The sequence below is a fragment of the Sporocytophaga myxococcoides DSM 11118 genome (assembly GCF_000426725.1).
In the GTDB taxonomy this organism is placed as follows: Bacteria; Bacteroidota; Bacteroidia; order Cytophagales; family Cytophagaceae; genus Sporocytophaga; species Sporocytophaga myxococcoides.
In genome coordinates, this window is sequence record NZ_AUFX01000003.1 from 519,042 (window position 1) to 634,384 (window position 115,343).

A 115,343-nucleotide genomic window follows, 5' to 3' on the forward strand; every position below is an offset into this window, starting at 1 on the left:
ATCAGATTCTATTTTTATGAAGGCAATGATTTTTGCTGCAGGTTTAGGAACTCGCTTAAAACCCTTTACAGAAAACCATCCTAAAGCGCTGGCTGTTGTGAATAACAAGCCTTTGTTACAAAGGAATATCGAATATCTTAAAGGATATGGAATTAAGGAATTTGTCATAAATGTTCACCATTTTCCGGATCAAATCATCTCTTTCTTAAAAGAGCATAACAACTTCGACTGTAAAATCAGTATTTCCGATGAAACAGATGCTTTGCTTGAAACAGGAGGCGGTCTTAAAAAAGCATCTTCTTTTTTAAAAGGAGATACTCCCTTTCTGGTGATGAATGTGGATATGCTCACCAATCTTGCAGTAGACAAAATGATAGCATTTCACAATGCCGGAAAGGCTCTTGCAACACTTGCTGTGACAAGACGTGAAACTTCCAGATATTTTTTATTCAACGGCAGGAATGAATTATGCGGATGGCAAAATACAAAAACAGGTGAAGAAAAAATAAAAAGAACGGAAGCTGATTTAACTCCAAAAGCTTTTAGTGGAATCCATATTATTGAGCCGGAAATATTTAATCTGATAAAACAGGAAGGTAAATTTTCAATGGTCGATGTCTACCTTGACTTATGCAGTAAAAATACCATCATGGGATTTGACCACACTTCAGACATCTTATTGGATGTGGGAAAGCCTGAATCGATACAACAAGCTGAAGCCTTGTTTTCATAAATAAAAAATCCCTGTTCTGCAGGGATTTTTTATTTAAATTTTATCTGTATCAAATCTTGTAAAATCCAGCAATGATCCTTTCAAACATATAATCAGGGACGATCTTTTTAATAAGCACAGAGAGCTTTTCTGTTACCTTACCAACTCTGTAAATTCTCTTAACTTTATCAGCTTTCATGATTGATTCAATAAGCGGGCCAAATATCTCCGGCTCCAGACCTTTGCTTACGCTTTTATTGATAGCATCATAAGCCCTATTAAAACTATCTTTATAAGGACTACCTTCCGGAACTTGAGTAAATAGCCTATTGGCGCTGATATCCGTTTTAATGCCCCCCGGCTGAATACAACATGCCTTAATTCCAAATTTTTTTGTTTCTATTCTCAAAGCTTCGGTATAGCGATCTACTGCGGCTTTACTGGAACTATAGACACTTCTATATGGCAACCCCATTTCTGATGCAATAGAACTTATATTAATGATCAAACCGGATTTATTATTTCTCATAGAAGGTAAAACAGCCTGACAAACTCTGACAACTCCGATAAAATTTGTACTCATTACCTTTTCTGCATCAGATAAGGACAGGTACTCACATCCACCAGCTATTCCAATACCTGCATTGTTTATTACAACATCTATCTTGCCATTCTTTTTAATAATATGGTCTGTCGCAGCTTTTACACTCTCATTGTCGCATACATCCATTGGAAGAGCTTTAAACTTTAACCCTTCTTGTTTTATAGACCTGGAAGTACCATATACAATGTGCCCTTGAGAAGTCAGATAGTCCGCGATCACTTTTCCTATACCGGAAGAGGCGCCGGTTACAAGTACAATTTTTGACATTACTGATAAGAAATAATTTTCACGAATATATATATAGTTCTATGCAGGAGCAATATTGGAGGTCTGTTTGCCTTTAATTTTCATGAAACTGAGTTTGGTATTGTTTTTTTATTTTATTTTTAATAGAAAAAAAACTAAAGCAATGTCACAAGTAAAAATATATGGATTAAAAGAAAAACTGGATCTTGTGAAAAAGGATCTGTCTGATGTAATTCATGAATGTGTTGTAGCAGCATTGGAATTCCCTAAAGACAAGCGCGCTCACAGATTCATAGGTTTAGCGAAAGATGATTTTTATTATCCGGATGGACGTACAGAAGCCTATACCATTATTGAATTTATAATGATCGAAGGAAGAACAGTTGAAACTAAAAAGAAACTAGTCAGATTGTTATTTGAAAGGATAAAAGAAAAAATTGGTATATCGGAAATCGATATTGAGATCTGCATTATGGAAGCTCCTGCTCACAATTGGGGCTTCAGAGGTTTTCACGGTGACGAAGTAAAGCTTAACTATAAAGTGTCTATATAAAATAAAAAGCCCTTCAGAATATTAATCTGAAGGGCTTTTAAAATTCTATATTCTATTGCTCCAATGTTTATCGGGCACCTTTAGAAGTGTTGTTATTGTTACTCTGTTTATTATTGCCATTGGACTTTTTTCTACCGAACCATTTAGGCTTGCCCGAACCTGAAGGTTTACTATTCTGCTTTGCACCACCTGACGGGTTTTGCCTTGCACCAGTTGACTGACGAGAGTTGTTAGACTGGGGAACTTCAATACCAGGCCCATCAAAAGGATGCTCTTTAATTACAGGTATTTCCTTTGCTATCAATTTATTGATAGCTCTGAGATAAGCACGTTCTTCCGTATCACAGAAAGCAATCGCAATACCATTAGCTCCTGCCCTTCCTGTTCTGCCTATTCTGTGCACATAGGTTTCAGGCTCGTTTGGCAGCTCATAGTTAATTACATGAGAAAGCTTTTCAATATCTATACCTCTGGCAGCAATGTCTGTGGCAACGAGTACCCTTATTTTCTTAAGCTTAAAGTTCTCTAATGCTCTTTGTCTAGCATTCTGAGACTTATTACCATGGATGGCTTCTGCCGAAATACCAGCTTTGGTAAGATCCTTGCTGATTCTGTCTGCGCCATGTTTGGTTCTCGTAAATATCAAAGCCTCGGGAATAGCAGGATCTTTCAGCAAATGAATCAACAACCCTTTTTTGTTAGATTTCTCAACATAGTATACCAATTGATTCACTGTTTCGGCTGCAGATGAAACAGGAGCTACTTCTACTTTTTTGGGATTTACAAGAATTGATTCTGCCAGATTTTTTATTTCCGGAGCCATCGTAGCTGAAAAGAACAATGATTGTTTCTTAGCCGGAAGCTTGGTCAAAATCTTTTTGATATCGTGAATAAAGCCCATATCCAGCATTCTGTCAGCTTCATCCAGAACAAATATCTCAATATGATCCAATCTGATAATTCCCTGGTTCATAAGATCCAAAAGCCTTCCAGGAGTCGCTATTAGTATATCTACTCCTCTTTTTATAGCTTCAACCTGAGGATTCTGAGATACTCCTCCAAAAATAACAGCATGATTTACTCTTGTATTTCTTCCATAGGCTGAGAAACTATCTCCTATCTGAATCGCTAGTTCTCTCGTTGGAGTAAGTATTAAAGACTTTACAGTTCTTTTCCCCCTGTTATCTGTAATTTTATTTTCAAGCAATTGCAATATCGGTAAAGCGAAAGCCGCAGTTTTTCCTGTTCCCGTCTGAGCACAACCAAGCAAATCTTTCTTTTCAAGGATAAAAGGAATAGCCTGAGATTGAATAGACGTAGGCTGAGTATATCCCTCTTGTTCCAGAGCCTCAAGGATTGGGGATATAAGATTTAATTTTTTAAAAGACATGTATTAAATTGTTTTACGAGGGGCTCCACCTGAATCCTTCAATATGAGAAGAATTTACATCTACCTGTATTTGACATTACCAGGGAAGTATATGTCTTATTGTGAATTCCCTTTCTGTGAATATTTTTTTTGGGAAAATTTCTCTCTGAGTCCCTGGAAATTTTATTATTTTAAACCTGAATGTGTAACTTAAAAGAAACTAAATGAGGTAGTTATTAGTTCAATTTGCCTCATAATGAAGGGCCGAAGGAAAAACTCTGCAATCAATCCGCAAGTGCTACAACAGATCAAAGCTAGGCAAATAAATTTGTAAAACCTAAAGATGCTAAGGATCTCATCCTAATAACCTGACTTTAAAGTGTTTATTTTCTTTAATAAAACTTTTTTCTTTAAATTCAGTAAACAGCCAAATCAATTGTTTTAAGGGATATACATCAATTTTGAAGGAAACAAGCTGGATCTTGATGCGACAAATGACTTTATTCGCATAATTTTTCGTTTTTTTTCCCGTTTTTCCACCAATGAAAGACAATGGATGATTAATTCTCTAATTTTCAAATTAAAAGAAGACTAAAAAATACCCATTGAGCTGCATATAAATTTGCTAAACCATATAAAATCCTTTTAATTTACAACCTCGAAAAATTGAACAAAACAACTTATGGAACAAAAAAGCAACAAGACTGTAAAAATTCTCCTTGCTCTTTCACTGGTAGTGAATATTGCCTTAATCATTTTTGTGATTACACTGAATAGTCAAAATGATGAAAAAGCTCAAAAAATTGATGAGTTGACAGGTGTAGTAAGCACTAAAGACAGTGAAATCGTAGCTAAAACACAGGAACTGGAAACAATGAGCCAGGATCTTGAAAGAATCAGACAAGAAAGAGAAAACCTTGGTTTACAAAATGACTCTCTTGATAAGCAAATCGCTGATCTGAACACATTTATCACTCAGTTGAAAAAATCAAGCAAACTTGATTCTAAAAAACGTAAAGAACTTGAAGAGTTAGTTGCTAAACTTAGAGAAGAGATCACTGCTAAAGATTACGAAATCGCTCAGTTAAAAACTGCTAACGATTCTTTGAATACAAGTGTAAGTAACCTTACATCTGAGAAGAGAAAACTTGGTGATTCTCTTGATCTTACTTCTAAAGAACTTGCTTATGCATCTATCCTGAAAGCTGAAGGCGTTAAAGTAACTGCGTTGAAAGAAAACGGAAAAGAAATGGATCAGGAAGAATACAAACACAGCAAAATCGACAGAATAAAAATCACTTTTGTTCTAGCTGATAACAAAGCTGCTAAGAAAAACCTGAAAAAATTCTATGTAACACTTGTTCCTCCATCTGGAACTCCGTTCTCTGACCCAATCAATGGTGGAGGTGTTGTTAACCTTGCTGACGGAACTGAAGCTCAGTATACACTTAGCCAAGACCTAAGCTTTGACAACTCTAATCAAAAAGTTTCTTTCCTTCTTTCTAAAGGATTCAACTATATTCCAGGACAATATAAAATTCATGTATACTCTGAAGGACATAAAATCGGAGAAGGTGGATTCAATGTAAAATAAGCTTTTATCAAGCTGTAAATAAAAACCTCAGATTTACCATCTGAGGTTTTTTTATAATACTGCCTATCCTTTAATCTCCGTAAATCCCAGTTTCAAGTATTTAACTGGAACATGATCAGTAAGCCAAACTTTATTCTCTGATAGATAAAAGACAAAACCATCAGCAAACATCGCTTCTGATGCTACCTCAAAAATTACAGGTTTTCCATGCCTCTTACCAACAGATATAGCTATCTCCACATCAATACTTAAGTGAACATGTTGGCGACTTTGCTTATCAAGACCTGTCTTTAATATTGACTCCGAAAAACGTTCTGCTGTGCCATGATACAGTATTGCAGGAGGCTTTTTAGACTCATAACCTAACTCAATATTAACAGAATGTCCCTGACTCGCTCTTATGAGCGTTCTACTTTCATTATATGCAAATCTCTTTTTGTTATTAGTAGCTACAACATAATCAAGTATTTCAAATGACATATTAAATCCATGCTGATTCATCTTGAAAATTAACAGCTCAGGGTCAACCCAACCGTTCTCATCAAGCCTGATACCAATTGATTCGGGTTGATGCCTTAACACAAGACTTAAAAATTTGCTTATTCTTTGATTTTCTTTTTCACTTATCAAACTGATAAAAACTAATTAATCATTTTCTTTAGTCATGTTGTCCAATTGTTTAAGAAGATCCGGAATTCTGTATGGGCCATACATGGCTTTAACATTTGCAGAAGCCTCATCTATATTTATCCCCACAGCAGTAATGTACAGGGGCTTTTTACTTACGCCTCTGTATACTTCTCTCTTTAAATTATTTATTTGAGCGAAATTGGTTTTAGCAACACCAATAACAGGAATACGATTTTCCAATACATTGAAAAGATGAGCTCCCAATCCTGGCTTGTATTCATCATCAAGAAAGACAAAGCCATCCACTACAATCATAGTAACTTCATCAAGTTTTATTTTATTTAATAAACTTAAAATACAAGGTAGTTCGCGTTTATAAAAAGCCCCTGATTCATATTCACTCACTTCTTCTTTTATTTCAGAAAATATTTGAGCTGGAATTTTATCATTCCAGTCAGCAAACAGAAGGCAAACAGTCTTTGCCTTGTTTTCAAAATAATAAGTGTCAAAAGCTAAAATCATAAAGTGGCTTCACAAGGCTCCTGACCTCCAATTAGTCCAATGGTTATTAGGAGTAAGCTTTGGTTTCCAAAAAGTCGTGTCTCCCGTAACCAATATTTTTGCAATCATACGATAGGTTTCATAGCTATCAGGAGTCATGTTATTTTTATGGTGAAATGAGTCAATTGTTATTAATTTAGGAAGAGTGTCTGGTAGATTTTTTCTAAGATCCTCTTCATTTGCAGACATTACTTCTTTTTGGGTTTCACTTAAAAATCTGACAAGGTCTTTAAAACCCACCAATCTTTTCGGATTATCATACTCTCGGAATTTTATATCAAAAGCTTCATACTCTAATCCGTTATGATTAACAGGCAACAAGACATCTCTCACTTTTATTTCATTTATATCAGAATCGACTAGTTCAAATTGTTCCATTTCAAGACCTTTGAAGTTTTGAATCCTTTTAAATTCCTCCTGTGAAATCAATTCTACTGAAGAAAAATTGCTAACATAGGACCTTTCGGGGGAAATTTCTTTTGAATATGAAATACAATTACCAATATAGACCAAATTTATTTGGGCATTAAATTGCCTGTTATGGTAGCCATTGGTTTCAAAAACTATGGCCCATCTATTCTTATCTGCATACAAGTGAATCTTGCTGCTGGCAATAAACATATAGCCATTTTCCAGATCAGGAAAAAAATTATATACTATTTGATTTTCATTTGATTTCGGAAATCTATCTCCAGGAATTCCCTTAAAAGCCAAATTTAGTTCATTTAAAACAGATTGTTCGTCAAAGTTTAAATTCACAGGAGATATAAAATCAATTTTACTCATCATTACTTTTCCTGAATCGACAAATTTCATTTGATTATCAGTTTCTTTAATTTTTCCGAAACATCCTGATAATAAAACAATCATTAAAGTATAGCCAAAAGCTTTCATCTACTAATACTAAAAAATAAGACATAAAAACTAATTTTAAAATTAACCCAAATGGATAGTTTTTTAAATAATCTCACCAATGCTTTGCTTCTTATTTAAGTGAAACCCATCAGGAAAAGAAATCATCAAAATTCTTTTAAAAAAAATAATTGGACAAATTAAAGATTTTAATCCGGCATTTTTGTGCCTCAATCCTTTATACTTTCTGTTAATTATTGCTTAAAATATCAAAAAGTTAAAGAAAAAGTATCCGGCACTAAAGTGCCTTAAACAATATAAATATATCCTGATTTACAATAATTTACAGTTTGAAAAGATGAAACAATCTGCAATATTTACGTATAATCGATTGAACAAGAGTAAAAAGGCAGCTAAACACGCTACTATTTACGTTTAAACTATTTTTTGATATTTTTTTAATTATCTTTTTGATCTAAAAAAATTAGCCTCCGAAAGTTTTTTCGGGGGCTTTTTTTTAAATGCTTGTTAAATCTTATGCCTGTAAAATTAATTCTGAAGCTTTTTTAAGGTCATCTGCTTTAATATCAACTTCTACCGGATAAGGTTCTTCATGTCCAACCAGAACAGTTTTAATTCCAAGTTTTTTTGCAGGTACTAAATCTCTGTTTTTATCACCAATCATCCATGAAGATTCTATATCTATATCGAATTTAGCAATTGCCTTTTCAAACATAAGCGAATCTGGCTTTCTTGATATGGATTCAGAAATAGTCTGGTGATATGGGCTATAATAATATCTGTCTATAAGACAACCACACTTTTCCTGAAAAAAATCATGACAGATTTTAACGTCTTCGTGGCCGTAAATACCTTTTGCAATTCCTGACTGGTTTGTAATTACCACCAACAGATAACCTGCCTTTTTAAATGCTTCCAAAGCTTCTATTACTCCAGGTATAATTTTAAAATCTTCCAAAGTATATGTATAATCAACTTTGTCAACATTAATCACACCATCGCGATCAAGAAAGATACATTTAGCGCCCATTAAATTTCCTTAATTTTTTTTCCAAAAATAATCCTTTTATGTGCATTGGAATGTATTTTCGCAGGCAGGAACTTACACCAGATATTATGGTTGGAATAATCGGAGCAGGAATTTCAGGATTAACATTAGCTTATCAACTTCAGGAAAGAAACATACCTTACCTTTTATTGGAAGAAAAAGACATAACAGGAGGATATATAAAAACTGAAATTACTGATAATTATACGCTGGACATAGGTCCAAACAGTATTTTGGCTGATGAAGAAATCACAAAATTCTTTAATTCAATAGGCATTGAAAATGAACTTATTGAAGCAAATCCGAACAGTAAGGATCGCTACATTTTTAAAGCTGGCAAATATCAGGTGTTACCCGATTCCCCGCCCAAATTACTCAAAAGCAACTTCTTTTCTTTCAAAACCAAAATTTCAATATTACGCGAATTTTTCAGAAAAACAGAGAAGATTGAAGACGAAACTTTAGCCCATTTCATAACCAGAAGATTCAATAAAGAAGTTACAGATTACGTACTAAATCCATTTGTAACAGGTATTTACGCTGGAAATCCTGAAAAACTGCTAGTAAAACTTACTTTTCCTATTTTAAATGACCTGGAAAATAAATATGGTTCGGTATTAAAAGGAATGCTAAAATCCGGCGGAAGTGGTAGAAGGAAATCTTTTAACTTTAGGAATGGCATGGCTACTTTGCCAAAAGCTATTGCTAAAAAACTGAAAAATCTTCAGTTAAATACACAAGTAGAAAAAGTGGAATATCAAGATGGTCAATACAAGGTATCTGCTCTTTCAAACGGTCAAATACTTTCGTACAACTTCAGTCAATTGGTAATAGCAACACCGGCTTTTGCAGCATCTTCGATTATGGAAAATATATCAATCGAAGTTGCCAAAGCTTTAAGTCAGATTGAGTATCCTTCAATGGCATTGGTTCATACAGTTTATTCAAAGGATAATGTCAATGTTCAATTAAATGGTTTTGGCGGGTTGAATCCTAAGATTGAAAATAAATTTGCTGCAGGCTCCATATGGACTTCCTCAGTATTTTCAGGCAGAGTTCCCGATAATCAAATCCTTTTAACGTCATTTGTCGGTGGCAGTCAATATTCTGAACAATATAAAAACGCGGATCAACAGATCAAGGAAAACATCATCCAGGATTTTCAAAGGGATTTGAAAATTGAAGGAAGACCGTTAATGCAGAAGATTCACAGATGGGAAAAAGCAATACCTCAATATGATAAGAACCTTCAAGCAGCTTATTCGGAAATAGAAAAGCTTCAGGTAAAAGGCATATATTTTTGTGCGGGCTGGTATAAAGGAGTATCTCTTTCTGATTGCATTAAGAATGCAAGTCAATTGGCAAAAAATATTTCCACCTTAAAGGATACTCATTCTTAAATTTGTTTTTTATTTTTAACACGTGGAAAAGGCGATTGTCATTATACCTACTTATAACGAGAAGGAAAACATTGAAACTGTAATCAGGAAGGTATTTACATTAAGTATTCCCTTTGATGTTCTTATTATAGATGATGGCTCGCCTGACGGAACTGCGGATATTGTTAAAGAACTTCAACTAGAATATCCCGGCAGACTTTTTCTGGAGCAAAGAAAGGGCAAACTTGGACTTGGTACCGCTTATATACATGGCTTCAAATATGCTATTGCGAGAAACTATGAGTATATATGCGAAATGGATGCAGACATGTCTCACAATCCGGAAGATCTTGTTAAACTCTATAATTCTTGCGCGGAACAAGGTTATGATCTGGCTATAGGTTCTCGCTATGTAAATGGTATCACTGTGATCAACTGGCCCATGAGCAGGGTTTTAATGTCCTATTATGCCAGTACCTATGTTCGTTTTATTACAGGTATGCAAATACAGGATACCACAGCTGGTTTCAAGTGCTACAGAAAAAAAGTGCTAGAAACAATTAATCTGGATGACATAAAATTTACAGGATATGCATTTCAGATTAAGATGAAATTTTTAACCTGGAAATTTGGATTCAAGATAATAGAAGTGCCTATCATTTTCACAGATCGTACACTTGGACAATCAAAAATGTCTTCAGGAATTTTTAAAGAAGCCGTATTTGGTGTGCTTCAGATGAAAATCGAAAGTATGTTCAAACATTATATACCGGAACAATAATCAACAAATTCATTATTGTAATTTTTTCTCTAGCTAAACTTAATTGATTTAACCGGTTTAATTTTTGAAATCACAAACACCGGAATAAACATAACCAGAGCTATCAGTGTAAATGTCATCAAATTAATCAATCCCAATACTTCAAAATTCCATTCGATAGGAACTGAACTCATGTAATAGTTTTCAGGATCAAGAGGTATAATCTTAAAATAATACTGAACAAGACAAAAACCAATACCTGCAATATTTCCCCAAAGCATACCTTTCAGAATAATAAAAATACCGTTGTACCAGAAAACACCTCGAATTTGTCCATCAGTAGCTCCGAAAGCTTTTAATATCCCAATCATCCGAGTTCTTTCCATGATCATGATAAAAAGTGTTGAAACCATATTGAAGCTGGCTACAAAAAGAATCAGGACCAGAAATATGGCAACGTTTCGGTTTAACAAAGCTAACCAGTCAAAAATCTGAATATACCTATCGGTTATCTTTTCCAGTTGCATGTCATAATCCATTGCTTCAAATACCTTTTCTGAAGCGGTCGTCAGTGTTGAAAAATCTTTAAGAAAGATTTCATAACCACCGATCAGTTCCTCATTCCAATTGTTAATTTTCTGTAGAAGCCTGATATCTCCAAGTATGATGAGATCATCAAACTCTTCAAGACCAGTTTCATAAATTCCTTTAATCAGAAGCTTCCTATATCGTGGGGGATTTTGAACAAAAAAGATCATAACACTGTCGCCAATGCTTAGTCTCATTTTATTGGCAATTCTTTTACTGATCATTATTTCTCTGGAATATCCACTATCCGGCAATGTCAGAAATCTTCCTTCTACGATATTATTTTTAAACCTGGAAAAGCTGAAGTCCTTTCCTATTCCTTTAACGATTACTCCATTTACTTCCTCGTCTGTTTTAAGCAAACCTGCCTTTTTGCTATAAACCTGAATATGAGCTATCTCACCAATCTTTGAAGGATGATCGTATAAATCTGTGTGTTTGGGAAAAGGAGATTCTTCATAAGAACGACTGATATCATGCCTGCTGACTTGGATATGAGCTCCAAAACTAAAAATCTTTTCTTTGATTCTCTTTTTAAAGCCTTCCAGTATTCCAAAAGACACGATAATGAAAGCAAGCCCAATGGCAATACTTGCTATCGCTATATTCCTCACCAGATATGTAAAAGAATCTTTCCTGACGTGACGAATTCTGCTGGAAATAAATTGGTATATATTCATGAACCGATCGAGCGGAAAATAACTTTCAATTTATGGAACTGATTATTATAAAAACGATCTTAATAAAAGAAGGAAAATTATAAACCATCTAAAAAATCGTTTTAATTTTAACCCTTAAATATACTTACATATTTGTTTATCATTCAAAAAATTTAAAAATGAACAAAATGTTTTTGGCTTTTTTCCTGTCGTTCAGCCTGCTGGTTAATGTTTCGTCCTGCCATTCAACAGATAAGCAAACCGATTCAGCAAAAGATAATCCTTCTCAGATGACAGCTTCACCAATACTCCCAGGGGCTTATCAGACTGAAGAATATTTACCTTTTTTAAAAGGTAAAAATGTAGCCCTGGTAGTAAACCAAACCAGTCTGATTAATAATACCCACCTGGCTGACACTTTACTAAGCCGTGGTGTGAAAATCAAAAAAATATTTGCACCGGAGCATGGTTTTCGTGGAGAAGCAGATGCAGGTGAAACAGTGAAAAATGATGTTGATAAAAAAACAGGATTGCCGCTGATTTCGCTCTATGGGGCCAACAAAAAGCCTTCTGCTGACCAGCTTAAAGACTTGGATATTATAATCTTTGACATTCAGGATGTCGGTGCAAGATTTTATACTTACATAAGTACAATGCATTATTTAATGCAAGCCTGTTCAGAGAATGGCAAAACATTATTAATCCTAGACAGGCCTAATCCCAATGGATTTTATATTGATGGACCAGTCCTTGAACCTAAGTATAAATCTTTTGTAGGTATGCACCCTATTCCAATTGTTCATGGTTTGACAGTTGCCGAACTTGCTCAAATGATCAATGGTGAACATTGGCTGGACAGCAACAAAACATGTAATCTTAAGATTATAAAGGTAAAGAACTACGAACATAAAGACCATTATGCTCTGCCTGTAAAACCTTCACCTAACTTACCCAATGACTTGTCAATCATGCTTTATCCATCACTAGGGCTGTTTGAAGGTACTGTAATGTCCGTTGGAAGAGGAACAGATAAAGCATTTCAGGTTATTGGTGCACCTGATACCGCATATGGAAAAGACACATTTAAACCTGTTTCAACGCCGGGAGCCAAAAATCCCCCTTATGAAAATAAAGTATGTTATGGAGTTGATCTTACTAAGCTATATCCTGAGCCAGGCTTGAAGTTGAGATATGTAATTGACATGTATAAAAAAGCACCAGACAAAGAAAAATACTTTAATAACTTTTTCAATAAACTTGCAGGAAACAGTAGCTTGCAGGATCAAATAAAAAAAGGGATGAGCGAAACTGCTATCAGAGAAAGCTGGCAGGCTAACCTTGACAAATACAAGCTCATGAGAAAAAAATATCTTTTATACAAAGATTTTTAAACTCATTATTAGTCTCTTGATAACATAACTTTATGCCCAAAGACCTAAGAATCATTTATATGGGAACACCCGATTTCGCAGTTCCCAGTCTTAAAATATTAGTAAAGAACTCATATAATGTAGTAGCTGTAGTGACTGCTCCTGATAAGCCTGCAGGTCGTGGTTTAAAACTTAAAGCTTCACCAGTAAAGGAATATGCAGAATCTGTAAACATTCCTGTTTTGCAGCCTGTAAGTCTAAAAGATCCTGCATTTCTGGAAGAACTGAAGAGTTATAATGCCAACCTTCAGATAGTTGTAGCATTCCGTATGCTTCCCGAATCAGTCTGGAATATGCCAGAAATAGGTACATTCAATCTACATGCTTCTCTCCTGCCCCAATACCGCGGCGCAGCACCAATCAATTGGGCTATTATAAATGGGGAAAAAGAAACAGGTATTACAACATTTTTCCTTAAGCATGAAATAGACACTGGAGATATAATATTTCAGGAGAAAGAACCTATTTATTTAGAAGATAATTTTGAAATGCTATACGGAAGGCTGATGAACCTTGGAGCAGAGCTTGTGCTTAATACTGTTCATGCAATTAAAAATGATACAATCGTTCCAAAGCCTCAGGTTATGTCTAAAGAGCTGAAGCCTGCCCCTAAAATTTCAAAGGAAACCGGAAAGATCGATTGGTCAAAATCATCAGCAGACATAGAGAACCTGATAAGAGGCCTCTCTCCGGTCCCTTCAGCATGGACAATATTAAATGATAAGGTTCTGAAAATTTACAAGGCTTCAATTGTGAATGCCATCAATGTAGAAAACCCAGAACAGAAATCATTTTTATGTGATAATAAAACCTATCTGTATTTCAAAACCGGCAATGGATATCTCAGCCTTGAAGAAATTCAGCTTGAAGGAAAGAAAAGAATGATGATCGACGAATTTCTAAGAGGATATAAACCATGCTAAAATCAATAATAGTAGCTGTATCGGTCAATGATGTTATCGGATATGAAAATAAGCTTCCCTGGCATCTTCCTGCCGACTTAAAATATTTTAAGAACCTTACAATGGGCCATCATGTAATCATGGGGAGAAAAACCTATGAGTCGATAGGTAAGATATTACCAGGAAGGGTATTTGTAATAGTGACAAGAGATAAAACCTATTCAGTCCCCGGAGCTACTGTAGTTCATTCAATAGAAGATGCCTTTAAATATTGTAGCGATAATAACGAGTCAGAGGCCTTTATAATTGGAGGTGCAGACATCATTAATCAATCTGAAAGATTTGCTGATAAGCTTTATCTTACAAGAATTCATGAGAATTTTGTAGGTGATGTATATCTTCAGTTTGATATGGCTCTATGGAAAGAAGAATCAAAACAGGATTTTACTTCTGATGAAAAGAATAAATATCCCTATTCATTCCTGGTATACCATAAAAAATGAACCACTACAATTACTTATCTATCTTAAAATATAGAGTTTTCCATAATCCTTTTTAAACGCTTTATCACCAGCAGTAGACCTTCTTTTAAAATTGTCTCCTGCATTCTTTATAATGACACGATATAAATAAACACCATTCGCAAGCTTATCACCGAATTCATCAGCTCCATCCCAGGCATATTCTGATTTATTGTGTCCAATTCTAATACTACCAAGCTCTGCTTTGGTAATTTCCCTTACTACTTTTCCTGTCACAGTCATGATTTGAATCTTAAGATCCTCTGGTATTTCAGAACCGGTAAGAGTAAAAACAAATCTGGTACTGGTAGAGAATGGATTTGGATATGGATAAAAGTGACTAATAGTTGATTCATTAATCACTTCAAATGATATTTCATAAAAATTGCTACCAGCCCTATTATTAGAAGCATCTGTTCCTTGGACTATTAATTTGTACATTCCATCAGGAAGATTTTTCGGATTATAGTCAACACTGAATCTGTTTGTTCCTTTTTCACCATTTTGCCCCCATCTTAAAATATTCGGATTGTTGAAATAAATAGGCTCCGGTTGTCCATTGCCCCGCTGAAGAAAGATCAAAACACCGGTAGTATCTTTTTTCAAAAGGTATTTATTTTCATCATTAATAATTACATTAATAACTGGACTTGGTGAAACAATATCCCCATCCATAATATGGGCTCCGTCAAATAGGACATCTAACAAAGGATTTGTATTGTCTTTATCAACTGAATAGTTTAATTCAAGGATATTATTGGTGTAATATTGTTCCTTTTGAAGTTTAGGGTTTACATAAATCTGAAATTGATTTCTTCCTGAAAACCCGGCAGTATTTAAGTTTTGATTAAAAGAGATCGTTCCAAAAGGAGCAAGTTTTCCAATATTCACAAGAGTGGTATCTGCTTTCCCAGTCACTAAACTTTTTTGGATATATCTAACTTTTAGGGAATCCTTAAAGGGTAGATTTGTTATATTATCAAAGACAAACTTAAGATTTACATTTTCACCTTCATACTTATTCTTTATAGAATATTGATCAGCACCTGCTGCTTGTATATTCAAGGTTCCTTCTGGAATTGGGCTATAAATAACTTGCCATTTGCCAAAATCAGGAGGGACAAGGTTTACTGAATCTTCCAGATATACACTTAACTTGATGTATGGATAAATATCCGAATCAATTATTTTACTTAGGTCAAGACTATCTTTATCTTCAATAGAAATAGTGTCACTAAGACCATCAAATTTATATGCTATAATTTTTAAGTTATATTTTTTATCACCGTCTTTTGAAATATTCCTGAACAAAGTTCCCCATTGATCTGCAGGCCCGATAAGCGGTGAGGTCATAACTCCTTGATAAAAACTCCCCAGGATATTTGTAGTAAGCTCTACTTTCTTAGTTGAATATTCTTCAAATATAGGAGTAGATTCTCCTTTTTTTGCAAGCAATATATATCCGTATTTATTCTTTAAACTATCTAAATATTTTGCTCCGGTATATTGTTTTATCAAGGTCTTGAGTGACGGAGACCATTCTTCAAACTTAACAATACCAAAGTTAAATAGTAAAATATAATCGTCCTTCTTTATAGCATTGATATATTTTCTTATTGACACAGTATCAGGTAGTCTGGCAAACAGCCTGTTATTCCTGCCACAGTAAGTGATTTCCTGATTACTCATTGCATAATAAGGAAGACCTGTTATTTTATCAACCGAAAGGCAATACAACACATCCTGATAGCAATAAGCACCTGACCTTCCATTAAAAACCTGAGCTACACCATTTACATTGGCCCAAGCCTGACGAAACTGCTCTGGTGTAAATTCTGTATTAATGGTATCATAATCTGGCCCATCTGTTTTTATATTCAATGAAGTTGATACATTTTCAAACTTCAATTTACCTTTCATATCATCAATCAAGAGATGATCCAGGTCATTTTTGTTCAACTGACCTGTTTGTGATTGAGACCAGCCTTCAGGGCTTTCTTTTATATAGATAAATGAACTGTTGGCCCAAATTTCTGTTTCACCCGGATGAAGAACAGACTTCCTTACACGCCAATAATAGACTAGGCTATCATACTGAGGTAAATTATCCATCAGCTTTACATTCTCCCACTTAATGAGTGAGCCAGAATTTACAGTTATGGATTTTTTAAAAGGACTATTAAAGACCTTTGACGTATCAAGTTCTATTATGTAATTCTCTGATTCTTGCAGTAAATCTGTTGTCTGAGCTATGAATGTAACAGGTTGCTGATTGACGATACTGAACTCTCTAGGAAATAAACACTGAACCCCGCTCAATGGCATAAAATAGTCCAAAGACAATTTATTATTCACTACATCATCAACTTCTGGAATTTTATTTTCGCAATCAATCGTCACTTCAAAAGTATTAGGCCCGTAGGTTGAAACATCTTTAGAGCTTATAACATAGTATAGTGTGTCTTCATAATAAATCGGAGGATAGAAAACCGGAGGATAATTAATTACTTTTGTCCCAACTTCTCTTTTAATACAAATGCTAAAAGAATCCGAATTTGTTATGCCAAAATTACTGATAGGAATCCCAATTGAAAATGAGTCTGATAAAGCATTCACATTATTCCCATCAAAAGATTTTATAAATATCCCGGTACTATTTATAGAATAATCGGTCCTGTCCTTTCCATACTGAGAATACCCTGGAGCATAAACCCGCAAAGCAGGATCACCTACAAGAATCATTTGTTCCGAATTGGCAATAGCAACCTCATTATTTGATCCTTTAAGATATGCTTCAATTACATCACGTTGAATTTGTCCTATAGGCCTTTGCATTCCTGTAGTATCCTTGAACATCTTCTCGTAGAAAATTGAAGAGTAACGTCTCATCTCATGCGGATATCCAGCATCTGTATGCCCAACAAATATTACAGCTCCTTTATTGGGAGTTAAAAGCCAATCTTCAGCAAATGAATAACCAAAATAAATATTGGAAGAAGCACATCCATTCATCAATATCATGGGATATCTACCTTTATTGTTATACCCGTAAACATTAAGTGAAGCAAAACCAATATCAATTTCAGAATAAGTTGAGGATGAATGTCCCAAAAAAGTAATTAAACCTACCCCGCTGTTCACCTCTGCTGATACATTCATAAATTCAGTAGGGTTTGTAGAACTCTTTGCAAAACTCTTAACCCTTCCTCCCCAAAAAGGACCTTCAGCTATTGTTTTAAATCCTTTTAGATAGTCTCTGAATGTTATGATCTGAGATTCATTTGCACCTCCGCTCAGATGCAACAAATTCTTCCGCCATAGTGCATTGGGATTGAGAACAGCATTTTCATGCTCTTTAATTTTATTTAAATAATTATTCAGCCTGTCAGAATTTGTAGCAGGTATCCTCCCTATTGGAATAGCAGGTACATACTTATCTTTCCCTCCTAGCCCTATAACATAAGTCCAATCACTTCCAGGACTTCCACCTGCAGGAATCAAATCTTGTACTCTGTCCTGAGCAATGGGTGAATTAATAAATGATTGAGGATTATTTCTATAATAGTTTCCTGGAGAACCATGTGCAGGATCCAATCCTTTACCAAGAATTAGGGCATATTCTGGCTTACCTTTATCAACATAATAACTTAGAAACTTCCTGACAGCTGCAGGGGTCTTCTCCCCATATGTAAATAAATCATAGAGCTTCAATACATCAACAACAAGAGGTTTATGACCTCCTCCCTCAATAGATTGTCTATAAGCTGCGTATTCACTAGCTTTTGTTAATAACAGGCGATGCGTAATGATCAGATAGTCCAGATTTAATGGATACGGAGTAAGATCTGTTTCATTAATCTTTATAACCCTGTTATAGCTAGAGATTCCGGTTATCAGATATTTTGATCCTGACAGATTATTGACAGGTAATTGAAGTTTGCCTCCTGTTAATTGTCCTTTAATTAACTTCAGATTATTTCTGTCATATATATCATATACAACAGGTATTGACGGAATAGAAAATATACCGGACAAGGAAACTAACTTTGCTGAAGGTAAAAGATTTAACACCGCCTCTGTCCGTCCAGACATATCTGTTACCTGAGGATATGTAAGCTTAATATATGCCACTGACACTGCATCTGCGTTAGGGGCAACTCCCAATATTTTTATGGTAACTTTAAGCTGTCCGCCCGAGAAAGCCAATGGATTTACATCAACCTGAAACTTCTTATTGGTATGATTTGAAAAACCATTTACAATGTAAGAATAAGGACTGGAGGATGCATCATTTCCCAGGATAATCTGAATATTATGATTGAGATCATTTCTTCCAGAAAAAAGAATTTCAAGCTTAGGTAATTGTCCGGCACTATAGTAATTATTTATACTTAATGAATATTCACTACTTTCTCCATTATATTTTAATGGGCCAGTCCAGCCTTCTCCATAGTCCCAAGAAGACTTTGCTGTTTCAATAGAATAGTTTACACCCCTGTCATATTCATCAGTAAAGACATTTAAAATTTCTTCGAGATGATATTGCTCAGGTGATTCTGAAAAATCTCCAGTAAATTCCTGCATTCTCTTTCCATTAAAAGAACCAGATATTGTAAGAAAATATGCAGTCGTATCGGAATATAAATTATAATATTTATGAGGCTGGCTATAATAAGGATCGTAAAGAAGGCTGTCTAATTCACCATTGTTTCTTATTCCATAAAAAATCAAAGAATCAGTCTGATCAAAATGTGTATCATCCTCTCCTTTTAAGCGAATTGCCTGCTCTTTTCCACGATGAAAGAGTTGTATCTTCCTCGCATCAGAACTACTTAATGGGACGCCTGCACTTACAAGATCGTTGTAGGTTAACACATACATTCCACTCTTTGATACCGGGATTCTAAAATATCGTTGTCCTGAAACTATCCATTCATTTCCATATATCTGGGCAAAGGAACAATGAAAGAATAAAATGAAAGAAAAAAGGAAACCATATTTTAGAAAATGCTTCACCATAAACTACTACTTAAGAGCAAGCTTTAAAGAAAAAATATTGGAATATAGATTAGCATTGGCTCCAACACCTGTGAGTGCATAATCTATAGATACCCTGTTTATTTTTATTCCGACTCCGAAATTAGCCTGAACATCCGTTTTGGATTTACCATCAAAATCTTTTATCTGCTGAGTGTTTCCGGCACCGGCACGAAGAAAGACTATTTTTTTATAATCCAACTCCAGACCTACGTGAGGATCAATTGATGCAAAATTGGATTTCACTAATACGTTTCTTTTTCTATCAAAAGTAAAATCAAAATCCACACCTGCCAATAGGCCAAACTTATCCTGCTTAAATCTTTTAGACCTTCCCACACCAAATATCAATCTTGGCAATGTTACTTCTATTGAATTCTGAGGGATCTCATTGCCTGTTTGAGCAAAAGTTTTCTCAAATAATGCTGTGTTAAAAGACCAGGCATTGTAAGTACCGGTTACATCTCTAGCCATAAGCCCAAACTGCCAGTTTTTTCTTACATACTGAGCACCTGCGTCCAGACCAAATCCCCATGCATTACCAAATGGACCTACTGTTCTGTGAATCACTTTCAATGTTGCACCCAGATTTAATCCTGGTAATAGATTATTAGTACGGGCAAACGAAACAAGAAAAGCATAATCTGCAGAAGAAAAATAACTTATATTATTATAATTTGGCGTATTGTTTCCTTGATTGTCATATAAATTTAATGTATTAGGGATTTCATCCGTCCCAAATCGGATGGCGTTGATTGCCAAGACAGAGTTACTGTCAAGTCTCACTGCTGCTCCCAGATAGTCATACTTAGCCATACCAGCAAAATATTCTGCGTGCATACCGGCAAGCTCATATTTAGACTGAATCTTTAATAAACCTGCAGGATTCCAGTAACCCGCAGTTACATCCCCAACTGTGGCAGCCTGAACATTGAACATGCCTAAAGCCCGAGAGCCTACACCAATATTCAAAAATTCGTTACTGTATTTGGGAGCTGTTAATTGTCCGAAAGCAAAATGAACAGAGCAAAAAATAATAATAAAAAGAACAGTACCTTTTTTCATGCCAAATTTTTATTCCTTACAACGTTTATTATCTTAATTTTAATGTATCAAGGATGTGAAATTACATCTGTTTTAATGCTTTTCATAACTTAATCCATATTAAAATGAAAAGGTAAGCACTAAATTTTACATTTCTCATATTTGAAAAATCCTAAAATAAATGTCAAAGGAATTCGTTTTAAGGCTTTTTTATAAAAAACTTAAAAAAAGAAAGTACGTCAACAGATCATAAATTTCATTCATTCGTTTCTGAATTTATAAGAAAAATATAATTTTGACTTTATTGATATTTCTTAACTTAATTTATGAGAATCGCTTCTATTTTATTTTCAGTTGTTTTTGCTTTTTACCTGATTGGTTGTAAAAATGAAAAACCGGAGACTGCACAGAAAGGCCAGGGCCAGGTTGAAAAGGACAGTATACTAATCAGTGCTGATGTTATTTCAGATAGCCTTAAGGCAAATTGGAATAAAATGATTATTTCCGATGACCAGAAATTTGAAAATATAAAACGCCTGCTTCAGGAAATATCATATACTTCCGGATATAATCACCTTCTTCATGATTCTCTTGTTAAAGCCTGTGATCAGGTTAAAAATACCCGTTACACTCAGGAAACGATGGATGCTCAAGCTATCGATAAATATGACGCACTGACAGATAAATATATAGCCCGCGTAATGGCGCTTGCAGGCAGCACTCCGGAATTACCTCAGCATCCACTTGCGGAAGAGTTGATAAGTGAAATAAATGAAGCAAACACAAACACTCTGATCAAATTAAGGGTTAACTACGGAAGATGGGTCATGATAAACAACAGTTTTGTCAAAGCTTATCAGAAAGAACTGACAGCAGCTGGCCCTCCATATAGCGAAATGAAAGAGAAAAATGAATTCATGGGATCTTCCAATGTTCAATAATCTACACACAAAATTAATTATGGCTATTATTGGGATAGCCATCTTTTATTCATGTTCTAAGAAAACAGCATCTACTACTTCTACTCAGCCAGATTTCAAGTCTAATCTTAGGTTGGTTGTAGATAGTATGAGTACATACTGGTCATCCATGGATGCATCTGAAAAGGACAAACTACAATCCATCGACAGATTGCTGGATGAACTTTCTTATATCAATGGCTCAAACCCTGTTAAAATAGATAGTCTGAAATCATCTGTTAAAATTGTAAAAGCAGCGATGCTTCGCCCGGAGAGCATGACAAGCCAGGCTATTGATGATTATGATATCATGACAGACAATTTGATCCGACGTACCTTAGCATTGATTGCTTCCACACCATCCACAGAAGAACATCCATTGATTGCCAAACTTGAAAACTCCATTGCCTCCGCTGACGGTAATCTGATAGTTTTCAGATACAAGTATGATAGATGGGCAATTCAATTCAATGAAATTGTCACAAATAATAAAGGACGCCTCACTAAAATGGGCGCCCCTTATTCGGAATATAAAATCCGTCCGTTATTTCAAATTCAGCCCTGATTCAAATCTTTAGTTTTGACAATTCAGACTGAACAAATCCTATTAGGTTCTTTATATTTTCTTTAGAAAAATCAAACTTTATTCCTGCTGCCTCATAAATGGCACCAATTGGTTTGGTATATCCAAGCTTTAAAGCTGCTTTATAAGCATTATAACCCTTTTCAGGATTCTCTTTATAATTCTTCCATACAGCAATGGCGCCAAGTTGCGCCATTCCATATTCAATATAATAAAATGGCACTTCAAAAATATGTAATTGCTTCTGCCACAAATACTCTAGACTTTCTTCAAGACCTGTCCAATCAGTGATGCTATTACTAAATTCAGTAACGATATTTTTCCAGATGCTTTTTCTTTGTTCTGCAGTATGTTGAGGATGCAGGTACATCCAATGTTGAAACTTATCAATTGTAGCTACCCAAGGTAACGTAGATATAATACTTTCCAAATGCTCTCTTTTGGCTCTGATAAGATCTTCCGGATTCGGGAAAAAAATATTCCAATACTCCATACTAATTAGTTCCATTGACATTGAAGCTAGCTCCGCTACTTCAGACGGGACTTGCTTAAACGCATTCAATTGTAGATCTTTTGTAAGAAATGAATGTAATGCATGTCCGCCTTCATGAACCATTGTAACAAGATCTCTTAATGAGGAAGTTGCATTCATAAATATAAATGGAACTCCAGTTTCATCAAGGGGATAGTTATATCCACCTGGAGCTTTACCTTTTCTTGAAACCAAGTCCAGATGTCCCATCTGCTTCATTACTGAAATGCATTCGCCCAAATACGGATCTATTTGGGTGAAGCACTTAATAGTCTTTTCTTCAAGCTCCTCCCCTGTTTCAAAAGGCTTTAAAGGCACAGTACCAAGATAATTTATATTGCTATCCCACGGCTTTAACTGATCGACGCCCAATGCATTTTTTCTTTCTGTTGCAAGCTTATTCAAAAGAGGAACGACTTCTGACTTTATGGCTTCATGAAATGCATAGCAATCTTCCACTGTATAATCAAAGCGCCCCATAGAGCGAAACATATAATCTCTGAAGTTGGGAAAATCAGCATTTAGTGCAACATCATTCCTAAGCTTAACTAACTTATCTAACAGAGCATCCAGCTTATCTTTATCCTTTAGTCTCCTTGCAGCTATCCCCCTAAATGCATTTTCTCTTACTTTCCTGTCTGATGATTGCAAATAATCTGAAGCTTGCTGAAGAGTTTGTTCTTTACCTTCTATCATAACAGTCATAGCACCGGAAATGGAGCCAAACTGTTGAGCCTCCTGATCTAGCTCTGTAAAAAGTGGAATGTTCTTCTCTCTGAAAATTTCAAAGTCCTTTTTAAGAGTTCTTCTTAGAATATCAAACCCTTGCTCCTGAAGCCCTTCAATGAAAGGACTTTCAATAGCCTTCTTGTTTAAAGAATTTGTATAAGGCGCTACATGTGGTTGTATTTCTGAAATAAAGAAGTTGAAACTATCAACAAACTCTTTATTTGCAGTGTCTCCAGTCATCCTGATATATCGCCATGCAAGGTCTTCTGAAAGTACGGATTCTAATTCGCTTCTGTCCAAAAACCATTGCTTCAACTCTTGTGCATTTTTAATTTCCCTCGATTCTAATTTTTCGAAAAATGGTTTTACAGAATCCCAGTTTTCTATTTTAAAATCCTCTTTTAAAAATCTTCTTTTGCTTTCCACGACGTTAATCTATTTCAATTACTACATTAGCAGTTACAGGGTGTCCAACACAAGTCAGCACATATCCCTTCTCTAGCTCTTTATCAGAAAGCGCATCGCTATCATCTAGATGTACTTTTCCACTAATACATTTACCCATACAAGCAGTGCACATACCACTCTGACAAGAATATGGCAAATCGATGTTCTGCTTTAATGCAACCTCAAGTATTGATTTATTAGGAGGAACTGTAATTTTATATTCGCTTCCCTGATAGATAATAGTAACGTCCTGAGGCGAATCAGGGCTGTCTGCTACAACCTTGCCACTACTTAATGCACTGGCATCAGCAGGAAGAAAACTCTCTTTTTTAATCTGGCTCTTTGAAACTTTTAAAAGTTCAAGGGCACTTATAGCTTCCTGCATCATTCCGTCAGGACCACAAACATAATAGTCCGCTTGTTCAATCTGAAGTTTATTAAAAGTTTCCAAAAGCTTGATCACTTCTGATCGGTTTAACCGACCGGCTGGCAATGATTTATCTTGAGGTTGACTAAGTCTATGTACTACTGTAAAACGTTCTTTAAATGCTGATTGTAATGCTTCAAGTTTCTGTTTAAAGATAATGGAGGCTTCATTCCTGTTGCCATAAATCAGATATACATTACTTTTAGGCTCTTTCTCAAGAGCAGACTTTGCAATGGAAATCAATGGGGTTATGCCACTTCCTGCTCCAATCAGAACGATATCAGTAGCTCTCGAAGGATCCGGAATAAAATTAAATGTTCCTGCAGGCTCCATCACTTCTAATGAATCGCCTTTTTTTAAATTATCAGGAAGGTAATTGGACACTAAACCATTTGCTATCCTTTTAATGGTAACAGCTAATTCTTCATCAGTATAAGGAGAAGAGCAGAGCGAATATGATCTTCGCAATTTGTCACCTTTTACAGGAACTATCAATGTTAGAAACTGACCTGACTTATATGATATTTGTTTTGATCCGTTTTCAAAGACAACTGTGATGGTGTCTGAAGTTTCTTTTATTATTTCCTTAACTTTTAGTTGATGATACTGGCTCATAAGTTCTTTAAGTCGAAAAGATTTCTACAAAGAAAACAAATTCATGGAATAAATTCATAATAAGAGAAAGTAGATTACTTGAGAAATTAAGTGAAACTGTTTCACAAGAATTTACTTTAACTTTTTCGAAAAACTATATTGTGTAAACTTGACTAAATTTAAATGCAAAGAAGTATGTTCCCGCCAGTCAGAATAGGAAAACTCTGTTGCTTTACAAAAAGTTAATTCTTTTCAAAGGCTTGTATACAAGGCTTGAGCATTTTCCTAAAGGCATAAAAATTTATTAATAAAAAGCTTCAAAATCATTATTATACCAATTTCCACATCCATAAAAATTATATTATCAAAAGTTTGAGTCATTTTATTCAACACAGGAGCTTCCAGAAAGACTATTGAAAAATATCATTAAGCTTTTATAATTACAGCTGTTTCCATAGAATTTTCTCATACTTACCTTATGTTTGCTTTATAAATAATGATCATGATTGAAATTCCTATTTCTCCTAATACTAAAGGCTTGATATTTGACATAGATGGGACTCTTGTTGATACTATGTCACTTCATTATAAAGCTAGTCAGATTGCTTGTAATGAATATGGTTTTGACTTTCCCTTGGATTTCTTTAAAGCTTATGCAGGGGTTCCTACACTTACAGTTTTTGAGCTTTTAATTAAACATCTGGGCCTTAATTTTAATGGTCGTGAAATAGGGCTAAAAAAAGAAAATCTTTATCTCGAACTTGTTCATGAAGTCAAACCACTTCAGCCTGTTTATGATATTGTTCTTAAATATGAAGGAAAACTTCCTATTGCATTGGGAACGGGAGCTACACGCGAAATTGCTGAGATGACTTTGAAAGCAGCAGGAATACTTGACAAATTTGAACATATCGTAACATGCGATGACGTTACGAACCCGAAGCCCGCACCTGATACTTTTTTACAATGTGCATCGCTTATTGGTATTCAGCCGAAATACTGTCAGGTATTTGAAGACGGGGATGCAGGTATCAAGGCTGCTATTGACGGCGGTATGATGGCCACAGACATTCGTCAATATGTGGATGTAAATATTCAGCTATAGTTGCTGAATATTTACTTATAACTCAATATTAATGATATGTGGATTGTCTTTTTTCATTTTCTGAGGGACTTTGGAAATAATCTCTTCAGATAACACTTCATTCAGTCTTTCTTTCACTATATTTCTATGGGTCACAAGTACGACTTCTCTTACAGGCTCTGGCTCATAAAAATACCGTACCATTCCTCTTTGTCCTGCATTTAAATCAGCTAATGCCAACTCCGGCAAAAGTGTTACCCCCTGATTCAATTCCACAAGTTTTTTCAATGTCTCAATACTACCGGCCTCATATATTACCTGATTATCTCCGTTACCCCTTCCTGTAGCTTTGCACATTTTCAATACCTGACTACGCATACAATGACCTTCCTGCAAAAGCCATAAGTCATTTACCTCCAAGTCCTCTTCCTTTAAAATCTTTTTTTTATATAAAGAATGTTTTTTTGAAACATAGGCAACAAAAGGTTCATAGAATAATTTCTTCTCATTTATCTGAGGATCACCCAATGGCCCTACTAAAATACCAGTATCAAGCAAATCATTTTTTAATCGGTATAAGATATCTTCTGTTTTCAACTCTTCCAGAATAACTCTGACAGAAGGATATTTTTTTATAAATGAAGGTAGAAACAAAGGGATGAGATAAGGAGCAAGTGTCGGGATTATTCCAATTTTTATTTCTCCTTCTAAAAGACCTTTTTTAGAATTGATGATCTCTTTTATTTTAGCCGATTCTTTAAGCACTCTTCGGGCCTGCTCAATTACATCCTTACCTGCATCTGTTGGAATTACAGGCTGCTTTCCCCTGTCAAACAGCAAAATTCCAAGCTCTTCTTCCAACTTTTGAATCTGCATGCTCAGAGTAGGTTGCGTTACAAAACACTTTTCAGCAGCAATACCAAAATGCCTAAAAGTATCCAGGGCAACTATATATTCCAATTGAACCAAAGTCATAGTTTTTATCTATTTATATATAAATATAATCAATTTGTTCTATCAAAGCAAGTAGTCCATATTTGCATCAGTTCAAATTCAAACAACAAAAACTTTAAACTTATGAAAAACTATATTTTGTCAGTAGGATCGGTATTTCCTGAATTCAGAAAAAAAACTGTGGTATCACTAGAAAAAGGTAAAGAATTTTCTGAAATCAGTTCTGAAGATTATAAAGCGAATAATCAATGGTTGGTTATGTTCTGGTGGCCAAAAGATTTCACCTTTGTTTGTCCTACAGAAATAGCTGAATTTAATAAAAGGGCCCAGGATTTTGCTGATCGTGATGCTATATTAATAGGAGCCTCAACAGATTCAGAATTTGTTCACCATGCCTGGAGAAACAATCATAACGATTTAAGAGATCTAAAATTCCCTATGCTTGCGGATACTAATAGATCGCTTGCGGAAGAACTGGGAATATTGGAAGCTGAAGAAAAAGTGGCATACAGAGCAACATATATAGTAGATCCGACCGGGATTGTAAGATGGGTAAGCCTTAATGACCTTAGTGTAGGAAGAAATGTAAATGAAGTATTAAGAGTGCTTGATGCATTGCAGACAGATGAACTTTGTCCTTGCAACTGGACTAAAGGAGAAGCTACTCTTGCGGTATAACTAAAACAATTTCAAAATGACAACTATAACTTCAGATACATTGACAACACTTCTAAGAGAAGTTGGCGTTGAATCCCTCAATAGTGGGATATTAACAAACATTGGAGAAAAATATCCGAAATATCTTAAAGATTTAAGGATAAATGTCAGTAATGGATTTAACTCACCAAACCTATCAAAAAAAGAGTCTTACCTGATCGCATATGGTGTAGCTATCAACGAAAAAAACCAGGCCCTTATCAAAGGTCTTGAATCAAGGAGTAAAGAAGAAGGTGCTTCTGAAGAAGAAATTGCAGAGATTGCATCATGCGTATCATTACTGAATGCCAACAATGTTTACTACCGTTTCAGACATTTTACTCAGAAAGATTTCTATACTCAGACCCCTGCAGGAATAAAAATGAGTATTATGACTTCTCCTGTTACAGGTAAAGAATTTTTCGAACTTGTCAGCCTCGTGATTAGTGCCCTGAATGGCTGTGAGATGTGTGTCAATGCTCACGAAGAATCATTATTAAAACTCAACTCCTCCCAATCCAGAATCCTCGATTCTATCAGGTTAGGAGCTGTATTAAAAAGTCTTGCGTCTGTTCTTTAATGTGTTTTGTGGAGACAGGTTCTGCATAGTACCTGTCTCTTTTTTCTATTGATTCATTTTTTTCAACCTAATATAAAATCCACAACAAAAAAGGTTAGGTCGAGTTGGGACTTTTGAACTCTATCCAATATGAAACCAACCACATCTTCAGAAAAAATTAAAACCAATTCCCCTATTACTATTCATAGTCCTCTGTCTTCACCGGCAGATCTGGACCCTCTGATAAATTTAATTGGAGACTCAAAATATGTTTTGCTTGGTGAGGCTTCACATGGAACACATGAGTATTATATCTGGAGGACTGTAATAAGCAAAAGACTTATTGAGGAAAAAGGCTTTTCTTTTATTGCTGTCGAAGGAGATTGGCCTGATTGTTACCAAGTGAACAGATTTGTTAAAAACTATCCGGATACTCCCACTAAGGTTACAGATTTATTAAAGAAATTTAACCGCTGGCCAACCTGGATGTGGTCTAATTGGGAAATTGCCGCCCTCGCAGAATGGTTAAAAAATCATAATCTACACTTAGAAGACCAACATAAAGCAGGATTCTATGGACTCGATGTATACAGCCTTTATGAATCTCTTGACAATATGCTCAAATACCTTTCAACAGAAGATCCTGAAGCAGCAGAATATGTAAAATCAGCCATTCATTGCTTTGAACCTTTTCATGGTGATGATCATAAACATCCTGGAAACATTTCAAAAATATGCAAAGAAAAAGTAAAGGCATTATTACTTCAAATAAAAAACAAATTACCCGGTTACGACAAAGATAGAGAGGCTCCCTTGAATACAGAGCAGAATGCCTATGTAGCCCTTAATGCTGAAAGATATTATAGTGAAATGCTTTCATTTGGATCCAGCTCCTGGAACATTCGAGATATACATATGGCCGATACCCTGGAACGTTTAATGAAATTTCATGGTGAAAATGCAAAGGCTATCATTTGGGAACACAATACTCATATAGGAGATGCCCGCGCAACTGATATGAAGGATGATGGATTATTAAACATTGGACAAATTTTGCGAGAAAAACACCAATCTGATGGGGTTGTGTTGGTGGGTTTGGGTTCATATAAAGGAACAGTTATTGCAGGATCTAAATGGGGAGCTCCGATGAAGGTTATGGAGGTGCCAGAAGCCAAAGCAGATAGTATTGAAGCAATCCTCCATAATGAATCTGCCAGTAACCGATTAATTATTTCGAAAAAACAAAAAGGTGTTTATAGAAAATCGATTCCACATAGAGCTATTGGGGTTGTATACAATCCTGAAAGAGAATTTTGGGGAAATTATGTTCCTTCAATAATGGCGGAACGATATGATGCTTTTTTGTTTTTTGATGAGACGAAAGCCCTGCACCCATTATACATAACACCCAACAAATCTGAGATGCCAGAGACCTACCCCTTCGGATTATAGAAACTTTAAAAAAATTGTAAGGGTTAAAAATATAGAAACTGTAAAGAATTAAGGTTTCTATGTACAATTAGATCTTCCGATAGTACTCTTCGTTGGATCATAAATTTAAACCAATACATATGAATAATTTTGTGATATTATGTAGATTTCGAAGCCCTGAGTCGGGAAATTTGTTTTTAGATTCTCTAAAAAAAATATTTCCCAAGCATCTGATCTACAACTTTGGAGGAATCGAATATTTTCTACTTGCTTCAAAAATGATTGCGGAAGTTCAGGATAAAGTCAATGACATATTTGATATTCTTGACATTCGTGATGATGATTATGTAGCAATATATTATAGCCGGGAAGAAGAACCTGATGACATCAAAAGACTTATGATGCTAGGGCATGCAGAATTAATTGATGAAGATTTGAAAAATGGAGGAACAGTTCTTGCCAGAACCTTAACTGAACTACTGGATTACGATTTTAGTAAAGAAAAAGCAGAACTTTGATTAAGAACAGACAGATAGAAAATTGATAGGGAGGTAATATTACAGATAACCTCCCTGTTAATTTATTCAATCTCTTTGCAACAACCGGGAAGTTTTTCATGAGCAGCTGCACTCATGGGAACAAGCTTGGTACCATGGCCAACATTTGCTATAGCTTTGTGTATTTCCAATTCGGAAATCATAGTTGAATCATAAGTAACAGATAATTGATGGCTTTCAAGATTAAAATCTGCACTTTCTACACCTGTGAGATGAGTTGTTGCGGCTTCAATCCTCTCCTCACACATTTCGCAATTTGCCCTTACATAAAATTCAGCAGTTTTTTGCTGATTTTCAGATTGACATCCCCAAACTAAAACTATTATAATAGCGGTTAAAAAATGCTTTTCAAAACCAGAATACATAAATATCTATTTATTGACTAACTATTAGAAAACGTTTTCACAAAGTTAATCAATATTTTTTGAAAGTAGATTCTTGAGTTTCGCTTCCGTAAGGGGTTTATTTATGTATTCAAAATCACCGAGATTTTTTACTTTATCAACGTCTTTCTGATTGGAGGAAGTGGTTAATATCGCAACTTTGACATTATCCTTATTATTGAAATCCATTTTATTGAAAATGGAAAGGAACTCTATGCCATCCATAACGGGCATATTGATGTCTAAAAGGATAAGTTCAGGGCAAGTCCTATCTGCAGAATTACAGTTATCCTTGATATAATCAATACCTTCTTCACCATTAAGAGCTACTTCTATCTTTGGGTTTTCCAAATGTTTTGAAATAAGCCTTTTGTTAATGAAATTCGTGATATTGTCATCATCTACTAAAAGAATTGAATTTAATCCCATTCATTAAAGCTTTTATTGACTTCTAAATTTTAACAAAGAAAAAGTCATGAATGTTTGCTCCTGCATCAAATGATCTATAAATCAAGCAAAAACAAAAAAACTGAGGATTAAAATTGAATAAAGAACAAAAAAAAAGTCCCTCATATTTGAAGGACTTTTATATTCATATTGAAGAATTCTTACTTAACTTTTTGAAGAATTGCTTTAAAAGCAGCAGGATCGTTCAATGCTAAATCTGCAAGAACTTTTCTATTGATTTTAGATCCTGAAGCATTCAGTTTACCCATGAATTTTGAGTAAGAAAGGCCCTGCTCTCTTGCAGCTGCATTTATTCTCATAATCCAAAGACTTCTGAAATGTCTCTTCTTCTGTTTTCTGCCGATATAAGCATAAACAAGACCTTTTTCAACTGCGTTTTTTGCTACAGTGTGAACATTTTTTCTTCTGCCGAAATAACCTTTCGCAGCTTTTAATACTTTTTTTCTTCTTTCGCGGGAAGCAACCGATGGTACCGACCTTGGCATAATTAATTTGTTTTTTGGATTTTGGTGACCCTTCCGGGTACTTTATACCGTATCCTGGTTTAACATTGATTTAACCTAATCACAAATCAGAACTGATTTGTAATTATAGCTGAAGCATTGCTTTTACGTTGTTCATATCAGCGTTGCTTACAAGAGTAGCATGAGTAAGCCCTCTTTTTCTCTTAGTAGATTTTTTGGTTAGGATATGGCTTTTAAAAGCGTGTTTTCTTTTAATTTTACCAGTTCCAGTAACCTTAAATCTCTTTTTTGCACCAGATTTAACTTTTACTTTCGGCATTTTTATGTTTACTTTTAAATTAAAGCTTATTTTTTCAACTTCGGTGTAAGCATGATAATCATCCTTTTCCCTTCGAGTTTTGGCATATCTTCAACTTTTCCAACTTCCTCAAGCGCATTGGCAAACTTCAAAAGCAAATGTTCTCCTCTTTCTTTGTAGACAATTGTTCTACCCACAAAATGTACATACGCCTTCACCTTTGAACCTTCTTTCAAAAAGTTTAGAGCATGTTTTAACTTAAATTCAAAATCATGATCATCCGTATTAGGACCAAATCTGATCTCTTTAACTACAACTTTATGAGTTTTAGCTTTAAGTTCTTTTTGCTTTTTCTTTTGCTCGTACTTAAACTTGGAGTAATCTGTGACTTTACAAACCGGAGGATCTGCATTCGGAGATATTTCTACCAGGTCTAACCCAACACCCTTAGCTATTTGAATCGCTTCCTGAATGGGATAAATCCCTTGTTCTATATTCTCACCAACAACACGAACCTTAACAGCACGAATTTTCTCATTTATGTTATAGGGCTCTTCTTTTTGTCTTGGACCCCTATCTCTCGGACCTCTTTGTAATGCCATTTATTTAATAAAACCTCCTTGTTATTCTTTTATACTAAAGTGCGAATTTCGTAAACTTTTGAATTATAATGAAATATTTCTTTAATTTTTATTAAGCTCCAAAGCCACCTCTTTCTTAAAAATATCAATAAACTCTGACAATGAGAAACTTCCAATATCTCCCTGGCCATGTTTTCTTACTGCTATTTTTCCTTCTTCCTGCTCTTTTTCACCCATAATCAGCATAAACGGAATCTTTTTAACTTCTGCATCTCTGATTTTCCTTCCTATTTTTTCATCTCTATGATCAATGAAACCTCTGATATCATTTTCTTCCAACTCGGAAAAAATCTGTGCGGCATAGTCTGCATATTTTTCTGAAATTGGTAATACTGCAATTTGATCAGGAGACAACCATAAAGGAAAATTTCCTGCACAATGTTCAATCAATACGGCTACAAATCTTTCCATAGAACCAAATGGAGCTCTATGGATCATCACTGGCCTGTGTTTCTGGTTATCAGAACCGATATACTCCAGCTTAAACCGTTCCGGTAACTGATAATCCACCTGAATTGTTCCAAGTTGCCACTGTCTTCCCAGTGCATCTTTTACCATAAAATCTAACTTCGGACCATAAAAGGCCGCTTCGCCTAATTCAGTTACAGTATTTAGTCCCTTTTCAGCTGCTGCCTCTTTTATAGCTGCTTCAGCCAAATCCCACTGAGCATCTTCTCCAATGTATTTAGATTTATTTTCAGGATCGCGAAGTGAAATCTGTGCGGTGTAATTTTTAAATCCTAGGGCATTAAATACATAGAGCACAAGGTCAATTACCTTTTTGAATTCATCTTTTACCTGATCTGGTCGGCAGAATATATGTGCATCGTCCTGAGTAAATCCCCTTACTCTTGTCAGACCGTGAAGTTCCCCACTTTGCTCATACCTGTATACAGTCCCAAATTCAGCAAGTCGAATTGGTAGCTCTTTATATGATCTAGGTTTAGTCCTGTATATTTCTATATGGTGAGGACAATTCATAGGCTTCAGTAAAAACTCCTCTCCTTCATGAGGCGTTTTTATTGGCTGAAATGAATCGGCCCCATATTTTTCATAATGACCAGAAGTCAGATATAATTCTTTACTTCCGATATGAGGAGTCACAACAGGAAGGTATCCTGAACGAATTTGAGCTTTTTTAAGAAAGTTCTCTAATCTATCTCTTAAAGTGGCACCTTTAGGTAACCAAAGTGGCAGCCCTTGTCCAACCTTTTCACTAAATGCAAAAAGCTCTAGTTCTTTTCCTAATTTTCTATGATCTCTTCTTTTAGCTTCTTCAAGGAATTCGAGATATTCAGTAAGTTCTTTCTGTTTAGGGAAAGTAATTGCGTATATTCTGGTTAGTTGCTTATTCTTTTCATCTCCTCTCCAGTATGCACCTGCAACATTTAATAACTTCACTGCTTTAATAAAACCAGTATTGGGAATGTGTGGTCCTCTGCAAAGGTCAACGAAATTACCCTGAGAATAGAAGGTAATAGATCCGTCAGAAAGACCTTCCAATAAGTCTAACTTATATTCATCTCCTTTTTTAGTGAAATACTCTATTGCATCTTTCTTGGAAATATCTTTACGAACATATTCGCTTTTGCTTTTTGAAAGCTCGAGCATTTTGTCTTCAATCTTTTTGAAATCTTCCTGAGAAAATTCTTTTCCTCCAAAATCCACATCATAATAAAATCCATTTTCAATAGATGGACCTATTCCGAATTTTGTTCCAGGATATAAAGCTTCCAGAGCTTCAGCCATTAAGTGAGCTGAAGAATGCCAGAATGTTGATTTCCCTTCCGTATCATTCCAGGTTAGCAATTGTAATGTCGCATCGTTCTTAATAGGACGACTGGCATCCCATACTTCACCATTTACTTTGGCAGCAAGAACATTTCTTGCAAGGCCTTCGCTAATGCTAAGGGCCACATCCATTGAAGTTGCCCCTTCCGGAAATTCTTTAACCGATCCGTCGGGTAATGTAATTTTGATCATTTTATACTATCTTTTCGCTCTGGAGCGATATTATTAATTGAATCAGTTTTTTTAATTGTCTGTGTAGTCTTCTTTACACGGGTTGTATCTTTGGGAACAACTGGTTTCGGTTTCTTAACCTTAGCCGTATCTTTTTTGGTTTCGACTTTTGGTATTTTAACTCCTGGCTTGAGAGTATCAGTCAATGGGCCTTTCGCACTAGGTTTAAGAGCAGAAGAATCCACTTTCGGCACAAAAACAACAGGTGGATACAACTTATACAATCTATTTAATGCTTCTTTGGCTTTAACATTTGTTGTATCTTCAGATTTTACATTTTCATAATAAGAAACTGCTTTTGCAGCTTGACCAGTTTTCTCCAAGATTTCCGCAATGTACAAATTTGAATTTAAGCTAAACTCTGGTTTATCCGATAGTGGTTCAAAATAAGTTTGTGCCTCAGTATAACTGCCTGAATTAAATGCATCAACACCCAAACGATAATATGCTGGGAAAAATGTCGAATCCATTTGTATAGCTTTTCTGAATGCTCTGAGTGAGCTCGTTTTTAACCCTTTTGAATCCAGAATTACCCCTTCAAAATAGGTAAAAAAAGGATTATTAGGATTGATGGATCTGCCCTCTAAGACATAGTACATAGCAGAATCTTCCTTATTTCTCGCAAAATATATTTTAGCCAGTTCCTGATAAGGTTTAGCATTTTCCGGTTCCTGAGTCAGGGCCATTCTATATGCTTTTACAGCAGCAGTTGTATCTCCTTTAGCTGAATCAAAAATCCCCTGAAGCAAAAATACCTCTGAGTGCATCGGAGCTAATTGTTTAGCTTTAGCAAGATATTGCTGAGCCTTTCCAAGGTCCTTTATTTCCCAATAAAGTCTGGATAATAATAAAAACAATTCGGGATCATCGTTTTTATAGCTTTCTGCACGATGGGCTGTATTCAAAGCCAGACTTGTCTTTCCCATCTTCTGATATATTCGAGCCAGTAATTCATAGTAAAGCTCTTCATTACTTTCTAAGTAAATAGCCTGATTTATATCTTTCAAGGCATCATTGTATTTATGAACATCAAAAAAAACCTTAGCTCTCTGAAAATAATATTCAGGATTCTCAGGATCATCTTCAATTAAGCCATTAAGATAGGTAAGTTGAGGTTCAAATGAACTGTTATATACAACAGGAGGAATTATATCCTGCTTTACATTCATTGAACAACCGGTAAATATTAAACCCGAAAGTATTAAAAATATAAAATTCCTCATATCTGTTTCCGCTCAAAATTAAAAAGGGATTTGGTATTTACAATACAAATTGAACAGATACTTTGACTCCGAATTTCCGCACATCAGGTTGGTTCAGGTAAGTGAGTCTGTGGACAAAGTCAACTCGGAATATCTTGAAAATGTTTTCTATTCCGTATCCAACTTCAACATAAGGAGTTGAAGTCATAAAGTTGAATTGCGGAGGAGTCTCTCCCTGAGGAGTTTCTTTTGCAATAATTTGCTTGTTTGTCTGACTTATTCCTCCGAAAAGGACATTAGCAGTGCCAACAAATCTCCATTTCAGCTTTTTCAACAAAGGCACTCTGTTGAAAAGCAGCCCTTCAAAGTATTGACGATATTTAATCCCTGCATAGGTATCGTTTATGAACTCAAAATAGTTCATTTGATTGTAGGCAAAATTGGTAAAAAATATTGTCTGGTTACCTAAAGGGATATTTAATAACGGGTAAGGTACTTTGGAAAATATTCTTCCCGCAAATATATCATAGTACCCTCTACCCAATATACCAAGTTGAATCATATCATCTACATGCAAGTTCACTCTGGTATAGTTGAACTCTCCGCCCAAAAAACCCTTTATTCCCTGAGTAACTCCAAGGGTTAATACAGGCCATTTCTTTGTACCAAGACTTATCCGCTCATTATCATTCTGAACAAACACTTCATCTTTTGTAATTCTTGTTTCCAGTGTCAATTCCGTAGTCTGAATGGTAGTCCTAAGTGTAGAATCACCATTTTTCAAATTACTGAAGTACGCAAATGGAAAGATAGGATTGAGATATCTGGTCCTCAATTGAATTTTAGGAGTAAAATCTTTTTTAATCTCACTTTGGAATGAAAAGGTATTTTGCTCACTCCAGTAAGGTCCCCTGAGAGTTCCCCACCTTGTAAAAGCAAGGAATAAAGCATTTGAAGTAACGTTTTCAGTCGCAACCCCAAGTTGTTCAATATCAGCCTTACGTTCTATAGTAGCAACTGTCCAGGGTTTTCGAGAGAATATATAACTGGCACCAGCAGAATATTTGAAGCCATTTAATCCATAACTATCTTTTGTACCATAAGCCAGGTATCCTTTAAAAACCCATTTTTTGCTAAAATCAATATTAGTTCTGAAGCCAAGTCTAAAACGGTTTCCTTCGATATTATTATTGGCATAGGCCATTAGGTACGGGCCAACATCTATTTTACCAATCTTTTTATATCCATTTATAAAAATATTTACAACTTCAACATATGTTTTCACCACTGGCACATTATTAACCGAATCAATCATGTTATAAACATTTTGCTCAGTAGCAGTTAGAGAATCATGTCTGTTTTGCTGCCAATATTCCTGGCCTTTTTGTTGGGCATCCTCCTCCACTTCGACTAAAGACTCATAAAATTTCAATGGCTTTGGCTTATTGACTTCCATTTTTTTATTGGAAGTATAAAACTTTGCGAGCATTCCCGGTGAAGTTTCGCCTACTTCATCGATATCTATTACAATACGGGACTTTATAGGCAACCATGGTCCGGCTTCTGTTGGAGCCAATTCCTGCTGAATCTTAATTTTATCAATATAATTAAGGTTTGCATCCCGATTCACCGTTACATCTATTTGTTTTAATGCAAAGGAAGTATCAGCAATCCACATAAAACCATTGAATGCCAGATCCTGAGCCCTTTTGGGTTTGAATTCAAGCTTGTAGCACCACTTTCCGTCCATGAAGGCGCTATCTACCAACCAGTAGTTATATGAACTGTTCCATCCATCGCTAATCGGTGAAATGAAATCTTTATTAAGAATGCTAAGGCGGTTTTTATAAAAGTTGTATTGTTGAAATGTAGATCCTATTAGTTGAGAGACTAGAGTTCCATCATCAACTCCTACCCCCTTTACATTAGTAGCAACAATATGCTCTGTGGTTTTATCAGGGTTTGTCCGATGATAAAAATTAGAAACCGATTCAGACATGAATACTGGCAATATCGGCTTACCTTCATCTCCTGCTATTATTTTCAAACTATCAAAAACCTGTACTAGCTTGGACATAATTTTACGCTTTCTGAATTTCTCAGTGATATTATCAATACTAAGTTCTATTTTAGAATAACTTTCATATTCATAAGCATCAAGCCTTCTATAATCGTTTTTATCTTTATTCTCAATAACTTTTCTAAGGATTCTAAATGCAGGATTTTCTCCGGCAACGACTGTTACCTCTTCCAGATTTTTCACTTCAGGTGTGATCTGAAAATCTATGACCTGATTTGACAAACTCTTATTTATAGATTTAGATTTCGGAAGGTACCCAATAAATAAAACAGTAATAGAATCTGCTGCCTGATTGACTTTCAATGAGTAGAAGCCTTCAAAATCAGTAAGCGTTGCCTGATTGGATTTACGTTCCACCACATTTGCAAATGGAATTCCTTCTCCAGTTTCAGAGTCAGTCACTTTACCCTTTATGGTGATTTCCTGTGCATTTGTATGCAGCACAAAGAAGATCTGCATTAAAAGAGAAAAAATAATGCTATTAAATAAAAACTTTCTTTTACTATTCACCCTCTAAATATATAAAATATGTTTTTTAATTAAATTTTAATCTGAATTTTTTGTCCCAGATACTTCGGTTCTTTTTTAAGAATATAAAGATCTATAACAGCTTTACATCTTGCAAGATACTCTCTCGTTTTTGTATAAAAAGAGTGCTTCATTTCAACTTTTTCAGCTACGAAACCTACTGAGTTCATCCCATAATAATTGCTTATAAATAAAGCTCTAAAAATATGAAATTCCTGAGTGATGATGATCACTGAAGTTTGGTCAAAAACTTTTTTGGACCTTACAACGGAATCAAAAGTTCTGAACCCTGCATAATCAAGTTGAATAACTGAATCAGGTATACCAGCTTTAACCAGTGCCTTTTTCATATCCTGGGGTTCATTATAATATGCCAGAGAATTATCTCCGCTTAGAATAAAAAACTTTACCTTACCCTCTTGATACAACTTCCTGGCTGCTTCTATACGATTATGAAAAAAAAGGTTGGGCTTTCCAGTTCTGAAATATTTGCTGGTACCCAAGACTAATGCGATATTTTTAGCAGGAACCTGGTTTACTTCATAATAAACCTGATGTTCTGTGGAATTTACAACCCAAAGATTACATAAAAAAATAATCAGGACTGACACTAAAAATGATATTGCCCCTATTTTAAAAATCTTTTTTGCCACCTTTCAACCTCTAATTTGACTGATATTTATTTGCATCTTTTATAAAACTCTTTTTCCAACAAATCAGGCTTCCTGACAACTCCTTTAATCCATTTTAAGTAAATTGTCTCCTTTTCTTCCTGAGAAAGCTGCCAAACTTCCGGTGACAATTCCCGCATCCTTAATGTCAACTGATGTATACAAATTGCGGCACAAACAGAAATGTTCAGACTTTCAGTAAATCCAACCATAGGTATTTTAACAAAGCCGTCTGCATGTTCTTTAGCAATTTCGCTAATACCATTTTGTTCACTCCCAAAAACCAAAGCAGTTTTGGTATCCATTTGGAAGTCTTCCAAAGCAATATCATTGGTATGCGGTGTAGTTGCAATTATTTTATAGCCTTTTTCTTTAAGCTTCCTATAGCATCCTAATGTATTATCAACACCCTTAGTATTATGTTTAATGATATCAACCCACTGAGCAGAACCTAATGTTACGTCTTCACTGACTTTATATTTATTTTTGTTTTCAATTACATGAATATCCTGAATGCCAAAACAGTCACATGTCCGCACAACAGCACTTGCATTATGTGGTTGAAAAATATCTTCGACAACAACTGTTAAAAACCTTGTCCTTGTTTCTAATACTTCCTCCATTTTTTCCCTTTTATTATCGGTAACAAACTGAAGGAGATAATTTATTAAATCCTGTTTCAAAAATCTTGTTTTATTATAATCTCAGATGCTTATCTAACTAATTAACACTGGTTTAATCCTAAAAACTAACCTTTATTCACATGGAAGTGTTCTAATACAAAGGTATCTATTTAATTTTAAATAAATAGGGATATGATGGAATTGAATAAAATTGGAATTGAGGTAGATGTTGCGACAGAAATCGCTGATAAATTAAATGACCTTTCTGCAAACTACCATATATTTTATCAGAATGTAAGAGGGTTCCATTGGAATATAAAGGGTAAAAATTTCTTTGCTCTACATCCAAAATTTGAAGAACTATATACTCAATCTTTCGAGGATATTGATAAAATAGCAGAAAGAATCCGAGCTTTAGGATTTATTCCAAAGCACACCTATTCTGATTTTATCAGAACTAGTGATATTAAGGAAATGAAAGACGTTACTGATGAAATTACTTGCGTAAAAGACACTCTTCAGAATCTAAGCATACTGATATTCAAGGAAAAAGAAATCATGAAACTCACTTCTGAAGGTCATGATGATGGCACAAACAATATGGTTAACGACTTTATTGAAGACCACGAAAAGCAAGTATGGATGCTATCTGCATTCCTTAATCAGTAAAACTTGCTTAGCTTCCTAACCGGAAACCTATTCGTCCTGCTGACTGATAGGTTTCCGGAATAAAACATTTCACGTCATCCATTGTCAGAATTTGGAGAACTTCGGCAGTTCTTTGGTTACCAGAAAGAGATGCCATCCTGAGATGCTGATTTCTGATAGCTTCTTTGATTATTTTTCTTACCGATCTTGCATTTCCAAAAAACTTGTCTCGCTTTAAAAAGATTGAATTCAAATATTCCTTAAGCCTTGCAGAAGCATCTTCATCCGGAGTCAGATTTTCTTCTGCCAGCATATTTAATGCTATTGAGAATAGTTCTGAAGGCTCATAGTCATTAAACTCTAATACTTTATCAAACCTTGATTTTAAGCCCGGGTTAGCTTCCATAAATATTCTCATATTATCTACATAGCCGGCAACAACTACAATAAACTGTCCCCTTTTATCCTCCATCTGTTTAAGTAGAGTTTCAATAGCTTCTTTTCCAAAGTCACTGTTTCCGCCTTCAGAGAGAGCATAAGCCTCATCAATAAATAAAACTCCTCCATGTGCTTTTTCAATCTGCTCCATGGTTTTGATTGCAGTCTGTCCGATATAACCCGCTACAAGTCCCTGCCTGTCCGTTTCAACCAAGTGCCCTCGTTCAAGTATTCCAAGAGCTTTATATATTTTTGCAATGATCCTTGCTACCGATGTTTTCCCTGTTCCAGGATTTCCTGTAAATACTGTATGAAGAGAAAATTTATTTAATACATCCCTGCCTGTTTCTATGTAGAACCTTACCAGCTTTACCATTTCCAGAAGGTCATTTTTTACTTCTTCAAGGCCAGTCAGCTTATTCAATTCACTCAATGCCTCCTGAAGAAGTAATTCATCTACAGGAATATCGGGAGAACCTAAGGTCGAGTTTTTAAACAATTGCTTTACATCTTCCAGTTCTATAGTTTGTAATTGTTCTGGAGTCAACTTTTCCGGGTTCTGAGATTTCATAACTCTTAACCCCATATTCATTTTAGCTTCTTCTACAAGTCCGGTAACCATGCGGGCATTACCAAAAGCTTTGTTTCTGTTTCTGTATGCCTCAGTTAATTTTTCTGAAAGGAATCTCTTTCCATCTTCTGAAAATTTAACATACCTTTTTTCAGCTGATAGTTCTGCTATTTGAATTAACTCCTGAGGAAGATAATCAGGAAATTCAAACAGGAGATTAAAGCGTGATTTCAGACCTGGATTGGATACCAGGAAATGGTTCATTTCTTTAGGATAACCGGCAACAATAATTGCCAAATCACCAGGACCATCAGACATCTCTTTTAGCAAGACTTCAATTACCTCCCTTCCAAAATCCTGCCCTGTATCACCTTCTCTGACGAGAGAATAAGCCTCATCGATAAATAAGACACCACCTCTTGCCTTTTCTATAACTTCTTTTGTTTGAGGAGCAGTTTGCCCTATGTATTTGCCGCAAAGTTCAGCTCGTCCGGCTTCTGTAACTTTACCTTTGGAAAGGAGACCGAGCTTGAAATAAATCTGTCCAAGTAATTTGGCTATAGTAGTTTTCCCTGTACCCGGATTACCAAGAAATACAGAATGAAGACTTATTTTTTGATTTTCCTCAAAACCCTGATCTTTTCTAAGCTGTAAAAATTTGAGGTAAGAAGTATAATCGGTGATCTTCGACTTGATACCTGAAAGGCCTATCATTTCGTGCAGGCTTTTCATGAGTTCTTCAAGCGAAGGTCCCTTTTCTTCCTGAAGGATTAAAGGAAGCGGGATGTTACTAAAATTCAAATCAACTAAAGGAATCCCCTCAACAAATTCATCTTTAACTTCAAAAGGAATAACAGCGATAAGCTGATCCATGAAAATTACCTCAAGCGTGTATTTATCATGATACCAGGTCCCCTTGCTGTCTGCTCCCCAACCAGTTGTGAAGGTTATAAAACTATCTTCTGGGTTTATATATTTCAGTTCAGAAGTATTTCCTTTTAACTGGCCGGCATCATTGTAAAAATTAAAAAATAACTCACAATACCAGGGAAGAGCTTGCTTGTTAATAATATTAAACTCTACCCATATAAATCTACATTCATTTGCATCAAACTCAATATAAGATTTTCTCTGCTCTGGGATTATTCCTTCATTGGGCCCCTCGTACAAGCGGACAATATCAACTTCAAAATATGGATTGAGATTCTGATCTACAACTCCTCCATTTTCTACATAAAAGCTTTTTATCCCAACAAATTCATCTTCGATATATGCTTCCCATTCATAATCTCCTCTTAACCAAAAAGTTCCTTCCTCCTTATTACCCCAACCTTCCCTAATAATTACAATATTCTGATCTGAGGTTATTTCTACTTTTCTCTCAATACAACAAAGCTCTCTCCTGCCTGTCTCATTTAGGGCATAGGCTTTTAAAAGGATCTTGGCTTCCCAGTCAGCTTCATCAAATAATTTATTGTAAAAAGATAACTCACAATACAAATAGGTAATTTCTTTAGTATCATACACCCTTCTGTACTTTTTTGTATTGCCATCCATGGTTTCAGTGGATGAAAAGATCTTAAGATCCTTAAACTTGTATTTTTTCTCCAGATTACTAATCACTGCTAAAAATATATAAATCTAATTTTCAATCAACACCCTTTAATATAATAGATTAAATTCATTCGAAAAAAATTAAACGGATTAGTTCTTTATATGTTCCTTTCAAATGAACCAAATATTACTTTTTTATCCATTTTCAAGTAAAAATCGAATTTATCAAAAAAATATGGCAAGGTTATTGCAAAATGATTTAATGCAAATAATTCTCATAGTGTATATAAAAAGAGAGACCGCTTTCGCAAATGGCGGTCTCTCTTGCTTTTATATATGATTGAACTTTCGCTTAAACTTCTTTCTTATTACTAATGAGTTATATTAAATATCAGAACTATCTGAAGTCTTTTTAAAATTTTCTCTTGGACGCCTTTGTGACTTTCTCACTTGCTCCTGTGTGTTTTTCACTGGCTCTCTGTCCCTTATTCTATTTTCATATATGGCCTTTTCTCTAAGAGGCTTTTCTCTTTCTATTACAGGTTCAGACCATTTTATATCGTCGTCCTCACCCCTTCTGTACAAGTTTGTTTCAGAAATAGTAACTCTCTTATCTCTTTTGCTTCTCCTCTGATTAAAATTTATTATATAAGCCGGAATAAGCATAATTACTAATATTATTAAAGACGGCAACACGATCATCATAAGGCATTCCTCCATAATTTGTCCTACTTTATAACATCTTCGCGAAAGCATTAGTTTTTCCAGTCAATTCGCTTTTGGATTATTATCTTATTATTTTTGTTTTTCAGGGTAAAATCAAAAAGTTAAGTACCTGAAGTACATTTATATAAAATGAGTTACGATATTATAATTATTGGTGGCGGCATAGTAGGACTCGCTACTGCACTGAAAGTAAAACAGTTAAACCCAAATCTGAAAGTAGCTTTGCTTGAAAAAGAAAATGAGCTGGCTAAGCATCAGACTGGAAATAATAGTGGAGTTATTCATTCGGGAATTTACTATAAACCAGGAAGCTTAAAGGCAACAAATTGTATCAGAGGGTATAATATGCTTTTGGATTTTTGCAGAACCAATGAAGTTCCATTTGAATTGTGTGGAAAAATTATTGTGGCTACCAGTGAAATTGAGCTTCCTGCTATGGATAATGTATATAAAAGAGGGCTTGAGAATGGTCTGCAGGGCTTAAAACTGATAGGTCGTGAAGAAATTAAAGAATATGAACCGCATTGCACAGGAATTAAAGGAATAGTAGTACCTCAGACTGGGATCATTGACTATACTGCAGTCTGTCTTAAATATGCGGAACTTTTTAAAAAAGCGGGAGGCCATATCTTTCTCAATCAAAGAGTAGACGATATTCTTACAAAAGCATCTGGGGTTGAAGTGATAACATCAGATAAAACCTTCTCCGGAAAATTAATCATTAATTGTGCAGGTCTTTTCTGTGATCGCATAGCAGCCTTGAGCATAAAACCTGTAGATGTTAGAATTATTCCTTTCAGAGGGGAATATTATGAAATTAAAAAGGACAAACAACATCTTGTTAAGAACCTTATTTATCCTGTTCCAGATCCTAATTTCCCTTTCCTTGGCGTACATTTCACAAGAATGATCAATGGTGGTATTGAGGCTGGCCCTAATGCAGTGTTTGCATTTAAAAGAGAAGGTTATAAAAGAACAGATTTCAATTTCACTGACTTTTATGAATCCATTACCTGGCCTGGCTTTCAGAAAGTGGCTAAAAAATATTGGAAAACAGGATTAGGAGAATATCAAAGGTCATTTTCCAAATCAGCATTTACTAAAGCATTGCAAAGGTTATTACCAGAAATACAGGAAAGCGATCTTATCCCTGGAGGTGCAGGTGTGAGAGCACAAGCTTGTGAAAGAAATGGCGGGCTTATCGATGACTTTATGATTCTGGAAAACAGTAATACAATCAATGTATTAAATGCCCCTTCTCCTGCTGCCACATCATCACTATCCATAGGATTAACTGTAGCTGAAATGGCAATTAAAAGATTATAATCAACGGGGATTGATAACAATCCCTGCCCCAAATCTTCCCGCTTTATTTTGAGACTTTCTTGCTGAAAAGAACTCATCAGCATTTTGATATGTGCAAATGCCTGCTATTTCTATATTATCAGGGTTAAGTTGCCTTGACTTCAACTGAAATTTATTTGCTTCCCATAAATTAAAAAAAGTCTTTCCCTCTCTTTTATTTACCATAGACGAAATATTACCAAAGGCATTTTCTGCGGCATCAATTACCTCGTGCCCAACTTCATAAATCTCGGGAGAAATACTGGGGCCAATTCCCGCTATAAGATCAGAAGCTTTCGTTCCGAATTCCTTTTCCATAGCTTCAATTGTCTTATCCAGAATTTTAGAAACTGTTCCTCTCCATCCTGCATGAACTGCGCCAACAGCCATATTTTTCTTATCATAGAGTAATATAGGTACACAATCTGCAGACATAACAGCAATACAAACACCTTTAAGATTTGTAACCAATGCATCCGTATTGACAAGAGCGTCAGCATCATCCAAACTCCTAAGCACAGCAACTCTGTCCGAATGCGTTTGTTCCGGGAAAACAATATGATTCTCAGCAACATTCATAGCCGCCGATAGTAACTTTCTATTTTGTATTACGTTTAATTCAGAGTCGTTTACCTTAAAACTAAGGTTCAAACCACCCAATTCGCCGGTACTGCAACCGCCTTTTCGTCCTGATACAAAATGATTTATTTCATTGCACTTGCTCAGGTTTGAAAATTGCCAAAATTGTAGCTTATCAAATTGTATGGAAATCATATATAATTTAATTATCTGAATAAAATTATAAAATAAACGGCCAATCGGATAAATGTTTCAATAAAAATTAAAATAAATTATAATTTTGAATCATTCAAAACCATTATCATTAAAGTACAAATAACTGATAATGAAACAAAACAAGCAAAATCATGAACACTCTCAATTTTAAATATCTAGGAAAAACACTAATTTCACTTTCATTGGGAATAGTTTTGATTTCAGCTTGTACAGCCGAAAAAAAGAGCTCTGCTAAAACACTCAATAGTGAAAATCAGACCTGGCAAAAAGAAAGCAGCAGAGAGACTAAAAAACACCTTAAAAGTGTAAAAGTTAAGCGAAAAGAACTTGAACAATATCAACCATCCGCCTCACTTTATAAGAAACCTAAAAGTGGTAAGAGAAAGAAGCATTTTTAATTTTTAAATTACTTTTCCCTACTCCTTCTCTTTCGTATCTTTAATTATAAGATATTCCTCAACCTCAAATTTACTGACCCTATTATTTCATGAGACGTTCGGGTTCTGCTGACCTTCCATTGCATGGCGGGCAAGTACCATATTGGCTTTCTGAAAGAATGGCAAAACTCGGAGGAGCAATTGTCGAATCATTGGTTTTCCATTATGGTACCTCGGAAGTACTAAAAAGATTAAGTGATCCCTTCTGGTTTCAGGCTTTTGGAGCAGTTTTAGGTATGGATTGGCATTCTTCCGGTATTACAACATCTGTGATGGGAGCCTTAAAGAAAGCTGTTAATCCTAAATCATCAGAGCTTGGAATTTATATTTGCGGAGGTAAAGGAAAACATTCCAGAAATACACCTGCCGAATTATTAAAAATTTCCGAAAAGCAAGGCTTTAACGCAGAAGACCTGATAAGATCAAGTAGACTCACGGCAAAAATTGACAACAACGCAATACAGGACGGTTTTCAGCTATACCTGCATTCTTTTATTGTTACAAAAACAGGAGAATGGGCTGTAGTGCAGCAAGGGATGAACGAGCTCAACAAAATGGCCAGAAGATATCATTGGCACAGCTCGAGCATAAAATCATTTGAAGAAGAACCTCACACCAGCATCTTTGGCAAGAATCAGGGAATGATCTTAAACCTTACAGACAAGAATGCAGCTCCTGTAAGAAACAGCCTGTTAGAGCTAACCAAGGAACAACCAGGAATAATGATGAATGAGATCAAGAAGCTTATAATGCCTCTACGTCATGAGCTCAATGTAACGGATGTTAATCTCAAACGACTTGGAAGTGTTCTGGCTCTTGCACATGAAACTGAAGTAAGAAATTTTGAAGAGCTTATTCTTCTTAAGGATCTTGGTCCACGAACCATTCAGTCCATGACACTGGTCAGTGAGATTATTCATGGCACACCTTCCAGATTTAAGGATCCTGCAAGATTTTCTTTTGCCCATGGAGGAAAGGATGGACATCCTTTTCCTGTCTTAACCAAGATATATGATGAAACCATAGATACGCTGAAACACGCTGTGGAAAAGGCTAGAATAGGAAGTAATGATAAAGATCAAGCAATTAAAAAACTATCACAACTATCATCAGAAATAGAAAAAGAATTTATCCCTAATGATAACTTCGATAAAATTATTGAAGATGAAAGAAATAATGCTTACAAATATGGAGGGATGACTGTCTTTGGTAAATCTAAAAAGCCTGAAGACAAAGGTTCTAATCAACTAAGTCTTTTTTAAGTTGATCATTCACTGATTTACCTAAACTTTATTGGTCTCTAAGAGTTACTTATTGAAGTAACTAAAGAAATATTCCGATACTGATTCTAGGAAATAATGGATCACATCATTCACCTTCTCTTTAAAGCTGACCAATCTGAAATCACATGGTGGGCAATGGTTTTTCGAGGTATAGTCATTTATTTCCTCGCTATATTCATTATAAGATTCGGTGGTAAAAGAATGCTAAGCAGATTTGGAACTTTTGATGTTGTAATCAGCATCATAATTGGGGCAATACTCGCTAAAGCAATTGTGGGAAGTGCAAAATTTTTACCAACTATCATCACCTCTTGTATACTCGTAATTTTACATTTCCTTCTCTCAAAAATAACCCTGTACTATCACCCTTTGGGCCATCAAGTAAAAGGAAATCCCCATTTACTTTATGAAAATGGGAACTTTATTGATGCCGCATTGAAAAAGAATAATATTACCCAGGATGATATAATAGAGTCAATAAGACTACAAGTACATTCAGAAAATTTAAATAAGATAGATAAGATTTACCTTGAAAGGAATGGACAAATAAGTTTTGTTTTTCATCTGCAAGATTAAATAATCAAAAAAGATAAGAGAACGTACTTACTCCTATCTTTTTTGATTTTGTAAGAAACCGGTCAGGCTCCTCTTATAACTCTAAATAAGAAAAAGACAACAGCCAAAACCAATAGTATATGTATAAACCCTCCTACAGCATCACCAAAGCCTAAGAACCCCACAAGCCATCCTATTAACAAGATCACAGCCAATATATATAATAAATTTCCCATAATTGCCTCCTTTTCATTAAAAACGAATCTTTAAGTCCCTTAAGTTTCCTACTATATCCAATCATAAACCTTTTTTAGAAACCAATAAAAATTATTTTTTCAATATTTAATATTGAAGTTATGATATTGATTTACTTAAGAAACTTTTCATCAAATTCTATTCGTTTTTTATATAGACGAATAAAACATTATAGCAATGATTGATCCCGATAAAAAAGTAGAAAAAGATAAGGCTAAATATTCTTATGTTTATCAAAGCACTCAACAACCTTTGCATTTTGAAAATGAAGGTGGAGAATATATAGAAGCTGAACCGAATAGATTAGAAACAACGTTTGGAATTATCGAATACAATAAAAATATTTAATAATTGAATTCTTTAATTTTCTAATCTTTAATACCTCAAGAAAGCTGAGGGTATGAATATTTGTGCCTGAGAAAAATTGTAATTATGAAAAAAATCAAAATATTTTTTTTATAGCTTTTATTACAAATACTTTCAAACCTGCCATATTATCCAACTTATTCAAGCCTATCTTTTGTAGGTTCTAGCCATTGTTTACTGATAAAGTATTTATATAAAGAAAATTATAAAGTATTTTTTAAATTTTAAAAACTTCCTGTAATTAAACATGTTTTCATATATTCACTTTTTTAAATGACTAATATGGAAACAATTACACCTGTATTTGAACTGCCACTAAGAAAAACTGAAGAGCGAGAAAGTCCTGTATCATTATATACAATTTTTCTAATTTTCGGGGTAACCAGCATCATGACCGGGGTTATATGGGATATTTCCTGGCATATGAGTATAGGAAGAGACAGTTTATTTTCTCCGCCACACCTCGCAATCTATTTGGGCGGACTTGCTACTGGCATTGGATCTATCATCAAATTATTAATAATAACATTCAGCAAAAAAGTAAAAATCAGAAACAGTAGTGTATCATTCTGGGGAATGAAAGCCCCTTTGGGAACTTTACTTTGCATATGGGGAGCCGCTGCAATGCTTACATCTGCTCCATTTGATGACTGGTGGCATAACACATACGGTCTTGATGTAAAAATTTTAAGTCCGCCACATGCACTTCTATTTGCTGGCATTATCAGTATCCTCACTGGAACAATGCTTACGGTCCTTTCCTTTCAAAATCAGAGGGAGCAAATTCATCCCATGAACAATAATCTACTAAGATGGAGTTTTGCCTATACAGCATCTTTGTTTCTTATTGCAATGTATATATTCATTATAGAGCATTTAGGAAGGACAAAAATGCATAATCCTTTGTTTTATCAATTGGTTTGTTCTGTTTTGATAATGCCCATTGCAGCTACTATGCGTGGATCAAGATTGAGCTATCCTGCTACAACAATCACAGGGTTCTATACAATAATATTGCTCATCCAATTATGGCTGTTACCTTTGATTCCGGCAGAGCCGAAGCTTGCTCCCATTCTCAATCCAGTAAAGCATTACGTACCTCTGTTATTCCCTTTGTTATTAATTGTACCAGGCTTTATACTTGATAAGCTTTATAAAAAAATCAGCAACAAAAATATCTTTATTCAGGCTGTCTTATGCGGATCAGCTTTCTTTGTATCTGTATTAATAGCGCAATGGTTCTTTTCCTATTTTCTTAATTCGCCTATGTCTCACAATTGGGTTTTCCAAACACATGCCTTGCCTTACTATAAAGATCCTAATGTCCAGCACAGATTTGAATTTGCAAAATTTGCAGGCACAACAAGTCAATACTACATGGGATTTATGATTGCTTTAATACATGCTGTAGTTTTCTCTTACCTGGGTTTGAAATGGGGCAACTGGATGAGGAGGGTACAAAGATGAAACATTCTATAACTTTATTGCTGATCTTTATAAGTTCGCTATCCTATGCCCACATAGGAAGCCCGGATATCGTATATCAGGGTAATGCAGGTCCCTACCCTGTGCTTATAACCATACAACCACCGGATGTAGTGCCAGGAATAGCTAAAATTCTGATAGATGCAGGAAGTGAAAAAATAAATCGTATTAAAATACAACCCGTCTATTACCAATACGGCTCATCAGGAGCCCCTAAAGGTGATGATATCAAAAAGGTGGCCGGAATGAACCACCTATATGAAGGTAGCCTGTGGCTTATGACATTCGGGTCTTCAAGCGTAAAAATATCGGTAGAAGGTAAAAAAGGTATTGGCTCAACAATTGTTCCGGTTCCAGCTATAGCGACTGCAACGAGAACAATGGATCAAACCACTGGCATAGGACTTCAGATTATGGGCGCCTTTTTAATTTTGTCACTTGTGAGTATAATAGGAGCTGCGATCAAGGAATCAACCATTCCTCACGGCGCATCACCAACGCCTAAAGGGAAAAGATCAGCTATTATTGTTATGTGCATTACGTTTATCTCAATTGTATCATTACTAATATTTGCAAATAACTGGTGGGGTAAAGTAGAAAGTGATTACAGAAATAACATGTTCAAACCTCTTAAGTTAAATGCACAAATTGAAAAAGAAAATGATAAAAGCACCCTTTATCTCGATATAGTTAACCCTGCATGGCAAGAAAGGAAAGCAGATGACCTGATAGCTGATCATGGAAAGTTAATGCATCTTTTTCTCATAGATACCAAAGGCCAACAGTTTGCCCACCTTCATCCTGTACCAAAAGATTCATTACATTTTGTGAGTATTTTACCTTCTTTAAATGAAGGAAATTATCTGGTATTTGCTGAAGTTGTTCATTCTAATGGTATGGCTGAAACGCTTACAGATACGCTGCATGTATTGGAAAACATAAATTCAAAAATTACCGACACTGATGATTTTGCAGGAGATGTTCCATTAAATTCAGAGGTCGCCATTGTTGACAATCTAAAAATAAAAGCCAATATTCAGAACAGAATTATTGCAGGTAAACCTGTAAAAATTTCCTTTAAATGCACAGAAGATGGCAATATGCCCGCAAACCTTCAACCATATCTCGGAATGGCAGGACATGCAGTAGTAATGAAAGATGATGCATCTGTTTTTATCCATTTACATCCTATGGGAACCATATCTATGGCTTCTCAATATGCACTTGCAGAAAAGGTAGATGAAAATATAACAATATGTGGCAATCTATCAGAGGCTAGTGAGGCAAGTCTGGACACCACTGGCGTTATTGATAAAAAAACTATTAGTCTTATGAGGTCTAATAAAGAATATAGTAGTGAAATTATATTTCCATATGTCTTTCCAAAGCCTGGAGATTATTACATTTGGATTCAGGTGAAACATAAAGGCACCATTAAAAATGGAAAATTTAAAATAAAGGCTGTCTAAAAGACAGTAATATTTTTAAAATACTTATTAATCTAACACAAGCTTCCTATTTAAATAAGAGGCTTGTGTTTTTTTTATAAGAAATATTACCAAGGATGAAGAATATTTAAAAGAGAGGATCCACAGAACTATCAGAAAATACGATCACTCTAATCTAATTATAAATTCATGATTTATTTCTTTCAAATGAGAATAATTAAAGAGGCAATACAACTCTTATAAATGCGCTGTCTTGCTAACGTTTGTAATATTTTAACTCTAAAAAAAATTTGCAAAGCAATTGCATTTAGCCATGTTCATTTAGGATTTTTAATATTTTTATTATCTTTAGGTTTCACATACTCAAATCAAACACAGAAAAAATGAAAAAAACTCTACTCGTAATGCACATGCTTCTTTTAATAGCTGTGCTTTCCAGAGCCCAGACACCACTTTCTATGAATGGGAGGTTAGGTGTTACTGATGGTAAACTGGTCAATGAATGTGGAACAGCGATACAGCTTCGTGGTCTAAGCACTCATGGAGTGATGTTTCACCAGGAATGTTATACTGAATCTTCAGTCAAAGCAATTGCTCAGGATTGGAAGGCTGACCTGTTGAGGCTTGCTATTTACACTGAAAATAGTGATGGGGCAACCAAAGGTTTTGCCCAATCAACCAATAAAGATTTTTATTACCAGTGGATAGATAATATGGTAAGCCTTACTGAAAAATATGGAATTTACGTAATTATTGACTGGCATATTCTTAAGGACGGAAATCCCCAAAATTATCAAGCACAGGCAAAGGCATTTTTCACTTTGATGTCCAGCAAATATAAAGACAAAAAACATGTCATATATGAAATCTGCAATGAACCGAATAGCGGAACCTCATGGGGAACGATTAAAAGTTATGCTGAGGACATTATTCCTGCAATAAGAAACAATGACCCAAATGCTGTAATCCTTGTCGGAACTCCTGAATGGAGCAGCAGAATCGATCAGGCAAGAAGTAATCCTTTGACTGGAAATAATGCAAAGAACGTAATGTATACGCTTCACTTTTATGCAGGAAGCGGTGCTCATGATCAGTATAAAAACTATTTGAGAGATGCAGTTTCAGCTAAGTTTCCTGTCTTTGTTTCAGAGTGGGGAACAACCGAAGCAAGTGGAGCTGGTAATATAAATGCAGGAAATTCCAAAGACTGGCTATCCTTGTTAGAACAAAATAAAATAAGCTGGGCAAACTGGCAGTTTTCCGACAAAGCCGAATCATCTTCATTGTTAAAAGAGGGTTCGTGTCTTACTGAATCATGGATTAACTTCAGAACAGATAACTCAGGTAATTCAGGAAAACTTATCTATGATGAGCTAAGAAAAACAAAAAACTATACAGCTTGCGGTTCTGTAACTATACCTGTTACTCCTAAACCTCCTGTATGTCCTAATGCCACAGGATCTAATTTAAACATTTATGGCTGCCCTGTTACCAATACCTTCAACACCAACTATTGTCAGGGATATAATACCAAACAAGCTTATGTAAAAACAGATTTCTCAAAAGATTCTGTACCATATTTTACTTATTGGAAAAAGCCATCAGAAGGAAGTACTGTTTATTCAGCAGTTATTAAGAACGAAAAACTTGAAATAACATCTGTAAATGCTGACCCAAACTATTCTACATTCGGATTTGACTTTGGAAAATTAAATGCTACAACCCATATTCCGATTGACTTACGTGCCAATGCAGTACTTAAGTTTGATGTAAGCTTTCAGAAAACAAATTATTCGGCTAATGATATCGCACTGTATATCGAACTTGTTGATGCCAATGAAAAGAGTATCAATGCTACGGCTTTAGGATCTTATAATCGTTTCATCCTACCGGTAAATGGAACAACAAAAACTATTGTTGCTGACTTTACCAATGGAGTTAAAAGAACTCCTCCGCTAACACCTGGAACGAATAGCAATCCGCAGGAAGATACTTACGACAGAACTACATTTGATTTCTCTAAAGTTACCAAAATCACTATTTGGGTAAACCCGAATGTAAGCGGAGTATATTCAAGACCTCCTTTTACTGGAACATGGACTATTGACAACTTCAGCCTTGGATATGATGAGACTAAAGCTGTTAACTGCGAAGAATATGTTGATGTTGATCTTTGTCCTAATGACCCTAACAAAACGAAGCCAGGAAAATGTGGGTGCGGGGTGCCTGAAACTGGCTGTGATTGTAATGGTGTAACCGGAGGTACTGCTTTTATAGACCTATGTGGTAAATGCGTTGGCGGAAATACAGGCCAAGAAGAGTGTGATGGAAATTCTTTTTCAGGAACTCCATATCCTATTCCAGGAACTATTGAAGCTGAAAACTTTGACAAAGGCGGACAAGGAGTTGCATATAATGATCTAACCACCGCTAATGAGGCGGGGGCCACTTACAGACCTGGTGAAGCTGTAGACATTGAACTTGCCGGAGGTTCTACTAACAACTGGAATATAGGCTATACAGCTACAGGTGAATGGTTAAATTATACAGTAGATGTAAAATATCCAGGAACATATCATGTAAGCTTCAAAGTAGCATCTGAACGTACCACAGGAAAATGGCATCTGGAATTGAATGGAGCAAAAATTCCAAACTCCGATTTCACACTAGCGACAGCAACTGGAGGCTGGCAAACATATTCTACCTTAAAAACAACTCAGCCTATCAGTCTGAATCAGGGAAAACAAGTACTAAGACTTGTAATTGACGGAGCAGATGCAAATATTGATAATATGAAGTTTGAAGCTGTAGATGTTGTTATTACTTCTAATCCGGTAAAAACTGAGCGCAAAGTAACAGTGTATCCAATGCCAGCAAATGGTATTATCAATATCAGCCAAGAAACCATGTCATATAACAAAGTATTGATGATGGACATGGCAGGAAATGTTGTTAAAACAAAATCTCTTTCTGCTTTAACAGAAGAGCTTACATTGCAAAATGTTTCCCGTGGTGTCTACATGCTTGAGCTTACAGGTGCTAATGGTATTGAACATGTAAGAGTTGTAGTTGAATAAACTATATCTTCTTTCCATTATATAAAAAGCCCTCCGAAATTCGGGGGGCTTTTTAATTTATTGATTTAAGATCGTCCAAATCCTTTTTTTTCAACAATTCAGTTTACCAATTTCTTATCAATTTGTAATATATAAAGACCAAACTGATCTGATAAATATGAACAGGAAAAACTGCTCCATATGGATTTTAATTAATATTTTATTCGTCCAGTTTTCAAATGCTCAACCACCCGGTGCTTCAGCCAACTGGAAGCTGGTATTTGAAGATAATTTTGACGGTACAAAGTTGGATCAATCCAAATGGGGCTATAATTATCCTTGGGGAAATACGCATAACCACAGGGCCTATATGACAGACTCCATGGTCACTCTCAAAGATGGGATTCTCAGCTTAAAAGCTATAAATAAAAGGCACCCCAAGGCACCTGCAGGAACGGAGAAATACCCTGACTTTGGGTACCTCAGTTTTGACTATACCAGCGGAGCTATTCATTCAAAAGGAAAATTCGAGACTACATATGGATATATTGAAGGAAGATTCAAAGCTCCTTCTACACCAGGAACATGGCCAGCATTCTGGACATTGAATGCCGATGGAGCATGGCCTCCGGAAATTGACATTCTGGAAATTCCTGACGACCGCAAAGTACACCATTACTATTACCACTATGGCCCGGACTGGCAGAATGAGAAATCATTCGGAACCACTCATTCCGGCCCCGACAAATCACAAGCCTTTCACACTTATGGGGTAGAATGGGGCCCTACATACATGAAATTTTATTTCGATGGACAACTACTGAATTCCTATACAAACAGATCAGAAGCTGCACAAGGTAAAAACATGTATATGATAATTAACCTTGCAGTAGATGGATGGGCTCCCACTCCACCTGCGAATGCACAATGGCCAGCCTTATACCAGTGCGACTGGGTAAGAGTATGGAAGGCAAATGAATCGGCAAACTTTGATTTTGAAACCGGTAGCCTTTCCCCCTGGGGCCCTTGGAATAATGCGACTATAACCTCCGATTGCAAAAGGTTAGGCAATTATGGTGTAAAGCTTTCAGGAAATCCTGTCAGCATTGAACGAACAGTTACAGTAGAGCCTAATACCAGATATGTTTTCGGAGGATATGGAAAAGTAAATACCTCAGGAGAAACAGCAATGTTTGGGGTCAAGAACTATGGCGGAAATCAGGTTACCAAAACTGTAAGTGGTACATCATTTACTAAAGATTCTGTTGTTTTCTCTACAGGAAGTTCCAGTACAAGTGCTATTGTATTCTGGTATAAACAATCTGGCACAGGAAGCGCCTGCGCTGATGATTTTTTTCTTTACAAGTTAAATAATCTTCCACCGGTTATAACTATAACAGGTCCAGAAAGCAGTCAGGTCATCAATGCTCCCGGAGAATTGATTATAAATGCCAATGCAACAGACCCTGATGGCTCAGTTGCAAAAGTTGAATTCTATAATGGATCTTCCCTGCTGGGAACAGATGCCGCCTCACCTTATAGTTTTACATTAACCAATTTATCTGCCGGAACTCACATCATCACAGCAAAGGTATATGATAACACAGGCGCAACTACAGTTTCATTACCTCTTCAAATCAGTGTTAACTCCTTGCCTATAATTTCGATTATAGAACCAACTAATAATAGTGTTTTCAATGCTCCTGCTTCAATCAATATTAAGGCAACTGCTAATGACCTTGACGGTACTATTACCAGTGTTGAGTTTTACAGCGGAAGCAATTTAATAGGCACAACATCCCAATCTCCTTATTCAATACTTTGGACTGAAGCTAATGATGGGAAATATGATATTTTTGCCATTGCAAAAGACAATAAAGGCCAGACATCGAAATCCAATACGATTTCTGTTTCAGTAAGTACTGTAAGCTGCATCAATGCCTCGGATAATAATGATCAGTTGATCATCTTTCCAAATCCATTTTCATCCGATTTAAAAATATCGATGGAAAGACCTGAGAAAATTTTAAGTGTAAGGTTATTTAATTCAGAAGGAAAAGAAATTTTCTTTACCAAAGACATTCAGGTAAATGAATTAAGTATAGGTAGCGAACTTCTTCCAGGTGTATACTATTTAAATTTGATAACCGAAACTCACTGCTATACAAGAAATATATTTAAAAAGTAAATCATCTTAAATGAAAATTCCCGCCCAGTTATACATAAACTATGAGTGGGAATTTTTCATTTTATAAGGTATTCTGATTATTAATCAACCTGTGTTTTTAGTTCATTTTCAAAATAACTCAAAGCTTCATTCCAGTTGTTCAGCCTGACATGGTGCCTGACATGGACATTATGACTTGCGGTAAAAAGTAATGGTTTACCTTTAAAGTAATCCAGGTTCTTTATATGATCATCAATCATATAATCTGTATTTATAACAGATTTATCTCCACACAATACGATGTTCTTCCAGTTTATAGCAGGAAAATGTTCTGCAAGCCATTCGTATTTTTCGCTTAAAGACTGAGGGAACTGCATTGCCGCTGAAACAATGAATATTTCATAATTTTCTGAAAGGGTTTGTAATGCTTCTTTTGCCCCTTTCATAACGGGTATTGTGCGGAAAAAACCGGGAGTAAATAAGTATCTCATTACTGCTGTTTTATCCGGCAAGGCTTCTGTTTCTGGTACTCCGCTCAAAGATTTTCTGTCAACCCGAAAGTCATTTTCTTTTTCATACCACTCAATGTAATGGGACTCAACATCAGCAATAACATTATCCATGTCAATTGCGATAGTTTTCCTGATATTCATATTGATACTTCCTAAAATTAAATAAAACAATTAGTACTATTTCTTTTCCAGATTAGGCAAAAATGCTGTAATAAGCCCAATCAGCGGAAGAAACGAGCATAACTGGAAGACATATTCGATACCTGAGATATCTATAAGTTTTCCAAGGATCGCTGAGCCTATTCCTCCCATTGCAAATGCCAGTCCGAAGAACAGGCCTGAGATCATCCCCACTTTTCCAGGAACTAATTCCTGTGCATATACAAGAATAGCGGAGAAAGCGGAAGACAATATTAAACCGATGCAGCTGATCAGCACTGCGGTCCAGTGCAGATTTGCATAAGGTAATAATAATGTAAAAGGAGCCACTCCAAGTATTGAGATCCAGATTACATATTTACGGCCTATCTTATCACCAACAGGTCCCCCAATCAAAGTACCTGCTGCTACAGATACAAGGAAAATGAACAAATATACTTGCGCCGTCTGTATAGACACGTGAAATTTGTTTATCAGATAAAAGGTAAAGTAACTACTCATACTTGCCATATAGAAGTACTTTGAAAAGATTAACATAATCAGTATTCCCAAAGAAAATATGACAGTCCACTTTGGCAAAGACCTGGCTTCAGACTCATTTTTCTGCTTCTTTATTCTTATAAGGCCGTTATTTTTGTACCATATACCAAGGTTAAACAAAACGATAATTGCAACCAAAGCAATAAGAGAAAACCAAATAATCTTGGATTGCCCATAAGGCACAATGATAGATGCCGCTAGCAAAGGACCAATCGCACTACCTGCATTTCCTCCAACCTGAAACAGAGATTGAGCAAAGCCCCTCTTTCCTCCGGATGCCATATAGGCCAACCTTGATGCTTCCGGGTGAAATATGGCAGAACCCACTCCCACAAGGCCTACTGATACCAGGATCATAGGATAAGTAGAAGAAAGAGACAATAAAATAAGACCAATAAGAGTGAATCCCATACCAATAGCCAGTGAATTAGGCTTAGGATTAAGATCCGTGTAATAGCCTACAAATGGTTGTAAAACAGATGAAGTAAGCTGAAATGTAAGTGTAATGAGCCCCAGCTGAGCAAAACTAAGATGAAGGGAGTTTTTCACAAGAGGATAAATAGAGGGAATCAGAGATTGAATGGTATCATTTAACATGTGGGAAAAACTGATTCCTAACAAAATCACCATTACAGTGCTTTGCACAGCTTCTTTTGAAGCAACTAAATCTTCTGAATTTTTCATAATTCAATTGTAATTAATCAGATCATCTGATGTTTAAAGTTAAAAATTTTTATTTGCACTGATTAGTAATATAAGCTGCCCAGTACCAGGCCTTTTGAGAATCCTTACCAATAATTGACTGCAGAAGCGCTTCATGCATAGATTGAGTTTCCAGGAATGACTCCGTATTTACATAAGACTCCTGAAAAGACTTTTTCATCTCCGTGGTAAAAGTCTTGTATAAATCAGCCAGAATATCGTTTTGACTGGCTTCTGCAATGCTTATATGAAAGTTGATATCAGTTTCTATACACCTTTCTGTATTGTTTGCGAAAGCAGCTTCCTTTCTTTGATCCAGGAAAAATTTCATTTTTTCAATATCCTTATCAGACCGAAACAAGGCTGCTTTTTCAGCGATTTTCAATTCTAATAACTGCCGAACCTCATTCAGGTCATTTCCATTTTCTCTTTGAAGCCTCTTTGATAAAGGCTCTGCAATAACAGGATGGCTTTCTACAAATGTTCCTGCTCCCTGCTGCACTCTGACCATTCCCGTATTTGCCAATATCCGCACTGCTTCTCTGATTGTAGACCTGCCTACCCCAAATAGCTGCATCAACTCCGGTTCTGAAGGCAATTTTTGCCCCTCCATATACTCACCGGAACTGATTTTTTGCTTCAGAAGGTTTACAACTTCCTCTGCAAGGTTTTGGCGTTTTATTGGTGTGGGAATACTCATCATATCATCAGATGACTACAAATTTAGAAGATTAACCTAAAAATGAAAAAAGTAATATGAATTTATTTTTAAGCCTTACAATAAACATACACAAAAATTACCAGCAATGATTAAACTAACCAGCTACCCCACTCTGCCGTTCAAATCCTTGCTAATACCTCTCTGAATCTATATGTCCTTAAAACCAAAAATCTGAACAGGCCCCTATGAGATCCGGAATAGTCCAAATACTAATTCACTAAAAATAATTTCACTGATAGCCTCTAAAAATTTTATTCTGCATACCTTCTCATTTATTTTGATACTTCTTTAATTCTGAAGAAGGCACCAGAATAGTCCTATTCTTCCACATTTCAGAATTATAGGCAAATTCTTTTTTAAACTTCATGGTAGAAGGTTGTATTATTCGATTGTATGTGGATTCATCAATATCCTCCGCATCCATTGCAAGCAGCTCCCATTTACTTTCGGAGTTAAAAGACAACTCCACGTCTAATTTCATTTCACTTAATTCCTTATCTATGAAAAATCTTTTTTCCTTTTTAGTAATCGAAAAGCTCCTGTCAATAGATGCGAATTCATTTTGTTTTACACTAATGAATTTGGGGAAATATGCAGTTTTACCTTTTTGAAAAATAATATGAGCCTCTTTAAAATTCATAGAGTGGCCTACTCCAAGTAATTTAAAATTCTCACTCTTCTTACCTTTTGCAAAAGCAAAATCTAACTTTAATACAGCAAATGAAGAAGTTGAAATATACATTGTCCCTTCAAATAGCCCATGTTTCTGAGGAATAAAATGAATTTTGTATACAGGCTCTTCATCTACAATAGTGATGTCATCCATTCTATAGTTGTACTTCCTGATACTATTTATAAATTCCCAGTTTTTACTTTCAGCTAAGGTATACTCCTTTAACAGGTATATAATTTCGCTTTTTACAAGATTTGTATTTACTGTATAGTTGAGAGTGTCATTTTTATTTGTAGTCCAGGTGGGCTCATCAGTCCCTTCATTATCAATTTTTTTACTTAAGATTCCTGTTCTGATTTTATAATAGATATCTTCATTTTCCCTGCTCTTTTCAATATCGCTGAAAAAGGCATCCAGTTTGTCTTCAAACTCTTTAAGAAGAGATTTCTGAGAGCCATCTTCAAGAGAGATCGCCTTTTCAGGAATCAACTTATAACTCGTTCCATTTCCATATAGGTTTACTATAATATCTTCATATTCTACAACCTCTGAAGGAATCTTTTTAAATAGCTCATTAAAAATAGCTTTGTCCAAACCCACAAAGTCGGATTTTTTCAAAACCAGTTGATTATCTTTGTTAAAAGGCGTTCTTTCATAACTATGAAAAAACAAATGCTTTTTATCAAAAGATGCCCGATGATTCTTATTAAAATTATCTTTTACTTTTTTTAATATTTCTTCGACTGATAATTTTTGGGCAATAATCTGAATCTCTTTAAGAAGCCCTGAGGCCTGGGGCATCAATACTTCACCAGATTTCATTAATCCCTCCAACCTGACTTTGATGGTTTCATAGCCTACATATGAAAAAACTACAGTATCATCAGGTGTTAGCTCTTCAGTATCAAGTATAAATCGTCCTTCGCTATTGGAGACAGTGCCTCGTGATTTACCCTGTATTTCAATATTTGCATAAAGCAGAGGTTCTTTGGTAATAGCGTCCAGAACAATACCGGAAACTGATACCGGACATGCTCCAACATTCATATTACCCAAAAGAATCAATACAAATAAATAAATGATGCTTTTTTGCATGGAATTTTGTTAACCAAGAAACTTTTGTGTTAAATGGGTTAAAGTTAATATGTTAGTATAATAATCGGTTAGCAATATCCGATTTAGCCTTGTTTATACATAACGTTTAGAAGTACTCAGGAAATTTTTTTGATACATTTTTACTTTTATTTTTTTAATGCTTAAACAATTAGAATTGTTGCAAGTATTAAATTTTATAATTATTAACTGAATTACTTCATCATAAATTTATTTAATTTAATCTAAAACATAGTACTGATCCAAGAAGATCTAAAATTTTTTTTAGATTCTTGAGGATTTAGATTCCTTTTTTCAACTTTTTTTTTCTAAATTTCGTAAATAAACAGTTTGACCCATGAATAATAGACTTGTTAAGCTTTCGGCAGCTTGTACAATTTATTTGTCCACCTTCCTGCACACTCAAGGCTTTTCGCAAGCCACGCAAAACGTGAGTGCAAAGCAAAAAAGCGATTCAACGCTTTGCTTTGTAAAACCTAATATTAAAATAACGAAGTTCTATTCTAAGGATGAATTAAATAAACTTCAGAAACTTGACCTGATAGAAGTATATAAATCCAGACTTGCTTACCTGATTGAAATTTTACCGTTTCTTTCACTGAACCCTGAGCCTGGTTCTTCTTTCCACGAAATGTCAATACCTGAAACTGAAACTAATATTTCACATCTCGAAAAAGAAATGAAAAACAAACAGGATTTTATTAAATCTCTGTTTGAAACGCTTGATGACGTTGTACCATATTCTGAAAAAACCAACATCATCTGGTCTATTTTATACTTTGATGAAATGATTAAGAAATCAATCAATCAAAATAAGTAATTAAATAAAAAGCCTGCATTTAACTAAAATGCAGGCTTTTTATTTTCATATTAATCTCTTCCTTTCTCATTTTTTAATAAGCCTGTAGACTTCATTGACTTCATCTTCCTGAACCTTTAGCAACACTCCTTCATTTATCGGCGGAATAGAAAGTTCGATAAAAGACTCATTCATTTTTACTTCAGATAAATATACAGTTTCTCCTCAGAAAATTCTCTAGCTCTAATATCACAGTCCTTCCGGAGCTTTATCCGAAAGGATTACAGACAATAGAATAAGAGCATTGAATCTGAAAAAAATAATTCATGGATAAATAGCTGTTTAAATCCTTTAGAATAAATGCAAATTACAAATACCCTCAAACGATTTCAACCTGAATATAAACTGAAAATCTATACATTTTTTAAATATTAGTTTTACAATTGCAATATAAAATCCTGTAATCTTTTCGGATTGGCCACAATCCAGACAATGTCTTCTTCTTCAAATTGCATGGATGAATCAGGATTCAAAATCCTTTCACCATCTCTTTCCAGGCCAACCACAAGTGCTTTAGCCTTTTCTCTCATACCTGAGGAGCGTATGGTAATCCCTTTAAGAGGCGAATTAGAATTAATAGTAACCTTTTGCAGCGTCATAGTTTCCTTTTGAACAGGAGGTCTGTTTTCTTCAGAAAGCTCTATGAATGGCTTTAATTTGGCCAGCTGATCATCTGTTCCGATAACCATCACCTCATCTCCAGGATACAACTTTTCATCTCTGCCAGGATTAGCAATTGTATGCCTTCCTCTTTCTATCATGGCAACGTTAACACCGAACTTTTCTCTAATCCCAAGATCAAAGAGATTCTGTCCTACAAAAGAGGATTCGGGAGAAACTTTTAACTCCACCAGGTGAGCATCCCAAGGAACTATATCCGGTCTGATTTTATCTTTATGCAATGCTTCTGTTTCTCTTTCGTTCAGGTTTGTCAGAAAACGTCTCTCTATCCGACTGTACATCTTTTGAATTTTTTTAGAAAATAAGCTATTCAAGAAAGTAATAATTACAATTACTAGTATTAGCAAATAAGGATCGGAGATAAACTGAATCACTAATAAAACAGTAAAAAACAGCCCCAGTACAACTCTGAACAGATTCAATGCAATGAGTGGGCCGCGGCTCACATTCTCGTTATGCCATAAATTGGAAAATGCATTTTCCTGAATCCTCCTTACTGATAACGCCCATATAAAAGGGGCAGCGAGTAGCAATCCAAAACCTGCAGCTACAAAATCCGAAAATAAAATATTACTAACATGGCTTCTGACAAAAGGCAATAGGTATCTGGTAGAAACAAAGAATATAGATATGATACAAACTGACTGAATAACAATATTATAAATATAGGAATGGAGATATATTTTCCAATCGCTGGTTGTAGTGATTACCTGGGCAGTAGAGCTGTATTTGTTAAGTTTTTTGATCCAGGCAGAAGGAAGTTTTTTTTCAATGAACTCGTACAGCCCTGATGAATATCGAATCAGATAAGGAGTTGTGAATGTAGTTATCGCTGATACCGCAACAGCTATTGGATAAAGAAAATCACTCGTAACTTTCAATGTAAGACCCAATGTTGCAATGATAAACGAAAATTCACCTATCTGAGAAAGACTCATGCCTGTCTGCACTGAGGCTTTTAATGATTGACCGGAAATCAATGCGCCGGTTGAGGTACTGAATAGTTTTCCTACTACTGTTATTAAAGTAATCAATAAAACAGGACCGATATTCTGAATCAACATATCTGGATCGATTAGCATGCCTACTGAGACGAAGAATATTGCACCGAATAAATCCTTAACAGACTTTACGAGATGTTCAATTTTTTCTCCCTGAACAGTTTCAGCAAGTATAGACCCCATAATAAACGCTCCCAAAGCTGGTGAAAAGCCAACTTTGGTAGCTAACATTACCATAATCAGACAAAGAGCAATGGAGACTATCAGCAGTGTCTCATCATTCATTAATTTCCTGGTTTTTTTGAGAAATGTAGGAATAAGGAATATCCCTCCTATAAACCATAAAATCAGGAAGAAGGCCAGTTTCAATACAGAGATAAGCATTTCTGCTCCGGAAAAATTCTGACTCAGAGCCAGAGTTGACAAGAGTACAAGTAGTAGAATTGCAACCAGATCCTCTACAATAAGCACACCGAAGACGAGTATTGCAAACTGTTGTGTCTTTACATCTAATTCTTCAAATGCCCTAATTATAATGGTTGTAGAGGAAACAGACAAAATTCCCCCAAGAAATATGCTATCCATGCTCGACCAGCCAAGCAATTTACCGGTGCCATAACCCAACGCAAGCATAACAATAACCTCCATGGCAGCAGTAATAGAAGCCGCCCCTCCTACTTTGGCCAGTTTTTTAAAGCTGAATTCAAGTCCAAGAGTAAAAAGCAGAAATATAACACCAATCTCAGCCCAGATTTCAATATTTTCCTGATCTGTAATGCTTGGGAAAATAGAAATATGCTGACCTACTAACAAACCAGCTATTATGTAACCAAGTACAAGTGGTTGTTTAATTCTTTTAAAAATTAAAGTAATTAGGCCGGCCGCACCGAGTATCAGCCCTAAATCTGAAATGAGTGGAGGTAAGTGTACCATAACAACAATCTAAAATAAAAATGTAATTTTTAGAAACCCGAAAACGAAGTTCAGGTTTCTAAAATCACATTATAAATAAAATAAACATCTATAATTCCCGGATGTATGGGAACAGGAAGGATAATGTTAAGAGAAACTGAATTGTCTACGATTGTATGGCAGAATCACTTATTTCCTTTTTTTACATCTGAACAGAGTATGACTTACTCCTATGTTGTCTATATCTTCTTCCACATATAAGCCAGCAGCATGAACACATTGGATCAGATTTTTGGAGTGGTACATCTGGCTGTTTCCATTGGCCATGGCAGTAAAATATAAAGATGTCATCTGAAGACTAAAAGCTGATGCCTCAAATTTTTGTCTATCCCAATAAGTTTCCAAAATGTATATTGCACCGTTGTCGTCAATGGCTTCTACACATCTTTTGAGTATGGAAATTATTTCCTCCTCTGAAAAGCAATCCAGAAACTGACTCATCCAAACAGCATCAGCTCCTTTAGGTAAGCTTTGAGATGCATCCAGTAGGTTTACATGGTGTCCTTTTATTCTCTCTGAAAACCCTTCTTTTGCAATATTTTCCTGAGCCATTGCCAGTTGTCCGGGCAAATCAATAATGGTCATTTGAACATCTTTGTCATATTTCACACATTTTAACGAAAACTTGCCGGTATTTCCTCCGATATCATATATACGAGCAGGCTTATGCTTAAAAATATGAGGTAAAACACTGTCGAATGCCTGATCTGAATAATAATGATCAAACTCGAACCAACTTGTTTTTGCCTTTGAAGGTAGCTTTGAAAGACCTTCATAGATAGTTGGCCAGTTTCCGAAAACTTTTAATCCTTCAGGTTTTCCGTTTTTAATAGAATCTTTAAGATCATTTAAACCCTGATAGCAGACATCCTGTATAAAATTGAAGTTTACATTTGTAATCTCATCATACAAAATGAAATGTCCTACTTTGGTAATTACATAAGATTCATCTTCTTTCAAAAACAGAACACCTATTCCCAATCCACCTTCCAATAATACTCTTGCACCATAAACCGATAAATCAAGATCGGCTGCTATATCTTCAAGCTTAGCTCCAGCCTGGCCTTTTTTTGAAACGTACTCCAGAATCCCTAACTCTCTTAAACATCTGACTGCCTGAAAAATAACTGGCGCAAATGCTATTTTCTGGGCTTCTGAAATAGCTTCGATTGCTCGTTTTGAATCGGTTTTAAAAAAATTCATTATTCTCCTTTTAATTAAATTTATACTCTGTTAGATCAGGCAATTTCCTCTGGTTGAAAAAGTTACCCGTTTAATTGATAGTTAATTTTATTTTATAACGTCCATTTGGACTAAACACTCTTTGCAATATCAATTTAAATAATTAAAAATGAATGAAAATACAATTAGAATCTCATTAGAACATTAATTTAATTCTAGGTTTTGTGCAAAAAGTATCATTAAAAATAACTATAATTTTCATTTTGAATAATATTTTTTGGAGTAAAAAAACTAATTTAGAATACTTTATAAATACAAGGGAAAATGAAAAAATCGGCGTTACTAAATCTTATACTGTTTTTTTTAAGCTCTTCTCTTTTAGCCCAACCTGAAAAGGAATTTAATAAAGAGGAAGCCAGGGATATGATAGCCTTATGCAACAGTTTCTGCTTTCTGGAATTATATGGTACAGACTCGACTATAATTCCGAAAGGATATGTAAAAACATATACTTCGGATGTATTAGGAATGGATAACATATATCAGATTTATCAAAAAGATAATATCGCTATCATTAACCTTCGCGGATCGACTTCAAAAAAAATAAGCTGGATGGAAAATATATATTCAGCAATGATTCCTGCCAAAGGAGTAATAAAAATTCAAAATGAAAAATTCAAATATGTCTTTGCTAAAAATAATAATACTGCCGTACACGCAGGCTATGCCCTGGGAGTAGCCTTTCTGCACGAAGATCTATTGCTGCAAATCAAAAAATTAAATAAAAAAGGGGTATACAGTTTTCTGCTTACAGGTCATAGTCAGGGAGGCGCACTTGCCAATATGCTACTTGCTTATCTTGAAAACCTTCCTCAAAATAAACTGTCTTCAAGAAACACCTTTAAATGTTACTCCTATGCAGCACCAATGATAGGAAATAAGACTTTTACAGACGAATACAATGAAAGATTTTGTAAAACCAACATGAGCTTCAACATTGTTAATCCTGCTGATTTAGTACCAACACTTCCCTTGAATTATAAAGAAAGTAATTCATTTTCACAAGGATTGAAATCTTTATTGCTTGAGGATGCAAGCCTAGGTGAAAAGTTTAAAGATGGTATTTTCTTGTTATTTGATAAAAACCTGGGAAGCGCTGTAAGAAAACTTAGTACATCGGTAGTGAAGCAGATATCAAAAGAAGTGGGCGCTTTAACCATGCCTCCGTATGTTGATGATATAAATTATAACAAGCTGGGCAATAGAATTGAAATTTTCAAATCAGAGTATCCAAGGATACTTAAAGATTCAACCATTCTTCAGAATGCCTCTCTCCTTGCCATTTACCCCAAAGCTTCTAACGGTCATTTTGTAAACAAGGAACTTTATAAAAAAGAGCCTATGGTTTATCAGCACAAGACTTATAACTATTATACATCCTTCCTCCTGAAATTCTTGCCGGCTGAATACGAATTACTCGAAAAAAAATATCTGAAGGAAAATCTATAAATAACATGCTGAGCAACTCTTAAGTGAGTTTCGCAGCATATTCTTTTTCATTAAAGCCAACAGCTAATACTCTTCCATTATCTTCTATCACTGGTCTTTTAATAAGGCTTGTATGATCCTTCATTAATTCAACAGCACTGGCTTCGTCTATTATATTGCTTTTGACAGACTCATCAAGCTTTTTCCAAGTGGTTCCTTTTTTATTTACCAGAACTTCCCATGAAACCTGACTTGTCCATTCTCTAAGCTTTTCTTCACTTATTCCTTTAGACTTGTAATCATGAAATTCAAACTGAAGATTATGTCCTTTAAGCCATTCTGTACTTTTCTTTACTGTGTCGCAACTTTTAATACCGTATACAATCATTTTTTTAAAAATTTCAAAACCAAATTTAAGCCAATATTTTTAATCTATCATAACTAAATTGTTCTTATACAGACAGCCTATTCCAAACCAAATTTTCATTAACCTTTCGAAAATCCCACCGTAAAAATGTAACAAAAGGTAAAAAAGAATTTAGTAAAACATTCATTATCCCTCATCATTAAAGTTCGAAAGCATTTAAGTGGAACAAGAACTGCAGAAGATTGTTAATTGCTACAAGGAAAGTATTAGTCACTGAGTATGAATTCAATAGAAAAAAACAATGTTACTATAACAGGAAATCAGGATTCAAAAGAAACACTTGTCTTCGGTCATGGTTTTGGAACTGACCAAACCTATTGGAGATTTGTAACAAAGTCTTTTTCAGAAATATACAAAATAATAACATTTGATAATGTCGGTGCTGGTAAGGCTGCACCTTCTGCTTACAGCAATCATAAGTATTCTCTTCTTCAAAGTTACGCTGATGATATTATAGACCTGGCAGAAGAGCTACGGATAAAAGATGCAGTTTTTATCGGACATTCTGTTAGTGGAATTACAGGTATGCTTGCCTCTATAAAAGCTCCTGAACTTTTTAGCAAACATATATTTATGAATGCTTCCCCAAGATACTTGAATGACAAGGAATATATAGGAGGATTTGAGCAATCAGATTTAAAAGAATTATACAATAAAATGCAAACCAATTATCATGCATGGGTAAGTGGATTTGCTCCAATCTTTATGGGCAACCCTGAAAAGCCTGAGCTTGCAATTGAGTTTGCCAATTCATTATCTTCTCTGAGACCAGATGTAGCATATACAGTCTGTAAAGCAATCTTTGAATCAGACCATCGGAAAGATTTACTAAAATTCAGTAAGAAGTCACTTATCATCCAATCAATAAAAGATATTGCAGTACCAGCTGAAGTTGCTATGTACTTAAATAAAAATATCAAAGACAGTGTCTTATATATGATCAATGCAGATGGACACTTTCCTCATATCAGCGCTCCTGATGAGGTAGTTAAAGCTTTAAAGACATTTATATAGTTAAAATTTATCATATCGTTGGAAGATTTAGTTTACTGGAAAGAACAAGCGCTTGATTTCCTTATTCAAATTAAAACAGTTTATGATTTCCAGAATGTCGATGCATTCAGGCGAAATCTATTACTGAGAATGAAAGAACTTACGGGATGCGATGATATATTTTTTATAATTAAAGAAGATGAAGTTTCTGAAAGAATTACCTATTCAAATTGCGCACATCTGGAAGGAACCTTTACCGAAACATCTTTTCTGAAAGACCCTTCTACTTTAAAGCAATACGCTTACCATGAGAAAGTGAAAGTAGGCAGATCTCATTTTCTCAAAGAAAATACAACTGTTATTTATATACCTTTATTTGAGCTGCATGTTAAAGGTTCTATAATACTTGTTTGGAATTCGCCTTTTCAGATTTCAGAAGGAACAGATTATTTTTTTAATGTATGCATTACAAGGTTAAAAGAAGTATTGAAGCTGAATTACATGATATTTTCTCTTGAAGAATTGCGGATAAAATTTAACGCAGTTTTTCATTCGGTATCTCAGGCTTTGATATTTATAGATGAAACAGACAATACAGCATGGATAAACTCAAAGGCAAAAGAAATTTTAGGTATTTATTCAGAGAATGAAGTCCTGTCGCCTATTGTGATATCTGAATATATGAGAATGTTCAGAGAAAATGCGATCAACGAAAATGAAATAACAGCCATTGCCACAGAACTATTTAAAGATCCTGAAAAAGAGATCAATAATTGGCTTTGGAAATTTAAGAACAGTGTATTTAAGGTTTCAAGTAAACCTATCATAACAGAGCGAAAGAAAGGTAGATTATGGATGTTTGAAGACATCAGTGAAATTTATTTTGCGAATCAAAGATTGGCTGAAAACAATGAAGAGTTTAAAGCCGCCAATGATCACCTTTCTGAACAAAATGCATTGATACTATTTCAAAACGAAGAGATACAATTCAAGAACAACAGGCTGGAAGAAATAAACCAGGAAAAAAACGGACTTATCAATATTGTATCACATGATTTAAAATCTCCATTCCAACAGATTCAAGGAATGGCACAGGTAATCGAAATGATTGCTCCTCTTGAAGGTGATCAGAAGGTGTTTATTGATAACATTAAAGCAGTTTCAAAAAAGGGACTTAACCTTGTGAAAGACATACTTGACATCAGTGCCATAGAACAGCAGAAAACAAACAAACAGGAAGAGGTAATTGACCTTCAGAAATTTCTTGCCAAAGAAATAAAGATCTGTCAAACCGTGGCAGATAAAAAAAATATTAAAATTCACTTGATCTATGAATCTCAGTATTCTGAGCTCTATACTGATCCTGAGTTTTTAAGACGTATCCTTGACAATCTGATTTCAAATGCTGTCAAATTCTCCTACACTGAAAAGAATATTTATTTACACGTAACCAGTAAAAATGATAAGGTTATAATATCAATAAAAGATGAAGGACAGGGAATGACAGAACTTGACAAACAACACCTGTTTGAAAAATTTAAAAAGCTATCCGCAAGGCCAACGGCTGGCGAGAGTTCCACTGGCTTAGGACTATCAATAGTAAAACTCCTGGTAGAACAACTCAATGGAACTATTACCTGCGAAAGCGAGTGGGGACATGGAACTACTTTTATTCTTGAATTCAATACTACTGAAGTAGAATAAAGCTTATTTATCCTACTCAAAATATTTATTCATTCGACCCAGCCAGATATTCTCGTATTTCCTATCGTCTTCTTTTGAAATACAATTAAATTTAACCGGCCCTCTATATTTCCAATCGACAATTTATCTATTGGTTAAATAGAAAACTGGATTATATCAATTTTAAATGCGCCACTCCTATCTTTGCTATCTCTTCATCTTCTTCCTGCGAAAGACCACTTACCGAAGCAGCACCAATTACATTACCGTTTGATATAACCGGTACTCCTCCACCCCATCCACAGATTTTAGGATCTCCATAAAAAGCAATGTCAAACCCTTTTACAGGATCTTTTAGAGCTTTGCCAATCTCCGATGTGTTTTTTTGTGTACGTGCAGCTGTATAGGCTTTATTAATGGCATTTGCGATAGATGGAAGTTTAGTTTTATCCATTCTTTCAAAAGCCAGAAGCTCTCCATGGGCATCCACAATTGCTACAACTGCATACTTCCCTCTTTTCTCAAGTTCAAATATGATAGCATTCAAAATTTCTTTAGCCTGTTTACTATTTAGTTCCATTTATTATTTTTAATTTTTCCAAGCAATATACTGATTTGCTAAAGACTTATAAAGGTTTATGAGTGTGTATATTTTCTAAATTACTTTAATACTAACGAACATTAATAGCTTTGTTTAATTTATGAGATATTTCTACTCACATCAAATGTGAATCAAACTTTAACTATAAAATACTATGGATGAATTTATGAAATTGGCTATAAACGAAGCCATAAAAGGCCTGAATGAAGGAGGAATCCCAATTGGTTCTGTATTAATAAAAGACGGAAAGTTAGTTGCTCAAGGCCATAACAAACGTGTACAGGAGAACAATCCTATTTTGCATGGCGAAATGGATTGTCTTAACAATGCAGGAAGAATTGGTAGCTACAGAAACACTGTCATCTATTCTACTCTTATGCCATGTTATATGTGTGCTGGCACTATTGTACAATTTAAAATACCCAAAGTAATTGTTGGCGAGTCCAAGACATTCAGTGGAGCAAGAGAATTTATGGAACAGCATGGAGTCGAAGTAATAGATCTAGACCTGGCAGAATGTAAGAGTATGATGGAAGATTTCATTAATGAGAAGCCCGAACTCTGGGATGAAGATATAATGGAGCTTTGAAAAGCAGATAGATCCTATCTGATGGTAATAGAGCATCAGATAGGATCTACTTCAACTTTTAACTGAAAGATTCTGTAAAGGCCTTATTTTTTTAATTGCTGATTATGAAAAACTATATACCCTTAATCTCTGCTTTAGCTCTTCAGCGTTCACTTTCTGGAACTGTAAGTTGTTATAAATCTCTTTGGAAATAATCGTCTCCTGAATAGCAAGATGCGGTGATCCATCTTTTATTAGTATTCCCACGAGAGTAACTTCTTCTCCCAATGGTAATTTATCAAAACGAATATTACCATTCTCCTCTACTCCCTGCATGATTGAATTTATTTTATGAAAAACAATCTTTACATCAGCATACTTACCATTTCGGACTTCACAATGAAATCAACTTTAGATTTCGGAGAATTAAAAACCTGTCAACATTAATCCAGTTAAGATTCGCAGATTGAAATGCATAATAAGTACTGTTTACTATATTCCTTTCTGAAGAATCCAAACTCCCATACATCACATTTCTCTTTATTTCAGTATCTATTTTCAGTGAATCCAGATAGTCATTATATTTCACCAACACCGTATCTTTTAAACAATAAATCTTTTTTATATGAATAGTTGCAGGCTTTTGTGTTTGCTTTATTTTCTTTTTAATAGACCTAGCGTTTTCTTAGTGCCTTCTTTACAAACAATCAAAGTATCATTATATGTATTTATAAAAAATACATCGGGATCTTTTTTTAAACTTTGGTAAAGGGATTTCAGAGACGCCTCATTAACTTCAGATTTCGGCAAAACTTGGTTTGCATCTGCTTTTATTATCTGAAGTGTTTATGACCTATGTGGTCTATTGGCAATAGATTGCCGGTCCTTTACAAGGTCAACTGTAGAATTATTTGTTTCATATGTAATTGTATTAACGGAACCACTCGTAGGAGTTAAAGAGTCATATTTATGATCCTTTTGGATGATCACTATTACAAGAGAATAAAAAAAACAGATAGCACAGCTATTGTATAAAACAATTTGGATTTACTCATAAAAATATTTGACTTGAAACTTTTATCAAACGAATGAATATGCCAAAATTATTTTACTGTTTTTTTATTTATATTCAAACAAGGGGAATAAAATACTATCTCGCTTTTATAAAAAAATATAAATGATCATTCGATAACATTAAATCGATGCTCCTCTCTCCTATGCTATTTTACAGGTTCTCTCAAGATTGTCTTTAATTTATCTTCACTTGTTTTTCTAAAATCAGATAGGTAAATTTCATGATGCAAACCATTCTTTCCCAGATTATTTTCATTCATAAATAATTCCATTTGTTTAAGCGTTTCTATTTCTTTTGAAAATGGTCCAACATGTAGCATTTGAACACATTTCCCTTCTTTCATTTTAAACAGTTTTACTTCTTTTGCCAATAAAATTCCTTTTTTAAAAATTACAGTATTGGCAGCAGCATTAATTTCATCTTCGGTAATAAAATCAGGCATGCGAATAAGCAATCGATATTCCCAGACATCGCGAGGTACATTCAAAGCTGTTTCTGTCATGGAATTGGATTTATACTTGGTTTCATCAAACCACCATTGTCCTTCCAACTTGGACACTTTAAAATCCTTTTGAAGAGCTTTTAAGCTAAACTTCATAGTGTAGGCTGTTGAATAGAGAGCCTGAATATTTTCAGAAAAAGCTTTTTTTGAAGGATCTCCCATTCCGGTAATAGATAAGAACTGAGCCGGTTCTATTTCTATCACCTCAGGTTTAGCTTTTGCAGTATAGTAAGCCTTGTATGCTTTTGTCAAATCCAATGTTTCCATCCGGTATTTAATTTAATTTAACTCAATGCAAATTAATCAAGAGAACTGACAACATTATGTCAGCAGTCATTAGGGGAAATGATTAAAAAATATATGTCTGAATTGAAATTTATATCCCTATCCAATAAATATCAAAAAATGAAAGCGAATGAATTCTCAAGACCAGGAATACTTGTAGATAAAAATAAATTCCTAAGAATTAAAATTTACAGAAACCGCAACATAGACAATAACAACTAATAACCAACACTTTAAACAAAACAAGCAAACACTTCACGAATTCCACAGGTTATTTTTTCGAGGCTTTTTGGGAAGCTTAGATAAAACAAAAAGAACGAACATGAAAAAGGTGCTTTTAATGATTGGATTAGTGGTGGCAGGGTATACAATGAAGGCCCAGGATGTTGTTGATTCTAAAAGTGTACCAAGTAAAGTGTCTTCAGCTTTGACACAGAAATATCCGGATCTTAAGTCCGGCGATATTAAGTGGGAAAAGAAGGACAACAACTATAAGGCTGAGTTCACCAAAGACGGTCAAGACTACGAAGTAAAACTTGACAATACAGGTAACTGGGTTTCTACTGAAGTAGATCTTACAGAAAAAGACCTACCTGAAAAGGTAAGAAACGGTCTTAACAAGTCAGATTATAAATCGTGGACTGTGAAAGACGTAGAAAAGAAAGAGAAACCTCAAGGCAAGACTTTATATAAAATTGAGGTAAAACAAGGGGAACAGGAATACGATGTGTATTTTGACCAGGAAGGAACTCTTGTTAAGAAAAATAAAAGTTAATTTAAAAATTTCAGGAATCAGTCATGATGACCAGTTATCATGTGCTGATTCCTTACTTTAACCTAACAGCTTATTATAAATACTACTACTAAACCTTAGTTAATTCTTTCACTTTTTCGGCTTCTTTCGATTCTCCCATGTTTGCAGGAATAGCTACAGATTCTTCATTAGGAAATTTCAAGAAAAGAGACAATACAGAAATACCACAAACAACTGCCCCGATTATAAATAAACCATAGCGATATGAGTGTACTGTAAAAAGTGAGTTCGCTAAAACGGCGCCAATATTTCCTCCTGCCCCAACGATACCAGCCACACTACCCAAAGCCTTTCTATTCACAAAGGGCACGATTGAATAAGTGACGCCATTAGACATTTTAACGAACAAAGCAAACAAAATCATAGTAAGGATAGCCAAGGGAAGAATTGTCATTTCTGAGAATAACATAATACCAATCCCCTCCAGTAAAAGAAAAGCGCCAAGCAAAACTACCCTTCCTTTCAGTCCAAATTTCTGACTGATCTTATCAGAATATATTCCGCCAAGAGCTCTTGCAAAAAGATTCATCATTCCAAATGATGCAGCTATAATTCCTGCTATCATTAATGGAGTGTTAAATTCTTCCGTAAAATATATTGCAGCAATCCCATCAATAGTTAATTCTATTCCGAAACAAGCTCCGTAAACCAACCCCAAAATCCATACCCTATAATCTTTGCATGCCAGCCAAAAACTTCCTTTAATATCAGGGTTTTTAGCTCTGAATTCCGGGTTCTTCTTTCTTAGCTCAAGAACATTACCTTCAGGAGTATCCTGAGTATATTTGAAATATACATATGCCATTAGCAATAGTGCTAGTCCTGGGAAAATCATGGCAATTCTCCATGCTTCAGATGCTGTAAACCCCAGAGAAACAATACCCGCAAATATTGCAGGCATTGCCATTTGAGTTACGCCACCACCGAGGTTTCCCCAGCCTGCAGTAGTTGCGTTAGCAGTGCCGACTATATTCGGCGCAAACATTACAGAAGTATGATATTGAGTAATTACAAAAGAAGCTCCGATCAATCCGATAAATAATCTACCAATTAGAAAGGACTCATAGCTATTGACCAAACCTATCATGATTACCGGCACCGCCCCTGTACTAAGTAATATTACGTAGCACAATCTTGGCCCTATTTTATCACACAACCAACCAATCAGCAAACGCGCAAAAACGGTCATGGACACAGCAGCCATAGATATGTTGGCAATTTGTGTTTTAGTCAGATTGAGTTCTTTTTTTATCTCAGGCATCAATGGAGCCAAACCAAACCATGCAAAAAAACATATGAAAAATGTAAGCCAGGAAGCATGAAAAGCCCTCATTGGAACACTTTTAAAGTTCAAAAGCTCAATTTTGGTTGCCTTGGAGATCTGCATATAGTTTTGCCTTTTGTTTCTCAAATATAAGAAACAAAAAATATAAATACGTATTTTTACTTAATTTATTTTTACGTATTTACCGCTTAGAAACATAATTACAACCAGAAATAGAAATTAAACAGGACACAAACAAAACCCAAACAACTAACGATCAGCAAATTAAAAATTAACTCAAAAAAAAACTTAAAAATTTCTGATGGTAAAAAATACGTATGTACATAAAAAAAAGAAAGGCATTTAGCCTTTCCATATAGTCATTGTTAGTTTTTCTTCTCCTGGAATTTCAACTTTTATTTGCCGTTCAAAATCTTCTTTTACCAGGTGGATCACCTGTATGAAATTTTTCAAATTTTCTTCTCGACAAAAAGTTTCTTTCAGCTTTTTTAATAGAAAAGCTTCTGCCTGGTCTATTGAAGTTGCAGTGACTTCTTTTATACCAATTCGTCTGCTGGATTTAAAAATTTTGACATGATAATTTTCCATAAGTTGGATCGGTTTTAATTATTCAATCAAATAACCAACGAATTAAATTCTAAACTATTGACGGAATAACTCAATTTCATTTAAATTGTTTTGATTTTTTTAACTTATTGTACACCTATTTTATCTGAAACATTAAATCATAACGATAAACTTATTTTTTCAGCCAAAAACTAAGAAAAATTACCCTGAGCAAAAATACTAGATTAAAATTCAATCAAGTTTTTCAACAAACTTAAATCTTGGTACCACTTCTCCATCAACCGTGACGGTTTCTACAAACATTTTTAATGGTCTTACCCAAAAACCATAATCACCATATAAACATTGATAATAAACCATATCTTCCATAGTTTCACTATGTTTGGCCATCCCAATAACTTTATAATAATTGCCTTTATAATGTTTATATTTTCCTGGTTCTATCATTTTATTAATATATAATTATAAATTGGTTTTAAGTTCCAAATTTGATTCAATTTTAAGAATATTGTTTCATTACAAAACTTTCTTCACAAATTCTTATTAACAACAATTGTCAGAAATCCCCCTCAGGATTGTCGTTTTCCCAATGTAAATATTTTAAAGGAAGCACTGATATTTGTAACATCAATAACCACAAAACATTTTAAAAATATGAAAATTTTAGGATTCATTCTACTAGGAATTTTAGGTCTAATAGCTCTTTTCCTGATTGTTGCGATCTTCGTACCAAAGAAATATGCTATTGAGAGGGAGATTACAATTAACAAGCCTAGATCGCAGGTATTTGACTATATCAAACACGTTAAAAACCAGAATCATTTCAGCGAATATGTTTTGATGGATCCAGAAATGAAAAAAGACTACAGAGGTTCTGACGCTAATGTTGGGTTTGTATTTGCATGGGATGGTGAAAAAGCTGGTAAAGGTGAGCAGGAAATCAAAAATATAAAAGAAGGAGAAAAAGTTGACCTTGAGTTAAGATTTGTTAAACCGATGGAAAATACTGCTAACGCATACTTTGCTACTGAATCTGAAAGTCCCAATGCCACAAAGGTAAAATGGGCAATGTACGGAGAGAGCAAATATCCTATCAACCTCATGACCCTGATAATGTCCGGCAACCTTGAAACATCAATGGATAAAAGCCTTCAACGTCTGAAGACTATTCTGGAAAAATAAAAAAGATGCTACAAATAATAAGAACTCACTATCCTACAACAGTAGATAGTGAGTTTCCTTTTATTCAACCTATCACCTTGTATCCCTTTCTTTTAAAGGGTTTCAAGAATACAATCTAAAGTTCACTCCATTCAAAATAAAGAATTCAGTTAAGATTTAAGAAGACTGAAACTTAACACAAATCTTGCTGGTTTAGAAGAAATGAAAATACACACAATCTTCTTCTCACTCGCATTACTGGTAGCGCCAGGTCTTAGCAAATCAAAAGGAAAAAATGATTCTCCAAATTCTACTATTGAAAAAATAGAAAAGAAATATGAAGCATTAAGCAAGACAGCACCTGTCGTTAAAGCTAATGGAAAACCCGTGTGTCAAAGTCTGAGGTTTATACAAGAAGAAGACAACATCATACATGATTATAGTAAATTACGCCAGATAGCGATCATCCGTCATGGTGAGCCGGACATGGTAAAAACAGGTCAATACACATGTTCTGAGGCTAACCAGTTTTTAAAATGTTATGATAGCGTTTGTATTATAGTTCCAGAAAAACCATTTTTCGAACTTGGAGCTACTGAAAATGTAAAGATATTTTCCAGTCCGATAAACAGGGCACTTACAACTGCTCATTACCTTTTCGGAACAGAGAAAGAAATTACTGTTTCCCCCTATTTCAGAGAATTTGAAAACAGAATTAAAGAATCTGATTCAAAGAAAAAACATTCAATAAAAAGATGGACTACTACATCCCGTATTAAATGGATGCTAGGTTTCAATCGAACAAAAGGTATCGAAAGCTTTTCCCAGGCCAAGGAAAGAGCGCAAAAAGGTGCTTCCATGCTTGATGATGCAAGTAAAGACAATGCTAAAGTTGTTCTGACCGCTCACGGATTGCTTAATAGATTCCTCAAGAAAGATCTGAAAAAGATGGGATGGAAGGTTGTTGAAGATACCGGTAATGATTATTTCGGAACGACTATATTGGTCAAAGTAGACGAATAATACCACAAATTATCACTTAAAAATAAGGGGATATGTTGAACAAACACATCCCCTTATTTTTATTTATTATAGCAGCACAATCATCCCTGTCCCACTACTTCATACCATACAGCTCCTGTTTCATCAGCAAAGGCTTTATAATATGTATTATTAACTTCGTAATAAGTATTTCCTTCTACAAACACTTTCATTGCACCTTCAGGCAAGAAGTCCACTCTGGCGCCCAATGGAGGTTGTACTGCTATATAATCATTAGTCTGAACAGACTGAGTATAAAAAGATCCATAATAGTAATAATATGGAACATTTGAAACATATACCCTCATGCTGTTTACAGGAATACTTCTCACTCTTACACCACATGGGGCTGATGATACCACATAAGATCCATTCATAGGCTGATAGAAAATCCCATTGGAGTAACGAAAGTTGATCCCTCTATTTGAAATAATTATTGATGTAGAAGGGGCATATGCCACGCTGCTTCTGTAGACAGGCATTGCACCGTATCTGTGAGGTGCGTGATAAACATTGGTTACTCTTCTGTCAACATAGACATTTCTATTACCATGACCGTTAGCATGACCATGCTTTCTATTGAAATCAGCATGAGCATACTGATGTCCCTGATTATTTCCTCTGTTATGATTATTTTGATTTTGGTGATTTTGGTGATTACGATTATCATGCCCTCTGCCATGTTGAGCCTGAACGGTCATGTTTAATCCAAATACCATAAGAAAAAGTCCTGTTGAATAAATGATTGGTTTCATAAGAGTAAAGTTTTTAAGTCCTGTCAAATAAATAACAAGTTTGGGTCCACTTCTCTAAATCATATTTATGGGAGCGATCGCCTAACTTTCCTACTTAAATACATAGCTAAAAATCAATCAATTACTTAAACAGAAACTATAGAGATCAAGAGCACTAAAGCTTTAATTTTTACTGTTTGGTCATTAATTAATATTAGTTGCTCTATGCTTTCAAATAATTTGTATATGAAAAATAAGTAAATGAAGCTATAGGTTAATTTAGGCAGGTTTAATTGGTTCTTAAAAACAAAACCCTCCTGAAAACCAAGTTATCAGGAGGGTTATAAATACTAACGAGTAAAATGATTATTTTACTACTTTAATGGTCTTTACTTTGCCTTGAACATGCGCTTCAACAAAATATAGACCCGGGGCCCAATTTTCAGTCGAAATACTAAATGTATTTCCAGAAGGATTCTCGATAAGCTTTTGTGTATCACCCAATACATTCACTATTTTAATTAGTTCTGGAGATACTCCTGAAGGCAATTGCATGGAAAGCTCATTTTGAAATGGCACAGGGTAACAGATGATAGTTCCTTCCTTTTCACTATCGGATGCAGAAATATTTAAAGGCAGAGGTTCAACATCTTCTACAATAGAATTTAATTGAGCTACAGAGACCATAAACCAGGCATCATGAGGAAGCCATTGTTCAACCCATCTCCAATTTTGCCAGTCAGAAGCTGCAAATGGAGCCCAATCTATATTACTTTCACTTTTATCTTTAGCCGTAATACCATTACAAATTCCTCCTACATAGTTTTGATCCTTTGCTCCACCAAGATATGTAGGATAAGTAGTGGTACCAACACCTGTCATCATACAAACATCAAATGGATTTTTTCCTAAAATCCAGTCAATTTGCGAGATGGCAAACTCATTGTCAAAATCTCCTGAAAAGTCGTAATTTCCGAGGAATCGATAGGATGCAAGCAATGCACTTGTCATAGAGGCCAGACGGGCATTTTCTCCTTGCCACCAATAGCCGGTTTCATTAGCATGAGGAAGGAAAAACGATTTAACTGCAGGTAATGAACTCCCATCAATATAAGGACTACCAAATTCCCTTACATATGAGAAAGGATTGTTCACCTCGGTTGAAAGAGATTTATACCAATCTACCCATTTTAAAATAAAGCCTGCTACAGCAGATTTTTGAGAAGGATTTGCCTCGGCATATTCAATTAAAGAAATAACAGGTAAACCCTCATCCGCTGCGTGATAAAATGGTCTGGTACCTGCAACATTTGAAGAAAGATATCCTTCCGTTTTTTGCAATGCCATAAGCTTAGTCGCATAAGCTGATGCATCGGCAAGATAGGCAGCATTCTGAGTTGCCTTATATAATTCAACAGCAGCAAGCAGACCACAGTAAAAATCAATTATATTTTCAGTATGGTCGTTGCAGTATTCTAAATTCTTCGTCGCATACCCACTCGCTCCAGGCGATTTCAAATGATTGTAAAGGACTTCTGCTTTAGCCAGGTATTGTGAGGGTGTATACTCTCCTACAGTAATGTTCATTCTTGATGATCTTGCTAATGCAGCAATTGCCATACCTGCACCTTCACGCATAGCTGCCTGATAGTTCGATGTACGGCAATAGTCGCAGGCAGGAGCCTGCCCCCACTCTGTTATCTGTCTTATGGGTGAATTTCCCCAGTCATCAAATACGGATAAATACAAATAACCTGCAGGATCAACATTTCTAACGATATAATCGGCGCCAAATGCAGCTTCGGAAAATAATGCTTCATCAAAAGTAGCATAGGCGTCGGGGTTTAATGAATAAGATTTAAGAAGACTCCAAACTACAAATGGAATTTGCTGAGGATTGAAGTAATTGGCATAAGAAAGGTGTGACATGTGTTTGCCGGGATCCCCCGTCGCATCTTTCCAGCCACCATGTACGTCAACAGTTCCGCTTCTGGAACCATTAAATGGTAAAGTTTTGTCTGATGATCCGGTATGTCTCATTTTATTAAAAAATGAAACAACTTTGGAAGCTGTCTCTTTAAATAAAAGATTCTGATCAATTTTAAATGAGTAAGAATACAGATTCCCTGCCTTCATTTTAATTTTAAAACTTCCTGTACTTTCAAAGTCGGAGAAGTTTAACTTCCAATAATTCCCTGTAGTCCATCCCGTTACCTGTCCAACAGAGGTACCAAGCCCTTTGAATACAATATTATTACTATTATCCACGACATAAAAACTATCTGTTGAGAGTGTTGTAAGATTTGATTGATAAATAGCCACTTTGGGACCTTCCTGTTCATAGCCGATTTGATTAATCAATATTTTACCTGGCAAAAAAGGTAACGGATCGCCGATAGTTACATCATCGAAATATACAGTTCCAGAATAACTGGTGCCTGGATTAAAGAAAAAGGTAGCTGTAACAATGTGAGCAGCATCAAACCCTGAAGGAAATTTATTCTTAAAATCAAATGAGAGTGTCTGATAACTTCCATTTCCCGTTACCAGCTTTGATTGCGAAGCAAGCCCTGTCCATTTGCCAGAGGCATCCTGCAAATCGACTCTTAAATTAAAGTTACTTGCTGCTTTTACTTTAATAGAAACTGCTGGATTGGCAATAATAGAAATCGGTGAAAATTCATATTCCAGATTGTCATAACCAGCACTTGAACAGTTTATTTTTAATTCCTGATTTGCTGCACTTAATACAAAATGCGAAGGGTTGGTCCCTGCCCATCCGGAAGTGGAATTCCCAGAAAAATCATTTAATATGCCCGTCTGAGCATAAAGATTGATTCCCAGAAAAATAAAAAATAAGAGCGGTAGTATTCGTAATGAATTCATTCTATAGAAGCTTAACTATGGCACAAAAATACATTTTTGTACAAAAAAGTTATATTTTTTATTATTAAAATTCAATAAATACTTTTAGAAACTTAATAGTCAGAAGGATAACTTATAGCTTACAAAAAATGAATGATAAAAGTCTTAATAAAAAACCCTTTCTTAATAAAGGCTATCTCCATTAAGAAAGGGTTTAATTTTATTTTGATTTATGCTTTTCCTTCTGTTTACGGTGTTTTCCTTCTTTTTCTTTACTAGGATTCTCAATTACCGGAGCAACTTTGGTGGTATCAGCTTTACCAACTGGTTTGACTTCTGCCTTTCTTAAATATTCGAAAAGGGTAAAGCCAATTTTCCCATTGTATTTTACCTTGCACCAATCACCTTGCAGCTTAGAAAGCAATAAGACACTTTCGTTCTCTGCAATGTACACAACATACTGACCATTTGCAGCCGGAACCTCCCTCAATTTAATTCCGCTGATATTCGATACTTTATAAAGGTTTTCCTGAGCCTTTAAAGTAAAGTTTATTTGAAGAATAAAAATTCCTACTAAAAGTAAAGTTTTGCGCATAGTGTGCTCAATTTATATTCATTAATAACATTATACGGTAAATTCATAAAATCGGATATCTCAATTTTCAACAAAAGGACATTTTGTTGACCTCTTGATAAACAAACAATTACACATGGCAATAGTTTTTAGAGCTCAACCAAATAACCTGAAATGAAAATCTTAAAAAAGACACTGACAGTTCTGTCTGTAATTGCCTCATTGGTTTTAGGAAAAGCCAATGCTCAACCTGTTTTGATGAAAGTAATTCCGACAGGAAGCACAAACTTTACAACAACGGAAGGTCGATTATTTTTCACAAGCGCAGACTCACTTTGGACCTCTAATGGTACTGCAGCTTCAACCTATTTTATAAAAAAGACAGGAGAACCATTTATAAATGTTACCGATTTAAGATTAGGTACTTTCATTTACTTTACCACCCTGCAGGCAGATGGTAAAACAGCCTTATGGCGCACCAATGGTACAGGGGTCAATACAACCAAAATTGCAGCCTATCCTACAATCAAACCATTGATCGTATATAATGGCGCTTTATACTTAGGTATAGATGATGGTGTTCGTGGTTACGAACTATGGAGATTAAACCTATCCAATACACTTAACATAGTAAAAGATATAAACCCTGGTGGAGGTGATGGTCTGGCAAATAATATTATCATATCATCAGGTACCTTGTATTTCCCTGCATTTGGAGGGCCGGGAGGATTTAATATATGGAAAAGCACAGGCTCAACGGCTAGTACAGTAATGGCTGTAGACCTTCCATTTACTGCATTTGGTCTTGACCTGACAGATGTAAACGGTACAATCTTCTTTTCAAATGAATATACAATAGGATTTACCAATTATGGAGAACTTTGGAAATCCAATGGTACTACAGCTGGAACAAGCATCATAAAATCTTTCAGCGATGATTTTGTTACCTTTCAGTTCAGTCAACTTACGGAATATAAGAATAAACTGTATTTTTATTTCATCGAAAACACCGGAGTTGACTTTGTATCTTTATGGAGTAGCGATGGTACTAGCCTAGGCACAGTTGAAATAAAACATAATATCTTTATTGATATAGCTCTGAGTCCGATATTTATTACGAACAACACGCTTGTCATGACAGCCAGCAGCTTATTTCAATTACCATTGAAAAAATCCGATGGTACAACACCTGGAACCGTTGATTTTTATACTTTCTCAGATTTCTTTTACGGATCTGTGCTGGAGTCCACTGATAAACTCTTTTTCTTTACAGATAATGCAACAGTAAGCGGAGTTGAAACCTTTGATGAAATATATCAATCTGACCTGACAACAGAAAATTCTAAATCACTCAGAGAGCTATATGGGACATCATTTGCTGGATCAAATAATATCAGGAATGCTGCGGGAAATGTGTATTTCACCACTCGATTAGCATTCTCACCTGATCCTGAGGAAAGAAAGCTAAGACTATGGTTTTACAATCCTACAAAACCATCTACCAACGTTCCATACTTTACTCTTATCAATGCTACCACAAATGAAGATATTGCCTGGCTGCACAACAATGATTATATATTCAAGCCTGACACTTTGAATATAAATGTTCGTTGGAATCCCTCAACGACACCGGGAAGCGTTGTATTTAATCTGAATTCAATACCATACCGAACAGAAAATATAGCTCCATTCTCACTTGCAGGTGACACTGATGGCGATTACAACCCATGGCCTGTAACAACAGGTAACTATAATATCAGCGCAACTCCTTATTCTTTACCAAGCGGAACAGGGGCTCCGGGACCTGTTAGCAATGTATTTGTATATGTAGTTGCTTCACCTCCTTTGAGAAGTGCAGATGCAGAATATGACATCAATAATATCTCAAGTCCTGAGGCTGCTCAATTTGAAGCTTATCCTAACCCATCTTCAGATAATTTTTCTTTCTCTGTATTGAATAATGAAAGTGGAATTGTCAAGGCAGAAATTTATAAAGCAGATGGAACTCTTGTAGAAAAATTACTAGAAGCTAATGTTGCTGAGGGCGAAACTATTCAGTTTAACTGGAATGGCTCACAATATTTAGAAGGAGTTTATATTTGCAAGTATACTTCTGGCAAGAAGCAGTACATCAAAAAAATTGTTCTTACTAAATAAACAGTAATAAACAGCAAAGCTTCCAACTACCGGAAGCTTTGCTGTTATTCAATTATAAAAATTTAGTTCTGTCGTTTTTCCTCTTCTCATCTAGTTTTTTTAGAAACAAATCTTCCTTCTGGTTACCAGAATTTGTATACATTTCATTCAGCAAATAATCCAGAAAAATATCTACGCTTCTAAGCTGTTCTTCTGAAAGTTCTTCCATTTTTCTGAACAATATTTCCTTTAACTTTTCCTTATCCTCCATCGCAGCTATTGACTTTTAATTCAGTTTATCTTTGTTAACGTCTTTTGATTTATCATGTTCTTTAGCAAAAACCTCAATTGTTCTTTTAACAGGCTTTGGTTCATAAAAATGCTTCTCCAGAATCTTCTTTTCCAGTGGCCCCCTCGAAACAGTATCTGTCAGGTATTGCTCAATCATAAGGCTGGCTATCGGAGCTGCCCAAGCACCTCCCCATCCTGCATTTTCAACAAAAACTGCGATAGCTATCTTTGGATTTTCTTTTGGAGCAAAAGCAATAAAGACAGAGTGATCTTCTCCATGTGGATTCTGAGCAGTTCCTGTTTTTCCGCAAATCGTAATTCCATTGATTTTAGAAGCTGCTGCAGTTCCTTCATTAACAACTCTCTCCATTCCATCTGCAACTATGTCAAAATATTTGGAATCAATACCCGTATAGTGCTTTTCTTTATACTTTTCAGCAAGCGCATGATCTTTCCCTATCCCCTTTACAAAGTGCGGTGCAATGTAATATCCTTTATTGGCCAGGCATGCTGCGAAGTTCGCCATTTGTAAAGGAACCATACCTATTTCACCCTGGCCGATACCAAGAGAATATATGGTAGAAAACTTCCAGTGATGATGACCATAAATCTTGTCATAAAAAGCATTGCTTGGGATAGATCCTGCTTTTTCATTAGGTATATCAACGCCAAGCTTTTGTCCAAAGCCAAAGTTTCTGACTAAGTGATACCACTCTTCGAAGCCAACTTCTGTATCTTTAAATTTATCAGCAAATTTATCCTGATTGATAATCTTTCTGAAGACCTGATAATAATAAGGGTTACAGGAATGCTGTATTGATGCCCTTAAATCAAGTGGAGAGGCATGATTATGGCAATTGACCATATCTTTATTACATGGAAATAAAGTATGTTCATTGATCACTCCCAACTGAAGCCCTATTAGCGCCTGAGCCAATTTAAATATAGATCCAGGAGGATACTTAGCCATCAAAGGTCTATTGAACAAAGGCTTTAACGTATCCTTCTGCAAAGCAAAAGCATTTTTTGCAAACTTCCTTCCTGCAAGCATATTCGGATCGTATGTAGGTGCAGAAACAAAAGCAAGAATTTCACCGGATGAAGGCTCAATAGCAACTATACCTCCTTTCTTATAAGCAATAAGTTTTTCGGCATAAGCTTGCAGATCTCCATCTATAGAAGTGTAAAGGTCTTTACCAGGAACAGGTATGGTATCATACTTACCATCTAACAAAGATCCTTTCTCGGCACCTTTCACATCTACCATCAAATATTTAACACCTCTCCTGCCTCTTAACTCCTCTTCATAGAAAGATTCCAGACCACTGATACCCAAATAGTCACCTTTAGAATAATAGTTTTCACTTTGATTATCCAGTTGTTTCTTACTGATTTCTCCAATATATCCCAGGGCACTCGCCATTACATGCTGTTCGTAATTTCTTATAATCCTGGTTTGAGTATATAATCCCTTATAATCCACAAGTACATCTTGAATTCTTCCGAGGTCGTTAAACGATAACTGTTTAATCAAAGCCGTAGGACGAGACCATGCCTTATCTTTTCTGATTTCCTTGATAACTTTATAGAGTTCATCTTTAGTCATATGTAGCTTCTGACAAAACTCTGTGGTGTCCTTAATTTTGGTCTCCTTAAGGACAATCATTAGATCGAATACTGTAGTGTTTGTAACAAGAGGTTTTCCATCTCTTGCATAAATTACACCTCTAGGGGCATAGTCTATCATCCTCCTTGTAGCATTACGCTGAGCCATTTCCTTGTAGTCTGAGCTGGCTACCTGAAGTAAAAAAAGGCGTATGATAAATATTGCCGCTACAACTATAAAGATTCCTTGTACTACGAATTTTCTTTCCATATTCCTAATAATCCTATTGAAAGGACTATTAAGGCTGATTAGTTCCATAATGATGTAACTATTTCAATTATCTATAAAATGAAAATATTTTTTCGAATGTGAACTTTTTTGATTGGGATACAAATAAAAAAAGGCATTGATTATTCAATGCCTTTGATAATTAATCTATCAAATTATATCTTAACTATTTTCCAGAAGATCTTTAATTGCAACCAGGATCGGAGTCCACCCTTCACCATTATTATAGGATTCATTAAATCGTTTCTCTCCGTCCGCTACAGTCTCATATCCATCTTGAGTAACTGTCAATAATGTTTTACCATTGCTTTCAGAAAGTTCATACGTTACATTCAAGTAATTCTCAGGAATATCAGGATAAGATGCATTAGGATCTATAACTGTATATTTTAAACGTTTCCCTTTATTGATTTCCAGGATAGTTCCTTTTACGAAAACCATATCCTTTCCCTCATAGTGTCCTTTCCATAATAAAGGACTTCCTGGTTTCCAATCTGATACGGTTTCACAACCATATACTTCTTTGTCTGTTCAGGATTGATAAGCATATCCCAGACCTGCTCCTTCCCTGCTTTAATCTCAACAGTATTCTTTATAATTTTTTCCATTCAATTTAAAATTTCAGAAACTTAAATTTAATTATTCATTCTTTCAAATGCCAGCTTCAATTCTTCAGGACCTGCTTTTACCATATTCTCACTGAAACCAAATGTTAATGCTTTATTGCCTTCTTCAATTTGTTTAAAAATGGAGTCAATAAAATCTGATACGGGTGGAGCAAAATCATGAAGTCCTTTTCCTCCAAGGTCTGTATTAAGAGCAGGAGGAATTATTTCTATCACATCGATATTTTTACTTTGTAAAAGCTTTCTTAATGATAAAGTAAAGGAATGAAAGAATGCTTTAGTTGCTGAATAAACAGGAACTTTAACTAAAGGAGTAAATGATAACCCGGAAGTTACATTCATAACTGTTTCAAGTGATTTTAAATTTATAAACAATGATGTAAGATGGATGGGAGCCTTAATATTTATTTCGATCTCTTCCATTGCTTTAGAATAAAAATCATCGTCTGTAACTGCCATCCAATTTTGTATTCCGGCATTGTTAACCAGAATATTAAGGTCTGGATGTTCTTCCTGTATCCATTTGTATAAAGCTATCCTATCTGTTTCTGCTGCAAGGTCACATGTTTTTATTATTACCTGTGGAAATTTACTTTGTACTTGCTTCAGCACAGATTCCCTTCTGCCGCAAATGATTAAGGTATTGTTATCACTAATAAATCTTTCTGTGAGACCTAATCCAATGCCACTTGCACCACCCGTAACCAATATCTTTTTTCCTGTGATTTTCATTTCAGTTAATTTTTCACCTGATAAATATGGGGTATTAATTTAAAATATAAAATATTGTTTATAAAATATAAAACCATCCTGTTGGATACTGGATGGTTAAGAGAGATAATTGAAAAGAAAAGATAATTTATACTTCACTTACTATCATTCTTCTTCTTATAATTTAAAAAAGTCATAATAATCCCAAGCTCCTCTTCTGTAACTGTCGTGTCAGTTAATGTCTCTGAATGCCTTGCATTGGTAATACGAAGCTCATACCCTTTTAGCTGCTCTGGGGTAAAATCAGGAACTACTACCTTTCCTTTCACTTTTGTATTGTGACAACCAGCACAATTCATATCATAAAGTATTTTCCCTTTTTCACATCTGGAAAGATATTCCTGCTTTACATGGGGTAGCATTGCCTCAGGCAAATCATAGGTTACCTTATTTTGATTTACGCACTGAACAAAACAAACAGCCAACAAGATTCCTACCACAACAAAATAAAATTTCATAATAATACTGATTAATATTCTCCTCCTACTTTTCTATTATTCAACCCACTTACTTTTGATTGTGGCAAAACTTCAGGGGCTTTCTCAAATTGAATCTTTTCATCCAATGAAAAAATAAATGCTATTAGCTTATTTTTTTCAGCATCAGACAAATGAAGCGAGTCTGATGAAAGTGTCTGATTAGGTACATCTAATCCTCTCCCGCTTCCTCCACCTGCATCATAGAAATCAATTACTTCTCTTAAATTTTTAAATGCTCCATTATGCATATATGGCCCTGTATGTGACGCATTTCTAACGGTACCAGTTCTAAATGCATTATTCGTTTCGTTGGCTGAATGAACTTCGAACCTTCCTTTATCCATACTAAGATTCATTGGACTGGATACATCCGGAACTCCAAGAACTTCAAACTCAGAATTGGTATAAGGTGGTTTAACTCCATTGAACAAAGGAACAAAATGACATGTTGCACATTGCGCTTTACTCATAAACAAATTAAAGCCTTGTTTGGCAGAAACCGGAAGTACTATATCAGCATTCATTGATTCATCGAATGGAGAATAGTATTTGCTAAACTTGCTGTAATAGAAAGTAACCGCTGAAACAATATGATCAAAAGTAATTTCTTTTTCCTGGGGGGTATATTTTAAAAGGCCTCCAAAGGCATTTTTGTATTCCTTGCAACTCATTAACTTTTGCAAAACCTCTTTCTCATTGCTTCCAAGCTCATGAGGGTTTTCAATAACTCCTTTGGTCTGGTTCTGAAGGGAAATGTGCTTACCATCCAACATGATTAAATGGTTATACTCCACATTAATAAGCGATGGAGAATTTCTTTTCAAGGTAGTTTGCCTGTCAAATTGAAGAGAAGTGGTTAGTATGGTATCCGTAAAATATTCGGTTGGCTTATGACACGATGCACAGCTTCTCTTATTGTTGCCAGATAAAATAGGATCGTAAAACAAAAGTTTTCCTACTCTGTCAATTTTCGCTAATGCATCTGCCTCTTTAACTCTCATAAAAACTCCTTTAGGATTCTGACCTATGTATAGAGATTTACTAAAAATAGAATTGCAATTTTTATTCAATGAATAATCCATATAACTTTTAGAAACCACTTTATAATTCCTAATAAAGCCTTGATTCATTGCAAACAAAGGGTTTACATAAACTTTCAAAAAAGTAAAATGATCAAACTCACTATAGTTGGAGGATTGGCTCTCTGAGAACTCAACCATTCGATCAAACAAAGAAAGATACTTTTCACCGAGCGGAGTCTCCGGAAAACTTTCATTAAAAGATTGATTAATTCTCTTTACTTCTCTAAGCATTGTTCTCAACTCGGGAACCACCAAAGAAGTATCGGGGCATTCAAATCCCGTTGTATAAATTGTCGAAAGATTTAATAGAAAAAGTCTGTTGCAAAGAAAAAAGTGATGATAAGATTTTAATCCATCAGCTATAGAATCTGTGGAGAAAACGGAAGAGGAAATGTATGATTGCTGGATCAAGCTTAACAACGAGTCCTTTTCTATATTCGGATCCTCTAAATATAAAGCGGCTAGTGTTAGTCCTGCTCCTTCCCTTTTATATGGTTTTTCAAATTTTTCAAATACCTCAGTTTCCCATTCTACAGGAAGAGGTCCGTTAATCTTTTTATAGGAAATTGGTTCCAGATACCGGAGCCAGAAGTCCATCTTCTTTAAATATACCCGACAGGAGTTAATCTTGTCTTTTACTATATCAATATTAGCTTGTGAGTTAAGATCAGAATTTCGGATTAAATCTAATAGTTCTGACTGGTCCCTTTTAAACTCATATAGCCTGTGATGATATCCTGAATTATAATTTGATTCATTCAATAGGCAGGTTTTAAAAGAGATGCTTATAAAAGCAATAAAGGATATGGAAAGAAGGATGAGGTAATTTTTATTCATTATCACTAAAATTTTATTCATACAAAATATAAAATGGAGATCCATTGCCGGATCTCCATTCAATTAGTTTTGTATTAATGAGCCACAACGGCTTTTACACTTTTTGTACCGCTTGCAGAGGATAACTTAACAAAATAAATTCCATTTTGTAAGGCTGCTGTAGAAAGAGCTACCTCAGTTTTTCCAATTGCTAAATCCTTCTCAATAACTGGAGCTACAAGAGCACCTTTTGCATTGATAACAGAAATGGTTACACGCTCAGCTTTTTCCATAGTAATAGAAACTGTAGCAAGGTCACCTGCCGGGTTAGGGAATATCTGAATTCCAGTAGCAGCAAGAGTGCCTGAAGGGTATATACCTGTAATGTCTCCAGGCTCAACTGAAACACCAGTCAATGCAACTTCTACACTTGATTCATCAAAGTCATTATTTACAATTGTCATAGTTGCATTATGAGTACCGTCAGCAAGTGGAGCGAATTCAACACCTATGCTCTGAGATTCTCCAGCTGCAATGATAATTGGGAAAGTCAATGATTCATCCAATACGTAATCAGTTCCTGAAAAATTAATTGCTTTAATTTTTAAAGCACCAGGGCCTGTATTAGAAATAGTAACATCCTGAGTAGTTGTATTTCCGGTAGTAATTGTTCCAAAATCATTTTCAGCAGTTAAACTGATTTCCGGATTTGCATTAAATGATGCAGGATTAAACAATGCTAATAATTGTCCACCTTCTACCACTTCACCAGGTATAGAATAATGCGCCTGATCAGCAGTCAGGAACATTCCTGGGCCAAGAATTTCTTGCATATCTAAGATGCCTGTCGCTTCTTCGTCCTGAGTAAGGAAATTAGCACCTCCGGTTAAGAAACGAGTACGATCATGATCTGCAACTGTAGTTAATACATCCGTAGCAATATCATATTGCAAAACCCTTCCTATATGAGCATTACCTCCTACATCCTCGACAAGAAGAACGTGACCATAATGATCTATAGTTAAATTATCCAACATTTTCTGACCTTCTGTACCATCTAGTACTGCCTCAATGGTTCCACCTGCTTCAGGATTGTTGGTATCTGAGAAACGTAGTCTCCACAAACGGCTTGGGCTTGTAATTGCATTCGTTGTTGCGAAATAAAAATCGTTAGGGTTAGAAGGATCCCATGCTCCGTCTTCCGGACGCAGGAAGTTTGTTATCCCAAGGTTATTGCTGTTAGTATTGATCTCGCTGCCAGTCGAGTTTTTGATATCTCCAAGATCAACTAATGTAAATGCTGTACCTTCAGCAGGAACACTAGCACTAACCTCATTTAATAAGCCAGTTACTGAAACACCATAAAGTTTTCCATTGGTCAATCCAGCCTTTTCAACATCAGATCCTGAGTCTGTTTTACTTCCGATATATACATATACCTGACCTGGAGTAGAATCGTCCATACCTACAACAACTGTCTTATCACTTGCAACAGGTCTTGCAGTTAAGTTTTCCCATGAAGCCTTTCCTAATGCAGGAAGCTCATATGAAGTTCCGGAAGCAGAGCCTGAAGCAATATGCCCCATTACACGACCTTCGTTACCAGTTTCTTCACCATTCATGAAAATACGAGCTTGAGTGCCCAATCCTGTTTTCGCATTGTAATAAGCAGAAACAGCTGGGAGGTCTGCAGAGCAGAAACGACCAAATGCTGCCGATGGTGAAGGATTTGAACTGTTATAAGTCGTATATCCTGTTCCATTCCACAGGTTTACATTTTGTATTAGATCGCTACCGCTTATCACAGATAAGTCGGATTTGTTAATAACCCACTTAGAAACAAAAGCTCCTTTTGATCCGTGAGCTCTTGCAATACCAGCTGTATTTCCAAACTCATGATTCATTAAAAGAGTGAAAGTACCATCATGGTTATCAAATGCACCAAGTCCATCAGGTGTACCGCACATTCTATATCCTCCTATTACATCGTTCGTTGTAAGGATAGAAGTTAATCTAACACCAGAAGTAACAGGAACCAGATAAGGTGTCGTTGAAGTACTAATACCAGTTGTACCTTCCGCTAAAGCAGAAGCAAATGGCACATAGTTAGATAGTTTATTTGCGCCTTTTAAACCAAAAACAAACATATGACTAAGATTGCTGGTTGCAACTGCTATACCATCTGCATTTGGAGAAGATTGTCCATAGTCATTATCATTGCAAACTGCAACAGTACTGTCATTAATAATAGCCAGACCTTCAGCTTTATCCAAAGTTGCTGGCCAACCGTTTGCTACTAAGTCTAAGAACAAAGTTCTTCCAACCGGTACAATTCCATTAGCATCTAATCCAGCAACATCTACCAATGCTTCCAATGTTTTACCATTGTATAATTCAGATGTTACCGGTGTTGCACCGCTGATATCTAGCTTATAAATTTTCTTGCTATCTGTAGTTCCCCTGATACCTACTTCAATAAGTAAAAACTCATTGTTATTGATAGCAGCCATATCACCTATTTTCCAGTCTTTCAATCTTACTTGATTAGCTCCTGAACCGATAACACCTTCGTTTACATAAGCGAACATTCTTGTTGCGTTTGTCTCCGGATCAATTTCTAATATTCTATGAATTCTTGAAGCTTCACCTACAGCTGCAGTAGGATATAATATCGGGCTTTGTATAATGGCATATATCTTTCCATTAGGAGTAATAGAAATACCTTCAAAACCACGATTGTTCTTACGATACTTAAATACAGTGTCGATAGCAACATCTTCAGGCTGAGCACCAGGAAGATTTGCATAAGGAGTAAATCTTTTAACAACAACTCCGTTTTTGTTCAGCTTCCAGATAGTTGGTCCACCTTCTTCGCAAATCCAGAAGTTGCCATCTTTATCTACAACAATACCTTCAGAGTCAATACCCCAGATATCTTTAGCAGCAGTTTTTGCTGCAAAGTTAGCGCAGGTAAGAACGGTATCTATACTATTCAACTCAGCTACTGTACTTCCATAACCAGCAGGGTTAAGCAATCCTGTTGCAGTTGTTCCGTCAGGACGCTTCATAGTAATTGACTGTAAGATTTGGATGGAATCGCCACTCACTCTTATTCTATGAATCTTAGGAGCATAGCTAGGAAATGCATACAACTTATCATAAGTAGGATGACATTCAGCCGGATTTGCGCTGGCGCAATCAACGTTTACTCCTCTGTCTGAAATAGTCCAGAATTCTTTTCCATTGGTATTAGCGATCGGATATAAACTAGAAAATCCGGCTTCGCGAAAATTAATACCCTGGAACGTTCCGATAGATGCGGATTTGTTATTCACATAATCCTGCAACAAGGAAACCTGTGCCTTGCTAATCAATGGTGTCAGCAACCCCACAGCAATACTTAATAAAGTAGTATTTAATCGTAGTCTCATTATTTTGTTTAGTTTAATGGCATAAAACTACTTGCGCTAGGTTAACTTATTGCCTTAGGTTTGTTAAGAGTTGATTAAGAAAAAGGAAGGGTTTGTTAAGAATGGGTAAAGGAATCTAGTACAAAAGATCTAACCTTTCGACAGTAGAAACTATTAAAAACAACTTAAATTCTATAATCTATAAGGACTTACAAAGTCTTTTTTAATATCTACTAATGTAGTTTACCAGCTAATAGCCGTAAAATATTGAAATAAACTATACTGAGGATTTAAACAAAATTAGCCGGCTAATTTGTTGCATTCTTTATTTCCATTGAATTCATTTTTGTTCTACAACTTTAAATCCATCCCACTTATAATGTTTCTTGATATCTTTTATTACTCCCATTTTTCTAGCTCCATTCTTATCAAGTATTGGTTCATTATTCATGTCGAACAATTCTCCATAATCATACTCGCTATAAATTATATTATCAAATTGAGGATCTTGAGGAAGTGAAACATTTGTTGAATATTCTTCTCCTTCTAAGTCGGAATTTGATTGATAGGTTTTAAACATAATATCTAATTTTCCATTGGCATCGACAAGGTAAATGCCGACATCAGAACACCCACAACAATTTCCGTGGCTTTCTAACAACAACAATAAATCAACATTTTTCCACTTTAATGAATTTATTTGCTGAGCATAATCAGGAGCAAATCCTTCTATTTGAAATGTATCAATAAATATATTTTGAGTAAGGTCATATTTATATATAATAGAACCACGGATGAAATACTTCATTTTTTTTGACTGTGAATTAAATGAATACAATGCCACATCACTTGAACGGATATATGCATTTTGATTACCATATTGAATTCCAATCCACTCGTCGACATAAGTGTCCAATATTGGCACCAATGAGGTATTAAATTTTAGGGAATCTATTACTTGACTTGAAGTATCAGGTTGGGAATAAACAGGGCTGATTGTTGAAAATGAAACGGGTTGGACTATTGTTTTATAATAAACCCTATATTCATCAAGTTTTAAAAAATGATCATATTCAATTTGTCTTTTGATTGTATCGGTCTTGATTGAATCGGTTTTGAAAGTATCGGCTTGGGCAATATTAGTAACTGAAGTATCCAAGGTTGTAACGTTTTCTTTTTCAACCCTTGATTTGGGCTCAGTACAAGATGTAAAAATAATGATTGATATAGCTATTATGATTCTCATATTCAAGTATCACGACTTATGTGTACCAAAATGTATCTTTCTATTTTCTATGTTCCCTTGACTGCCCCAATGCTTAGGTCATACAATATAACAAAATTTTACTTGCACCTTTCTTCATGGTTATTTAAGGAACACCATAAAGGAAAATAAATACAAAAAATTATTTCTCCATATTGACAATTAAGCACTTGGCTAATTCAGAAAAACCTCATAATTATCACCTAAAAGGTTCGTCATACCATACAGCCATAAGCTATCCCAAAAAGCTCTTTGGAAATTGGCCTTTATCTCATTAAGATAAATCAATCCAATTTTGATGAATTGATGCTAAAAATAACCAGGCAATAAAACATCAGTATAAATAATCAAAAAGGCTGTCTCAATATGAGGACAGCCTTTTTGATGGAAACATATTAAACTGATGCCATCACTTAAAACAATGACATCAATATTAATCCGGAACTAAATTTATTTAACAACTGCAAGTCGCTTGGTTACAAGGGTCTCTCCTATCTTTAGAGATACAGAATAATAACCTGCCTTTACATTGCTTACGTCAAAAGAAATTGATTTTCCAGTTAATGAATAAGGTACAGCAATCTCACTTCCCAGTTCATTTACAACCTTAATATCAACTCCTGCCATATCTACATCTGATAGCAATTCAACATGGTCACTCGCAGGGTTTGGTACCAGATCTGTTCCTGACAATTCATCCATATAGGCAACTTTGGATGAGCTCGGGCAAACAGGGGCTGAAGATCCGTTGCTGAAGTAAAGTGTAAACAATCCGGATATTTCAGACATCACAAAATTTCCATTATGACGTCCGACATAATAAGTACCATCAAGTTTTGGAATATTTGAACCTGAAATGGTTACTTTAGGAGCCGGAGTGTTGAATGTGGCTGTGCTGAACAACTTCAGATCAAGATAATAAGATGGTACGCCGTTAAAGGTTTCTATGACAAAATTATATAAGCCATTATTAACAGCATCCCAGTTCACAGCAAAATATTTCATATTGTTAAGGTTCGGTCCTCCGCTGCCTACAACATCAACTCTGTTATACTGAGTATAATATATTGTTGGTAGGGAAGTAGATAACGGTGTTCCGAATCTGCAAGCAGTAGATGTAGTAGAACCAAGGTCAAAAGTCATCGTAGATCCTACTGCGCTGATATTAGTGATATTCAATCCTGAAGGGCTTCCATCCCACCAGTTAGAATTTGGGAATGAGTTTGCATTAAAGGTTGAGTTGCCGCTTGCATCAAAAAGATCAGATGCATCACCCCCATTCACATAGTTCTCTAAATCAAATATGCCATCAGCCTGTTCAATCGAAATCTGGTAATGACTTTCAGGTGTCATCTGAGGGCTGCTGTTTCTTCCTGCTAAATCTACGTGCCAGATTACAAGTCCTTCATCACGAAGAGCCGCATGTCTTCCTGTCTTTGTGCGTGCTTCTATTACAAAAAGCTCATCACTGTTATTCGGATTTGTATATACATAGGAAGTATGAGCATTTGCATTCACTGTAACGCTTCCTGTCTGACCATTCAGTGATACAGGAGTTTCCCAGCCAACACTTGTTCTCAGATATGCATTCGGATATACAGGATTGGTTGCACTTCCCTGATAAGCCATCAAGCAGTAGTCGCCTAATCCGTAAGAGTGGTAATCAGTATCATATAAGTCTGGCCAATGAAAAAGCATATGACCGTTTTCATGACAAAGAGTAGCAATCGTCGGAGAAGCATCTATATTAGTAATCTGATAAACCCCTGTATAAACGCCATCTGCAGAGAAGTCAACACCACCCTTATGAGGCCAGATACCAGTTTTCCATGGAGCATACCCAGTATACATGAAATTGATAGCAAGGATTTCTCCGTCATAATTAGTAAGTGTTGAAAAGTCTAACTGGGTATCAGCCCACTCAAGAACCTCGTGAAGCAGCTCCTGTACGTTATGGTTATTTACATCCATATAATAGCTCTTTGGCTTTGTAGACCTATAGTAGCCAAGAACCTGATTGGTGTAGTTAAGATTACCACCCGAAACTTCATAAAAATAATCTCTTATTGAGCCATTATTGCCGAACCCGTTAAAGCCATTCTGGTTAAAGAGATTGGCCATTGTTGCAGCAGGAATGGTAGCAGGCTCATCAGGAAAATCTATAAGCAGAGCTAATCCCTTTACATTACCTGATAACTGAATGAAATCTTCGGACGGTACGCCTGATGTCCTTAAAGAAGAGGTTTTCTTCCCATATTTGGCAGCACTTTCAGCTCTTGCCTTTCTGATTGCCTGAGTATTGAGCTCAAGCCCCTTTTCTGTAGGTAGCTTTGAAGCGTTAACTCCTGCATCCTTTCTAGCCTTTGAAATGTCAGTCCCAGTAAACTTTATACCGGTACTGATCAGTTTCTGATGATCCTCTGAAAGTAATGCATAATAGAACCAGCCATCAGCTTCTTTTGTAAGAGTATATCCATCCTCACTCTCTATGCGTTGATAATATTCATCTCCCCATACTTTTACTTTTATTAGTGATCCGTCTGGTTGTTTAAATACAAACTGATCACCTCTGTAAGGTGCAGCCTGAGCAAATTGAATTAATGTTCCGATCAGCAGTATGGTAATTACACTTCGGATACAGTTAAAATACATTTTCATAAATTATTTTTTTTTGTTTGATAGATTGATTTAACTCATATTCATGTATGAGATATTCATTTTTTGACAAAGCAGTAGCTTCACAAGACCCACGAGGTCATTGCCTGCAATGATTTATCTAACATTTATGATTGTTCTATTAACCGGTTATAAAACAGACAAACATGAAGATGCTCTGAATAGCTGCTTTATCTGTTGCTAAATTATCAGGTAGTCATATTATGATTGGTAACCAATGTTACATTACAAAAAATAATCAGGTGAATTAAAAGTTAGCATCAGTTTGGTCAAGAGTATTGATAATATAATTTATTGTTCTTGCTCAAAGTGTTACACCCTTCTTATCGTAGAAAGAGAGCACTTTAAAACAGAAAATAAATAGTCTTTTTACTACAATTTATATTGTGCCCTATACAATAGGAACTCCAAATAATCCAATATTAAGGGTAACTATGCTATATAAAAGTACCATCATATAAGCTTTTCCTCCCTGTATTGTGGTGACACTTAGAGGAGACGACCTATTGCTTTACGACTTTCTGAATTGATTTCAAATGATTTCCATCTGTACAAATAAAACTATATACTCCTGACTTGGCAGCTACGAAAAGTTTCCTTGCATAGAAACCACTGGCCCAAGAATCATAACTCGATTCAATATTTACTCCTTTTGTAACAACGATGACATTAAAAGAGCCATAATCCTGATGAGATGGATTAATGAGAGGTTGTATTATAGGCGCTACCTGATTCCAGGAGGCAGGCACTCCCCAATTCCAGCCAATGTACCTTGGCTTGGTTATACTGGCCAAAAACAAAATGTGAAAATGATAGGCCCGCAAAAGTCAGACTAAATAGTAAAAGTGTTTTTTTCATTCATATAAAATTTAAGTTTAAAAATTTTATATGAATACTAAAAGCCAAACTCAGATAACACACTATTATTGAAACAATTAAACGTGGATAAGATAGAAGAAATAACTAGTCAGTATCATACATATTATATATACATTCATGGATGTTTTTCAGAGCGTGACAAAGAATGATGTAAATTTTATATTATAGATTGTGCTTTTGCCTGCCACATTAATAAATATCTTCCTCTGGTTTATTTTGTATTAGTTTATGAACCCAGAAATCTGGTTAACAATCCAATCATATTAGAAATAACTTTTACTCAATCAATGTATCGTTAAGAAGGGTTATCCTTAATATAAATATTAAATTTACTTCCTTTGCCTTCAAAAGAATCTATCACCACTTTTCCTCCATTATTATCGACAATTCTTGAGACAATTGCTAAGCCCACACCACTACCTTCAATATTCTCATTAAGACGATTATACATAGAGAAAAGGGCTTTCTTATCTGACTCCTTAATACCAATACCGTTATCTTCTATCGAGAAAATAATATATTCATCAGTTTTATCTGAAGACATTTTTATTTGAAGTTTTCTTTGTGAAGACCGGAATTTTATTGCATTTGATAAAAGATTCTGAATAATGCTTCTGAGATTCTTTTTTGAGAAGTGTATGATGGGAGCTTTAACAAAATCACATGTTATTGTTGCATCAATACTTTCTATTTGTTTATTATAGGCAAAAAGCAGTTCATCTACAATCTCCTGGAAGGAGACACCCTCATAAACATCCTGCTCACCTTTTTCCTGTTCCTTTCCAGTTTCAGATAAGTCATTAAGTATGGTTTTAAACTTTCCGATAGAACTTTTAATTAAATCTAGTATCTCACTGTAGTCTTCATTATTGATGAGAGCAGATTCCAGACTATCAATCAGACCTTCAATATTAAGTATAGGGGCTTTCAGATCATGCGATGCTGTATATACAAATATTTTAAGATCTTTAATGCTTTTATTTTTATATTGCTCAAGCTCATATTCCCTGCTCAGGTCATTTATCACTTTAATTATAAATTTTATTCCGTCCTTGTGCAGTAATACTGATTCTCCCTGAGCCCATATATGTTTACCTGATCTATGCACAATGAAATTGCGATCAGTTGAAGCCCCAGCTTCCAAAACATTCGATAGTTCCTTTTCCGGTAAATTATCAGACTTGTCATTTGGTGTAAATAATATAGAAAAATATTTGCCCTTTAGGTCATCTATACTATATCCGAAAATTTTTGAAACCCCTCTATTAATCTCCAGGATATAACCATTTTCATCAAGAATGAAGATGGCAGAATTCAGTGAATTTTCAAGGATAGAACGAAGGATTACTGATTTTTCGGAAGGAATTTGATTAAACACCTTTATATCAATGTCTTTCTGAGCTCTGTTATTATCTTCGTAAATCATTATCTCAGGTTTTCATTGATAACCTGAGCAGTAAGAATAAGTTAATAAAAGATAAATCCCTTTAAGCTGCCAATATCCATACTATTCCTTATGCTAAGGGATTAACTGAAAATAATCCCTTTTGCCAATCTTCATCTTTACAGGAAGAATATCTAAGCTCACCTTGCTATATATATCCATTATTTTAATACCATTTATAGTTACACTACCTGATTCTATAAGTCTTTTTAGATTTGATTTACTTTCTGATTTTTTAATTATTTTACATAGATCAATCAATTGAATCTGTTTTTCTGAGCATGTAGTGGTAATTATTGTAACAGGGATATTAGTAAACATCTTTTCATCAAAACCCTTTTTTTGAAATTGATTTTTAAAAAAATCTAAAGCAAGACGCCCCTCTTCCAAACCATGGTATTGGCTTACCACATTAACCCCTATTCTTTTTTTAAGGCCATAGGATTCAAACCTTCATATAGCTGACGTATGTTATCCATCTTCTCGTCATCAGCAAAATCAGTAACCAGCTTCAGATATTCTACAATCAAGGAGTCTGGGATGGACATAATTTTACCAAACATTTCATTAGGATGATCAGTCAGGCCGATAATATTATTTTGAGATTTGCTCATTTTATCAGAGCCATCGATTCCTTTAAGCAAAGGCATACATATGACAGCCTGTCCTTTTTTCCCTTTACCTTCCTGAAGTTGGCGGCCTACAGAACAATTAAACAACTGATCAGTCCCTCCCATCTCTACATCAGCCATTATTTCAACAGAATCATAACCTTGTAAAATCGGATATACAAGCTCATGCAAAGAAATAGGAATCCCCTTTTCAAACCTGGTGTTAAAATCATTTCTATGCATCATCTGAGCAACCGTAACCTGAGATAACAATTGAATAGCATTGGATAGATTCATTCCTTCAAGCCACTCTGAATTGTATCTGATAGAACATTTACTTATATCAAGAATCTTTGAAAGCTGAGCGACATAGGTTTTCGCATTCTCTTTAACCTGGTCTTCATTTAAAGGAGGACGGGATTTATTTTTCCCGGTAGGGTCACCAATACGTGCTGTGAAATCTCCAATGATAATGACTATCAAATGACCAAGCTCCTGAAACTGCCTGAGTTTTTTTAATACTACTGCATGGCCCAGATGAAGGTCGGGAGCTGTTGGGTCAAACCCTAATTTTACAACAAGCTTTCTGTTTTGTAATTCAGCTTGCTTTAATTTTTCATCAAGTCCGTTTTCTAGAAAAATGATCTCGACATTTTCTTTTAATATATGATTCATACTATATAAAATATTCTTGAACAGGATATAAAACAAAAAAGCCCCCGACACGTCGGGGGCTTTTGATTATAATAATGATTATTTATTATCAGCTAAAGTTATAGCAATCCCCGGCTCTGACTATCAGATAATAGTAAGCGTAGGTATAATAGGATTGCATTAAATTCTTCATATTATGTTTTAAGGATAATCTAAATTAATTCATTTTTTTCTGTTAACCAAACCGAAGTATGAAAGTTTAAAAACTGGAGATTCGTTTAACTTAACTATAATGGAATTACCTCTTCATAATTTCCACCAATGCCTATGTAATTAACTCTTTTCTTATTTCCGTTAAGAGTCGCTTCATAAAACCTAACCCCTGCAAAAGCAATATCATCCATAAATTCAGGATAAGAGGTTCTTCCTTCCTGAGTATCTTTAAGTGCATTCAAAACAAGCTGTCGATTAAAGGTCTCAGATATTTCCCTGGGAATAGATACAGCACTATGTAAAATATTTTCTCCTCCTTCAAATCTATATAATATTATTCCAGAAGACACTTCCACGCTATATGATTGGACGCCAATAGCAGTGAGATTCCTGACAAGATCCGGATAGCTCTTAGAGCTTTTATACAGTTCATTGATCTTATTGTGTAAATCAGTCATATATTATATTTTCGTTCAAGTAATGATTTTACCATTTGATTTCCAAATTCAAGGGACCTCATTGAATGTAACATAAGTCACACAAATAAGAAATCATATCATTTGTTTATAGCTTTTTTTAGACAGATTCTTTATTTATTTTTAAGTCGATTTATTTTAATTCATGGTACAAGGTTTTTTCAATCGGTTAATCATATGGATCATCCTACCGGTAATTATATTCTCTCTTTATTATTCCTGGAGAAGACCTCACCAGACCATTTCTCTTATTCCTTACGCAGCTGATACGGCAAACTTTTTAATATATTCATACTCTGATTCTTTGAAATCTCCTGAGAAAGCATCTACTGTTTATAATATTAAAGTAAATGACACCCTCATTACATTTAGTTATAAACTTGGAGAAGGCTACCAGTTTCCTTATGCCGGAGTTACATTATTCGCCAAAGACAACTCTTTTTTTGATCTGACTTCATATGACTACCTGGAGATGGACATTCAGGCAACTACAGGTAAAAGACCTCAGGTGATCCTGGGATTGCATGCTACAGGTTTTACCAATCCGGAAAAAACACTTACTTATAGATATCTTGTAAAAGACGTTGATCTGAAAAAAGATCAAAGCAAATTCATTATACCTCTTGATAAGTTTATTACTCCTACGTGGTGGTATGCGGAAAACAATGTTTCCGAAAAGGATTTTAAGTCGCTGGAATTCGATAAGACCAAAATCATTAACATTCAGAATTGCCAGCTGCTGGGTAAAAATGTTCCGGATTCTATTTCAATAAGGGAGTTAAAATTTACCAAAAATGTGGGCTTTTTTTATCAAACTGCAGGTGTTGTTTTAATCTGTTATTTTCTAATCATAGGAATCATTTCATTTACACGGAAAAAACCCAAAGAACAGGTTCAAAAAATAGAAATTCAATATACGCCTGTACAGATTACCAGTCAATCAGATCAGGATCTTCAGAAGGTGATAAATTTTATTTCAACCAACTACCAGGATCCGGAGCTTTCTCTTAAGAAAATACAATTGGCAACAGGACTTTCTGAAAATAAAATATCCTCACTGATTAAAGACTCATTCAGTCTTTCTTTTAAACAATATCTCAATAATTTGCGCCTTACCGAGGCAAAAAGGTTGTTAATGGATTTAACCCTACCTGTATCTGACATTGCTTATAAAGTTGGCTATGGAAATATTTCTCACTTCAATAGGGTATTCAAAGAATCTTTAGGTATCTCACCTAATGACTATCGCAAGAAAAATAAGGCTCAGATTTAAATACACATAACTATCTATCTTCCAACAAATTAAAACATTTACAAAGAAAGTCTCTTTTTTTGCAAAGTCACTAAATCTGCATCTTCACTTCAACAAAAAATAAACTATTAATCAACAACTTAAATCTTTTACAAAGAAAACTGCAATTTCTGCAAATCATTTATAAACACCTAATAATCTATCACTTACCAAAAAGCAAAAAGGAAATCATTTTTTACAAATTCAATTTCATAATTGCCAGATAGTTTTGCATTAAAACAATATCAAATCATATGAAAACACATGCAAAACGCTTATCAGTAATTTTGTTGTTAGTACTGGGCTTTTCGATTCAATCATCCGCGCAACAGTCAATTGTAAGGAAATATGGTCAGCTTTCAGTCAATGGAAATTACATCGTCAGTGAATTCGGGGACACGGTTCAGCTTAGGGGCATGTCTATGTTCTGGAGCCAATGGATGAGCCAATATTATACTGAACAAACCCTGACCTGGCTTCGCGACGATTGGAAATGTACAATTATCAGACTAGCGATGGGAGTTGATGAAGACGGAGGTTATAAGGAAAACCCAAATGAATTATTTAGAATTATAGATATGGTTGATGTTGCTATAAAACTTGGTATGTATGTGATCATCGATTACCACAGTCATCATGCTCATAAAAACCCTGAATTGGCAAAGAAATTCTTTTCCACCATGGCAAGAAAATATGGAAAATACCCGAATGTTATTTATGAAATCTACAATGAACCATTGCAGGATACCTATTGGAAATCATCTATCAAGCCCTATGCAGAACAGGTTATCAAAGCCATTCGTGAGCATGACCCGGATAACATTATAGTTGTAGGAACAAGACAATGGTCCCAAATGGTCAGCGAAGCTGCTGAAGATCCGATTCAGGATAAGAATATTGCTTATACCCTGCACTTTTATGCGGTTTCTCACGGACAATATTTAAGAGATGAAGCGGAAAAGGCTATGAAGAAAGGAGTAGCCTTGTTTGTTACCGAATTTGGTACCTGCGATTATTCCGGAAACGGAAAATTTGGACCTGAGGAAACTAACGAATGGTTTGCATTTCTTGACAAATATAAAATCAGTTGGTGCAACTGGTCAGTAGCCAATAAAAAAGAAACTGCGTCTATATTACTTCCTGTTTCCGACATATCTCACTGGTCAGAAACAGATCTAACTCCTTCAGGTCAGTATATCAGGAATGAACTTATTCTTAAGAACACCCCTATTCTGAAACGGAAAAAGTAAGATTAACAGATTTGGTCATGTAATTTCTATTTCAAAGTAAATGGACCTCGACCCTATTATATAGAGACGCCATGCATGGCGTCTCTCTGTCCACTAGAGCTGCATTTTAATTTACATGAATACAAAAGTGAGAAATGTTATATCTGCAATATTTTCCATAATCGTTCTTTATCAAAGCTTTTGAGCCACCAGCATGCCGTCTCTACCTTTCATAGGCATACTTAAGTAAATTACCCATTGCTTCGTGAAATTAAATTTTAATTTTTAATGTACTCATCAAAAATATTATTGACCTTCATCCGTCAATAGATTTACACGCACATAGTTTTTCTGATGAGTATATTAAAAAAAGCAATGATTATATTATTATCAATCTTACTGTTATTAACCCTTGCTGCAGTCATCATATTTCAGCAAAAATCTTTTGGTAAAAATCCGTCCGGAGCCCGTCTTGAAAAGATAAAGCAATCCCCTAACTATAAAAACGGTAGTTTTCAAAATCTTTCAGAAACCCCAACTATGGCCGAAAATGGTTCATACTGGCAGCTTTTGAAGGAATACTTCTCTAAGAAACAGAATACTGAGCCTTCCACAAATATCCCTTCTGTTAAAACTGATCTTAAAGCCGCCGCATCTCAGGAACCTTCAATTGTCTGGTTTGGCCACTCTTCTTATTTTATTCAAATAGATGGATTAAATATTTTAGTAGATCCTGTTTTTAGTGAACGTACCTCCCCTGTGAAATATGCAGGTTCAAAAAACTACCCAGGTACACGTATTTATTCTGTTGAAGACTTTCCACAGATAGATCTACTTATCATAAGTCATGATCACTATGATCATCTGGATTTTGAAACCATCACTAAACTGGTTCCCAAAGTAGAAAGAGTTATAACTCCGCTTGGAGTCGGCGAACATTTGGAGTTCTGGGGCATACCGCAAAATAAGATTTCGGAATTTGACTGGTGGGAAGAGACGAGTATTTCAGATAATATTAAATTAGCCATTACACCTGCAAGGCATTTTTCCGGTCGAGGCATTTTGAATAGAAACCAAACGCTATGGGCTTCTTTCGCCTTGATTACCCCATCTCACAGATTGTTCCTTGGCGGAGACTCCGGCTATGATACTCATTTTAAAGAAATCGGTAATAAATACGGTCCATTTGATATCGCACTATTGGAATCAGGGCAATACAATGAGATGTGGCCATACATCCATATGCTCCCAGAACAAACTGTGCAGGCGAATATTGACCTGAAGAGTAAAGTTTTATTTCCTGTACATTGGGGTAAATTTACACTAGCATTACATGCCTGGAATGAGCCAGTAGAAAGGGTTTTAAAATATGCTCAACGAACTGAAGTGAAAGTCACCACACCAATGATCGGGGAAAAAGTATTATTAAATAAGCATTATCCTGTTAGTCACTGGTGGACTTTGACTCAGCCTTTAAATGCAGAAGCAGAGATCTTAAATTAAAAAATAAGGATTCCAGATCTAGATTTGGAATCCTTATTTTTTTACAAGTTTTTTCATTCTTTACTAATGGATTGGCTTTTTACAAGTTAATATTGTCTTCACCAGAAAAATCATAAAATACTGATCAATAACATTTTCCTTTAAATCCGGTTTTATTAATCCAAACAAAAATTTGGCAAAATCCTTTATTTTCTGAAGATTACGAGGTAATTTGTTTGATAAATCTATCATTTCCTGAAGTGAATACTAAAGCATATAAACTTTTATTGCTATTTGTATTTTGTCTGATATCAACCCTAAAAGGTCAGGATGACCAGCAGGCCTTATTGCTTGCCCCTGCAAAATCAGGTGGTGTATGGGGGTTTATTAATCCTTCCGGAAGCTGGGTAATAGCTCCGCAATATGGAGAAGCCAATAATTTTCATGACAACGTTGCCGAGGTGGTTCAATATACCAAAGATGATATCAAGAATGGTTTTATTGATAAAAATAACAACTGGGTAATTCAACTACCAGAATTTAACTTTTCACATTTTTCCGAAGGACGATTGGCATTTCTTGAAAACGGATTATATGGATTTATGGATTCCGTAGGAAAAAAAGTGATTCCCGCTCAATTTCGCTTTTGTAGCAACTTTGAAAATGGAAAGGCTATGGTTGTATTTAAAAGCGGAAAAGCCGGTTATATCAATAGAGAAAAAAAACTTCTGATCTCTCCTCGCTGGGACACAGCCTTCAACTTCCAAGGAAACTTCGCAATTACTGGAAAAAAAACTGCTGATGGTAAATTCCTATATGGTGTCATTGATAACACCGGAAATACTCTTGTACCCTATCAATACAGCTGGATAACAAACTTCAGTGAAGAAAAAGCTTTTGCCAACCAAGGGGGAATATATGAAAATGGCAGAATCAACGGAGGAACCTGGATGATCATAAACATGAAAGACCAGGCTGTATTACCTCTTAAAGACACCACACTCATTGTTGAAATTGATAATTATGATGAGGCTTATTCAAATCTGCTCAAATTCAGAAATGATGTAGCATGGTTTCCTGGAAGGGTTAATGGTGAAATATTATATGGCTTAATCAATACCTCAGGCAAATGGGTCGTACGTCCCACCTATAAAGTAGTTAACAAAATAAACGAAGGCCTTACAGCTATCTTTATTAATGGTAGAATGGGATTCATTGATCTTAAAGGGAAAGAAATTATTCCATGCAAATTTGAATCTACAGGAGCCTTTCATAACAATCTCGCCTGGTTTAAAGAAGGTAAAAAATATGGATTCATTAATAAAAACGGAGAAGTTGTAATCCCTGCAAAATTTGAAGATGTCCGTGATTTTATGGTAGTAAAATAACTTTACTTCCCATCTTCTTTTATTTGTTTAATTCTTTTTCGAATTAAAGATTTTACTTCATTTAACCTTAATATTTTTTCGTCCAGCAAGGCTATTCGACTTTCAAACAGTTCTATCCTTTCATCAATTGTGAGTGTTTTATTCGCCCAGGCATCTATTAATTCTTTTATTTCCTGCAAAGAAAATCCCAAATACTTGGCTCGCTTTATTATCTCCAATCGCTCAATGATCTCTGCTGAATATTCTTTATAATTATTATCTCTCCTTTGTCTTTTATTAATTTTTATCAAACCTATTTTTTCATAATACCTGATAGTGTCTCTTGAAAGACCCGTTTTCAATGAAATTTCGCCTATGAGCATAATCGAATATACTTTTTTCCCAAACATAAAAAATTTTTCTTGACCATGGAGTAGACTCCAACGTTATCTTTGCTTTCACATCCGGATGATATGCGCAACTTATAGTGTTATAAACCTATTGTATTGATTATTATGAATGAAAATAAGATTAAATGGAATAGTTCCTTATATGATAAAAAGCACCAGTTTGTATCCAATTATGGAGAAGATCTTGCTAAACTTTTGGATCCTCAAAAGGGTGAGTATATTCTTGACCTTGGATGTGGAACAGGTCAGCTGGCTTCAGTTATAGCAACTTCAGGAGCTTTCGTTGAAGGAGTTGATCACTCTGAAGACATGATTAATACTGCAAAAGAGACCTATACTGATATTCCTTTTCATGTTGAAGATGCAGAAAGCATGAATTATAAAATGAAGTACGATGCTATCTTTTCTAATGCCGTATTTCACTGGATTGCAAACCCTGCAAAGGTTACCAATAACGTTTACAATGCTTTAAAACATGGAGGCCGGTTTGTTGCTGAGTTTGGAGGAAAAGGAAATGTGGATCATATGCTAAATGCATTGGACAAAGCATTTATTGACAAAGGGCATACAGAAAATGTTAACATACGATTCTGGTATTTCCCTTCGATAGGTGAATTTACCTCTCTTCTTGAAAAGTCAGGCTTCAGAGTTATCTATGCAGTCCATTTTGACAGGCCAACAGAGCTAGCAGATAAAGAAAATGGCGTGAAAGACTGGTTCCGTATGTTTGGTGAAAAGTTCTTTAATGGTCTTTCCAATCAAGAGATTGAAGAAGTTCTTGAGATAACGCAGAACGCTTTAAAAGATAAAATTTTCCGGGATGGGAAATGGTTTGCAGACTATGCGAGAATAAGAGTTATTGCCATTAAATCATAAAACATAAAATCCCGAGGCTATATAACAACATAGGTCTCGGGATTTAATTTTAATATTTAACGATTTGATTAATCTTTAAAACTTAAGCCTTCTTTCTTCAAGGCTTCTCTAAGTTTAGGCATTGCAGAAGGACCAATTCCATGTAACTGCAAAATTTCCTTTTCACTGTATTGACACAACTGTTGAAGTGATCTGATATCCTTTCCTTCTAGTGCACGTCTGGCAGGAGCTGAAATTAAAGATAGGAAACCAGTAGCAGGTTTACGCATTTCTTCACAAACAGGACAGACAGGACAGTCACTGCTCTTATAAAATTGATGACCTTCATTGCAGGTTCTCAGACTTTTCTCAGAAGTGGACATATTTATAGTGGCATTAATCCAGAGCAAGACAAAGAGTTTTAAAGAGATTACCCTCTGTAATAAAACAGCCTCTCTGTGTCATTTCAAATAATTCAATTTCTCTTTTTTTCTGATATTTTTTTTCTGAAGTATACACTTTAAGTCCATCGGGGGGACACACCATTGACTTTTTTATATACTCCTGAGAAGTAAAATCAGCATCTGTATCTCCTTCAGCTTTCATTCCAACCAACACCAATTTATCTCCCAGACATTGAAATGTTATCAGTTCTTTTTTTTCTCTGTACTCCAAAAACTGTACATTTCTCATTATCGTTTCGAAAACCATATCACTGAAAAGTTCAATAAGTCGTTCAGCTTTAGCTGGCTCTACATTTTTCATTCGCTCCCAGTCTTCTGCTGCAATACCATTTACGACAAGGTAATTAACAAACTCATTTTCCATTTCCTTCAGCTCTTCGAGACTCAGGAGTTTGTATTCTGACATTTGAATTTCTATTTATTTTATTTGAAGTACACATTATCCGTATCAATCTTAATAATCTATTATCGAAAATAAACTATCTTTATTTAATCACCTTACTAAAAAGTTCACTTTCAGGATCTACAGCAGAAGCATAAAATCCAATTAAATTGCCCTTTTCATCAATGACGTATTTGCAAAAATTCCATACCGGGGATTGACTATTCCAGCCATTTTTTCCTGGGTCTGTTAACCATGTAAACACTTCATTTTTATCTTGCTGAAGCACAGAACTTTTCTTAAATAAAGGAAAAGAAACCCCAAAATTAATCCTGCAAAAACTATCGATTTCCTGATCAGATCCAGGCTCCTGTCCTCCAAAATCATTTGCAGGGAATCCAAGAATAACCAGGTTATTTTTCTCTTTTTCATAAACTCTCTCAAGAGCATCATACTGAGAGGTATAGCCGCAATTTGATGCTACATTTACCACTATTGTCTTTTTTCCTTCATACTGGTTTAGTGAAACCTCCTGACCTTTATTATTAATAGCTTTCAATGAATAAAATGAAACAGGTGCACTTACATTACCTTCATTATTAAGCACTTTCGCTTTAGCTTGATCCTTTTTGGTTAATTTCATAATCAAAGGATAGAGCAGTTTTGTTATTTTTTGCCTGAAAGTCATATAGTTAATTATTCTTTAAATGATATTTATTTAAAAAGATTACCAAGTTTAACTTCTCAATTTTTATCCAATTTTATACTAATAATTTATTATTTGTAGATTTTTTTTAAAAAAGTTAAGAAATAATCATTGCGATGTTTGTGCCTAACCACAATTTATAAATCGCAAACAAAAGGGGAAATTCTTTCAAATTTTCAACTTTTTAATAAAATAAGCAACTGATAAAATTGCGCCTCAAACAACTATGTAATATTTTGATTATCAATTATTTACATCTAAAAACCATTGTTTTTATGAAATTAAATAATCAAATTAGTATTGTAATCGGAACAAAAGATACCTTTATGAATTTTATAATTAATGCATTTAAAGCTGAAGAATCCAGAGACAGAATATTAGGTGTTTTACTAACTGAATTGTCTAAGATTTCCAATTATAAGAAATATAACAATGACGTTATTGAAGGTATAATTCTGAATAAGAAAATTAAATCTTTAGCCATTGAACACCCTCGTATGCATACCAGCATGAATAGGCTAAGAATGAAGAACAAAAAAAATAATTTTGCTATAATAGAGGTGTTCTTTGATCATTTTTTAGCTAAAAACTGGGAAAGTTTTTCCAATGAGCCTTATGATATTTTTGCAGCTAAAATACATAATGCCCTGATAAAGAACCTTACAAGTCTACCTAATAGCACGATTGCAAAATTTCCGGAGATACTATCCAAATCATGGTTAGACAATTATAAAACGATTGAAGGGGTTCATACCATTATCAGAAAACTTACACATACTTCCAGAGTAGGAGTTAATTCTGAAGAAAGCATATTTGACTTAATGGAGAATTACAGCAGCTTTCAGAATGACTTTATGTTTTTTATGAAAGATATGGAAAAGGAAACCCCTATTAACTTTGAGATTACTGAATTACAACATAAAATATATGCTTAAATGCATATTAGAGCATTTTAAACATTTGTTTTTTTACTAAATCGTTTACTGATTCTATATATAACAGCATCAATAGTTTCATAGACAATTGGTACAAAAATCAATGTTAAAAACATTGAACTGGTCAGTCCCCCGATAAGGACCCATGCCAGACCGTTTTTGGCCTCTGAAGCTGCTCCGGAAGCTAATGCAATCGGCATCATTCCGAGAATCATTGTTAATGTTGTCATGAAAATCGGTCTTATCCTTTCTCTCCCGGCTTCAATTAGTGCATCAAAGGTATTTGCACCTTTTTCTTTCATATGATTGGTAAAATCGACCAGAAGAATGGCATTTTTAGCAACCAGTCCCATCATCATAATCATTCCCAGAATCGAAAAAATATTTAAGGTTTCCTTAGTCAGAGCCAAAGCAATCAAAGCTCCGATAATAGCCAAAGGAATTGAAAACAACACCACAAACGGATAGGTATATGAATTATAAAGCGCTACCATTATCAGGTAAACGAATACGATACCAATCATAAACGCAATTAAAAGACTAGTAAAAGCCTCTGCCTGTTGTTCAAGCTGCCCCTCATAAGAAAGAGTTATTCCTCCAGGTTTTTTCAGACCTTTTACTTTCTCCTGGATTTCATCACCAACTGTACCCACAGGTCGACCAACCACATTCGATTTAACTGTGACGGATGGAATACGATTGTTTCTCTCCAGTTTAGATGGCCCCCGACTTTGCTGAACAACTGCAAACTGACTCAGTGTGATAAGTTGTCCGCTTGGGTTAATTACAGTCAGTCGCTTCACATCATCAACATTTCTCCGATCAAATTGATCTAGTACAATTTTGATATCATATTCTTCATCAGCTTCTCTGTACTTAATATCTGTATTTCCTGTGAATGCCGTCATCAGGGTTCCTCCTACATCTGCTACAGATAAACCTAATTTAGCCATTTTATCTCTATCAAGTTTCACTTCCAGTTCCGGATTACCTTCATTGACAGACAAATCAGGATCACTGATTCCCGGTATCTTTTTTATAGTCGCCAATATTTCATTTGCATAAGACATCACGTTTTTAAGATCAACACCTCTTACTACTATCTGAATAGGCAAATCGTCTGCACTACCAGTAAGACCTGTTGGAGTCGATGTCACTTTAATGCCGGGAATCTGAGAAATTTCATTTTTGATTTCATTCGCGAATTCATCTACTGTGATAGTTCTTTCTTTCTTATCTGTCATGATTACAGTAAGCTGCGAAATATTATTGGCTGGTTGATTGGATCCTAATGTCGAAGACTGCCCCACAGTAGAGAATACCTTTACTACAACAGGTTTTTTGAGAATTATTTTTTCAACCTCACTTGTAATCTGGTTTGTATGGTATAAAGTACTTGTCTGATCAAGTTCAAGAGTAACCACAAATTCCCCTCTATCACCTTCCGCAATAAATGTACTTCCAATTAAGCCCAGCGGTATCAAAGAGAATGAAGCTATAAACATTAATACAATGAGGCAAGTCACTATCAGTCTGTGCCGCAAAGACCACTTAAGAAGTGTTGTATAATTTTCTTTAAGCTCTTCGAATTTCTTTTCAAACCAGTTATTAAACCTTCCGAACAAAGTCTCATTTGAAAATTTAAGTATTCTGGAAAATCGGGAAGCAAGCATAGGAGTGACGGTAAAACTTACGAATAAGCTCATCAGTGTAGAGACCATTACCACTATTGAAAATTCACGGAGAATATTCCCGATAAGTCCTCCTACGAGGGAAAGTGGACCAAATACCACAACGTCGACAAGAGTGATTGACAATGCGGTAAAACCTATTTCATTCCTACCTTCCAGAGCAGCTGTCCTCTGATCACTTCCCATTTCAAGGTGCCTGTAGATATTTTCCAACACCACAATGGAGTCGTCCACAAGGATGCCTATCACAAGTGACAGCGCCATCAATGTCATGAGGTTAAGAGAAAAATTAAAAATATACATTGCAATAAAAGTAGAAACGATTGACAGTGGTATAGCCACCATCACTATTGCAGCGTTCCTTATACTGTGAAGAAATACCAACATTACAAGGGCCACCAGAATAATTGCAAACATAAGATCTTCAAGAACTGAATGTGCAGCAGCCAGTGTAAATGTGGAGGTATCCGATGAAACTATAAAATTCAGTCCGATATCTTTATATTCCACTTGCAGATCCTGAAGCATTTTTTTTACTTCTTCAGAAACCTGAACAGTGTTAGCATCCGTTTGCTTTTGAATCAAAACGCCAATTGAACTTTTATAATTTATCCGGCTTAACGTTTCTACTTCTTCCGTAGCGTCTGTGACCTCTGCGACCTCAGACAGTCTGACAAGCCCACCGTCTTTTCCCTTTAATACGACAAGATTAGCCAACTGATCCAGTGATTTGACCTCCCCTTCCACCCGCAGATCAAACTGATCCGTCTTACCTTTTACTTCACCCGCCGGTACTTCTTGATTGCCGGCTTTAATAACATTTACAATCTGAGAAAGTGAAATACCATAAGCTTCCAGCCTTTGCCTCTTTACATTTACCATTATCTTCCTCTTTTTCCCACCTACAAGCGTTATTTGGCCCATACCGGAAATCTTTGACAACTCAGGACGTATACGATTATCCATGAGTTGGTAAAATTCCATAGGTGACATTTTTGAAGATGCACTGAACTGTAATATAGGAAGATCATCAAAGGAAAATTTATTCAAAGAAGGCGTTTCTGCGTCGTCCGGAAGAGTTGACAATACAGAATTGATCTTCCTTTGTGCATCTTGAAGAGCAATATCTACATTGGCATCATTAGTAAGCTGAATGGTAATAAAAGATACCCCCTCCTGAGATATTGAAGCTATCTTATCCAGATTTTCAAGCGTAGCAACAGCATCTTCCAATGGTTTAGTAACGGAGGTTTCCATTACCCCAGGAGAAGCTCCGGGATAAATGGTAACAACAGAAATAACCGGCATCTCAAACTTCGGAAACAAGTTATAATTCAGCCTTTGATAGCATATAATACCTACAATGGAAAGAACTGTAAATATCACTACTATCAAAGTTGGCCTCTTGATCGCTATTTCTGTAATCGACATATTATTGTCCTATTATCTGAACAGGTGTTTTGTCTTTTAAATTTATCAATCCGGTTTTCACAATCTGATCCCCATCTTTCAAACCTTTGGTTACTTCTACTTTCTCAGGAAAAGATTGTCCGATTTTTATTGACCGTAGCCTCGCTGTATCTTTCTCTATGATATAAACCTGAGGATCATCGACACTCCCGACAAGAGATTCTCTTGGGATTACCAATGGATTTCCTTGTGTTAAAATTCCAAAACCTACATTCACAAATGTTCCTGCTTTAAGAGATTTTTCCTTGGGATTATGAAATCTGATTTCTACATTATAGTTGTGCGCATCATCTCCTGTTGGGCTTATGAAAGTGATGATTCCCTGAAATACAGTGTCTGGATAAATATTGGTAGTAATTTTCACTTTATCATTAACCTTTAGCTTATAAGCATCTTTTTCTGCGACAGATAGGTCTATCTTCAATGAAGAAACGTCTACTATTCTTGCAATCTGATTACCTGCCATAATCGCAGATCCAGGCTCAACAAACCTTTCTGTGATCATTCCCTTAAAGGGAGCTTTAATAGAGGCATTAGATAATTTCTTTTTATCCTGCTGAAGGTTAAAGTCGGCAGTCTTCAGTGCAATCTTGGCCTCTTCAAGTTGCTGCTTTGTCACAGCGTTTCCTTTATAGAGCTTGGTATATCTTTCTACATCCTTTCTTGCCTTTTCCAACGCAAGTTCGGATTTTTTAACTGCTGCCGTTTGCTCCTTACTTTCTACCTGAGCCAAGAGAGCTCCTTTGTCTTTCACATCCCCTTTTTCAATAGGCAGATCTATAATCTTACCTTGAATTTCAGAAATTACCACAGCTGTTTTATTTGGTATAATTGTACCCAATAATTGAAGTTCTTCTGAAATATTTTGTCTAATTACCTTATAGACATTTACACTTACCTTTGGTGAAGTTGTTGTTGTCTCTTTAGATTTGTCAATTTCTTTTTTATTGCTGCAAAGCCTAAGTACAACTAACACAAAGATTATTGCTAA

The 115,343-nt window shown here is 35.2% G+C and carries 103 protein-coding genes (1 of these 103 only partly in view); 40 read left to right on the top strand and 63 right to left on the bottom strand.

All coding sequences use genetic code 11. The features are described 5' to 3' along the window. Positions 1-16: 16 nt before the first annotated feature. Entirely contained in the window at positions 17-733 is a 717-nt protein-coding gene (locus tag K350_RS0101865) for a nucleotidyltransferase family protein (protein ID WP_028978467.1), read from the top strand. 49 nt (positions 734-782) lie between these two features. Here K350_RS0101865 and K350_RS0101870 read toward each other — a convergent pair whose 3' ends face one another. After that, positions 783-1,583, bottom strand: coding sequence for an SDR family oxidoreductase (locus K350_RS0101870; protein WP_028978468.1), 801 nt, complete (start codon positions 1,581-1,583; stop codon positions 783-785). Between the two features lie 142 nt (positions 1,584-1,725). Here K350_RS0101870 and K350_RS0101875 point away from each other — a divergent pair, with 142 nt between their 5' ends. Beyond that, positions 1,726-2,115 (top strand): tautomerase family protein, encoded by a 390-nt coding sequence (locus K350_RS0101875; protein ID WP_028978469.1) that lies wholly within the window; start codon positions 1,726-1,728, stop codon positions 2,113-2,115. A 67-nt stretch (positions 2,116-2,182) separates the two neighbouring features. Here the strand turns inward: K350_RS0101875 and K350_RS0101880 are convergent, their stop codons facing one another. Further along, a complete protein-coding gene (locus tag K350_RS0101880) occupies positions 2,183-3,505 on the bottom strand; it encodes a DEAD/DEAH box helicase (protein ID WP_028978470.1) in 1,323 nt (440 codons plus the stop codon). A 661-nt stretch (positions 3,506-4,166) separates the two neighbouring features. On the opposite strand from K350_RS0101880, the gene K350_RS0101890 reads away from it, so the two are divergent. Beyond that, entirely contained in the window at positions 4,167-5,078 is a 912-nt protein-coding gene (locus tag K350_RS0101890; RefSeq protein ID WP_028978472.1) for a hypothetical protein, read from the top strand. Positions 5,079-5,141: 63 nt separating this feature from the next. Here the strand turns inward: K350_RS0101890 and K350_RS0101895 are convergent, their stop codons facing one another. From K350_RS0101895 to K350_RS0101910, 4 genes are all read right to left on the bottom strand, one after another. Then, entirely contained in the window at positions 5,142-5,708 is a 567-nt protein-coding gene (locus tag K350_RS0101895) for an RNA 2'-phosphotransferase (RefSeq protein ID WP_211236701.1), read from the bottom strand. A gap of 15 nt (positions 5,709-5,723) precedes the next feature. Further along, positions 5,724-6,230 (bottom strand): endonuclease V, encoded by a 507-nt coding sequence (locus K350_RS0101900; RefSeq protein WP_028978474.1) that lies wholly within the window; start codon positions 6,228-6,230, stop codon positions 5,724-5,726. A gap of 9 nt (positions 6,231-6,239) precedes the next feature. After that, on the bottom strand, positions 6,240-7,139 hold the full coding sequence (locus K350_RS0101905; protein WP_162144113.1) for a DUF7003 family protein: 900 nt from the start codon (positions 7,137-7,139) through the stop codon (positions 6,240-6,242). 517 nt (positions 7,140-7,656) lie between these two features. Beyond that, on the bottom strand, positions 7,657-8,172 hold the full coding sequence (locus K350_RS0101910; protein WP_028978476.1) for a D-glycero-alpha-D-manno-heptose-1,7-bisphosphate 7-phosphatase: 516 nt from the start codon (positions 8,170-8,172) through the stop codon (positions 7,657-7,659). 38 nt (positions 8,173-8,210) lie between these two features. Between K350_RS0101910 and hemG the strand changes: the two genes are divergently transcribed. Then, positions 8,211-9,590, top strand: a complete 1,380-nt coding sequence (gene hemG, locus K350_RS0101915; protein ID WP_051312762.1) for a protoporphyrinogen oxidase — start codon at positions 8,211-8,213, stop codon at positions 9,588-9,590. A 22-nt stretch (positions 9,591-9,612) separates the two neighbouring features. Next, positions 9,613-10,350, top strand: coding sequence for a polyprenol monophosphomannose synthase (locus K350_RS0101920; protein ID WP_028978478.1), 738 nt, complete (start codon positions 9,613-9,615; stop codon positions 10,348-10,350). Between the two features lie 29 nt (positions 10,351-10,379). Here the strand turns inward: K350_RS0101920 and K350_RS0101925 are convergent, their stop codons facing one another. Then, positions 10,380-11,597, bottom strand: a complete 1,218-nt coding sequence (locus K350_RS0101925) for an ABC transporter permease (RefSeq protein WP_028978479.1) — start codon at positions 11,595-11,597, stop codon at positions 10,380-10,382. 158 nt (positions 11,598-11,755) lie between these two features. Between K350_RS0101925 and K350_RS0101930 the strand changes: the two genes are divergently transcribed. The 3 genes from K350_RS0101930 to K350_RS0101940 are packed head-to-tail and all read left to right on the top strand — an operon-like array spanning position 11,756 to position 14,411. Beyond that, positions 11,756-12,967 (top strand): exo-beta-N-acetylmuramidase NamZ family protein, encoded by a 1,212-nt coding sequence (locus K350_RS0101930; RefSeq protein WP_051312763.1) that lies wholly within the window; start codon positions 11,756-11,758, stop codon positions 12,965-12,967. Between the two features lie 32 nt (positions 12,968-12,999). Continuing rightward, the gene (gene fmt / locus K350_RS0101935) at positions 13,000-13,929 is read left to right on the top strand and encodes a methionyl-tRNA formyltransferase (protein WP_028978481.1); all 930 of its coding nucleotides are present in this window, start codon (positions 13,000-13,002) and stop codon (positions 13,927-13,929) included. Beyond that, positions 13,923-14,411 carry a dihydrofolate reductase gene (locus K350_RS0101940; RefSeq protein ID WP_028978482.1) on the top strand — a complete coding sequence of 163 codons (489 nt, stop codon included), beginning with the start codon at positions 13,923-13,925 and terminating at the stop codon, positions 14,409-14,411. Before fmt ends, K350_RS0101940 begins: the two co-directional genes overlap by 7 nt. Before the next feature lie 18 nt (positions 14,412-14,429). Here K350_RS0101940 and porU2 read toward each other — a convergent pair whose 3' ends face one another. Together porU2 and K350_RS0101950 are read right to left on the bottom strand one after the other, a co-directional pair. Further along, entirely contained in the window at positions 14,430-19,448 is a 5,019-nt protein-coding gene (gene porU2 / locus K350_RS0101945) for a putative type IX secretion system sortase PorU2 (RefSeq protein ID WP_028978483.1), read from the bottom strand. 6 nt (positions 19,449-19,454) lie between these two features. After that, complete coding sequence (locus K350_RS0101950; RefSeq protein WP_051312764.1) at positions 19,455-20,531, bottom strand: putative type IX sorting system protein PorV2; 1,077 nt, start codon at positions 20,529-20,531, stop codon at positions 19,455-19,457. A 305-nt stretch (positions 20,532-20,836) separates the two neighbouring features. Between K350_RS0101950 and K350_RS0101955 the strand changes: the two genes are divergently transcribed. Both K350_RS0101955 and K350_RS0101960 read left to right on the top strand, forming a co-directional pair. Beyond that, the gene (locus K350_RS0101955) at positions 20,837-21,451 is read left to right on the top strand and encodes a hypothetical protein (RefSeq protein ID WP_028978485.1); all 615 of its coding nucleotides are present in this window, start codon (positions 20,837-20,839) and stop codon (positions 21,449-21,451) included. Positions 21,452-21,470: 19 nt separating this feature from the next. Continuing rightward, the gene (locus K350_RS0101960; protein ID WP_156026839.1) at positions 21,471-22,034 is read left to right on the top strand and encodes a hypothetical protein; all 564 of its coding nucleotides are present in this window, start codon (positions 21,471-21,473) and stop codon (positions 22,032-22,034) included. Position 22,035: 1 nt separating this feature from the next. Here the strand turns inward: K350_RS0101960 and K350_RS0101965 are convergent, their stop codons facing one another. Both K350_RS0101965 and K350_RS0101970 read right to left on the bottom strand, forming a co-directional pair. Beyond that, a complete protein-coding gene (locus K350_RS0101965) occupies positions 22,036-23,739 on the bottom strand; it encodes a M3 family oligoendopeptidase (RefSeq protein ID WP_245598403.1) in 1,704 nt (567 codons plus the stop codon). Between the two features lie 4 nt (positions 23,740-23,743). Then, positions 23,744-24,802, bottom strand: a complete 1,059-nt coding sequence (locus tag K350_RS0101970) for a ferredoxin--NADP reductase (RefSeq protein WP_028978488.1) — start codon at positions 24,800-24,802, stop codon at positions 23,744-23,746. A gap of 481 nt (positions 24,803-25,283) precedes the next feature. Between K350_RS0101970 and K350_RS0101975 the strand changes: the two genes are divergently transcribed. Further along, positions 25,284-25,886 carry an HAD family hydrolase gene (locus K350_RS0101975; RefSeq protein WP_028978489.1) on the top strand — a complete coding sequence of 201 codons (603 nt, stop codon included), beginning with the start codon at positions 25,284-25,286 and terminating at the stop codon, positions 25,884-25,886. Positions 25,887-25,901: 15 nt separating this feature from the next. Here K350_RS0101975 and K350_RS0101980 read toward each other — a convergent pair whose 3' ends face one another. After that, positions 25,902-26,840 carry a hydrogen peroxide-inducible genes activator gene (locus K350_RS0101980; protein WP_028978490.1) on the bottom strand — a complete coding sequence of 313 codons (939 nt, stop codon included), beginning with the start codon at positions 26,838-26,840 and terminating at the stop codon, positions 25,902-25,904. Between the two features lie 102 nt (positions 26,841-26,942). Between K350_RS0101980 and K350_RS0101985 the strand changes: the two genes are divergently transcribed. The 4 genes from K350_RS0101985 (at position 26,943) to K350_RS0102000 (ending at position 30,023) form a co-directional block, all read left to right on the top strand. Then, on the top strand, positions 26,943-27,497 hold the full coding sequence (locus K350_RS0101985; RefSeq protein WP_028978491.1) for a peroxiredoxin: 555 nt from the start codon (positions 26,943-26,945) through the stop codon (positions 27,495-27,497). A 16-nt stretch (positions 27,498-27,513) separates the two neighbouring features. Next, positions 27,514-28,095: a carboxymuconolactone decarboxylase family protein gene (locus tag K350_RS0101990; RefSeq protein WP_028978492.1), complete on the top strand. Its 582-nt coding sequence runs from the start codon at positions 27,514-27,516 to the stop codon at positions 28,093-28,095. A gap of 129 nt (positions 28,096-28,224) precedes the next feature. Next, positions 28,225-29,526 carry an erythromycin esterase family protein gene (locus tag K350_RS0101995; protein ID WP_051312766.1) on the top strand — a complete coding sequence of 434 codons (1,302 nt, stop codon included), beginning with the start codon at positions 28,225-28,227 and terminating at the stop codon, positions 29,524-29,526. A 119-nt stretch (positions 29,527-29,645) separates the two neighbouring features. After that, positions 29,646-30,023 carry a hypothetical protein gene (locus K350_RS0102000; RefSeq protein ID WP_028978494.1) on the top strand — a complete coding sequence of 126 codons (378 nt, stop codon included), beginning with the start codon at positions 29,646-29,648 and terminating at the stop codon, positions 30,021-30,023. Positions 30,024-30,085: 62 nt separating this feature from the next. Here the strand turns inward: K350_RS0102000 and K350_RS0102005 are convergent, their stop codons facing one another. From K350_RS0102005 to K350_RS0102050, 10 genes are all read right to left on the bottom strand, one after another. Then, the gene (locus K350_RS0102005; protein ID WP_051312767.1) at positions 30,086-30,427 is read right to left on the bottom strand and encodes a heavy-metal-associated domain-containing protein; all 342 of its coding nucleotides are present in this window, start codon (positions 30,425-30,427) and stop codon (positions 30,086-30,088) included. A 45-nt stretch (positions 30,428-30,472) separates the two neighbouring features. Further along, positions 30,473-30,874: a response regulator gene (locus K350_RS0102010; RefSeq protein ID WP_028978496.1), complete on the bottom strand. Its 402-nt coding sequence runs from the start codon at positions 30,872-30,874 to the stop codon at positions 30,473-30,475. Between the two features lie 179 nt (positions 30,875-31,053). Then, positions 31,054-31,398, bottom strand: a complete 345-nt coding sequence (rplT, locus tag K350_RS0102015) for a 50S ribosomal protein L20 (RefSeq protein ID WP_028978497.1) — start codon at positions 31,396-31,398, stop codon at positions 31,054-31,056. Positions 31,399-31,501: 103 nt separating this feature from the next. After that, positions 31,502-31,696 carry a 50S ribosomal protein L35 gene (rpmI, locus tag K350_RS0102020; protein WP_028978498.1) on the bottom strand — a complete coding sequence of 65 codons (195 nt, stop codon included), beginning with the start codon at positions 31,694-31,696 and terminating at the stop codon, positions 31,502-31,504. Positions 31,697-31,722: 26 nt separating this feature from the next. Beyond that, positions 31,723-32,277, bottom strand: coding sequence for a translation initiation factor IF-3 (gene infC, locus K350_RS26990; protein WP_051312768.1), 555 nt, complete (start codon positions 32,275-32,277; stop codon positions 31,723-31,725). 81 nt (positions 32,278-32,358) lie between these two features. Continuing rightward, positions 32,359-34,299, bottom strand: a complete 1,941-nt coding sequence (thrS, locus tag K350_RS0102030) for a threonine--tRNA ligase (protein ID WP_028978499.1) — start codon at positions 34,297-34,299, stop codon at positions 32,359-32,361. After that, positions 34,296-35,561, bottom strand: coding sequence for a tetratricopeptide repeat protein (locus K350_RS0102035; RefSeq protein ID WP_156026842.1), 1,266 nt, complete (start codon positions 35,559-35,561; stop codon positions 34,296-34,298). The genes thrS and K350_RS0102035 overlap by 4 nt, the downstream gene beginning before the upstream one ends. A gap of 37 nt (positions 35,562-35,598) precedes the next feature. Continuing rightward, positions 35,599-38,064: a DUF5686 and carboxypeptidase-like regulatory domain-containing protein gene (locus tag K350_RS0102040; protein ID WP_245598404.1), complete on the bottom strand. Its 2,466-nt coding sequence runs from the start codon at positions 38,062-38,064 to the stop codon at positions 35,599-35,601. A 95-nt stretch (positions 38,065-38,159) separates the two neighbouring features. Continuing rightward, positions 38,160-38,801, bottom strand: coding sequence for a SanA/YdcF family protein (locus K350_RS26995; RefSeq protein WP_245598405.1), 642 nt, complete (start codon positions 38,799-38,801; stop codon positions 38,160-38,162). Positions 38,802-38,827: 26 nt separating this feature from the next. After that, positions 38,828-39,442, bottom strand: coding sequence for a TrmH family RNA methyltransferase (locus tag K350_RS0102050; protein WP_081670863.1), 615 nt, complete (start codon positions 39,440-39,442; stop codon positions 38,828-38,830). A gap of 192 nt (positions 39,443-39,634) precedes the next feature. On the opposite strand from K350_RS0102050, the gene K350_RS0102055 reads away from it, so the two are divergent. Continuing rightward, on the top strand, positions 39,635-40,111 hold the full coding sequence (locus K350_RS0102055; protein ID WP_028978503.1) for a Dps family protein: 477 nt from the start codon (positions 39,635-39,637) through the stop codon (positions 40,109-40,111). Between the two features lie 7 nt (positions 40,112-40,118). Here the strand turns inward: K350_RS0102055 and K350_RS0102060 are convergent, their stop codons facing one another. Continuing rightward, positions 40,119-42,722 (bottom strand): AAA family ATPase, encoded by a 2,604-nt coding sequence (locus K350_RS0102060; protein ID WP_211236702.1) that lies wholly within the window; start codon positions 42,720-42,722, stop codon positions 40,119-40,121. A gap of 315 nt (positions 42,723-43,037) precedes the next feature. After that, positions 43,038-43,409: a hypothetical protein gene (locus K350_RS0102065; protein ID WP_156026845.1), complete on the bottom strand. Its 372-nt coding sequence runs from the start codon at positions 43,407-43,409 to the stop codon at positions 43,038-43,040. A 99-nt stretch (positions 43,410-43,508) separates the two neighbouring features. On the opposite strand from K350_RS0102065, the gene lhgO reads away from it, so the two are divergent. Beyond that, complete coding sequence (gene lhgO / locus K350_RS0102070; protein WP_028978506.1) at positions 43,509-44,705, top strand: L-2-hydroxyglutarate oxidase; 1,197 nt, start codon at positions 43,509-43,511, stop codon at positions 44,703-44,705. On the opposite strand, the gene pgeF is transcribed toward lhgO, so the two are convergent. Next, complete coding sequence (gene pgeF, locus K350_RS0102075; RefSeq protein ID WP_028978507.1) at positions 44,706-45,497, bottom strand: peptidoglycan editing factor PgeF; 792 nt, start codon at positions 45,495-45,497, stop codon at positions 44,706-44,708. Positions 45,498-45,649: 152 nt separating this feature from the next. Between pgeF and K350_RS0102080 the strand changes: the two genes are divergently transcribed. The 3 genes from K350_RS0102080 to K350_RS0102090 all read left to right on the top strand — a co-directional run bounded on the left by K350_RS0102080 (position 45,650) and on the right by K350_RS0102090 (position 47,814). Beyond that, positions 45,650-45,916: a hypothetical protein gene (locus K350_RS0102080; protein WP_156026848.1), complete on the top strand. Its 267-nt coding sequence runs from the start codon at positions 45,650-45,652 to the stop codon at positions 45,914-45,916. Positions 45,917-46,005: 89 nt separating this feature from the next. Then, positions 46,006-47,217, top strand: coding sequence for a DUF763 domain-containing protein (locus K350_RS0102085; RefSeq protein ID WP_028978509.1), 1,212 nt, complete (start codon positions 46,006-46,008; stop codon positions 47,215-47,217). Between the two features lie 96 nt (positions 47,218-47,313). Next, positions 47,314-47,814, top strand: coding sequence for a DUF421 domain-containing protein (locus K350_RS0102090; RefSeq protein ID WP_028978510.1), 501 nt, complete (start codon positions 47,314-47,316; stop codon positions 47,812-47,814). A 62-nt stretch (positions 47,815-47,876) separates the two neighbouring features. Here the strand turns inward: K350_RS0102090 and K350_RS32215 are convergent, their stop codons facing one another. Then, positions 47,877-48,029, bottom strand: a complete 153-nt coding sequence (locus K350_RS32215) for a lmo0937 family membrane protein (protein WP_156026851.1) — start codon at positions 48,027-48,029, stop codon at positions 47,877-47,879. A gap of 196 nt (positions 48,030-48,225) precedes the next feature. Here K350_RS32215 and K350_RS32220 point away from each other — a divergent pair, with 196 nt between their 5' ends. The 5 genes from K350_RS32220 to K350_RS30680 all read left to right on the top strand — a co-directional run bounded on the left by K350_RS32220 (position 48,226) and on the right by K350_RS30680 (position 56,591). After that, complete coding sequence (locus K350_RS32220; protein ID WP_156026854.1) at positions 48,226-48,396, top strand: hypothetical protein; 171 nt, start codon at positions 48,226-48,228, stop codon at positions 48,394-48,396. A 300-nt stretch (positions 48,397-48,696) separates the two neighbouring features. Further along, complete coding sequence (locus K350_RS0102105) at positions 48,697-49,881, top strand: hypothetical protein (protein WP_051312769.1); 1,185 nt, start codon at positions 48,697-48,699, stop codon at positions 49,879-49,881. Beyond that, positions 49,878-51,368 (top strand): hypothetical protein, encoded by a 1,491-nt coding sequence (locus tag K350_RS0102110; RefSeq protein ID WP_156026857.1) that lies wholly within the window; start codon positions 49,878-49,880, stop codon positions 51,366-51,368. Before K350_RS0102105 ends, K350_RS0102110 begins: the two co-directional genes overlap by 4 nt. Before the next feature lie 362 nt (positions 51,369-51,730). Next, a complete protein-coding gene (locus tag K350_RS30675) occupies positions 51,731-54,424 on the top strand; it encodes a cellulase family glycosylhydrolase (RefSeq protein ID WP_051312770.1) in 2,694 nt (897 codons plus the stop codon). A 157-nt stretch (positions 54,425-54,581) separates the two neighbouring features. Further along, a complete protein-coding gene (locus tag K350_RS30680; protein WP_051312771.1) occupies positions 54,582-56,591 on the top strand; it encodes an Ig-like domain-containing protein in 2,010 nt (669 codons plus the stop codon). Between the two features lie 80 nt (positions 56,592-56,671). On the opposite strand, the gene K350_RS0102125 is transcribed toward K350_RS30680, so the two are convergent. From K350_RS0102125 to K350_RS0102140, 4 genes are all read right to left on the bottom strand, one after another. Continuing rightward, on the bottom strand, positions 56,672-57,223 hold the full coding sequence (locus tag K350_RS0102125) for a 5' nucleotidase, NT5C type (protein ID WP_037573576.1): 552 nt from the start codon (positions 57,221-57,223) through the stop codon (positions 56,672-56,674). A 36-nt stretch (positions 57,224-57,259) separates the two neighbouring features. Beyond that, positions 57,260-58,465, bottom strand: a complete 1,206-nt coding sequence (locus tag K350_RS0102130; protein ID WP_028978514.1) for an MFS transporter — start codon at positions 58,463-58,465, stop codon at positions 57,260-57,262. A 49-nt stretch (positions 58,466-58,514) separates the two neighbouring features. Further along, entirely contained in the window at positions 58,515-59,186 is a 672-nt protein-coding gene (locus K350_RS0102135) for a FadR/GntR family transcriptional regulator (RefSeq protein WP_028978515.1), read from the bottom strand. A gap of 286 nt (positions 59,187-59,472) precedes the next feature. Then, positions 59,473-60,972 carry a carboxypeptidase-like regulatory domain-containing protein gene (locus tag K350_RS0102140; RefSeq protein ID WP_028978516.1) on the bottom strand — a complete coding sequence of 500 codons (1,500 nt, stop codon included), beginning with the start codon at positions 60,970-60,972 and terminating at the stop codon, positions 59,473-59,475. Positions 60,973-61,327: 355 nt separating this feature from the next. Between K350_RS0102140 and K350_RS0102145 the strand changes: the two genes are divergently transcribed. Then, the gene (locus K350_RS0102145; RefSeq protein ID WP_028978517.1) at positions 61,328-61,810 is read left to right on the top strand and encodes a hypothetical protein; all 483 of its coding nucleotides are present in this window, start codon (positions 61,328-61,330) and stop codon (positions 61,808-61,810) included. Between the two features lie 416 nt (positions 61,811-62,226). Here the strand turns inward: K350_RS0102145 and K350_RS0102155 are convergent, their stop codons facing one another. After that, on the bottom strand, positions 62,227-64,464 hold the full coding sequence (locus tag K350_RS0102155) for a monovalent cation:proton antiporter family protein (protein ID WP_028978518.1): 2,238 nt from the start codon (positions 64,462-64,464) through the stop codon (positions 62,227-62,229). Positions 64,465-64,632: 168 nt separating this feature from the next. Next, positions 64,633-65,706 (bottom strand): methyltransferase, encoded by a 1,074-nt coding sequence (locus tag K350_RS0102160; RefSeq protein ID WP_028978519.1) that lies wholly within the window; start codon positions 65,704-65,706, stop codon positions 64,633-64,635. Between the two features lie 303 nt (positions 65,707-66,009). Here K350_RS0102160 and K350_RS0102165 point away from each other — a divergent pair, with 303 nt between their 5' ends. After that, on the top strand, positions 66,010-67,194 hold the full coding sequence (locus K350_RS0102165) for a lipase family protein (protein ID WP_028978520.1): 1,185 nt from the start codon (positions 66,010-66,012) through the stop codon (positions 67,192-67,194). A 19-nt stretch (positions 67,195-67,213) separates the two neighbouring features. Here K350_RS0102165 and K350_RS0102170 read toward each other — a convergent pair whose 3' ends face one another. Continuing rightward, the gene (locus K350_RS0102170; RefSeq protein WP_028978521.1) at positions 67,214-67,561 is read right to left on the bottom strand and encodes an ArsC family reductase; all 348 of its coding nucleotides are present in this window, start codon (positions 67,559-67,561) and stop codon (positions 67,214-67,216) included. Positions 67,562-67,819: 258 nt separating this feature from the next. Between K350_RS0102170 and K350_RS0102175 the strand changes: the two genes are divergently transcribed. Next, a complete protein-coding gene (locus tag K350_RS0102175; RefSeq protein WP_028978522.1) occupies positions 67,820-68,614 on the top strand; it encodes an alpha/beta fold hydrolase in 795 nt (264 codons plus the stop codon). Positions 68,615-68,632: 18 nt separating this feature from the next. Then, positions 68,633-70,297 (top strand): sensor histidine kinase, encoded by a 1,665-nt coding sequence (locus K350_RS0102180; RefSeq protein ID WP_028978523.1) that lies wholly within the window; start codon positions 68,633-68,635, stop codon positions 70,295-70,297. A 151-nt stretch (positions 70,298-70,448) separates the two neighbouring features. On the opposite strand, the gene K350_RS0102185 is transcribed toward K350_RS0102180, so the two are convergent. Next, positions 70,449-70,856, bottom strand: a complete 408-nt coding sequence (locus K350_RS0102185; RefSeq protein ID WP_028978524.1) for a GlcG/HbpS family heme-binding protein — start codon at positions 70,854-70,856, stop codon at positions 70,449-70,451. Between the two features lie 175 nt (positions 70,857-71,031). Between K350_RS0102185 and K350_RS0102190 the strand changes: the two genes are divergently transcribed. Next, the gene (locus K350_RS0102190; protein WP_028978525.1) at positions 71,032-71,466 is read left to right on the top strand and encodes a nucleoside deaminase; all 435 of its coding nucleotides are present in this window, start codon (positions 71,032-71,034) and stop codon (positions 71,464-71,466) included. Between the two features lie 102 nt (positions 71,467-71,568). On the opposite strand, the gene K350_RS0102195 is transcribed toward K350_RS0102190, so the two are convergent. Further along, positions 71,569-71,781, bottom strand: a complete 213-nt coding sequence (locus K350_RS0102195) for a hypothetical protein (protein WP_028978526.1) — start codon at positions 71,779-71,781, stop codon at positions 71,569-71,571. Positions 71,782-72,665: 884 nt separating this feature from the next. After that, entirely contained in the window at positions 72,666-73,289 is a 624-nt protein-coding gene (locus tag K350_RS0102205) for a GyrI-like domain-containing protein (protein WP_028978528.1), read from the bottom strand. A 340-nt stretch (positions 73,290-73,629) separates the two neighbouring features. On the opposite strand from K350_RS0102205, the gene K350_RS0102210 reads away from it, so the two are divergent. Next, positions 73,630-74,082: a PepSY-like domain-containing protein gene (locus K350_RS0102210; RefSeq protein ID WP_028978529.1), complete on the top strand. Its 453-nt coding sequence runs from the start codon at positions 73,630-73,632 to the stop codon at positions 74,080-74,082. An 88-nt stretch (positions 74,083-74,170) separates the two neighbouring features. On the opposite strand, the gene K350_RS0102215 is transcribed toward K350_RS0102210, so the two are convergent. From K350_RS0102215 to K350_RS0102225, 3 genes are all read right to left on the bottom strand, one after another. Beyond that, a complete protein-coding gene (locus K350_RS0102215) occupies positions 74,171-75,508 on the bottom strand; it encodes an MFS transporter (protein WP_028978530.1) in 1,338 nt (445 codons plus the stop codon). Positions 75,509-75,748: 240 nt separating this feature from the next. After that, complete coding sequence (locus K350_RS0102220; protein WP_028978531.1) at positions 75,749-75,994, bottom strand: hypothetical protein; 246 nt, start codon at positions 75,992-75,994, stop codon at positions 75,749-75,751. 210 nt (positions 75,995-76,204) lie between these two features. Then, on the bottom strand, positions 76,205-76,420 hold the full coding sequence (locus K350_RS0102225) for a DUF1653 domain-containing protein (protein WP_037573582.1): 216 nt from the start codon (positions 76,418-76,420) through the stop codon (positions 76,205-76,207). Positions 76,421-76,627: 207 nt separating this feature from the next. On the opposite strand from K350_RS0102225, the gene K350_RS0102230 reads away from it, so the two are divergent. Further along, entirely contained in the window at positions 76,628-77,155 is a 528-nt protein-coding gene (locus tag K350_RS0102230; protein ID WP_028978533.1) for an SRPBCC family protein, read from the top strand. A 201-nt stretch (positions 77,156-77,356) separates the two neighbouring features. Next, a complete protein-coding gene (locus tag K350_RS27010; protein ID WP_037573777.1) occupies positions 77,357-78,157 on the top strand; it encodes a histidine phosphatase family protein in 801 nt (266 codons plus the stop codon). Positions 78,158-78,237: 80 nt separating this feature from the next. On the opposite strand, the gene K350_RS0102240 is transcribed toward K350_RS27010, so the two are convergent. From K350_RS0102240 to K350_RS0102250, 3 genes are all read right to left on the bottom strand, one after another. After that, positions 78,238-78,930, bottom strand: a complete 693-nt coding sequence (locus tag K350_RS0102240) for a DUF6515 family protein (protein WP_028978534.1) — start codon at positions 78,928-78,930, stop codon at positions 78,238-78,240. Positions 78,931-79,275: 345 nt separating this feature from the next. Continuing rightward, on the bottom strand, positions 79,276-81,795 hold the full coding sequence (locus K350_RS27015) for a glycoside hydrolase family 9 protein (RefSeq protein ID WP_051312772.1): 2,520 nt from the start codon (positions 81,793-81,795) through the stop codon (positions 79,276-79,278). 199 nt (positions 81,796-81,994) lie between these two features. Then, positions 81,995-82,369, bottom strand: coding sequence for an SH3 domain-containing protein (locus K350_RS0102250; protein ID WP_028978535.1), 375 nt, complete (start codon positions 82,367-82,369; stop codon positions 81,995-81,997). A gap of 153 nt (positions 82,370-82,522) precedes the next feature. Here K350_RS0102250 and K350_RS0102255 point away from each other — a divergent pair, with 153 nt between their 5' ends. Further along, the gene (locus K350_RS0102255) at positions 82,523-84,505 is read left to right on the top strand and encodes a T9SS type A sorting domain-containing protein (RefSeq protein WP_028978536.1); all 1,983 of its coding nucleotides are present in this window, start codon (positions 82,523-82,525) and stop codon (positions 84,503-84,505) included. A gap of 52 nt (positions 84,506-84,557) precedes the next feature. On the opposite strand, the gene K350_RS0102260 is transcribed toward K350_RS0102255, so the two are convergent. The 15 genes from K350_RS0102260 to K350_RS0102320 form a co-directional block, all read right to left on the bottom strand. Beyond that, positions 84,558-84,755, bottom strand: coding sequence for a hypothetical protein (locus K350_RS0102260; RefSeq protein WP_028978537.1), 198 nt, complete (start codon positions 84,753-84,755; stop codon positions 84,558-84,560). Positions 84,756-84,770: 15 nt separating this feature from the next. Next, entirely contained in the window at positions 84,771-86,651 is a 1,881-nt protein-coding gene (mrdA, locus tag K350_RS27020) for a penicillin-binding protein 2 (protein WP_081670864.1), read from the bottom strand. 180 nt (positions 86,652-86,831) lie between these two features. Continuing rightward, positions 86,832-87,110: an SRPBCC family protein gene (locus tag K350_RS32795; protein WP_245598407.1), complete on the bottom strand. Its 279-nt coding sequence runs from the start codon at positions 87,108-87,110 to the stop codon at positions 86,832-86,834. After that, positions 87,098-87,277 carry a hypothetical protein gene (locus tag K350_RS32800; protein WP_245598408.1) on the bottom strand — a complete coding sequence of 60 codons (180 nt, stop codon included), beginning with the start codon at positions 87,275-87,277 and terminating at the stop codon, positions 87,098-87,100. The genes K350_RS32795 and K350_RS32800 overlap by 13 nt, the downstream gene beginning before the upstream one ends. Positions 87,278-87,304: 27 nt before the next feature. After that, positions 87,305-88,027, bottom strand: a complete 723-nt coding sequence (locus tag K350_RS0102275) for an SDR family oxidoreductase (RefSeq protein ID WP_028978538.1) — start codon at positions 88,025-88,027, stop codon at positions 87,305-87,307. Positions 88,028-88,161: 134 nt separating this feature from the next. Continuing rightward, positions 88,162-88,524 carry a c-type cytochrome gene (locus K350_RS0102280; protein ID WP_051312773.1) on the bottom strand — a complete coding sequence of 121 codons (363 nt, stop codon included), beginning with the start codon at positions 88,522-88,524 and terminating at the stop codon, positions 88,162-88,164. An 11-nt stretch (positions 88,525-88,535) separates the two neighbouring features. Then, positions 88,536-90,464, bottom strand: coding sequence for a cytochrome-c peroxidase (locus K350_RS0102285; protein ID WP_051312774.1), 1,929 nt, complete (start codon positions 90,462-90,464; stop codon positions 88,536-88,538). A gap of 74 nt (positions 90,465-90,538) precedes the next feature. Then, positions 90,539-93,874: an esterase-like activity of phytase family protein gene (locus K350_RS30685; protein WP_051312775.1), complete on the bottom strand. Its 3,336-nt coding sequence runs from the start codon at positions 93,872-93,874 to the stop codon at positions 90,539-90,541. Positions 93,875-94,193: 319 nt separating this feature from the next. Next, entirely contained in the window at positions 94,194-95,099 is a 906-nt protein-coding gene (locus K350_RS0102295; protein WP_028978541.1) for an SH3 domain-containing protein, read from the bottom strand. A gap of 468 nt (positions 95,100-95,567) precedes the next feature. Then, positions 95,568-97,775, bottom strand: a complete 2,208-nt coding sequence (locus K350_RS27035) for a M6 family metalloprotease domain-containing protein (protein ID WP_081670849.1) — start codon at positions 97,773-97,775, stop codon at positions 95,568-95,570. Between the two features lie 521 nt (positions 97,776-98,296). Continuing rightward, the gene (locus tag K350_RS0102305; protein ID WP_156026860.1) at positions 98,297-98,587 is read right to left on the bottom strand and encodes a hypothetical protein; all 291 of its coding nucleotides are present in this window, start codon (positions 98,585-98,587) and stop codon (positions 98,297-98,299) included. A gap of 380 nt (positions 98,588-98,967) precedes the next feature. Further along, on the bottom strand, positions 98,968-100,098 hold the full coding sequence (locus tag K350_RS27040) for a sensor histidine kinase (protein WP_051312777.1): 1,131 nt from the start codon (positions 100,096-100,098) through the stop codon (positions 98,968-98,970). A 93-nt stretch (positions 100,099-100,191) separates the two neighbouring features. Beyond that, on the bottom strand, positions 100,192-100,437 hold the full coding sequence (locus tag K350_RS32660; RefSeq protein ID WP_211236703.1) for a hypothetical protein: 246 nt from the start codon (positions 100,435-100,437) through the stop codon (positions 100,192-100,194). A gap of 98 nt (positions 100,438-100,535) precedes the next feature. Next, positions 100,536-101,402 carry a tyrosine--tRNA ligase gene (gene tyrS / locus K350_RS27045; RefSeq protein ID WP_211236704.1) on the bottom strand — a complete coding sequence of 289 codons (867 nt, stop codon included), beginning with the start codon at positions 101,400-101,402 and terminating at the stop codon, positions 100,536-100,538. 266 nt (positions 101,403-101,668) lie between these two features. Then, positions 101,669-102,052, bottom strand: coding sequence for a DUF1398 family protein (locus K350_RS0102320; RefSeq protein WP_028978543.1), 384 nt, complete (start codon positions 102,050-102,052; stop codon positions 101,669-101,671). A gap of 163 nt (positions 102,053-102,215) precedes the next feature. On the opposite strand from K350_RS0102320, the gene K350_RS0102325 reads away from it, so the two are divergent. The 4 genes from K350_RS0102325 (at position 102,216) to K350_RS0102345 (ending at position 107,460) form a co-directional block, all read left to right on the top strand. Next, positions 102,216-103,343: a helix-turn-helix domain-containing protein gene (locus tag K350_RS0102325; RefSeq protein WP_028978544.1), complete on the top strand. Its 1,128-nt coding sequence runs from the start codon at positions 102,216-102,218 to the stop codon at positions 103,341-103,343. 272 nt (positions 103,344-103,615) lie between these two features. Next, a complete protein-coding gene (locus tag K350_RS0102330) occupies positions 103,616-104,611 on the top strand; it encodes a glycoside hydrolase family 5 protein (protein WP_028978545.1) in 996 nt (331 codons plus the stop codon). A gap of 354 nt (positions 104,612-104,965) precedes the next feature. Further along, on the top strand, positions 104,966-106,093 hold the full coding sequence (locus tag K350_RS27050; protein WP_245598409.1) for an MBL fold metallo-hydrolase: 1,128 nt from the start codon (positions 104,966-104,968) through the stop codon (positions 106,091-106,093). Positions 106,094-106,308: 215 nt separating this feature from the next. Next, positions 106,309-107,460, top strand: coding sequence for a WG repeat-containing protein (locus tag K350_RS0102345; RefSeq protein WP_028978546.1), 1,152 nt, complete (start codon positions 106,309-106,311; stop codon positions 107,458-107,460). A gap of 2 nt (positions 107,461-107,462) precedes the next feature. Here K350_RS0102345 and K350_RS0102350 read toward each other — a convergent pair whose 3' ends face one another. Then, complete coding sequence (locus K350_RS0102350) at positions 107,463-107,849, bottom strand: MerR family transcriptional regulator (RefSeq protein ID WP_051312779.1); 387 nt, start codon at positions 107,847-107,849, stop codon at positions 107,463-107,465. 105 nt (positions 107,850-107,954) lie between these two features. On the opposite strand from K350_RS0102350, the gene K350_RS0102355 reads away from it, so the two are divergent. After that, the gene (locus K350_RS0102355; protein ID WP_037573588.1) at positions 107,955-108,725 is read left to right on the top strand and encodes a class I SAM-dependent methyltransferase; all 771 of its coding nucleotides are present in this window, start codon (positions 107,955-107,957) and stop codon (positions 108,723-108,725) included. 68 nt (positions 108,726-108,793) lie between these two features. On the opposite strand, the gene K350_RS0102360 is transcribed toward K350_RS0102355, so the two are convergent. The 3 genes from K350_RS0102360 to K350_RS0102370 all read right to left on the bottom strand — a co-directional run bounded on the left by K350_RS0102360 (position 108,794) and on the right by K350_RS0102370 (position 110,193). Beyond that, positions 108,794-109,114 carry an RNA polymerase alpha subunit C-terminal domain-containing protein gene (locus K350_RS0102360; protein WP_245598410.1) on the bottom strand — a complete coding sequence of 107 codons (321 nt, stop codon included), beginning with the start codon at positions 109,112-109,114 and terminating at the stop codon, positions 108,794-108,796. Next, positions 109,101-109,574 carry a DUF6495 family protein gene (locus K350_RS0102365; protein WP_028978550.1) on the bottom strand — a complete coding sequence of 158 codons (474 nt, stop codon included), beginning with the start codon at positions 109,572-109,574 and terminating at the stop codon, positions 109,101-109,103. The genes K350_RS0102360 and K350_RS0102365 overlap by 14 nt, the downstream gene beginning before the upstream one ends. A 79-nt stretch (positions 109,575-109,653) precedes the next feature. Continuing rightward, entirely contained in the window at positions 109,654-110,193 is a 540-nt protein-coding gene (locus tag K350_RS0102370; RefSeq protein WP_051312820.1) for a glutathione peroxidase, read from the bottom strand. Positions 110,194-110,531: 338 nt separating this feature from the next. Between K350_RS0102370 and K350_RS0102375 the strand changes: the two genes are divergently transcribed. Further along, positions 110,532-111,191, top strand: a complete 660-nt coding sequence (locus K350_RS0102375; protein ID WP_028978552.1) for an acyl carrier protein phosphodiesterase — start codon at positions 110,532-110,534, stop codon at positions 111,189-111,191. Between the two features lie 17 nt (positions 111,192-111,208). Here the strand turns inward: K350_RS0102375 and K350_RS0102380 are convergent, their stop codons facing one another. Both K350_RS0102380 and K350_RS0102385 read right to left on the bottom strand, forming a co-directional pair. Then, complete coding sequence (locus tag K350_RS0102380) at positions 111,209-114,313, bottom strand: efflux RND transporter permease subunit (RefSeq protein ID WP_028978553.1); 3,105 nt, start codon at positions 114,311-114,313, stop codon at positions 111,209-111,211. A gap of 1 nt (position 114,314) precedes the next feature. Then, positions 114,315-115,343 carry the 3' portion of an efflux RND transporter periplasmic adaptor subunit gene (locus K350_RS0102385; protein ID WP_028978554.1) on the bottom strand. 36 nt of this gene lie beyond the right edge of the window, so 1,029 of the gene's 1,065 nt are visible here — the last part of the coding sequence; its start codon lies beyond the right edge, outside the window — the gene reads right to left on this strand; it ends in the stop codon at positions 114,315-114,317.

Bases quoted from the DNA above. Each gene is read 5' to 3' on its own strand.
- K350_RS0102170 (WP_028978521.1), bottom strand. From the start codon at position 67,561: ATGATTGTATACGGTATTAAAAGTTGCGACACAGTAAAGAAAAGTACA.
- K350_RS0102285 (WP_051312774.1), bottom strand. From the start codon at position 90,464: ATGAATAAAAATTACCTCATCCTTCTTTCCATATCCTTTATTGCTTTT.
- K350_RS0102035 (WP_156026842.1), bottom strand. From the start codon at position 35,561: ATGAGGAATTTTATATTTTTAATACTTTCGGGTTTAATATTTACCGGT.
- K350_RS0101930 (WP_051312763.1), top strand. From the start codon at position 11,756: ATGAACAAAATGTTTTTGGCTTTTTTCCTGTCGTTCAGCCTGCTGGTT.
- K350_RS0102110 (WP_156026857.1), top strand. From the start codon at position 49,878: ATGAAACATTCTATAACTTTATTGCTGATCTTTATAAGTTCGCTATCC.
- tyrS (WP_211236704.1), bottom strand. From the start codon at position 101,402: ATGAATCATATATTAAAAGAAAATGTCGAGATCATTTTTCTAGAAAAC.
- K350_RS0101925 (WP_028978479.1), bottom strand. From the start codon at position 11,597: ATGAATATATACCAATTTATTTCCAGCAGAATTCGTCACGTCAGGAAA.
- K350_RS30675 (WP_051312770.1), top strand. From the start codon at position 51,731: ATGAAAAAAACTCTACTCGTAATGCACATGCTTCTTTTAATAGCTGTG.
- K350_RS27050 (WP_245598409.1), top strand. From the start codon at position 104,966: ATGATTATATTATTATCAATCTTACTGTTATTAACCCTTGCTGCAGTC.
- K350_RS0102145 (WP_028978517.1), top strand. From the start codon at position 61,328: ATGAATAATAGACTTGTTAAGCTTTCGGCAGCTTGTACAATTTATTTG.
- K350_RS0102320 (WP_028978543.1), bottom strand. From the start codon at position 102,052: ATGACTGATTTACACAATAAGATCAATGAACTGTATAAAAGCTCTAAG.
- K350_RS0101910 (WP_028978476.1), bottom strand. From the start codon at position 8,172: ATGGGCGCTAAATGTATCTTTCTTGATCGCGATGGTGTGATTAATGTT.
- K350_RS0102190 (WP_028978525.1), top strand. From the start codon at position 71,032: ATGGATGAATTTATGAAATTGGCTATAAACGAAGCCATAAAAGGCCTG.
- K350_RS0102175 (WP_028978522.1), top strand. From the start codon at position 67,820: ATGAATTCAATAGAAAAAAACAATGTTACTATAACAGGAAATCAGGAT.
- K350_RS0102240 (WP_028978534.1), bottom strand. From the start codon at position 78,930: ATGAAACCAATCATTTATTCAACAGGACTTTTTCTTATGGTATTTGGA.
- K350_RS0101880 (WP_028978470.1), bottom strand. From the start codon at position 3,505: ATGTCTTTTAAAAAATTAAATCTTATATCCCCAATCCTTGAGGCTCTG.
- K350_RS0102185 (WP_028978524.1), bottom strand. From the start codon at position 70,856: ATGGAACTAAATAGTAAACAGGCTAAAGAAATTTTGAATGCTATCATA.
- K350_RS0102225 (WP_037573582.1), bottom strand. From the start codon at position 76,420: ATGATAGAACCAGGAAAATATAAACATTATAAAGGCAATTATTATAAA.
- rpmI (WP_028978498.1), bottom strand. From the start codon at position 31,696: ATGCCGAAAGTAAAAGTTAAATCTGGTGCAAAAAAGAGATTTAAGGTT.
- K350_RS0102275 (WP_028978538.1), bottom strand. From the start codon at position 88,027: ATGAAAATCACAGGAAAAAAGATATTGGTTACGGGTGGTGCAAGTGGC.
- K350_RS27035 (WP_081670849.1), bottom strand. From the start codon at position 97,775: ATGAAAATGTATTTTAACTGTATCCGAAGTGTAATTACCATACTGCTG.
- K350_RS0101960 (WP_156026839.1), top strand. From the start codon at position 21,471: ATGGCTATTATTGGGATAGCCATCTTTTATTCATGTTCTAAGAAAACA.
- K350_RS0102010 (WP_028978496.1), bottom strand. From the start codon at position 30,874: ATGGGATTAAATTCAATTCTTTTAGTAGATGATGACAATATCACGAAT.
- K350_RS27015 (WP_051312772.1), bottom strand. From the start codon at position 81,795: ATGAATTCATTACGAATACTACCGCTCTTATTTTTTATTTTTCTGGGA.
- K350_RS0101980 (WP_028978490.1), bottom strand. From the start codon at position 26,840: ATGACTTTGGTTCAATTGGAATATATAGTTGCCCTGGATACTTTTAGG.
- rplT (WP_028978497.1), bottom strand. From the start codon at position 31,398: ATGCCAAGGTCGGTACCATCGGTTGCTTCCCGCGAAAGAAGAAAAAAA.
- K350_RS0102000 (WP_028978494.1), top strand. From the start codon at position 29,646: ATGAATAATTTTGTGATATTATGTAGATTTCGAAGCCCTGAGTCGGGA.
- K350_RS0102215 (WP_028978530.1), bottom strand. From the start codon at position 75,508: ATGCAGATCTCCAAGGCAACCAAAATTGAGCTTTTGAACTTTAAAAGT.
- K350_RS0102210 (WP_028978529.1), top strand. From the start codon at position 73,630: ATGAAAAAGGTGCTTTTAATGATTGGATTAGTGGTGGCAGGGTATACA.
- K350_RS0102355 (WP_037573588.1), top strand. From the start codon at position 107,955: ATGAATGAAAATAAGATTAAATGGAATAGTTCCTTATATGATAAAAAG.
- K350_RS0102160 (WP_028978519.1), bottom strand. From the start codon at position 65,706: ATGAATTTTTTTAAAACCGATTCAAAACGAGCAATCGAAGCTATTTCA.
- K350_RS0101950 (WP_051312764.1), bottom strand. From the start codon at position 20,531: ATGAAAAAAGGTACTGTTCTTTTTATTATTATTTTTTGCTCTGTTCAT.
- K350_RS0102195 (WP_028978526.1), bottom strand. From the start codon at position 71,781: ATGCAGGGAGTAGAGGAGAATGGTAATATTCGTTTTGATAAATTACCA.
- K350_RS0102135 (WP_028978515.1), bottom strand. From the start codon at position 59,186: ATGATGAGTATTCCCACACCAATAAAACGCCAAAACCTTGCAGAGGAA.
- thrS (WP_028978499.1), bottom strand. From the start codon at position 34,299: ATGATCAAAATTACATTACCCGACGGATCGGTTAAAGAATTTCCGGAA.
- K350_RS0101900 (WP_028978474.1), bottom strand. From the start codon at position 6,230: ATGATTTTAGCTTTTGACACTTATTATTTTGAAAACAAGGCAAAGACT.
- K350_RS0102365 (WP_028978550.1), bottom strand. From the start codon at position 109,574: ATGTCAGAATACAAACTCCTGAGTCTCGAAGAGCTGAAGGAAATGGAA.
- K350_RS0102055 (WP_028978503.1), top strand. From the start codon at position 39,635: ATGATGGAATTGAATAAAATTGGAATTGAGGTAGATGTTGCGACAGAA.
- K350_RS0101905 (WP_162144113.1), bottom strand. From the start codon at position 7,139: ATGATTGTTTTATTATCAGGATGTTTCGGAAAAATTAAAGAAACTGAT.
- pgeF (WP_028978507.1), bottom strand. From the start codon at position 45,497: ATGATTTCCATACAATTTGATAAGCTACAATTTTGGCAATTTTCAAAC.
- K350_RS0102325 (WP_028978544.1), top strand. From the start codon at position 102,216: ATGGTACAAGGTTTTTTCAATCGGTTAATCATATGGATCATCCTACCG.
- K350_RS0102220 (WP_028978531.1), bottom strand. From the start codon at position 75,994: ATGGAAAATTATCATGTCAAAATTTTTAAATCCAGCAGACGAATTGGT.
- porU2 (WP_028978483.1), bottom strand. From the start codon at position 19,448: ATGGTGAAGCATTTTCTAAAATATGGTTTCCTTTTTTCTTTCATTTTA.
- K350_RS27040 (WP_051312777.1), bottom strand. From the start codon at position 100,098: ATGATTTACGAAGATAATAACAGAGCTCAGAAAGACATTGATATAAAG.
- K350_RS0102380 (WP_028978553.1), bottom strand. From the start codon at position 114,313: ATGTCGATTACAGAAATAGCGATCAAGAGGCCAACTTTGATAGTAGTG.
- K350_RS0101865 (WP_028978467.1), top strand. From the start codon at position 17: ATGAAGGCAATGATTTTTGCTGCAGGTTTAGGAACTCGCTTAAAACCC.
- K350_RS0101875 (WP_028978469.1), top strand. From the start codon at position 1,726: ATGTCACAAGTAAAAATATATGGATTAAAAGAAAAACTGGATCTTGTG.
- K350_RS32800 (WP_245598408.1), bottom strand. From the start codon at position 87,277: ATGGAAAAAATTATAAAGAATACTGTTGAGATTAAAGCAGGGAAGGAG.
- K350_RS30685 (WP_051312775.1), bottom strand. From the start codon at position 93,874: ATGAGACTACGATTAAATACTACTTTATTAAGTATTGCTGTGGGGTTG.
- K350_RS0102050 (WP_081670863.1), bottom strand. From the start codon at position 39,442: ATGGAGGAAGTATTAGAAACAAGGACAAGGTTTTTAACAGTTGTTGTC.
- K350_RS0102295 (WP_028978541.1), bottom strand. From the start codon at position 95,099: ATGAGAATCATAATAGCTATATCAATCATTATTTTTACATCTTGTACT.
- mrdA (WP_081670864.1), bottom strand. From the start codon at position 86,651: ATGGAAAGAAAATTCGTAGTACAAGGAATCTTTATAGTTGTAGCGGCA.
- K350_RS0101870 (WP_028978468.1), bottom strand. From the start codon at position 1,583: ATGTCAAAAATTGTACTTGTAACCGGCGCCTCTTCCGGTATAGGAAAA.
- K350_RS0102250 (WP_028978535.1), bottom strand. From the start codon at position 82,369: ATGCGCAAAACTTTACTTTTAGTAGGAATTTTTATTCTTCAAATAAAC.
- K350_RS0101890 (WP_028978472.1), top strand. From the start codon at position 4,167: ATGGAACAAAAAAGCAACAAGACTGTAAAAATTCTCCTTGCTCTTTCA.
- K350_RS0102165 (WP_028978520.1), top strand. From the start codon at position 66,010: ATGAAAAAATCGGCGTTACTAAATCTTATACTGTTTTTTTTAAGCTCT.
- K350_RS32220 (WP_156026854.1), top strand. From the start codon at position 48,226: ATGATTGATCCCGATAAAAAAGTAGAAAAAGATAAGGCTAAATATTCT.
- K350_RS32215 (WP_156026851.1), bottom strand. From the start codon at position 48,029: ATGGGAAATTTATTATATATATTGGCTGTGATCTTGTTAATAGGATGG.
- K350_RS30680 (WP_051312771.1), top strand. From the start codon at position 54,582: ATGAACAGGAAAAACTGCTCCATATGGATTTTAATTAATATTTTATTC.
- infC (WP_051312768.1), bottom strand. From the start codon at position 32,277: ATGGCATTACAAAGAGGTCCGAGAGATAGGGGTCCAAGACAAAAAGAA.
- K350_RS0102370 (WP_051312820.1), bottom strand. From the start codon at position 110,193: ATGAAATTAACCAAAAAGGATCAAGCTAAAGCGAAAGTGCTTAATAAT.
- K350_RS27010 (WP_037573777.1), top strand. From the start codon at position 77,357: ATGAAAATACACACAATCTTCTTCTCACTCGCATTACTGGTAGCGCCA.
- K350_RS0102330 (WP_028978545.1), top strand. From the start codon at position 103,616: ATGAAAACACATGCAAAACGCTTATCAGTAATTTTGTTGTTAGTACTG.
- K350_RS0102155 (WP_028978518.1), bottom strand. From the start codon at position 64,464: ATGGTACACTTACCTCCACTCATTTCAGATTTAGGGCTGATACTCGGT.
- K350_RS0102255 (WP_028978536.1), top strand. From the start codon at position 82,523: ATGAAAATCTTAAAAAAGACACTGACAGTTCTGTCTGTAATTGCCTCA.
- K350_RS0102280 (WP_051312773.1), bottom strand. From the start codon at position 88,524: ATGAAATTTTATTTTGTTGTGGTAGGAATCTTGTTGGCTGTTTGTTTT.
- K350_RS0101985 (WP_028978491.1), top strand. From the start codon at position 26,943: ATGAAAAACTATATTTTGTCAGTAGGATCGGTATTTCCTGAATTCAGA.
- K350_RS0101995 (WP_051312766.1), top strand. From the start codon at position 28,225: ATGAAACCAACCACATCTTCAGAAAAAATTAAAACCAATTCCCCTATT.
- K350_RS32660 (WP_211236703.1), bottom strand. From the start codon at position 100,437: ATGTTTACTAATATCCCTGTTACAATAATTACCACTACATGCTCAGAA.
- K350_RS0102105 (WP_051312769.1), top strand. From the start codon at position 48,697: ATGGAAACAATTACACCTGTATTTGAACTGCCACTAAGAAAAACTGAA.
- K350_RS0102085 (WP_028978509.1), top strand. From the start codon at position 46,006: ATGAGACGTTCGGGTTCTGCTGACCTTCCATTGCATGGCGGGCAAGTA.
- K350_RS0102260 (WP_028978537.1), bottom strand. From the start codon at position 84,755: ATGGAGGATAAGGAAAAGTTAAAGGAAATATTGTTCAGAAAAATGGAA.
- K350_RS0102090 (WP_028978510.1), top strand. From the start codon at position 47,314: ATGGATCACATCATTCACCTTCTCTTTAAAGCTGACCAATCTGAAATC.
- K350_RS0101940 (WP_028978482.1), top strand. From the start codon at position 13,923: ATGCTAAAATCAATAATAGTAGCTGTATCGGTCAATGATGTTATCGGA.
- K350_RS0102375 (WP_028978552.1), top strand. From the start codon at position 110,532: ATGAAATTAAATAATCAAATTAGTATTGTAATCGGAACAAAAGATACC.
- K350_RS0102130 (WP_028978514.1), bottom strand. From the start codon at position 58,465: ATGAAAAATTCAGAAGATTTAGTTGCTTCAAAAGAAGCTGTGCAAAGC.
- K350_RS0102230 (WP_028978533.1), top strand. From the start codon at position 76,628: ATGAAAATTTTAGGATTCATTCTACTAGGAATTTTAGGTCTAATAGCT.
- K350_RS0102065 (WP_156026845.1), bottom strand. From the start codon at position 43,409: ATGCTTTCGCGAAGATGTTATAAAGTAGGACAAATTATGGAGGAATGC.
- K350_RS0101970 (WP_028978488.1), bottom strand. From the start codon at position 24,802: ATGAGCCAGTATCATCAACTAAAAGTTAAGGAAATAATAAAAGAAACT.
- K350_RS0101955 (WP_028978485.1), top strand. From the start codon at position 20,837: ATGAGAATCGCTTCTATTTTATTTTCAGTTGTTTTTGCTTTTTACCTG.
- K350_RS0101975 (WP_028978489.1), top strand. From the start codon at position 25,284: ATGATTGAAATTCCTATTTCTCCTAATACTAAAGGCTTGATATTTGAC.
- K350_RS0101990 (WP_028978492.1), top strand. From the start codon at position 27,514: ATGACAACTATAACTTCAGATACATTGACAACACTTCTAAGAGAAGTT.
- K350_RS0102350 (WP_051312779.1), bottom strand. From the start codon at position 107,849: ATGTTTGGGAAAAAAGTATATTCGATTATGCTCATAGGCGAAATTTCA.
- fmt (WP_028978481.1), top strand. From the start codon at position 13,000: ATGCCCAAAGACCTAAGAATCATTTATATGGGAACACCCGATTTCGCA.
- hemG (WP_051312762.1), top strand. From the start codon at position 8,211: ATGTGCATTGGAATGTATTTTCGCAGGCAGGAACTTACACCAGATATT.
- K350_RS0102080 (WP_156026848.1), top strand. From the start codon at position 45,650: ATGAACACTCTCAATTTTAAATATCTAGGAAAAACACTAATTTCACTT.
- K350_RS0102205 (WP_028978528.1), bottom strand. From the start codon at position 73,289: ATGGAAACATTGGATTTGACAAAAGCATACAAGGCTTACTATACTGCA.
- K350_RS32795 (WP_245598407.1), bottom strand. From the start codon at position 87,110: ATGGTTTTCGTAAAAGGAACTATCCTGGAAATCAATAAAGGGAAACGT.
- K350_RS0102140 (WP_028978516.1), bottom strand. From the start codon at position 60,972: ATGCAAAAAAGCATCATTTATTTATTTGTATTGATTCTTTTGGGTAAT.
- lhgO (WP_028978506.1), top strand. From the start codon at position 43,509: ATGAGTTACGATATTATAATTATTGGTGGCGGCATAGTAGGACTCGCT.
- K350_RS0102005 (WP_051312767.1), bottom strand. From the start codon at position 30,427: ATGTATTCTGGTTTTGAAAAGCATTTTTTAACCGCTATTATAATAGTT.
- K350_RS0102125 (WP_037573576.1), bottom strand. From the start codon at position 57,223: ATGAATATCAGGAAAACTATCGCAATTGACATGGATAATGTTATTGCT.